This is a genomic window from Finegoldia sp. P1-F-LS (assembly GCF_052932205.1).
Genome location: NZ_JBRFJH010000004.1, coordinates 1 through 115,343 on the forward strand (window position 1 = coordinate 1; position 115,343 = coordinate 115,343).

Consider the following 115,343-nt stretch of genomic DNA (forward strand, 5'->3'; position numbering starts at 1 on the left):
ACTCTCAATTTAATGTTTGTTTGAAGCTAGCTTTTCAGCTGACTTTTGCTTTTTTTATTCTCACCGAATTATTGTTTGGTTTGTACTTCTCTCAAAGTATTTACTTTATTTAATTTATTAAGGTTCTATAGTTTGTTGTCTTAGTGACAACTTACTTCGCACTTTCGTAACGACTTTGTTAGTATATCATACTAACTTTTTCTTGTCAACACTTTTTTTGATATGTTTTTTAATCAAAATGTGTTTTTCTGAAATGTTACTTTAGTGAACTATTATAGTTTACTATCATCATTTCATTTTGTCAAGTGTTTTGTAAAATTTTTTTAATTTTATTTTACGTGTATTACTTGTTTTTGAGTAATTTAAAAAGCACTTAACTCAAAGTGCTTTTATATGATATCAAGGTTTTTATTTTTTGTCAAGTGTTTTTTATTTTTTTATTTTAAATCTTGAATTAGTGCGCAAATGCTCTTTTGTATTATGCTTTATTGATTTTGATGATAGTGATGCTACAAGTATTCCAAGGGCAATACTTGCCGCATATAACATTGCGTTTCTTGCATGTGAGAATGCTAAAGTAGAGTTTTGTTGGATAGTGTAATACATTGTGTAATACATGTCAGCCCCCGGGACCAAAGATATTATCCCTGGTATTACAAAAACTGTTACTGGCATTTGTACTTTTCTAGAAGCTATTTCTCCTATTATTCCTACAGCAATTGATGCGAATAAGGCTGCAATAAATTTGTTGTTTAAAATTATCGTTAAATATTTGTAAACAAACCACGCTACAAATCCAGATATCATTACTATTTTATATGATTTTTTGGGAGAATCGTAAAATAGGGAGAATCCTAATGTGGCAAATGATGATATTATAGATTCTATTACTATATATAACATTAAATCGCCTCCATCATTACTGCAAAGTACAATACACTACCAACTCCAAGCGCTATACTTAATGCTGTGATTATTGCATTAATCATAGAACTTATTCCAGATAACAAATCCCCACTTAGAACATCACGAACCGAGTTTGTAATAGAAACTCCTGGAACAAACGGCATTATACAACCTACAATTATACTATTCATGTCCAACGCCACATTCAATACTCCAAAAATCTTTAATGTTAGCATTGTAAGCAATGTCATAAATGCTACTGTAATGTATGTATTTACGAATTGCGGATTTTCTTTTTGTTGGAAAAATCTGAATACTAGCATTTCAAGTATCGATATAAAGAAAGCCACTATTGGTTCGATTATTCCTCCTACAAGTAAGTGAGCAAATAATCCTGATGCAACTGCCGCTCCCAAAATGTAGAGTTTTTTGTCTACTGATCTTTTATCTATTTTATTTATTATTTCTATTGACTCATCCAAAGTGTATACATCATTAACAAAATTTCTGGAAAAATTATTAATTTGATGTATTTTCCATAAATTTGTCGCTTTTGGAATTGTTCTTCTCATAGTTACAAGATCTCCAAAATCAAAACTTAAACATATTATTATACAAGTATAAGAAACAAATACATTTATTTTGTTTACTTTTTGAATACTTTTGCTCATTCTAAACGCTGTATCTTCTACGCGATATGTTTCAGCTCCACTTTCAAGCAAAATCCTTGCAGTATCAGCTACTACATCCATTAAATCTTGGCAATCTTCTTTTGTTTTTACGAATTGCAAAATATCTCCCCCAGTATTAAAATTATATCATATAGGAGGCATTTATGGATATTATCAAAAACAGAAGATCGAGAAGAAATTTTACATCTAAAAAAGTATCAATTGACGATATTAAAAAAATTGTAGAGGCCGGAACGTATGCTCCTACTGGAATGAACAAACAAGACAATATAATTGTAGCTATTTCTGATGATAGTACGATGGATAATTTATTAAACGCCATAAGAAAGCACTTGAGTAATGATTGTTACAATGGATTTTATAATTGCAAAAATATGATTTTGTTGTTGAGTCCAAGCGATAATCGAAATAGAAAATTCGACTGCGGATGTATAATGCAAAATATGATGTTAAAAGCTTGTGAGTTAAATGTTGCAAATGTCTGGATTAACCAGTTTTACGATTCATACAATAGTGAACCTATAAGAGAATTTTTAAAATCATTAGATATCGATAACAAATACGAAATCACTTGTGCACTTGCTTTGGGTTATAGTGATGAACAACCAAAAAATAAGCCTAACAAATTTATAACTAAATTTATTTAAAAAAATAGATCGATTGAATCTGACATATAATCAGTTTCAATCGATCTTTTATTTTAGAAGTTATCGTAGTAAATTCTATCGTCAGTTACTCCAACTTCGTTCAATGCTTTTGTCAAAGATTCTATCATTCTTGGCGAACCGCACAAGTAAGCTGAGCTGTTCTTTCCAGTTTCTTTGCAATATTTCTTGATTGCATCGTCAGCATGTCCAGTTTCCCCTTCCCAATTCATTTCAGGAGTTGTTCTTGACAATACTGGTATAAATTTGAAGTCGTACAAATCTTCTTCAAATTGTTTCAATTCATCCAACAAGAATAAATCATCTGGAGTTTTAGCTCCAAAGTAGAATCTCGCTTTTCTTTTAACATCATGATCTCTCATGTGGTTAAGGATAGATCTTATTGGCGCGAAACCAGTTCCCGCTGCACCTAGGATAATTTCAGTATCTTCATCGTGATAGTAGAAATCACCATAAGGGCCATTGATAGTAACTTTATCGCCTTCTTTAAGAACTTTGTGGCAATAAGTTGTACAAATACCCTTTGTATATCCAATTAACAATTCAATATGTTTTTCATCTCTGATACTAGAAGCAATAGAATACGCTCTGAATACTTCTTCATCTGATCCTTCATATCCATCGCCTTTTGGATATTCTTCTGCTTTTAATTGCACATATTGACCTGGTTTAAACTTGATAGTCTCTCCTTCTGGAAGTTCAAATCTAAACTTGGTAATTCTATCTGTTAATGGTAATTTTTCAACAAGAGTTGTTTCGTATTCTTTTACATTGAATAATTCTTCTGGAATTTGAATCGAAATATCTTTTTTTACTTTTACTTGGCAAGATAATCTAACGTTGTCGTTAAGTTCATCTGCTGTTAACATTGGTTTTTCTGTAGCGAGTACAGGGCCTGCTCCGTCCAATACCTTCACTTTACAATAACCACATGATCCCTTTCCACCACAAGCTGATGGAATGAAAACTTTTTGATTTCTAAGTGTGGATAGTAAACTATCTCCACCATCTACTGTAAATTCTTTATCGTTATTTATAGTCAATTTTACTTCACCATAATCTGCAATGTATTTATCCGCAAATGAAAGTAGCAATGCAAATAGTGCACACAAAACCGACACTACAACTGTTGTAATAATTATTTGTCCCATGATTCCTCCTTATGATATTTGAACTATACCGGAGAATCCGATGAATGCCATCGCCATGATTCCAGTTATAATTAAAGTTAAAGGAGATCCTTGGAGACCTGCTGGTACAGATGTATCTTTGATTTTGGATCTAATTCCTGCCATTGATACGATTGCAAGCATCCAACCAAGTCCACTTCCTATTGCAAAGCCTACTGTTTGCAAGAAGTTGTAGTTTCTGATTACCATGAACAAACTTACCCCTAAAATCGCACAGTTTACTGTGATAAGTGGCAAGAATATTCCCAATGCATAGTATAAGTTCGGAATATATTTTTCCAAAATCATTTCCAATAATTGAACGAACGCCGCTATTGAAATAATAAAAATTATATATCTCAAATATTCTATATTAAATCTAACAACTAATTTGTATAAGAAAAAGTTGATTATAGTTGTGATTGTCAATACAAATGTTACAGCTATTCCCAATCCTGTTGCAGTTTCAATTTCTTTACTTACAGCAATGAATGAACACATTCCCAAAAAGTTTGAGAAAATCATGTTTGAAGTAAAGATTGATGCAAAAAATATAACTAAAGGACTAATTGTCATTACTTAGCATCTCCTTCCTTTTTAAGATGAGCATTAGCAATCCACATTACTATAGGTAAAATGAAGAATGCTGCTGGTGGCATAACCATCATTGTCCATGGCACAAAACTTGCAGGCATTATTCTAAATCCGAATACGCTACCGAATCCCAATAATTCTCTGATTAAAGCTATTAGCACAAGAACAACAGTATAACCTAATCCAGATGCAACACCATCTACAAAACTACTTACAGGATCATTGCTGATAGCAAAAGCTTCTGCACGTCCCATTATTATACAGTTTGTAATAATCAATCCGACATAAGGTCCTAATGTTTTACTCATTTCCGGCATATAAGCTCTCAAGAAAATATCAACTATTATTACGAAAAAGGCAATAATAAATACTTGGACCATCATACGAATGTGTTTTGGAGTTACTTTTCTAAGCAAACTAATCATAAAAGATGAACATCCCGTAACAAATGCTAATGCAAGTCCCATAACTAATGAGTTCATGCACAAATTTGTAACCGCTAATGTGGAACAAATTCCTATAACTTGAATAAGAACAGGGTTGTCATCTAGCAATCCATTTTTCAATAATTTAGTATATTTGTTTGAATTAGCCATTATTTACCTCCATTCTTAATAAACTCATTTACATCTTCATTTATCATGTTCACAACAAATGTAGATGTTTGAGTGGCACCACTTATAGCGTCAATGTTACCACCGTTTGCTGGTTTATTGATTACGATTTTGCCATCAACTGGTTTTGAAATATCTAAATCTCTGAATTGGTTTTTATATTCATCTTCTGTAATACGTCCACCCAAACCAGGAGTTTCATCTTGTTTGATAAATTCTATTCCAACAAGTTTTTTCATATCTTTAGTTATTCCTACATATCCACTAATTGAGCCCCAAAGACCAGGGCCATTAACAGGAACTGCGTAAGCTTTTTCTTCACCATCTTGTTTTAAAATATAAAGTTTGTTGCCTTTATAGTCTTCTTCTGTGACATTATCTTTAAAAGTTTTGTCGATATTTGATGGCGAAGTATCTTTAGGTAAGATATTAAATACATTCAAAATCTTGTGTTTTAATTCAATATCTTGATTGAATTTTACTGTAGGAGTTGTGACTTGATTCAACAAAGCCAACGCTAATGTCAAAACTAGTGTCAAACCCAACATAAAAATTACTGGATATACGACTGATTTTTTCTTAGCCATTAACCTTGACCTCCTTATTAGATTTTGCTTTTTTATTAGCTTGAACTTTATTTACACAATAATCAATAATTGGCGCAAAAGTATTGCCAATAAGAACAGCAAACATTACACCGCCTGCAAATAGTGCAAATCCTCTGATAATTACAGTAACAATTCCGATTATAAAACCGTAAATCCATTTACCAACAGTAGTCTTTGCTGCAGAAACAGGATCTGTTGCCATGAATACAGTACCAAACAAAAATCCTCCCATTAACATTCCGTAAATAGGATTTGGTACAGAAGTTACTCCCATAGCATTAAATACTAAACTTAATGCGCAAAAACCTAGTACACTTCCCGCCATAATTTGCCAACTTGCAACTTTTTTATAAATCAAATAAATTGCCCCAATTATAATTAAAACTTTACAAGTTTCACCAATAACACCTGGAATTTGTCCCAAAAGCATTGTCGGAATTGTTTCAAATGTTGAGTGTACCTTAAATGCTGTCATCGGAGTTGATTGTGTCATTGAATCCAATGATTTGGTTAAATAAGTTCCAAATCCTCCTGGAAAACCACCAACAGCTTTGTTCCAATAAATAGTCATTTGTTGAGGAAAATTAACATAAATAAATACACGAGCCACTAAGGCTGGATTGAAAACATTTTTTGCAAATCCTCCAAAAACCATCTTACCGAAAAATATACCAAACGCTATACCAACAATTGAAATCCAAAAAGGAATTGATGGTGGTAATGTCATTGTATACAAACAAGATGTGACAATAGCTGCTTCAGATATTTTCTTTCTTTTGAATATCTTAGCATTTGCTAAATATTCTACAAGGCATGCAACAATTATGTTTAGCAAAAACAAAGCTAATACTCTTAGACCATAAAAATATATCGCTACCAAAGCAATCGGCAAAAGAGCAAACATAACAGGATGCATCATTTTTTGTTTCATAAAATATTTATTATAAAACTCTTTCAAACCTTTCACCCCTTATAAAAATTTTTTATATATAAAACCCATAAAATACGGATTTGTTTTCATAAATAAAAGCTTTTCACTATGTGGAAATAAAAATATTTCTTTAATTAATCATATCATAAAGCACACTAAAATCAATGATAAAATTTGTTATTTTTAATTATTTCAATATCATTTAATAAAGATATTAATCATATATAATATACCCATTTAAATAGAAAAATATTTATTCTTATCAAATTTTCCCACGAAAAAATCGACCTAAATTAATAGATCGATTCGAAAATTATTATTAATTTAATTTTATTAGAGTTTTGTTTTTCTGATAGTTTTTGCGATTAGTCTTAACTAATAAAAAGTAAAGTCCTGCAAAAGGTACAGCCAAGTAGAATGTAACAAATCTATTGATTGCCATTATACTAAAGGCCAAAGATTTTGGCATAAAAGAAGAATACACAAGCATCATGCTTCCTTCAATAACTCCTACTCCCCCTGGAATATGCACACTCTCAAATGAAATTGTAACCACAGCTTGGATTAAAACCAAAGTCATAAAATTAAACGAATTTAGCCCAAATGATTTATACAAAATCGCAGGGATCGCAAACGAGAACAAAAGCATCGGGATTGATATGCACAATAATTTTGCAAAAACTTTTTTGTTGTTAATCAAAAACTTTCCGAAATTTTTGTGTTCTTCAATAGTTTTTGCTATATCTTCTTCAGATTTACTGAAACGTCTGAGTATTTTAAACTTTGAAAATATAGTGTTGAAAAATTTTATAACTCCCGCTGCCAAATCACTATTGAACATCAAAAAACCTATTCCAATTACTAAAATCAATTGGCAGGCAATTCCATATATAACTAAGTACTTAAACTCAGATATCGATGCAATTCTTCCAACTAATCCAAATATCATAGCAACGAAGAAAATAATTACCATAGATAAATGATATATCCAATTAAATGAAAGTAGCGAATTGATTGTAGTCAATGAATCAATATTATCAGTTCTCATTGTGTGATATTGTAATGGTTGTCCAAGACTTCCACCTGGAGAAATCATACTGAAAAAATAATCTGTAAATGTATATCCAAAGCATCTTTTAAAAGATACATCATAACCTTGTATTTTAAGAAGAAATTTGTACGAGATAGCTTCCAGTAAAAAAAACATAAACATCGTCAATATGCATGCTGCCAAGAAGACTGGCGCGATTTTTTTTATTACATCGAAAGCATCGTCTGCTCCTATTTTACTTTTTATGAAAAAAATTACCCCTATACTAAATAAGAATACTAAAATTGCTCTTATAATTGTGTTTTTATTTTTCATGTTACACCCCATCTTATAAAAGTATACCATTAGTATAGTACAGCTTGCAATTATTATTTTTAATTGTTGATTTTTTGTATACTTTTGAACATAAAAAAGCCTACCGATTGTAATCAGTAGGCTTGTTAATTATTTTCTTATAACATCAATTCTAACATTTTCTCCATTCAAATCAATATCTTCACCATCAACATTTTCATCAATTACAATGTCAACAGTTAGTGTTTCATCTTTTATGAAGTCTTCATATTTTTCAATTGCTTGTTTGATTTTGTCAGTAGGATTGATTTTGATGATTATGTTATCCAAAACATCAAAGTCTTTGGCTTTTCTCATTTGTTGAACCTTACTTACAAGTTCACGTGCATATCCTTCCATTAACAAATCATCAGTGATTTCTGTATCCAAGATTACGAAATAATCTCCTTGCATTGTCACATCGAAGCCTTCTTTTGAGTTGATTCTTACATCGACGTAATCTTTCTTAATATCAATGTCTTCATCGTCCAATTTAATATTCAAATCTGACTTGTCAAGTTTTGAAATGAAATCCTTAGCGTTGATATCTTTCAAATAATTTCCAAAAGATTTGATGTGTTTTCCAAGAATACTTCCTGCAACCTTGAAGTTAGGTTTTAATTCGTAATTCATGAATTCAGACAAATCTTTTTTGTATTCGATGTCTTTTAAGTTGATTTCTTCTTTTATTAAATCCTTGAATTCTTCGATTTTTTCTCTGAATCTTTCATCTAGGACTATTTTCTTCAACGGTTGACGAACTTTAATATTAACCTCTTCACGAGAAGCTCTCGCAAGTGTTACAAAAGTTCTTACGATTTCCATTTTTTCTTCTAACTTATTGTCGATTAAATCTTCATTTACCTTATCGAAATAAGCTAAGTGAACAGATTTTTCACCAGTTAAATCGTGATACATTTCTTCTGCAATAAATGGAGTAAATGGAGCGATTAATTTAGTAAGTCCAACTAATATTTCGTAAGTTGTGTTGTAGACAGCCTTTTTGTCATCATCCATTTCTGTTTTCCAGAATCTTCTTCTATTACGTCTGATGTACCAGTTTGATAAATCTTCTATAACAAAATTAGAAATTTCTCTGGCAACTTTAGTGTATTCAAATTTATCCATGTTTTCAAAGTAGAATTTTTGTAAATTTGTAAACTTAGACAAAATCCATTTATCAATTACAGCTCTATCATTGTATTCTACAAAATATTCTGTAGGATCTGTTTCATCAGTTGTTGCATACATTTGGAAGAAGTTATAAGTGTTTCTGAATGATCTGAAGAATTTACTTTCAACTTCTTGTAAACCACTTACATCGAATTTTGTTGGAATCCATGGTGGAGATACATAAAGTGAGTAGAATCTAACAACGTCTGCCCCATATTTATCGAATAATTCGATTGGATCAATTGTGTTTCCTCTGGATTTACTCATTTTCTTTCCATCTTTATCCAAGATTAAATCATTTACCAAAACATTTTTGTATGGTGCTTTTCCTGTAATCATTGTAGAAATAGCTAACAATGAATAGAACCATCCACGTGTTTGGTCGATTCCTTCGTTGATGAAATCTGCTGGGAATACTTTATCAAAATCATCTGTGTGTTCAAATGGCCAGTGTTGTTGAGCAAATGGCATAGCACCAGAGTCAAACCAAACATCGATTACGTCTTTTTCTCTTGTCATTATTTCTCCACATTCTGGACATCTAATGTGAACATCGTCAACGTATGGTCTATGAAGTTCGATATTTTCATCGATATCTTCAATAGCCAATTCCTTTAATTCTTTTCTTGAGCCAACAGAAAGTGTGTGATTACATTTGTCACATTTCCATATATTTAATGGAGTTCCCCAGTATCTATTTCTAGAAATTGCCCAGTCTTTAATATTTTCAAGCCAATTTCCAAATCTACCTTCACCAACGTGTTCTGGATACCAGTTTACACCGTTATTATTTTCAACTAATTTGTCCTTTAATTTACTAACTTCAATGTACCATGATGGTTTTGAATAATAAATAAGTGGTGTATGACATCTCCAGCAATGAGGATAATTGTGCTCGATTTTTTGTTTTCTGAATAATTTGTTTTCTTCTTTTAATCTTTGTAATACTTCTGGATCTGTATCCATAACGTGTTGACCAGCCCAAGGACCTCCAACGAATTTTCCTTCCTCATCAACAGGATTGATTAATGGCAAATCGTATTTTCTTCCTGTTTGATAGTCGTCTTCCCCAAAAGCTGGCGCAGTGTGTACAATTCCTGTACCATCTTCAACTGTTACATAATCTGCACATGTCACATAAAATGCTTTTTTATTCACATCATAAATAGGTAAAAGTTGTTCGTATTCCATATACTCCATGTCTTTACCTTTTAATTCTTTGATTAAAGTGTAGTCTTCACCTTCGTGACCCAACAAATCATGCGCTTTATTTTTTGCGAGATATATTTTTTCTCCGTCTTTTTCTGCCAAAATATAATCTATATCAGGATGAACTGTCAAACAAACATTTGATGGCAATGTCCATGGAGTTGTAGTCCATGCCAAGAAATATTCATCTGCATCTTTTCTTTTGAATTTAACATATGCTGTTGTTGTTTTGATATTTTCATATCCTTGTGCAACTTCGTGTGATGCAAGACCAGTACCACATCTTGGACAATATGGAAGAATTTTCGCTCCTTCGTAAATCAATCCATCCTTGTACATTTTGTCAAGCAATGCCCACACTGATTCAATGTAATTATTGTCCAAAGTTATATATGGATCATCCATGTCGACATTGTATGCCATTCTGTCAGACATTTCCTGCCATTTTTCTCTGTAAGAAAATACAGATTTCTTACATTCTTCGTTGAACTTTTCTATACCGTAATTTTCAATTTCTTTTTTGTCATGAAGACCGAGTTTCTTTTCAACTTCTATTTCAACCGGAAGACCATGAGTGTCCCAACCAGCTTTTTTATAAACTTTGTATCCTTGCATAGTTTTATATCTGCAAGTCATGTCTTTTAAAGTTCTACTAATAACGTGATGAATTCCTGGTTTTCCATTGGCTGTTGGAGGGCCATCATAGAAAACATATCTATTGTCTTCATCTCTACTGTTGTAAGTTTCATTCAAAAGATCTATCTCTTTCCAATACTTACTAGTAGCCTGTTCACGTTCTTTAACAGGTTTCTTAGAAAGTTCCTTAAACTTTTTCATAAAAATATCTCCTTATAAAATAATTAAAAAATCCCTTGGAAAATTAATTCCAAGGGACGAATAAACCGCGGTACCACCCTAATTGTGTAAACCTCTCATTTCTTGTAACGTCAAGTAACACGCACAGACCTATTAGATCTGTGAGCTTCTTTCAGATGATTCAAATATTCTTTTAATTTATCCCTCTCACCAAACAGGATTCTCTGTAAAATTAATCAAAATATTTCGTTCTGATCACAGCTTTTAATAGAATTATAATAATATATTTTTAATAATTTGTCAAATATTTATAAAAATTATACAAAATTTCTCACGCCACTACCAATAAATTGTTTTAAAAATGCTATAATAATATAAAGGAGTGATTAAAATGATTATAACAACAATTGTATTATTCTTATATGTAATAAATGCAATAGGATTGTGGAAAATGTTTGAAAAAGCTGGAATATTTGGATTGTGGAGTTTTGTACCATTATTAAATGTCTGGCTATTGTTCAAAATAGTTTATGGAACAGGAATCGCATCTCTTGCACTACTAATTCCAATAATAAATTTCTTTGTAATTTTGCATCTAAACTACTCACAAGTAAGAGTATACGGACAAGAGGATTTGCTTTTCAAAATAATTTCAGTATTCTTTCCTCATCTCACAAGAGTATATATTGGATGGAGTGATCTTGAATACATAGGGCCTGTTAGATCTTTAGGTTAGGAATTAAAAATGAAAAACTTTAAAAACTTTAAAAATTTTAAAATCGTTGTATTAGCATTTATATTAGCACTTTCAATATCAACGACAACATTTGCAAAAAAACACATCGAAAAAGTTTCAATCGAAGGTAAAAACAGATACGAAACGGCAATTCAAATATCAAAGATTTCGCATCCTAAAACCTCAAACACAGTAATAATTGTAAATTCAGAAAAAATCTCAGATTCATTGTCAGTTGGAGTCTTAGCTCACCAAATTAAAAGTCCTATTCTTTTAACTGATTTTGATGAAATAAACGAATCGACACTAAAAGAAATTCAAAGACTCAAAGCGAAAAACATCTTACTTATAGGTGGAAATCAAAGTATTTCCAAATCACAAGAATCATATCTTATAAAACACGGTTATAATGTAAGAAGAATTTCAGGCAAAGATAGAATTGATACATCATTTGAAATAGCAAAAGAACTTTCTAACCTTAACCAAACAAAAAAGTTCGACAATGCATTTGTTGTTCACTCTACCAAATCAATCGTAGATTCAGCAAGTGTCAGTGCTGCTGCATGTCATATGAATAGTCCAATTTTATTCGTAGGAAATGACACAACATCATTTAACGAAAAATATGCAAAAAATACATTCAAAAACACTTATTTGATAGGTGGAGCTACAGCAAAATTTTCAAATAGTTTCCCAAATTCGAAAATAATTTACGGGAAAAACAGAAATGATACAAGTATGAAAATAGCATATACTTTCTTCAAAAATTCGAAGTCTGTATTCTTAGCAAAAAACGGAGAACAAAGATTTTCTGAATTGATAGATTGCGTAACAGTAGCACCATTTGCTGCAAATGAAAAATCTCCTATTATATTTGCATCAACAAAAAATAATCTAACAAAATCAGAGAAAAGTTTTTATGATAAATTAAACCCAAATAAAATAACATTAATCGGCGGTGGACTTCATCTTAAATTTGACGAAATAATCGGAAAAACTCCGCCAAAAAAAGACTACGTATTATTAAATGTTCCACAAATCAACCAAAACAAAGCAGGCTTACCAATGGGATGCGAAGCGGCATCACTACTTCAATGTTTGCACTACAAAAACATAAAAACAAACACGAATATCAACCAATTTATAAAAGAAATGCCACTTGCAAAAGAAAACAATCCAAATCACGGATTTGCAGGCTCTCCTTTTAATATTGATGAAAAAATTTACCAGTCAATATTTCCAGAACCCCTAACAAAATGGGCAAATAGATATTCAAAAGCACAAAATATTTCTGGAAAATCTTCAGAATATATAAGAGAAGAAATCGCAAAAGGAAACCCAGTAATATTTTTCGGCACTTATAAATTCAGAAATCCAACATTCAAAGATTATTTCTGGGGAAAAAATGCCCTCTACAACGCACATGTAATGGTAGTTGATGGTTACGATAAAAACAGAATGCACATCGTAGATCCAGCAGAAGATAAACCAAATGGATATTGGATATCTCGTTCACTTTTCGATAAAAGATACAATATCAAAAAGTTTGCAGTAGTTGTGAGATAATTTTATAATAGATACAACAAAAGCCACCATATGGTGGCTTTTTACTATTAATCTACTATTTTTCTAATCTCAATAAATTTTATTCGTAGTAAGTTTTGAATTGTTGTACTAATTGAGCTGCGATTACACTTGATGGTCTAATTTTAGCTAATTCTTGTTTTGCACGATCAATTGCTTTACCAACTTCTGCTCTCTTATCGCCATGTCTTCTTGCTCTTATAGCTTTGTTCATAGCTTCTTTTAAAGCTTCTATTTCAGTTTTACTTGCTCTGTAATCTTCGCTGTTTAATGCTTCGAATACTGCTTGGTCTAATCTGTCGCCTAATTGATAGATTTCTGCAACTGTTTCTTGTGGTCTAAGTCTCATTAATGTAATTTCGTGAATTTCTGCGTTTAATTTGTCAATTACTGCTCCTGACATATTTTTTAATTCATGATATTTTAATGATCTAGCTTTTGCTAATTTGTGATCCAAATCTGATCTTACATAAATGTTTGCTGTATCATTTAATCCAGCATCTGGATAGCTTAATAATTTTTGTGATAATGATTCGAATTGTGCCATGTAAACTTTCATGTCTTCTACTGTGTGGAATGGAGAAGCTGCGATTACGAATCCTCCAAAGATGTATTCAGCTATTTCTGCATGAGCTGCATCTACTTTGTATCTTAATTGAGTTGTAGCAAATCTGATAGCTCTTCCCATTCTACCTAATAACAACAATCTTTGTGGAATAGATGATAAATCATAAATATCAGCTACTCCCATTCCTACTGCTGTTTGGTCAATTTTGTCGCTAATTTCAAGAGAAGTTTCGTTGAATTTATCAACCATTTGTTTTTCGTCTTCTCTTTTAACTTGGATTGCGTTTACTTCGTTTTGAATTGATTTGATTTGTCTTTTATAAACTTCTGCTTCATCAATTCCTAATTTTTCAGTTTCTTCTGCACCTTGAACGATTTCAAGTTTATCTTCTTGTGCATAAGATACTGCTGGTGCTACTGTTCCCAATAACATACTAGATAGTAATACTACTGATAATGCTTTTTTTAACATATTTTTCATCTCCTAATAATTAAGTTCAAATGTTTTTACTTGGTCTTTTAATTCGATTTTTACGTTGAAATCTTTAACCCATGTTCCAAATTCAAATCCGTTATATTTTACTGATGTAACCCCATTGTTGAAGTAAACATCTCTTACAATTGATTTTTTAGTGTTTGAAACAGTTACTTTTGCTGGTCCATTGTATTTTTTGCCGTTTTTAGTTGCTTTGAATTCAATTGAAAATATTCCAGCTCTTCTTTCTGAAGGGTTGATTTCTGTTATTTGATATTCGTCTTTGTCAATTTTTTTAATTACGTTTAGTTTAAATTTATTAGTTACTCCATTTTTAGTAGTTGCTGTTATTGTTGTTGAACCTTCTGCAACTGCTTTTATAGTACCTTTTTCATTAACTCTTGCGATAGTTTCGTCATCTGATTTATATGAAACTTCTTTTTCTAATGCATTTTCAGGGAATACAAATGTCTTTGATGCTAAATCATATGTATCTCCAACTTTCAATGTAGTAGATTTTACTGAGAAACCAATGTTTTTAACTTCATATGAATCTTTTTGAATATATGGGTTATTGTTAACTACTCCTCCACCATTTGAGCTAGTGTTAAGGTATTCAGAGTTTTCTCCTGTTGCTTGCAAGAATGGAATTCCTGATATGCTTTGACCAGGTTCAACGATGTGAAGTTCAAAGTTTGATTTTGCGTATCCATCTTTTGATACAACTGTAATCATTACTGTACCAGTTCTAATTGGAATGATTGTGTTACCAACAACTCTTGCCAAAAATGCATTTGATGAATAAATAAATACTTCTTTGTCTTTAACTTCGTTTGGTAAAACAACAGGTGTAATCTTTGTTGTCTTGTTTAATGAAATAGCTCCAACGTTACCTTCAAAGAATTCAATTTTTTCAGCCTTTACTTTTGGTCCAGTAATTTTTTCCATTGCTGCGTGAAGCTTCTTAACTTGATCATCCAATTCGCCACATTTTACTGTGATTCTAAATTGCAAGCCAACTGTTTTTGAAATTTCTTCACTTAAGTCTCTTACGATAAATGAATTACCAAATCTTGTTCTTGAAGCACGAACTTTTTTTGCTTCTCTTATTTCTCTCCAAACTGCTGCTTTTTTGTAAATAGTAGCTATGTCATTTGGTCCCAAATCTGGATAAGATAACAATTCTTGTTCCAATTGATCAAATCGTTGGATGTATTCCATAATTTGTTGTTCACTAGCAAAAGGATTAACAGCATATAATATACCAGTTATTATATATTCTGTAATTTTAGTGTGAGCTGCTATAACTTTATTAGAAAGTTCTGTTGTTGCAAATCTGATTGCTCTACCAATTCTAATCATCAATTGTACTCTTACTGGAATTGTAGTCAAATCGTAGATTGAGTTTTCTAATGCTCCTACAGCTTGCGCACTTCCTACTGCTTGGCGTTGTTTCATTTCAGCTACTTTGATTTCTTTATCTAAGAAATCATGTGCTTCATAAAACTTATCCAAAACTTCCTTGTACTTTTCATCAGCTGGTTCTATGTCTTCAACTGATTTTACAGCTTGTGTCAAACCTTCTTTCAATTCTGAGATTTCAAGTTTAGGTTCTTCTTGTTTTACTTCCAAAGAATCTGCGAAAACTTCACTCAAAGGTGCAACAGCTATAAAAGTCATAGCGAACACTAAAATCATTGCTAATGATTTCTTTAAATGTTTCATATTTCCCTCCTATGAACTAAATATTTTGTTTAACAACCGGCACTACCCGTTATTGATTAAAACCCAAATTTAATTGTTTCTTTGTGATTTCTAATAGTTATAGTCGCTTCAAAATCTTTTCTCCAAACTCCAAATTGACCTCCGTGGAATTTAGATTTTGCATGACCTGAATTGAAATATATTGTTCTATTTAATGTTCTTTTACCGCTTCTTACTGTTAGTTTAGCTGGGCCAGAGTAATTTCTGTCACCTTCTTTTGCATCGATAAACACCGTGAATATTCCAGCACGTCTCTTAGATGGTGCAAACTTTTCTATTTTAATTTCGCCTTTTTCTTTTGGTATTACAATTATTGTAATACTTGTTTGTAATCCTTCTTTTGTCTTAATATCTACTTTTGTTCTACCGATTTTTTTAGCTGTTATCACTGATTTTGAGTCAATGTCAATTATGTCAGTGTCTGTTATTTTGAAATCAAATTTTCTTATAGCTGTTTGTGGGTAGCTTAAAATTTTAGGATTCAAATCAAATTTGTCGCCTTGTTTGATAGTAACTGATGGAACAGATACTCCCAAGCTTCTTATAACTTTAGGGTCTAGTTTTTGATTATCTATTGGTGGTTTAGGAGGTACTACTGGGATTTCTGTATTGTCCGGATCTGTTTTTGGATCATAATCATTATCCCCTGTTACCTCAATCATTTTTCTATCAGGAACTCTAATTCCTTCTGGAGCTACCAATAAATTAAATCTTTGAGTTATTTTCCCATCCACAGTCTTGATTAAAATATTTGCATTTCCAACGCTTACTGGATAAACTGTTCCGTCGTTTTTAACAACTGCAACATTTTTATCTAATGATTCGAAAACAACTGGATCGTTGTTGAATTTTTCTGGTTGAACTGTAGCATGAAGTTTACCTTTTTTCTTTACACTGATAAATCCTTGGCTTCCTTCTTTTACAGTGATTGATGTTGGCTCTTCTATTACTTCATTTGGATCAACTTCTGGTACCGTATCTCTTGGAAGAACTTCTCCAGTAGTTCCAATAGCTTTGATACATGCGTTGGCATTTCTAACTTCTTTTGTCAAATCAGTCCACTTATCACCTTGTGATGAAACGTATGATTGTCCTTCTTGTGCTGTTGCTTTTGAAGCATAATTAGCAATTGGCATTTCAATTGGCATTGGGTATTTGTATTTTGAAGCTGAAGAATTCATGTAGGCTACAATTGCAAATCTTTCACCTTTTTTCACTTTTATTTGGTTGGTGTCTAATGTGTAATATCCTGGATATTCGATAACACCACTACCAATTTCTTCTCTATTTGCTGTCAAATCATCAGTAGATTTCAAATCTCTTACAATATACAATTTGTACTCTGTATTCATCGCAACAGTGAACAAACCAGCTTGATAAATTGTTTGATCTTCATCAGATGTAAACACATTTGCAATATAACCTTGCATATTGTATCCAACACTTCTTGTTGCTCCGAAATCATCGTATTGTGAAATTACTGCATTAGGATCTTTTCTTTGAGGAATGAATACCGCATTGGATTTACCACAGAAACCATCGTAATACGATACGTAATAGTATCCACCATCCATAAAGCTTGTTCCCCAACTATTTTTTACAATCCATGCTCCATCTCCAGGAGCTTTCGTTTGAAATGAGTTTTTGGAGAAATTATCATCCCAACCTACAATTGTTCCTGCATGATCTGCTTTTCCACTTCCTGGATTGTAGTAACTTCTAGCTTCTTTCTTTTCGTAATACTTTTGGGAGCTTAAAGTTGTGTAAACTCCACCGTATTCCATTATCGCTTGTTTGATAACATTTGTTTCGTTTGCATTGTGAACATCCGGAAGATAAATTACTTTATCAATATCGAATGCTCTTTTCACATTTGTAGGTGAAACATTAATGTATGCATCATATGGATCATCTTTTTCTAAAATCGGACCAGTTCCTCTAGCAAGATATGATGTTGCAATGTCTCTGTTACCTCCATCATTTGGACCCCAATCGAAACCATGCATGTTTCTCATATGTTTTTCACTAAAATCATATTCTGTTCCAAATAATTTTAAATAAGATTCCATGGAACCATATGTAGCAAATGTCCAACAAGAACCATTTTGTCCTTGATTTTTGACTGAGGAAACTCTGTTAGTTTTTCTCAAATCATATTTTGATGGAATCGCAGCTCTCACTCCAGCTTTTACTGAATCGTAAGAAGTCTTCAATGGTGATATCAACAATTCATCATCCTTGGAATTTTCTTTAAAACTATTTTCAATAGGACTTAATTCTAATTTAGAATTATTGTCTTCATCTGCAAACGTTGGAGCAGTTACTAACATTGATGAAACCATGACTGTTCCTAGTAGCAAACTCAGAATTTTTTTAAATTTCATAGCACCCTCCTTTTGAAATATGCTACTAAAATAATAGTCTTAATAAATATGATTTAAATCTGAAAATTATTTTAATAGCCCCCATTTATTAATTTAGAATTTAGAATTTGTTGTTTTTATTATATCACATATTTTCGAAATGTCTATGTTTTTCACGAATTTTAATTTTATTTATTTAAAATTTTACATTTTTTTATAATGATTTTATCATACTACAGCACAAAATGATTGAAAATCACAAATTTCGTCGTTTATATGAATTTTTTCAAGATATATATTTATTCTTCCAAAAGTAGTATAATAAAGTTGTTAATTCTTAATAGTATTACTAATACTATTTTAGTCATGAATTAATATTTAAAATTATTACAAGGAGTTGAATATGAAAAGAAAAAATTTATTGCTTTTTATTGCGGTTTTTACGTTACAATCTTTGTTTTCTACGAGTTTTGCAGAATCTCAAAACAAATTTAAATTAAACAATGATTTAACTGTAAAAGAAATCGATTTTTCTGATGCACCTCGCAATCCCGCATTTAATAGGCAAATGAATAGTCCAAAGACTACGAAAAATTACGGTTCAAATGAAGATCCTTTCTTGGTTAATACAAACTACGATTTGTTTAACCAAAAAGAAGATATTCCAAGACAGAAAGCTTATGGAATTCCTGCAAACTATGATTTACGACAACACAACAGAGTTACTCCTGTAAAAGCACAAGGCCCGAACGGATCTTGTTGGGCATTTGCTACATATGGTTCTGCAGAATCGAATATGCTTACGAATGGTCAGTTCACAGATTTTTCTGAGAAGCATTTGAGAAACACTCATGGTTTTGACTGGGGTCCTGATCAAGGTGGTACAAGAGCAGTGGCCGCAGCTTACTTAGCAAGATGGTCTGGCCCTGTTTGGGAGAAAGACGATCCTTATTCTGCCTATGATTTCAGATCACCTTATAATTTACTTCCACAAAAGGAATTGAAGGAAGCTTTGTACATTCCAGATGTAAATAACAATCAAGATCGTGACAGATTAAAAAGAGCTATTATGAGATATGGTGCATCTTACACAACTATAAATGGAGACACAAATTATACCAATTTTTATTCTATGAGCCACTATAATCCTGGTTACGGTTGGCAAAACCACGCCGTAACTATAGTTGGATGGGATGATGATTATTCACGATATAATTTCGGCATAACTCCCCCTGGTGATGGAGCGTGGCTTGTAAAAAATAGTTGGGGTGATCGTTGGGGAAATCAAGGCGGATATTATCATGTATCATATTACGATGCACACGTTGCAAAAGGAAATTGCATTTTTGTATTGAAAAATAAAGATAGAAATAAATCTATCTGGTATTATGATGATTTGGGAATGACTGATAGTATTGGTTACAATCAAACTGGTTGGTTTTCAAATATTTTTGGTCCTGTAAGTAGAACAAGCCAAATCGACGAGGTAGGCTTCTTCGTTCCATCAAACGGTGCGCAATACGAAATTTATGTAAATACAAATATCGGTGGAAATAGTGGTTTCAACGATAAAGTTTTGGTTGCGCGTGGAACTGTTGAAAATGCAGGATACACAACTGTGAAATTCAATCCACAAAAAATAAATGCGGGAGCTTATTTTGCACCAATTGTAAAACTAACAACTCCAGGTTACAACTACCCTATTCCGATAGAATCCATGATTTACGGATATTCATCAAGAGCAAGGGCTGGATATAATCAATCATTTATTTCTAACGACGGATATAATTGGTCGGATTTGGCAAGGAATAGATCAAATGCAAATGTATGTTTGAAAGCTTTCACAAAACCTTATTCAGGTGTCAATCCAGCTCCAGATCCTGAACCTGTCGATCCAACACCACAACCAGATGTTCCTGAACCTGAACAAGAAATTAGAGTAAATAAAATTGCGGTATCTGAAGACAATATTACTTTAAAAGCTGGAGAAGATTCACAAATCAATACAAAAGTTTATCCAGAAAATGCGACAAACAAAGAATTGATGTGGTCCTCTTCTAATACAAATGTGTGTGCTGTAGATAATTCTGGATTAATAAGAGCTATAAATCCTGGACAATGTTATGTAACAGTTAAGTCAGCGGACAATCCAAGAATTGTGCAATACATCAGAGTTAATGTATTAGAAAACGAAAAACCAAATATCGATGATAGTGTTGGCAAGGATGTTAAAGTTCAAAATATAATCATGTATCCTTCCTATAAAAAAGCAAAGGTCGGCGACAAATTCAGAATTGATACTAGAGTATTACCTGGAAATGCGAAGAATCCTAAAATAGCTTTGGAAAGTTCTGACGAAAACGTAGTATCTGTAAATAATTCTATGGCGGTATGTAATAATCCTGGTAAAGTTAAAATAATTGCAAAATCAACAGATGGTTCAAACGTTTCAAACTTTGCTGTAATTTATGTAGAAGGCGACAGTCCAGAAAGCAAAAATGCAGTAAACATAAAATCAAATGCCTACAGAAATTCAATATCTATAGGTAATACTAACAATATTTCCGCTATAGTAACAGATTCAAACAAAAGAAATATTAGAAATGCAAAGGTCAAATTCACAATTAACAAACCTTCTAAGAAAATGATAGAAAAAGAATTGACTACTAACTACCGTGGACAATCTATACTATATTTAAAAGCTAACGAATTGGATGAAGTTGGAAATTACAACGTAAATATCTCTGCAACAGATTCTAAAGGAAATACAAACGAAGATAATTTAAGTTTTGAAGTAAAAGATAACAGAGCAACTTTCGAAACAAAGGTTGATTTGAAAAATGCAGAAATAAAATTGAATCAAAACGCTATAATCAGTGTAACATGCAAGAATAATTCATTGAGGATATCAGATGCTAATGTAGTGTTAAGCATCACTGATGAAAATGACAATAAACAAGAAAAAAGATTTAGGACTGATAGATACGGTAATTGTTACTATACATTCAGACCAGTTTCAAAAGGAAGATACTACATTGAAGCAACAGTTTCTAAAAACGGCTACAAAAATTCTTCGGGAAATACAACACTTATTGTCAACGACTCAGAAAACAAACCCGAAACAAAACAAACTGTAAAATTGAAATTTGAAACAGATAAAAAATCATATAATATTTCAGATACAGCTAACATTAAAATATTTGCTACAGATAAGAATGACAAGAAAATTTCTAATTTGAAATTGTCGGTAAGAATAAGAAATCAAAAAGGATTTGATAGAACAATAGAAAAAATAACAGATTCGAATGGTGTCGCAAAAATGTTGATTAAACAACCAACAACAACATCCCAAACTGACTACACAATCGAAGCTTGGCCAGTATCAAATCCAAACACATCATTTGATTTGAAGATTTCATTTGGTAGTTCGAATAAACTTGAAATTAATTCAATTTACAGTTCGTATAATTTGTACAGCAAATATAACAACAATTATGTAATTCACAATTACATTAGGAATATCAGATAAAACTAACGCCCTTTATCGTTGTGATAAAGGGCGTTTATTTTAGTTATTCAAATAATTTTTCAAGAATTCTTTAACTCTTTCGTGTTTTGGATTTGTAAACATTGTATGTGGATCTGTATCTTCGATAATATATCCTTCGTTCATAAAACATACTCTTGTAGACACATCTCTTGCAAATTGCATTTCATGAGTTACAACTACCATTGTCATTCCTGTTTCTGCGAGTTTGGTCATTACTTGTAATACGTCGTTTACCATTTCTGGATCTAGTGCGGATGTTGGTTCGTCAAACAACAAAACTTCTGGATTCATGCATAACGCTCTCGCAATGGCAACTCTTTGTTTTTGTCCACCTGATAGCATGCTTGGTTTCTTATGAGCATGTTCTATCATTCCTACAAGTTCCAAATATTTTTCAGCTTCTTTAACAGCCGATTCCTTGTCTCTATTCAAAACTTTGATCTGAGCGACAGTGCAATTATCCATTACACTCATATTTTCAAACAAATAAAATTGTTGAAATACCATACCTACTTTGGATCTGAATTTATTTTGATTAAACTTCGAAGAAAGTATGGATTCTCCATGATACAATATGTCTCCACCTGTTGGTTTTTCTAAAAGGTTGATGCATCTTAGCATAGTAGACTTTCCAGATCCTGATGATCCAATTATAGATAATACTTCTCCTTTTGATATCGTAAAGTTGATATCTTTTAAAACTTCTACTCCGTTGTAGTTTTTCTTCAAATGTTGTAATTCTATTATTTTATTTTCCACTGAACATTCCTCCAGTCGTAGCTTCCATTATATACTCTTTGTTGTTGGATTTCTTTTCAATGTACAAAAGAATTCTTGTCAATGAGAATGTCAATACAAAATATATAACGCATGTAACTGCGTAAGTTTCAAAAATATTATATGTTGAACCTGCGATTGATTTAGATACAAAGAATAATTCAGTAACGCTAATTACGTTCAATACTGATGTATCTTTGATGTTGATTACAAATTCATTTCCTATTGATGGCAATATATTTTTAATAGCTTGTGGCAATATTACATTAATCATTGATTGTGAATGTGTCATTCCCAAAGCTTTACAAGCTTCCATTTGTCCGACATCTACAGAATTAATTCCACCACGTACAACTTCTGATAAATAAGCTCCTGTGTTTACACTTACTATAAATAGTGCCGCACTAATTGGCGCCATATCAATTCCAAGATACAATTTTGCTCCAAAATAAATCAACATTGATTGTACCATCATTGGTGTTCCTCTAAATATTTCAACGTAGCAAGCAAGGATGAAATTGACAAATTTGTGAAGATAATAAGTGAATTTATTTTTGTCCTTATCTAATCTCATGTTTCTAATTACTGCAACTAATATTCCAATTAAAAATCCGATAATTGTTGAAACACTGGCAATGAACAAGGTCATCAATGCACCTTTTAAGAAAAGTGATCCATATTCGTTGAATATGCTTTTTACTTTTGATAAGAATCCTTGTGGTTGGTCTTTTTCCACATTTAATCTTACCATTTCTTGCATCAACTTATCTCTTTCTTCTTGACTGATTTTCTTCAAAGCTTCGTTGATTTTTCCTGTCAAATCAGAATTTTTCTTCACACCAATAGCAATTGATGTGTCTTCAGCTGAAGTTTCAAATCCTTTACCTTTTTCAAATTCAATATATGAAAGCTCTGCATTAGATGCTTCTGCACTCAATGCTTGTGGTTTTTCAGAAACATATCCGTCTATTTTTTCTGCCAATACTGCTGAAAGCATTGATGGGAAACTTTCCATTGCAGGTAATTTATCGCAATCTTTTATTTGATCGATTACTGAATAGTGGAATGTATTTAATTGTCCTGTTATTTTAAATCCCTTTAAATCATTTAATGATTTCGCGTTAATGTATTTGCTGTCTTTTTTAGTTACAATTACCAAATCAGAGCTGTAATAAGTATCTGAGAAATCAATTTGCTCTTTTCTTTCTTTTGTTGGACTCATTCCCGCAATTATTGCATCAACTTTACCGCTCATAACTGCCGGTGCTAGTCCGTCCCATTCCATTTTTATTACAACTAATTTTTTGCCCAAACTATCGGCAATTTTCTTAGCTATTTGCAAATCGTATCCGTTTGCATATTCCCCTTTGCTGTTTTCGATGGGATAAGCACCATTAGCATCAGTCGATTGTGACCAGTTAAATGGTGCGTAGTTTGCCTCCATTCCAATTACAAATGTATCTTTTTCTGCAAATGATTCATTGTTTACGAAAACAAACATCATCATTAGTATCATAACTACGCTGATGAGTTTTCTTGTCAAATTTTTCATTTACTCCCCCTTTTAATATTCAATATTCATTAAATACAATCCACAAGGTTCTATAGTGATTCCTGCAGACTGCCTGTCTTTATTTTCCAAAGCATTTTTTAGCCAATCAATGCTTTTCCTTCCTCTTGCTACATCAACCATGCTTCCAACCAAAATCCTGACCATATTTCTAAGAAAACTTTCTGCCTTGAAAGTGAACACAATATCGTCGTCTATTTTTTCGATAGTAATTTCATCAATAGTTCTAACTGGATTGATATTTTCTTCCAAATCATTAACAAATGAAGTAAAATCATGTTTTCCAATGAGCATATCTCTGCATTTTAGTAACAAATCAAAATCTAAGTAGTATTTTCTGTGACCTTTATAATCATTAAACCAAGGCTCCATATAGTATTTGTTACATAAAATGTATTTATATGTTTTTGATTTGGCACTAAATCTCGCATGAAAATCCAAATCCACTTCTTCTGATTTTACTATGACAATTGAATCACTCGTGAAGTGGTTGACTCCCATTAGAAATTGATTCGCAGAAATATCTGTGTCAACAATGAAGTTACATACCTGACCTTTTGCGTGAACTCCCTTGTCAGTTCTTCCAGCACCATTGATTTTAACTGGTTGATGAACCATTTTTGTCACTGCTTTTTCTATTTCTAGTTGTACGGATGGCAAATCATTCAGTTTTTGCCATCCGTAAAATTTTGAACCATCATATTGAACTGTCAGTTTTATGTTTTTCATACTATTCTACTCACGATAATTAAAACGAATAATAAAATTATAACTCCATAAGCAAAGAAATCTCGTTTTTGATACGACAATTCGTTAAGCCTTGTTCTACCTTCTCCTCCACGATAGCATCTTGCTTCCATTGCAACTGCAAGTTCTCCAGCAATTTTCAATGCATTGATGAATAGTGGAACTAAAAGTGGCACAAGATTTTTCGCTCTTTTAATTATATTTCCAGATTCAAAGTCTGCTCCTCTTGCCATTTGAGCTTTCATTATTTTGTCTGTTTCTTCAAATAATGTCGGAATAAATCTTAGAGCTATTGTCATCATCATTGCAAATTGGTGAGCAGGAAATCCAATCTTTGTAAAAGGATGTAGCATTTTTTCCATAGCATCCGTTAATTCGATCGGAGATGTTGTCAAAGTCAATAAGCTTGTTCCTAAAACCAAAAATATCAATCTGAATGCCATGAAAAATCCCAAATTCAATCCAGATTTTGTAACTGTGAATATTCCCCATTTCCACACAACTTCACCTGGTGTCATCAATACATTTAGTATAAATGTCAATAAAATGATAGGTATGAGTGGTTTCACTCCTTTAAACACAAAATTTGGTTTTATTTTTGAAATTTTAATAATAGCAATTAGAAACACCAATACTGGTGCATACACCCAAAGTTTACTTATAAGAAATATAGCAATAATATAGAAAAATACAAATGTAACTTTGACTCTTGGATCAAGCTTGTGAATTATACTATCAGATGCAAAATATTGACCAATTGTTATATCTTTTATCATAATTTTGCCTCCATAGCTTTTTTGATGCTTTCATAAGCTTGTTCTACATTTAAACAATCTGTTTTAACGTCGAATCCTTTTTCTTTCAGTCTTCTGACAACTTGTGTGGATTGTGGAATGCTAAGTCCAATTTGTTTTAGTTCTTTTTCCTTACTAAACACAACTTCTGGAGTATCATCCATGAAGATTTGACTTTTGTCGATAACAATTACTCTGTTGCAAAGTTTTGCGATATCTTCCATGCTATGACTTACTAAAATAACTGTCATATCTTCTCTTTCAAAAAGTTGTTTTATTTGATTTAAAATCATATCTCGACCCAATGGATCAAGCCCTGCAGTAGGTTCGTCCAAAACCAAAAACTTAGGTTTCATCGCCAAAACGCCAGCGATTGCAACTCTTCTTTTTTGACCACCAGATAATTCAAAAGGTGATTTTTCTTTCATGTGTTCTACATCTAATCCAACAGCATCACATGCCCATTCTACACGTTCTTTGATTTCTTCATCTGTTAGTCCCAAATTTTTTGGTCCAAATTCAATGTCCTTGTAACAAGTTTCTTCAAACAATTGATATTCTGGATATTGAAATACTAATCCAACATTTTTTCTGATATCTGTTTTGACTTTTGTTTTGGTTGATATGTCATCAACAATTACTTCACCACTTGTAGGTTCTAATAATCCATTCAAGTGTTGTGCAAGAGTTGATTTACCACTACCAGTGTGTCCTATTATTCCAATAAATTCTCCAAGATTAATCTCTAAATTGATATCTTTGAGAGCGACTTTTTCAAATGGATTTGATTTGTTATAAATATGTTCTAAATTTTTGCATTCTATCTTCATACCTATCACCTAACATTCTCCCAAAGCTTCTACAAGTTCGTCAACAGTTAGGACATCACGTCTCACATTTATATTTGATTTATTTAAAAGATAACTAATTTCTGTAGGCTCTGGAACATCAAGACCAACTTCTTTCATTTGCTCCACATTTGAGAAAACTTCTCTAGGAGTTCCTTCAAGCACTACATCTCCCTCATTAATGACAATGATTCTATCTGCATTTACGCACTCTTCCATGTAATGTGTAATATGGATTATTGTTTTGCCCATTTCTCTTAGTTTCAAAACAGTATCCAAGATGTCTTTTCTTCCTTGAGGATCAAGCATTGCTGTTGGTTCGTCCATTAACAAACATTTTGGATTCATTGCCAATATACCAGCAATTGCAATTCTTTGTTTTTGACCACCAGACAACAGTGCTGGAGAATGTCTCTTGTACTCAGTCATTCCTACAAGTTCAAGGCAATCATCTACTCTTTTTCGAAGTTCGTCTCTTGGTACTCCCAAATTTTCTGGTCCAAATGCAACATCTTCTTCAACTATTGTAGCTACCAATTGGTTATCCGGATTTTGAAATACCATTCCGCACATCTCACGAATATTCCACAAATTATCATCATCTTTTGTATTCATATTTCCAACCAAAATATCTCCTTCTGTTGGGATGAATTGAGCGTTGATGAGTTTTGCTAGCGTGGATTTTCCAGATCCGTTGTGACCCAATACGCAGATGAATTCACCTTCTTTAATATTTATGTTTAAGTTCTTTAATACTTTTTTTGATGAACCTTCATATTGAAAACTTAAGTTTTTTATTTCTATGATGTTTGTATCTTTTTTCATCAAAACTCCTTAATTTTAGAAAAAAAGGGATGCAAATTCACATCCCTTAATTCTTAAATATTATTTATCTTCATCTTGTAATGATTCGTAATTTTCAGACATTGCTGTAGATTCTTCAGCTTCTTCAGAATCATTTGACTCTTGTGCTTTTTCAGCTTCAATCATATCATCTTCAGCTTTACCGTCATAATCTACTTCAATTCTGTCATATTTTGCTATTCCTGTACCAGCAGGTATTAATTTACCAATTATTACATTTTCTTTTAAGCCTATTAAGTGATCCACTTTTCCTTTAATAGATGTTTCTGTTAATACTCTTGTAGTTTCTTGGAATGATGCTGCAGACAAGAAACTTTCAGTTGCAAGTGATGCTTTTGTGATACCCATCAAGGAATGAGTTCCTGTTGCAGGAGTTTTTCCTTCTTTGATAAGTTGTTCATTAGTCATCTTGAAATCTCTTGCATCTACTACGCTGCCTGATAAGAATCCTGAATCGCCACTTTCTTCAACTTTGATTTTGCTCATCATTTGTCTGATTATAATTTCGATGTGCTTATCATCAATGTCTACACCTTGTAGTCTGTAAACTTTTTGAACTTCTCTAATTATATAATCACGAACGCCTTCTGCTCCGTTAACTCTTAGAATATCTTGTGGATTGATTGAACCTTCTGTTAATGGTTCACCTTTTTCTACATGATCTCCCTCGTTAACTCTGATGTGAGCGCCGTATGGAATTTGATAAACTTGTTCTTCTCCATCTTCACTAGTTACGATAACATCATTTCTCTTCTTGTTTTCTTGGATTTTTACAGTACCTTCTATTTCAGTAATGTAAGCAAGTCCTTTTGGTTTACGAGCTTCAAATAACTCTTCAACTCTAGGAAGACCTGATGTGATTCCTACTCCGGCGATACCACCTGAGTGGAAAGTTCTCATTGTCAATTGCGTACCCGGTTCACCGATTGATTGTGCAGCGATAATACCAACTGCTTCACCAATGTTTACTGGCTTACCAGTAGCTAAGTTTCTTCCGTAACATTTAGCGCAAACACCGTGTTTCATCTTACATCCAAGAACACTTCTTACTTTAACTTCTTTGATACCTTTTGATTCAATTCTTTCAGCGATTGCTTCATTGATCATATCATTTTTATGAACAATGATTTCTCCAGTATCCAAATCAAGAATATCTTCAAATGCATATCTACCGATAATTCTAGATTTTAAATCTTCAACTTGTCTGTTTCCGTCTTTGATTTCTTTTGCAACTATATACTCATCAGTACCACAATCATCTTCAGTTATGATAACATCTTGTGATACATCTACAAGTCTTCTTGTCAAATATCCAGAGTCTGCAGTTCTAAGAGCTGTATCTGATAGACCTTTTCTTGAACCGTGAGTTGAAATAAAGAACTCTTGTACGGAAAGACCTTCACGGAAGTTTGATGTGATAGGAATTTCGATTGTGTTACCAGCAGTATCGGACATAAGACCACGCATACCACCTAATTGTCTGATTTGGTTTTCACTACCACGGGCTCCAGAAACGGCCATGATATTCAAGTTGTTGTCGGCAGGAAGATTTGTCATCAACGCTCTAGTTACATCTTTAATACATTGTTCCCAAATTTCGATAACTTTCTTGTATCTTTCTTCGTTAGTAATATCACCTTGAAGATAAATATCTTGAACCATATCAATTCTTTGTTCTGCTTGTTCAATAATTCCCTTCTTAGAATCAGGAATTGTAATATCTCCCATTGATATTGTCAATGCACCGATTGTGGAATACTTGTATCCCATAGACTTAATGTAGTCTAACAGTTCAGCAGTTCTGATATTTCCATATCTTCTGAAAGTTAAATCAATAATTTTAGATAGCATTTTCTTATCAACTTGTAAATCAACTTCAAGTGAGTATGGATCTTCATCTCTATTTACCATTCCCAAATCTTGAGGGATTCCTTCGTTGAAAATAAATCTACCGACAGTACTTTCTACAATTTTACTTGTTCCATCGTTATTTACACTGTTACGTCTAACTTTTACTATTGTTTGCAATGTTACATAATGCATTGCATAAGCCAACATCATTTCATCAATATCTTTGAAGATTAAGCCTTCGCCTTTTTGACCTTCTTTTCTAGTAGTCATATAGAATGAACCTAATACCATGTCTTGTGAAGGAGTTGTAATTGGCTTACCATCTTTTGGTGCAAGTATGTTATTTGTACTTAACATCAAAAGTCTAGCTTCTGCTTGTGCTTCTGGTGAAAGTGGCAAATGGACTGCCATTTGGTCACCGTCAAAGTCCGCATTGTATGCAGTACATACCAATGGGTGAAGTTTGATAGCTTTTCCTTCAACTAATATTGGTTCGAAAGCTTGTATACCAAGTCTGTGCAATGTCGGCGCACGGTTTAATAACACTGGATGATCGACTATAATATCTTCCAAAACATCCCACACTTTGTCGTTTTCTCTTTCTACTAATTTCTTAGCGTTTTTAACGTTGTGTGAAATTTCTCTCTTAACTAATTCTCTAATTACAAATGGTTTGAATAATTCAAGAGCCATTTTCTTAGGAAGACCGCATTGATAGAATTTCAAATTTGGTCCGATAACTATTACTGAACGACCAGAGTAGTCAACTCTCTTACCTAACAAGTTTTGTCTGAAACGACCAGATTTACCTTTAAGCATGTCTGATAAACTCTTCAATGGTCTATTACCAGGTCCTGTTACAGGTTTACCACGTCTACCATTGTCAATAAGAGCATCTACTGCTTCTTGAAGCATTCTTTTTTCGTTTCTTACAATGATTTCAGGAGATCCAATATCCAATAATCTTTTTAGACGATTGTTTCTGTTGATAACTCTTCTGTATAAATCATTCAAATCACTTGTAGCAAATCTTCCACCTTCAAGCTGTACCATTGGTCTGATATCTGGTGGAATTACTGGAATTACATCCATAATCATCCATGATGGATCATTTTTTGATTCGATAAATGCTTCAACAACTTCAAGCCTTCTTAAAATTCTAACTTTCTTTTGTCCAGTTGACCCTTCAAAAGTTTCAGTTAAGTTTTTGTATTCTTCTTGTAAGTCTATTTTTTGAAGAAGTTCTTTTATTGCTTCAGCTCCCATTTTGGCTCTGAAATCAACATCTTCTTCGTACTTGTCACAATATTCTTCGTATTCTTGTTCAGTTAATAATTGTTTTTCATATAAATCAGTTTTACCTGGATCTATAACTACAAATGATGCAAAATAAAGTACTTTTTCAAGTGCTCTAGGACTCATATCCAATAACAATCCCATACGTGATGGAATTCCTTTGAAATACCAAATATGACTTACAGGAGTTGCAAGTTCAATGTGGCCCATTCTTTCACGTCTAACTTTTGATTTTGTAACTTCTACACCACATTTTTCGCATACAATGCCCTTGTATCTTATTCTTTTGTATTTACCACAATTACATTCGTAATCTTTTGTAGGTCCAAATATTTTTTCACAGAATAAACCTTCTTTTTCAGGTTTTAATGTTCTATAATTTATAGTTTCTGGTTTTTTAACTTCTCCCCAAGACCATTGTCTAATTTTGTCTGGTGAAGCCAAACCAATTTTCATAGCTTCAAAAGTATTTTTTTGTACCAAGGAGCCCTCTCCTTTCTTATAGTCTATCATCGCTGCCGAATTCGCTAGAATCATCGTCTTCTTCTATTAATTCGACTTCTTCATTGTTTTCATCAAGTAATTTAACATCCAATGATAATGATTGAAGTTCTTTAATTAAAACTTTGAATGATTCAGGAATTCCTGGTTCAGGAATATTTTCACCTTTAATAATCGCTTCATAAGTTTTAACACGACCTACAACATCATCTGATTTAACAGTTAAAATTTCTTGAAGAGTATGAGCTGCACCGTATGCCTCTAATGCCCAAACTTCCATTTCTCCAAATCTTTGTCCACCGAATTGAGCTTTACCACCCAATGGTTGTTGAGTTACAAGAGAGTATGGTCCAGTTGATCTAGCATGGATTTTTTCCGCAACCATGTGGTGTAGTTTTAACATATACATGTATCCTACAGTTACTGGGTTGTCGAAGTATTCTCCTGTTCTACCATCTCTTAACCAAATCTTTCCTGTTTTTGGATATCCTGCTTCTTCCAAAGCATCTTCTATTTCAAGGTCGCTTGCACCATCAAATACTGGTGTAGCAACTTTCCAACCTAATTTACTAGCAGCAAGTCCCAAGTGAACTTCAAGTACTTGTCCGATGTTCATACGACTTGGTACCCCTAATGGGTTAAGAACTACTTGTACTGGTGTACCATCTGGTAAATATGGCATGTCTTCTTCTGGCATAATTCTAGAAACGACACCCTTGTTACCGTGACGACCACACATTTTGTCCCCTACCATGATTTTTCTCTTAGTAGCTACGAATACTCTAACTACCTTGTTAACACCTGGTGATAATTCGTCGCCGTTTGCTCTTGAATAAGTCTTAACATCAACTACAACACCAGATTCACCATGAGGAACTCTCAATGAAGTATCTCTTACTTCTCTAGCTTTTTCGCCAAAGATTGCTCTCAATAATCTTTCTTCAGCAGATAATTCTGTTTCTCCTTTTGGAGTAACTTTTCCTACTAAAATATCTCCTGATTTTACTTCAGCACCAATTCTTATAATTCCTTCATCGTCAAGATTCTTTCTCATATCTTCCCCGATATTTGGAATATCTTTAGTGATTTCTTCGGCTCCTAATTTTGTTTCACGAGCTTCTGATTCGTGTTCTTCTATATGAACAGATGTCAATACATCATCTACAACTAATTTTTCGTTTAATAACATCGCATCTTCGTAGTTGTAACCTTCCCAAGTCATGAATGCTATTAGGATGTTCTTACCTAAAGCCATTTCTCCCATATGAGTACTTGGACCGTCTGCGATTATATCATCAACATCAACCTTGTCACCTTTATTAACGATAGGTCTTTGGTTGAAAGTTGTACCTTGGTTTGCTTTTTTAAATTTACGAATAGTGTATTCGTCAACTTTTCTATCTTCATCACGAGTGATTTCAATAATATCTGAAGATACTTTAGTAACTGTACCTTTGTGTTTTGCTTTTACAACTACACCAGAGTCTTTTGCAGCCTTGTGTTCAATTCCTGTACCGATAATTGGTGCTTGAGTTGCCAACAATGGAACTGCTTGTCTTTGCATGTTTGAACCCATCAATGCACGAGTGGCATCGTCGTTTTCCAAGAAAGGAATCATAGCTGTACCTACAGATACGATTTGTTGTGGACTAACGTCCATGTAGTCGATAAGTTCTCTTGGATAAATATCATTTTCGCCGTTGATACCACGACCAGAAACTCTTTCATTTATAAATCTAGAATTTTCATCCAATGGTTCGTTTGCTTGTGCAATTATATATTTATCTTCTTCATCAGCTGTCAAATAAACAATATCTTCTGTAACTTCTCCAGTTTCTTTGTCCACACGTCTGTATGGAGTTTCTAAAAATCCATATTCATTAGTTGTAGAATAAGTTGTCATGGAAGTTATAAGACCGATATTTGGTCCTTCTGGTGTTTCTATCGGACAGATTCTACCGTAGTGAGAGTCGTGAACGTCACGCACTTCAACTCCTGCTCTATCTCTTGACAAACCACCTGGTCCCAAAGCTGACAATCTTCTCTTGTGAGTAAGTTCTGCCAATGGGTTTGTTTGTTCCATGAATTGTGACAACTGACTTGAACCAAAGAATTCTTTGATTGCAGCAGTAACTGGACGAACGTTAATTAATGATTGTGGAGTTGCCAAGTCAGGGTCTTGTGTACTCATTCTTTCTCTTACAACTCTTTCCATTCTTGATAAACCAATTCTAAATTGATTTTGCAATAATTCACCAATAGTTCTTACACGTCTGTTACCTAAGTGGTCGATATCATCAGTTGAACCAATTCCAAAGAATAAATTGAATTCGTAGTTAATTGATGCCAAAATGTCTGAATGTATTATGTGAATTGGAGATAATTGATGAACATTTTCTTCAATCGCTCTTCTGATTGATTTTTCGTCATCATTTTCTTCCAAAATCTTTTCCATAATTGGATAATAAACTTTTTCTGACAAATTCAAATCAGATAAATCCATATCCAAACCAAAACTATCCAAATCGACAAAGTGGTTACCAATGACACGGACGCTTTGACCTTCATGTCCTACAACATCAACAACATTGATACCAGCGTTTTCGATTTCGATTGCCATTTCTTCAGTAATCAAATCTCCTGCAGTAGCCAAAATTTCTCCTGTTGATGTATCCACAACATCTTCTTTTGCTTTTTGATTAGTAATTCTATCTCTTAAAGATAATTTTTTATTGAATTTGTAACGTCCTACCTTTGCTAAGTCGTATCTTCTACTGTCGAAGAACATATTGTTAATCAAAGGTTCTGCACTTTCCAAAGATGCAGGATCACCCGGCTTTAATTTCTTGTAAATTTCAATTAAAGCACTTTCTCTGTCTTTTGAAATTTCTTTTTCGAGAGTTTTTCTTAAAATTTCAGAATCTCCCATAGCTTCAATTATTTCATCATCAGTGTCAAATAATAAAGCTCTAAGTAATGTAGTAACAGGTAATTTTCTAGTTCTGTCGATTCTAATATTGACTACACCACTTGCATCAGTGTCCATTTCAAGCCAAGCACCTCTATTTGGAATAACTGTAGATGCAAAGTTGCTGTTACCTGATTTGTCAATTTCTTCGGCGAAGTAAACACCAGGACTTCTTACAAGTTGGCTTACAATTACCCTTTCAGCGCCATTGATGATAAATGTACCGCTGTCTGTCATCAAAGGGAAATCACCCATAAAAACTTCTTGTTCTTTTACTTCTTCTGTGTCGGTGTTAATTAATCTTACTTTCACTTTTAACGGGCAAGAATAGTTAGTATCTCTGTCTTTTGCCTCTTGGATTGTGTATTTTGGATTTTCTTCAAAATAATAATCCACAAATTCCAAAACAAGACTTCCCGCATAATCTTTAATAGGACTAATGTCTTCAAAAACTTCCTTGATACCTTTTTTTACAAACCAATCGAAACTGTCAGTTTGAATGCCAATAAGATTTGGAAGTCCCAAAACATTTTTGTTCCTAGAAAAGCTAACTCTGTCCGTTACTCCATACTTTTCAGTATGCATATACTTCACCCCTTATACTATCTTAAACTCCTAAATAATCTACTTTATAGCATAATTATCCATTTTTATACTGTATCTTAGAATTATATAACAACAGTTTTGTTTTGTCAATTATTTTTTTATTAAATTTCGGCTATTTTTCATGTTTAAAATAAAAAAACTCACAAAACAAAAAAATCATTTTGTGAGTTAAATTTATTTCGTAATTTTTATTATTGTTTTCAATACTCCATTAGATATTAATTTGAAATAAATACTGCGATCTTCTACCAATTTATAAATTTCAACAGTTTCATCTAATTTAAGCTCTTTTTTATATACAACTTCTACTTTTTTAATCGTGTCATCATCCAGATAATTTTCAATCCATTCTATATATCTCGCATTATTTGCATGAAAGTTATAATCAATGTCTGTTTTTCTTACAGTGTATTTTCCACACTTTTCGTAATTACCATCTATTAATTCCACATCTTTTTCTAGAACTTCATATCCATCTTCTCTGCCATAAATCTTTCCCAGTTCATCCGTTATTCTCATTGGAAGCTTTTTTTCTGGATTTACTAGTAGCCATTTTGTTTTTGCTCTTACAATTAGTTCGCCGTTTCTAAAAACATCGTAGTTACGAAAAGCGTAGAATTTTCTAGTATAAGTATGGTATGTTTGTATTGTCAAATCGTCAAATTTATCAGGCATATCAGATATATCAACATCCCATTGATAAATAATCCAACTTCCATTCAAATCTTTAAGTTTTTCTTTAAGAATTTCTTCTTGTTTCATAGAACATTCCAACATATAATCAAATAATTTGTTCAATCTGATTTTTGAATTTGTTCCACAAAAAACATTCATAACTTTTGTATTCAAACTAACTTTCATATTATTCCTCTTTTAAAAAGTAACTTTCTCCCATGATAGATTTTTTCTTTAATATATAACCATCATCGCTTAGTTTATTTAATTTGTTTTCCAATTCACTAACATTAAGCTTGATACTGTGTTTTTCTTCGATTATCTTACAAATTCTGAACAAGTCAAGGGTTATTGGAAATACATTGTCTTCTTTTAGCATTTTAAATAATTCCATATCCGATTCGTTTTTCTTTTGAACATTTATTTGTAGCATTCGATACATCTCGTCAAACGGATTTTTGAATTTCGGTTGTGTAGTGTATGCAAGTCTAATTCTTGCAAACAATGTTTTTCCGATTTGAGCTTGAGAGATAAATACATCACCATTCGATAGATATGGAAGTCTTCTTATTTCTTCTGAGGACAAATCAGTTTCTTTCCTGATAACTTCAAGGTCTTTTTCAGTTGATATTCTGAAAATAAATTTTGTGGATAACTGTGCAATTGTAGTCTGCTCGATTGCTGCCATTCTTTGGGAAGCTAGTATGAGAAAAACTCCGTATTTTCTACCTTCTTGGGCGATCTCCTTAATTATTCTTCTTGTTACAGATATTTGATCGCTACCACAGAAGTTGTGGGCTTCATCAAAAACCATACAAATAATCGGGAAATATTCGCTAGTCATTGCATCTACATATCTTCTTCTTTTTCTATAACAAGTATTCACTGCGTACGATGCGTACAAGTTTAGCATCTTTTGAGTGCCTTGAATTATAACTGTTTTGCCGTCTACCAATGTTTCGAAAAGCTTTTGTGAAGTGTTCAAGAATATATCTGTGTTTAAAAGTCTGTTGAATCTTCTGATAACAGCTTGTAGTGAATCGACATTTACAAGTTGTGAAAATCTTTCATAGTATCCTGTCGTGTCATCCTCCTTATCAGATAACGCTTTGGATATTGTTGTCAAATAATCTAAAAACGCATTGGCACTCGATTGTGTGATTGAGTCTTTGTCAAGGATAGCTTCATAAGCAGATTTCATGGATTCTGTGAGTTCTCCTTGTGTTTCTATCAAACTTATAAGCTCATATCTGTTCAAATCAGGAAAATTAATTCCCAAATCTTCCCCAACTTTTAAAACTTCAAATTTGTCAGAAAAATCAACCCCGTAATTTTCAAGCGTCCTATCTTTAAAAACCATTTGATTGTGTGGATCAAACACAATTGTTGGGACAGATTTCTTCATCAGTTCTTCGATAACTACTCGTAACCCGTATGATTTACCAGAACCTGATCCACCAAAAATACCAATATGCGGATATTCGATCATGTTGTAGTAGTTAAATAAATAAACCAATTCTTCTTGATTGTGGATTTGTTGATTGGAATCCATTATTTTAAGCAAATTTTTATATTCATTTGGACAAGTTTCATAAATTTCCTCTGTGTTTTTAATAATTCCAATTTCAAGCGATTTATCAATAGTTCCTGAATAAAATAAGTGTTTAATTTCATCGAATTTTGGTTTTCTGACAGTAGATCCTGCCTCTATCGCAAAGGCTGGATCGTCCATAACTCTTAATTTGTAAATATATTTGATTCCCTCAGAAATATTGTAGCCAACTGCTTGAAGTTTGAGAATTTGTTCTTTGGTTATGTAAGAATCGGCTGTATTTGATTCCATAAACTCGTTAACACTATGTGTTTCTGTAACTTGGCATAAAATATCTCCTTGTTTCGAGTCTTCTACAATCATGTACTCGTTGATTCTTAGTCTATCGTATTTACTAGCCACGTAACATTCGATTTGATCGGTCATTCCGACTACTCTAAAATCTAAATCATTCATTATATAACTCTTTTGCTCCTTTGTGATCTAAATATCGATTGGTACATTTCAGTATCCAAGTATTTCTTTGCCAAAATTTCAGCTTGCTTATTGTCTATCCTAGTTTTCTTGTCAACCAAATCTAACAAAAACGGCACACCTCTTGTATTTTCATCGGATAATGTAAGAACGAAAGAAATTATTTTATCAAAATCATCTTTATTTTGCGATGGAATGTCGATTGCTATTACGCAAGGATCCTTAGATGTTCTTATAAATGCTTGTTCTATATTGTACTCTTCTTTTCTCGATTTATATTTTTCTACGACAAACCCTTCATTCATATCTAATACATTGAACAACGCTTCCCTGTCGAAAAGCATACCTACATTTTTTCCATTTTCGTGAAATGTGTTCATAATAATTTTTGTGCTGATTTCTTCGACAACTCCAACTAAAATAACACCTTTCTCATCACAAAGTTCGACCAAAGCTTCATATAAACCTTCCGCTTCAAGTGCATATCTCATTAAAGTTCCATCCATCATAAGTATTTTCACATCATGATTTGACACCGCTTCAATCGCTACAGCAAGTTCTGTAGCGCACAATTTTTCTTTTGATATTTGAAATTGGTCACGTTCTGAAAATTCATCCACCAATGGGCACAAAATATCCGCCTTAACCAAAGGTTCTTTGTCAGAACCTACAAGCGCCATCGATTGAAAAAACTCCACATAGTTTGGATAATTTGCACCGACTCGATTAACAGAGCCATCTACAACGCAAATACATCCATCTTGTTTAATTTCTTTTAGCTTATCAACACTAAATCTATCGTAAACTTTGATTTTGCCAATCTCATTTGTTATTAAATTTCTGATATCTTCTCTGCTTAATTTAGAGACATTTTTTCTATTTTTAAGTCTCTGATTTAAACGAGATACTTCATCCATCAAATCTTTTGAAATCATAATTCTAAGCTCACTTTGTACACATCGTTCTTCTTCAATCCGTACATATCGCTAACAATCTTCACCGCTTGTTTCTTGGATATTCCATCGTTTATAAGTTCTGTAAGTTTTTCTTTTACATCTATTTCTTCATTTTCTTCTATAAGTTTGTCGATTACTATTACAAATTCACCTTTTACAGTTTCATTTTTCAACATTTCCATAACCTCAGGGCAAGTCCCTTTGATAACGGATTCGTGAATTTTCGTAAGTTCTCTTAAAACACAAATTTTTCTATCCCCCAAAAACTCACTTAGTTCTTCAACTGTAGCCTCAACTCTATGAACCGATTCGTAAACTATTGTAGTCATCGTTGCGTTTTTTATTTGGTCGTAGAACTTGTTTTTATCAGAATTTTTTCTAGGCACAAATCCCAAAAAAGCGAATTGCAAACTATCGAATCCACTTCTTACCAAGGCAGTTATCGCAGCACTTGCACCTGGTAGCACCTCGATATCAACATCGCGATCAATCGCCTTTTCCAATAAAATTTGTCCTGGATCACTAATAGAAGGCATTCCTGCATCGCTTACTACCGCACAATTTATATGTTCCAACAAAATTTTGTCGATAATTTCTTCTGATCTACTTTGTTCATTGTGTTTGTGATAACTTACAAGAGGCGTTTTGATATCGTAATAATTCAGTAATTTTGATGTGTTTCTTGTATCTTCACAATAAATCACATCCACATTTTTTAAAACATCCAACGACCTCAAAGTCATATCTTTCAAGTTTCCTATCGGAGTTGGCACAACGTAAATTTTAGACTTTTGTAATTCCATATATATTCATCACTTCTTCCGTGTAGTCTTCATCATTATAAATAATCAGATTTTTCTCGAAAGTCAAGAAAGGTTTCTGATTTTTCACAAATTGTATCATCACGAGATTTGGTTTATCATCAATTCTCGATTGTACAAACCTAATTCTTTTCGCTTCCATATTATATTTTCTTGCAATACTTAATAAATCAACCAATCTCTCGCATCTATTTATCATAAACAAAGACCTGTTTGATTTTAGCTTTAACTTCGCAAATTCAAATAAATCTTCCAATTTCATTTCATTATCGTATCTCGATGTGTGGAAATTAGTATTTTTATTGGAAATACCGTGGCCATTTTTTTGATAAGGAGGGTTAACTATTATATTGTCTATTGAATCATTTTTAATGTCGACATTTTTGAAATCGTCATTAATGACAAATGCGTTTTTCAATTTATTAATAGAAATAGTTTCTTCCAACATATTTGCCACATCTTTTTGGATTTCAATTCCAATGCATTTTGACAAATCATACAACGCCATACATCTCAGCATGAGTATTCCTGTGCCGCAACCAATATCAATAAGGTTGGTGTTCTTTTTCATTTTCGCAAAATCTGTAAGGAGGATGGAATCAATCGTAAAAGAAAATTTCTCATCATCGGCAATTATTTTTAAATCTGTTTTTGGTATAAAATGTTCTCTTTTCATATTAAAAAAATAGACCACTCAAAAATGAGTAGTCTAATTCTCCCCTAAAATTAGCAGTCTTGATGTGGAGCATCTACTGGACATACGTCAGCACAAGAACCACAATCGATACATGCATCTTGATCAATTGTATAAATGTCCCCTTCAGAAATACAATCTACTGGACATTCAGGTTTACATTGTCCGCAAGCGATACAATCGTCAGAAATTTTATAAGCCATATTGCTTTACCCCCTTGTAATTTTAGAGCGTTTTATGTATTTATGCTCTACTATCATTATTACACAATATTTAAATAAATGCAAGTGCTTAATGACATTTATGATTACAACCACCGCATTTATTAAAATCAATTAATTCATCGACATTCACTTGAACTAATTCCTCAGTTTGATCCTCTGACATGACTTTTACCTTTACAGATTCCAAAAGAGTGTTAGTTTCGGTAACAACGCCCTCTCCCATTTCAGTCGTAACTTTTTGACCAACATGTGGCATTTTCTTCAATTTGCATTCATAACCTTCTTGCTCATAATTCAAACAACACATAAGTCTTCCACAAAGTCCACTGATTTTTGAAGGATTAAGCGATAGCGATTGATCTTTTGCCATTTTGATACTAACCGGATTGAAATTTCTCATATATCTATTGCAGCAACATCTTTGACCGCAAGGGCCGATTCCTCCTGCAATCTTAGCTTGGTCTCTCACTCCAATTTGTCTCAATTCAATTCTTATTCTAAAAATTCTCGCTAATTCTTTTACTAATTCTCTAAAATCAACTCTCTCATCTGAAGTAAAATAAAAAATAATCTTATTATTATCAAATGTATATTCACAGTCAACTAATTTCATATCCAAGCCAAATTCTTTTACTTTTTCTTTGCAGACTTCGATAGATTCCTTAGCTTTCTTCTTGTTTTCCATATAAATATAATCATCTGCACTATCTGCCAATCGTATAATTGGTTTCAAATCAGACGACAATTCTTTTTCATCTATTTCAAAATTTTCTTTTACCACAACCCCATACTCAACACCACGAGCAGTCTCCACAATTACATGATCGCCCAATTTGTATTGAAGATTATTGGAATCGAAGTAATACACTTTACCAGCTTGTCTAAAACTAACACCAGTTACATCAAGCATAGTTTTCCTCCATTATATACAATAAAAGCTCCTCCATAGAAAGCTCAAAATTCGCATTAACTTTAAAATATCCCCTTACAGACTCAATCTTATCCAAAGTTTCTACGATAATTCTCTCGTTTGCCTTTGGATATTTCTTGTACAGTTTCACGAAATCTTTATTTAAAGAAGACTCATCATTAGTCTTTACAAATTTTAAAAATGACGAATAAAACTCCATCAAAAAATCAAACAATACATCAGTTTCTTTTTGAAAATCAGACAAATACTCCTTCGAATATAACATCGTGAGAAGATTTTGTCCCATAGATTTATCCAAAATATCTAAGATTTGGGAGTAATCAAATTCTTGATTTTCTTTCTCTTTTAGATAATTAATTACTTGACATCTTGAAATAATAGTTTTCAGAAGTTTATTCTTATTATCTGTAAGTAATATAAAATATACAAAAGACCTCGGCTCCTCCAAGTTTTTCAAAAGAGCATTAGAAGCCTCTGTTCTCATTAAATCAGCTTGTTTTATCAACACAACCTTGTTATTAGATTCAAAAGGCTTTGTGGATACAAATTTTGCAATATCTCTGATTTTATCAATTGTTATAGAATTTTTCTCAGGTTCTATAATCAACAAATCAGATAATTTATTCCTGTCAAACTTCAACTTCAAATTAGAGTTTGTGACAAGCAAATTGTATATCAAAGCCTCAGCATCATAATTTATTTCGTTTAAATTCTCCCCATACAGTAAATATTGGTTAGAAATTTTATTATTCTTTACTTGATTTATCAAAGTTTTGTTTTTCGGTAACATTAAAACTTTTTAAAATCCTCTAAATCCATAACGAAAACATTAGCCTTTGATTCATTATCAGACTCAACATCATTTTCGTCACATACTTTTTTAATTATATCTAAAACAAATTGCTCATTTTCTACATCAGTACCAATTAACATCGTAGTGTTCCCTTTTTTCAAAAATCCACCTGTTGATGATAATTTTGTAGAAGATATTTTGTTTTCTAACAACTCTTTTGAAAGAATATGACATAAGTCATCTTCCATAATTACAACTATAAGTTTCATAAAATCACCTAAAATCTTAAATACTTATCTACTTCTAATAAAAACACAGTAGCTCCACCTACCATAACCTCTACAGGATATGATATGTAGTTCGTTCCTGGCATACTTACAGAAAGCATAGATGTTGTAGTTTCTCTTGATTTGCAATCATTTTCAATAATTTCCAAACATTTATCTACATTTTCATCTTCAGTACCAATCAATAAAGTACTATTTCCTGTCTTCAAAAATCCACCAGTCGAAGCCAACTTTGTAATTCTAAAACCAGCTTCAGTAAGGTCTGCATTTAAATTATAAACATCTTGATCTTGAACAATTGCAACAACTAGTTTCATAAAACATTTCTCCTTTTTAAAACTTCTATACATTGACTAAATACATCTTCTACAGATTGAGTTGCATCAATAATTTCTATATTCTTTTCAGAATTTAAAATCTCTTTATATCCATTATATACCCTTTCATGGAAATTATTACCCTCTTTTTCGAGTCTATCTGCTGTATCCAAAGACGATTTTCTTTTCAAAGTAGTAATTGGATCAACATCGAAAAACAAAACGAAATCAGGAAAAACTCCATTTATGGCAAAATCGTTGATATTTCTAACATTTTCAATTCCCAAGCCTCTTCCTACTCCTTGATAAGCAAGAGAGGAAATAAGAAATCTATCGCACAAAACAATTTTGTTTTCGTTTAATGCAGGAAGAATTGTTTCTTCAACATGTTGCGCTCTAGAAGCTGCATATAACAAAGCTTCTGTTCTATAACCCATTTTGATATTTTCAGTATCAAGTATCAAATTTCTGATCTTTTCTGCAATAGGACTTCCGCCAGGTTCTCTAGTTTTGATAACATTATAATTATTTTCAATTAAATAGTCGTAAACTTTTTGAATTATAGTTGATTTCCCACTGCCATCCGGACCTTCAAAAGTAATAAACATTTTTTATCCTATAAAAAAAGCGAGTTAACTCGCTTTATTTTTTCTATCTATTATTCTGCGTCTTCTTCTTCAGTTTCACTAACTGTTGGAACATCTGCAGATACTTCTTCAACATCTTCTTCAATTACTTCTTCTTTTGGTTCAGATAATGAGCATACTGCTTCTGTTTCATCGTTAAGAACTTTAATATCAGGGTTTTTGAATACATCCAAATCTTTTACTTCGAAAGTGTCACCATATTGCATATCGATAACTGATACAGCTGCTTCGTTTGGTAAGTTCTTTGGTAAACATTCGATTTCAACTTCGTCTAATAATTGCATTAAAACTGAAGGTTGAAGTCTGATTTCGTCTCTTCCTTCTAATACAACTGGAATTGTGAAGTTTGCAACTTCGCCCATTTTGATTTCTTTAAAATCAACATGTACATAATGATTTTTGAATGGGTGTTTTTGAACATCTTTAATAATTACTGTGTGTTCTTCACCGTCAACCTTAACATCGATTAAGCTTGAAGTACCAGCCATTAGGTGAACTTTTCTTAATTCTTTTTCATCAACTGTCACGTTGATTGGTTCAAAATCTTTTCCGTAAATAACTCCTGGAATTAATTCTTTTACTCTTAATTTTCTAACTGCATTTGAGCCAACTTTATCTCTTTTTTGCATATCCAATTTATAGTTAGTCATTTATTTTCCTCCTAAGTAATCTAAAATCTCTATTAATTATACCAAATAAGTGATTTGTTCGCAACAAATTTAATATTTTTGTTAGTATTAAAGGATAATATAATATAAAAACAGAATAGCCAATCCAGGGATTCCAAAAATTCCTGCTATTAACATATCGATTAAATTGTATGGAATATGAAGATTAAAAAAACTCAAAAATATATTTAAAATAAAAATTCCAACAAAGCCAGAAAGTGCATGCATACCTAATTTAAATGATATTTTAAAAAACAATGCCAAAATTGCAACGCTAACTAATACAATAATAATTGTAGCTAAACTCATTAATATCAACTCCTATTGTTTATATGAATAATTTTTTGGGTATAAACTTTTGTGAATGAAAAATATAAGGAGGTCTATAACATGGACAAAAGACAAGAAACAACATTTGCAAACAACCCTGTAACATTATTAGGAACTAAAGTAAAAGTAGGAGATAAAGCTCAAGATTTCACTTGCTTAAACGCAGAATTAAAGCCAGTAAAATTATCTGATTATGACGGAAAGAAAAAATTAATTTCTGTAGTACCATCAATCGATACTGGCGTTTGCGAATTCCAAACAAAAGAATTCAACAAAAAAGCTAGTGAATTTGACAACACAATTATATTTACAATTAGTTGTGATTTACCATTTGCACAATCAAGATTCTGTGCAGCTGAAGGAATCGACAATCTAATAGTCCTAAGCGATCACAAAGATTTGGATTTCGGTTTGAAATACGGTTTCGTTATGGAAGAATTCCGTCTTCTTAACAGAGGCATCGTAATTTTAGATGAAAACAACGAAGTTAAATACGTTGAATATGTAAAGGAAAATACAAATCATCCTGATTACGACAAAGCTATAGAAGCCTTAAAATCACTTTAATAAATTATATCACACAAAAAATTGATAATACTTTCGAAAAGTATACAAAATATTAAAGATTAATAAACAAAAATCTCGTAACCGATATAACCGATTACGAGATTTTTTTATTTAAATTAGATTTTGTATTTATTCATATTTTTACCGGCAATCATAACCGTTGATAAATTGTGAAGGAGTGCCGATGAAGTATTGGTCAATATTCCCATAACTCCTAATATTATCAAAGTTGAATTGAATCCTACAATTTGTCTATAATCAGAATCAATTCTCTTTTTCATTGCTTTTGATAATTTCACAACATCAACAAGCCCTTCTAAGCTGTCTGATCCAATCGAAATATCCGAGATTTCCTTCGCAATATCTGCTCCTTGATGCATTGAAATTCCTACATCAGCGCTAGATAATGCAACAGAATCGTTAATACCATCGCCAATCATTACAACCTTATTGCCCTTTTCTTTTTCTTGCAAAATATAGTTTTGCTTATCTTCAGGTAAAACTTGTGATTGATAATAATCCAAATCCAATTGTGAAGCAACACTGTGAGCAGAATTTTCTGCATCGCCAGTCAACATCGTGATGTTTGTAAATGACAAATCCCTCAATGATTTTACAACATCAAAAGCTTCATCTCTTAGCGGATCTTCAATACAAATTACAGCAATTAATCTTCCGGCAAACGCCAAGTACAATAGAGAATAATCTTCTTTTAATTTATCTATAATTTGTTTTATTTCATCATTAATTTTTATTCCCTCATCATCAAGAATGAAATGTTCAGATCCAATCAAGGCATCCTTGTCAACAATCTTAGTTCTGATTCCATGAGCAACAATGTACTCTGGTTTAGAGTGCATTTCTTCGTGCTTCAAATTTTTAAGCTTTGCATGTTCAACCACAGCTTTAGCAATTGAATGCGGGAAATGTTCTTCAAGACAAGCCGCTATTCTTAAACACTCATCTTCCGAAATTTTATCGAGAGCTATTACTTTTGCTACTCTTGGCTCAGATTTTGTCAACGTACCAGTTTTGTCAAACACAATCGTATTTGCTTCAGACAAGTTTTCCAAATATTTTCCGCCCTTTACAAGGATTTTTTCTTCAGATGCTTGACTAATCGCCTTCATTACGGCAATTGGAATAGTTAATTTTAATGCACATGAGAAGTCTACCATTAAGAACGACTTAGCTTTTTGAAGATTTCTTGTGAACAAATAAGTCAATGCTGCGCCTATAAATGAATACTTCACAAGACTATCAGCCGTGTTCTCAGCTTTCTTTTGAGCGAGTGACTTGTTCTTTTCACTTTCTGAAATCAAACTGATAATATGAGATAATCTTGAATCATCGTGTTTTTTCGCCGTTTTGATTAGAATAGAACCTTCTTCAATTGCAGTTCCAGCAAATACAACACTACCCGACGTTTTCTTGACAGGATTTGATTCTCCAGTGAATGAAGATTCGTTAACCATAGCAACACCCTTGATTACTTTCCCATCAACAGGAATGCTATTACCCATTTCAACTTCGACAATATCTCCAATTTCAACATCTTTAATATTTTTTATGATTTTTTCGTCATTTTCAATGACAAATACATTATCGATATTCAAAGCCAAAGAATGTGCCAAGTTTTCTTGGGATTTTTTCATTGTATAATCTTCTATTTCTTCACCTAATCCCAACAAGAACATAATATTTGCAGCATCTGCAAATTGTCTTGTTGCAAGAGATACTGAAATAGCTGTTGCATCTAACAATTCAACATTTAGTTTTCTGTTGAGCAAAGATTTAATTCCATTTTTTATAAACGGATAAGCTCTAAAGAACAATGCAACTGTTCCGATTGGAGCAGGAAGCATATATTTGAAAAAGATTCTTCGATACATTGCATTTCTCAGAATATTAAACAAATCATTTTCTGATTGTGCTTGAAAATCCACATTATCTATTGATGTATTCTCAATTGTATCCATATCTAAATCAAGAATAAACTTCGCCAATTTCGAAACACAGTTTTCATCATAATTAACAGTAATAGAATTAGTAAGAAGTGAAATCTTACATGATCTCACTCCACTAACTTCTTCTATACAATATTTAAGTTTATTAAGATTTTCTTTTTTTAAATTATCTTCATAAACAAAACGGCATCTGCCCTTTATTCTGTGGGCTATTGACGCTCTCATTATTTATTTTCTTCCTCTTTTTTATCTTCAACTTTTTCTTCAGTTTTTTCTTCTTGTTCTTCAGCTACTTTGTCGATGTCTTTTTCATCGTTTTTCTTGGCTTCTTCTTTTTCTTCTCTTTCTTTTACATCTTTTGCTTCTGCAATAACATCCTCTGCAGAAACTCTAATATTTTCAACAGTTTTATCGATAGATTCTTTAACTTTTAATCCTCCAACAACTGTACTAACAGCAGCTTTTTTAGCTAGCTTTGAATTTAAAACTTTTCCACCAATAGCTCCTGCTATTATTCCTGCACCTACGCTAATTATTTTTTTGTTTATCATATTATACCTCCATAATTTTATACCTTAGAATATTTGTAAATTTTTACATAAAATTTACAATTTCTTTATATTCTATCTCACCCTAATTATACAATCTTTTTTAAAAAAATATAAGTCTTTTTTTGTTTTTTTATTATTTATTTTGCTTTTTATAAAAAAGAACCAATCTTTTTTGTGATTAGTTCTCGCTTTCAAATATTTAATTTGTTATTTTAACATATCCAAGATATAATCTTTTTCAACCATACCTACAGTAGATTTTATGATTTCTCCATCTTCAAATACTAAGATTGTAGGAATACTCATTACTTTGTATTTTCTTGAAATTTCTTGTGCTCCATCTACATTTAATTTACAAATTTTGATGTTTTCATCTTTGTTTTCCGCATCGATTTCTTCAATTATTGGAGCTAGTCCTTGGCATGGTCCACACCAGTCTGCATAGAAATCTACTAAAATTTTGCCTTTTGATTGGATTACTTCTTCATCAAAGTTTTCATTGTTTAAATAAATCATATTTCACCTCTAATTATTGCTATCATTATTGTCACTATTTCTGTCGTTTTGATCGTTGTTTTGTCGATCATCTTCAGAATCTTTATTGTTTCTCTTTTTATTAGAATTTTCGTTATCTGAATTATCTCGATTCTTATTCGAGTTTTCATTATCTGAATTTCTGTCAGAATTTTCCTCGGAATTAGAAGATTCTTTATCTTCGTTATTTTGATTATCGCTATTGTCCTTATTGTTGTCTAGATTAGATACATTTTCATCTGCAACTTTAAGATATTCTTCCAAAGTTAATTTTTGATCATGAAGAATTTTTGCTAAATCAATTCCGACATATCTGAACTGCCATGGTGCAAAGCTTACTCCCGTTATATCTTTCTTTCCTTCAGGATATCTCAAAATGAAACCATATTTATAAGCATTGTCCATCAACCATTTGTATTCTTTAGATTTTGCAAAATCTAATTTGTATTTTAATGTGTAGTCTTCTCCTATCAAATCATAAGCAAGGCCTGTTTGATGTTCAGAAGTACCAGCTTTTACAAATTTTACATCTTCTACATCTTCTAACTTAGATTGTTGCTCAAATGATCTATAATCGCTAACACTTCTTAAAATTATGTTGTCTTTGTTAGCATCACTAACCATTAAAGTAAATGATTTACGAGCATCTTCATCGATTCCTGGATCGTAATCAGATGGTAAAGTGTAATCACTATTAACAATCAATACTCCTTTGATTACTTTGAATTGATTTTTATTTTCTATATCAGACAAATCAGATTTTAAAATGTATCCTTTTTTGCCATTATATACAACGTAGGAGAAATCACCTTGGTCTGAATAGTATTTTACATAAGAATTGTTAGGAATTTGTTCAAGCACAGTAGATACTTTTTCTGCCTTTTCATACAAATTAGTCATTTTGTTTGTCTTTGAGAACTTAACTAAAGACTGAACAACAGGTTGTGGTTTAACTGGAGTTTGATTAGTAATTGATGTTTGAGGTTTTTGTTTGGCGCTATTTTTGTTTGCCACCTTCTTAATCGCAAAAACAATTAAAAATATCAAAACTATAGCTACGACTGCAGATATAATTCTTCTTCTTCTCAATTTTTTCTTTCTTGCTAATCGTTTTTGTTTAGCAATTCTTTTTCTTTCCATTTCAACCATTTCAGGAGTTAAAACTATTGTCTTTCCCATATCTTGTTCATGATTGTAACTATTTCTTTGTCGTCTCATTTCTCTACGATTTTTTTCAGCGTTTTTCTTTCTGCGCCTCATTTCGCTTTCAGAAACCCTTTCGCTTGAAAAATCGTATTTTTTATTAATATCACTGTAACTTGATTTTCTTCTATTGTCAGCCATATTCCACCTCTTTTATTGATGTTCTACATCCGGAGTATAATTTGGTACGATTTTTTGTAATTGCTCAACAATTACTAACTTAGAATTTTGTTCAGTAGTTTTCTTCAAGTCAACTAAGTCGTTAGATAATTTTTCAATATCGTGAACTACCGGTTCTTCTACAAATATCATATCATATTTTGTCTTACTTATATTATTAGCTTCAATCAAAGTTTCTTCGTAAAGTTTTTCCCCAGGTCTAAGTCCTGTAAATTCTATCTTGATGTCTTTGTCCAGTTCCAAACCTGACAATTTTATCAATTTCTTTGCCAAATCTACGATTTTTACAGGATCACCCATATCTAATACAAATATTTCTCCACCTTCTGCCATTGCCCCAGCTTGCATAACAAGTTGGCAAGCTTCAGGAATTGTCATGAAATATCTTATGATATCTTTATGAGTAACAGTAACCGGTCCACCTTCTTGAATTTGTTTTTTGAATAATGGAATAACCGAACCATTTGATCCAAGTACATTTCCAAATCTAACCGCTACATATTCTGTTTTAGAAACTTGATTTTTAGATTGTACTAATAGCTCACAAATTCTCTTAGTGCAACCCATTACAGATGTCGGATTCACAGCCTTATCTGTAGATATTAAGACGAATTTCTTGACGTTATGAATATCACAACAATCAATTATATTTTTTGTTCCAAATACATTGTTCAATACTGCTGCTTGTGGTGAATGTTCCATTAAAGGAACGTGCTTGTGAGCTGCGGCATGAAATACTACATCTGGTTTGTGAATTCCAAATAAAGCATTCATTCTATCGAAGTTTCGTATTGATTCGATAATAACATCAATTGGTGCATTAGGATCATTTCTCAAAATTTCATTTTGTATATCATAAGTAGTGTTTTCGTAAATATCAAGCATCACCAATTTTTTGGGTTTGTATTTCAATATCTGTCTACAAAGCTCACTACCTATTGAACCACCTGCTCCAGTAACCATAACAACTTTATTATTCAAAAATTCATTAAGAATTTCCTTGTCCAATACTACTTGGTCACGTCCAAGTAAATCTTCGATTTGAACATCTCTCAAATCTTTCAAGTCTACCTTGGAATCTATAAATTCATAATAACCAGGCATTATTTTAACCTTAGCATTTAATTTTTCACACTCATTAAGAATTTGTTTCTTGCGATCTGAATCTATAGTTGGTATTGCAAGTATAATTTCTTCAACGTTATATTCATGTGCTTTTTTTACAATATCACTTGTATTTCCGACAACTGGAACTGATGAAATACTTTTGTTTATTTTAGTATTGTCATCGTCGATTATACACACTGGTTTTGATTTCATTTCTGGATGTTTTAACATTTCACGAACAACCAAAACACCTGCAGCACCAGCTCCGATTACCATTGAGTTAACTTGACCTTCAATTTTTGTTTCGACAGCTGATTTTTTATCAGTTTGTGTTCTAGCAAACATACGAACTACTAATATCAAAATCACTTCAAAAACAAGTGCAATCAGAAAGCTTGATCGTGGTAGTGTTGATTTTACAACAATCAAAAACAATGATGAGCCAACACTTGCAATAGCAGTGTACACTCCAGCTTTTAAGTAATCTTCAAATGTTGCATATCTCCACATTACTTTATACATTTTGAAAATAAAAAGTATCAAAATTTGTAATATTGTAACTATAGCTGCATATTTAAGATAATAACTCATGTACCTCGGTGGTACTTGTCCGTCAAATCTTAAAAGCAAACCTACAATATACGATATATTAATAATTATAGCATCCAAAATTGCCAATACTATATTTCTGTATTTATTCATTTTAACTCCTCTGACAAATATTACTTATCGTATTTATTATACCATAAACACAAAATAAAAATATTTAGAATTTGACTTTTAAAGTTTAAATTTCAACTCTCCAATTGAAATCATCTTTAATCTTACCAAATTGCAAATTAGTCAAAGTTTCATAAACATGAAGGCTAATTTTGCCTATTTTGCCATCGTTAACAACCATTTCATATTCATCATACAAAAGCTTTCCAACAGGGCTAATAACTGCTGCAGTACCTGTTCCAAATATTTCTAAAAGTTCTCCATTTTTGTAATATTTAACGATATCGTCAATTGAAATTCTTTCTTCAGAAACTTCCATTCCTTCATTTCTAAGAAGTTCGATAACGGATTTTCTAGTTATTCCTTCCAAAATACTTCCATTAATCATTGGAGTTATTACTTTATCTTTTAGCACAAAGAAAATATTCATGGCACCAACTTCTTCGATGTATTTTCTCTCAACTCCGTCTAACCATAAAACTTGTGAGTATCCTCTTTCGTGAGCAATGTCTTGACTTTTCATACTAGCAGCATAATTTCCACCAGTTTTTGCCATCCCCATTCCGCCTCTTACAGCTCTCACATAATCTTTTTCTACATAAATGCTCACAGGGCTCAAACCATTTTTATAATAAGATCCACTTGGAGATGCTATAACGATAAATTTGTATTCATTACTAACATGAACACCCAATTGTGCATCAGTTGCAATAATAAAAGGTCTGATATACAATGAACAGCCCTCATCTTCAGGTATCCAATCTCTTTCCAAGTCTACGAATTTGTACAAATATTCCAATACTTTTTCTTCATCAATTTGTGGAATACACAATCTGTCATTACTTTTATTTAATCTTTTTAAATTTTCTTGTGGCCTAAACAAATACACCTTTCCATTGTTTTTATATGCTTTCAGCCCTTCAAAAACAGTTTGTCCGTAATGAAAAACCATAGCAGATGGATCAAGACAAATATCTTGGTAAGGAACAATTCTTTCATCATGCCATCCATTTTCTTTATCGTAATCTATTATAAGCATATGATCTGTAAATATTTTACCGAACCCCAATTGTTCACTATTAGAGTATTTTTGTTTTGGCGATTTTGTTTTTTCAATTTTTAAACTCATTTTTAATCTCCTTATATGTAAAAAAAGCTACCATCAAGGTAGCTTAATTTTATCTTATTCAGCACTGTATGGTAATAGTGCAACTTGTCTAGCTTTTTTGATAGCATCAGTTATTTGTCTTTGATGTTTAGCGTTTAATCCAGTTACTCTTCTTGGTAAAATCTTACCTCTTTCACTGATATAATTTTTAAGCATGTTTACATCTTTGTAATCAATAACTTTTGTTTTATCCTTTTGGAATGGATCTATCTTTTTTCTAGGTCTAAATCTTCTTTGCATATCTTTAAAACCTCCTACTATTAGAATGGAAGTTCGTCAATATCAGTCGGAACTGCATTGTCTCCCATTCCGAAATCGTCATTACTCTTATGAATATCGTTTGAATTTTGGAAATTATTGTTTTGGAAAGAATTATTGTTGAATGATTGGTTATTGTTGTTGTAACCTTGGTAACTACCTGAATTTGGTTGTGAATTACTTGATTCAACAAAATCAAATTGATCGACAATTACATCAGTTGTATAAATTCTTTGTCCTTGTTGGTTTTCATAAGATCCAGTTTGAATGTGACCTGTAATTGCAATTCTATTTCCCTTGTGGAAATATTGTCCAATAACTTCTGCAGTTCTTCCAAAAGCAACGCAATTGATAAAATCCGCAGTTGGTTGATTGTTGTTTTCAGCTTCCATTCTTTTTTCTTTAGATAATCTTCTATCTACAGCAACACTAAATCTAGCGTTTGCTAATTGAGTATTCGCTGAATATCTCACTTCAGGGTCTCTTGTCAATCTACCCATCAAACTAACATTATTCAAAACATTTCCTCCTCTTAACGATTATTGTTCGTCAACTCTAACAACCATGTATCTAATGATTTGGTCGAATAATCTACATCTTCTTTCGATTTCCTTAACAAATTGTGGATCTAAATCGAAGTTTACAATATAATAGTATCCTTCTTTGATGTAGTTAATTTCATAAGCTAATTTTCTTTTTCCCCAATCGTGAACTTCTTCAAGTTTACCATTTTCGTCAATTACTTGTTGAATTCTTGAGAATACAGTGTTTCTGTCTTCTTCTGATAATTCTGGCTTAAAGATTAGCACTAATTCATATTTGTTCATATGACACCTCCTTGTGGTCTATTTGGCCCCTATCCGGAGCAAGGATTTACCTATATATATTACCATAATCTTCTAATAATTACAACAAATTACAAAAATTTTCTTGTAAAATTTTTTCTGTTAATTTTTCGTATTTTAATTGCCACACTTTTTATATCTGTGATAATATATTATAAAGTTTAAAAATAAGGAGGAACCTTATGGATAAGAAATTTATACCAGAAGTAAAATCTAATTTAAGAAATAGAATGGTACATATTCCAGAAGCAATGTACAAGGCAACTGGAATAACAGTTTTAGGAAAAAGAATCAAAACTCTTGTCTTCACAACAGACATTGCAATAATTAATAATACAAACGGTCATGCGATAATGGCAGTGTATCCTTTCACACCAACATTGGCAATTACAAATGCTATTATAATGTCTTCAAGTCTTCCAGTTTTTGCCGGAGTCGGCGGTGGAATCACATCTGGGATTAGAAGTATAAATATGGCATTACAAGCAGAAATGTTGGGAGCATACGGAGTAATAGTAAACGCACCAATGAAAAATGAGACTATTGTTCAGATGAAAAAAGTTCTAGATATTCCAATCGTCGCTACAATCGTATCTGCATATGATGATATCGAAGGAAAGATAAAATCTGGTGTGGATATATTAAATGTATCAGGCGGAAAGAAAACTGCATTTTTAGTTGAAGAAATTAGAAAAAAAGTTGGATATGAATTCCCAATAATTGCAACAGGCGGCGATAATGAACAAAACGTAATTGATACAATTAATGCTGGTGCTAATGCTTTAAGCTATACTCCTCCTACATCTGGTGAAATTTTCCATAAAGTAATGGCAAATTACAGACAAGATATGAGAGATAAGCAAGATGAGTAAAAGTATAGATACAAAAGAACTAATAAAAATTGCTTTATTTAGTGCATTAATAATAATTGGATCATATATAATAATTCCATTATTCCCAGTTCCCATATCTTTACAAAGTTTATTTGCAATAGCATCGGGATATTATTTAAGCAAAAAATACGCAAACATGTCTGTCTTGTTGTATATAGTTTTGGGTCTTATTGGACTTCCTGTTTTTGCTGGAGGAAAAGGTGGAATGCAAGCAGTATTTTCACCAAGCTTTGGATATGTAATAGGATTTTTGGCACAAACTTTTTACGTTAGATTTAAAAATCGTAACCTATCAAAGTTAAATCTTTTTATAATGTTCATGATTTCATCACTTATTATTTATTGTTTTGGTGTGATATACATGGGATTATTTTTTAAATTATCTAACAAACAATTTGATTTGTGGAAATTATTGTTCACTGGTATGATTGTTTTCTTACCTGGTGATATGTTAAAAGCATTGATTTTTAGTTTCGTAACAAAAAGAATAGAAAAATACATTTAAAAAAGCCATACAAGTTTGATTATAAAATCAAATTTGTATGACTTTTTTTATTCTGTAATTTCTTTTAATTTTCCAAAAATTTTGTAATCAACATTTTTTAATTCACTGATATTTCTTGCTCCAAGCATTACCATAAGCATTTTTAGTTTATAAATCAAACTATCCAAAAATTCCTTGGCAAATTCATAACCACCATGCATTAAATAAGATAATACTTCTCCACTCATTGCTGTCATATCCGCGCCAAGAACAAGAGCTTTTACAATATCAATTGCTGTCTTTATTCCGCCACTTGCGATTAAAAACAAATCATCAGGCTTATCTTTCATTTCTAACAAGATTTTTGCAGTAGGAATTCCCCAACAATAAAACTCAGAAAATTCCATATCAAACCTTCTGTTGTCCTCTATTTCGGAAAAATTAGTTCCACCAAATCCTGCAATATCAATATATCTAACACCTAAATCGTATAATTCATAGATTGTCTTCTTGCTCATACCATAACCCACTTCTTTAACGATTATTGGCACATTTACATTTTCTACGATATTTTTGATGTTGTCTTTAATTCCAGAAAATTCTCGGTCTCCCTCTTCCATAATCAATTCTTGAATTGGATTTAAATGAAGTCCAAACATATCAGAATCTATCATTTCTATAGCTTTTTTAACTGATTCCAAGCTTTCTCTTGCAGAAAGATTTCCTATTACGATGTTTTCGTTTTTAATCAAATTTTCTCGTACAAGTTCGAAACTTTCAATCGCTTCATCTTCCACAAGAGCAATTTTTTGACTACCTACCGCCATTGGAATGTTGAATGTCTTACACAATCTAGCCAAATCTTCATTGATATCGCAGCAGGAATCTCCGCCACCAGTCATGGCATTTATCATGAAGGGATAGTCGATTTTTTTGCCGTTAAATTCCACAGACAAATCGACATCATTCAAATCAATCTCAGGTAATGATGTGTGTTCCAAATATACACAATCAAATAAGTTGTTACCTCTGTATTCTGATTTTAAATAATTTTCAATGTGTTCTTGCTTTCTTTCCACAAAAATACCTCCAAAAAACAAAACCGCTAATTATTTTGTGATTCTTCCTCATTTTCATTATTTTCGTTGTTTTCACGATTAGTGGTTTGATCATCCAGTTTGTATTCAGCAAATAACCTGTCTACAATTTCTGGTAATTGTTCTTCATCAGCCATATACCAACTAATTCCGTCATTCTTATATTCTCCTGGTAGTATATAGCTATGTATTTTGCTAGATGAAAAGTTCGGAAGTTTTGTGAGATAAGATGTCATATCTCCCAATGGAATATTTGTCTTTACATCTCTTTTGAAAATTTCAATCATTTTTGGCATTTTAGTAATATTTGCTGGACTCAATAATTGATCCAACAATGTTTTTATAAAATAATGTTGATTTTCAATTCTCGCTTCATCAGATCCACCCAATGGATGACGTGCTCTTACATATTGCAACGCTTCATCTCCGTTAAGTTTTGATTTTCCTTTCGGGATACGGATATGTCTAGATTCGACAACTATTTCAGCTGGTGAATCAACTTCAACGCCTCCCATAGCATCTACTATGTGTTCAACGCTATCAAAATCAACTTCTACATAATAATCCAAGTCAATTCCCAATAAATTTCTCAACGCTTTCAAAGATCCTTTTGCTCCTTCGTAAGCGTGTGCTGCATTTACTTTGTGGATATTGCCGTTCAATCTAATTTGAGTATCTCTCGGAACAGATAATATGTCCACGTTACCAGAATTAAAATTAACTTTGCAAACCATTATAGTATCAGATCTTTGATGATCTGTAGTGCTTACTTCTTTGTCTATTCCCAAAAGAACAAATAAAAATTCATCCGGTATATTTTGTTCAATTACGTTGTTTTTCCCTAATTCATCGCCTTTAATATCAGAGCCAGTTGTTTTTAAGCTTCCAAGAAATTTACCAGCACCGAAATACACTCCCAAAAATAGTGCTAGCGAAATAAAAAAGACAATAACAGCTCTTTTCTTCATTCTATCCTCCAAATATATCTTAATGAACAAAGCACTCGGATTAACCGGTGCTTTGTCATACACTTATTTAATTATATCAAAAACAATGAAAATTTACACTAATTTTGATTTTTTGTAAGTTTTAATTATTAATTTTCTCTTTTGCTTGTGAAAGCATAAGTTTGATTCTGTTAATTTGATTTACTTCACTTGCGCCAGGATCGTAGTCAATTGGAATGATGTTTGCTTGCGGATACAATTGTCTAATTCTTTTGATAACGCCTTTTCCTGTGATATGGTTAGGAAGGCAACCAAATGGTTGGATACATACAATGTTGTTGGCGTTGATGTGAATTAATTCAATCATTTCTGCAGTTAACAACCAGCCTTCACCGTATTGATTTCCAAGCGATACAACTTCTTGTGCGTAATCTTCTAGTTCTTGTATTTTTAGTGGATGAGTAAATTTAGATTTAATTAATTGATTTCTAATGTATTTTCTGTAATGTTCAATCAAATTTACGCCCATGTTGCACATAAATCCTGTGAATTTTGATTTTGATAAGAAATTTCCTTTGTGGTATTCGTTTCTCAAACAGTAAAGTACAAAATCTGTCAAATCAGGCATTACAACTTCACAACCTTCTTTTTCTAATAAATCTTGTAAATTATTATTGGCTTGAGGAAGATATTTTACGAGAATTTCTCCAACAATACCAACTTTTGGTTTTTGGATATCCAATAATTCTATTTTTGAGAAATCCTCAATGATTTCATCGACTGTTTGTCTGAATAATTTTGAACTTGATTTCAAAACTCTCTTTTGACATTCTTCAATCCATTTTTGTTTTAGAGCATCAGTTTGTTTATCTTTTTCGTAAGCTCTAGTAAAGTTTGATAATCTCATTATCAAATCTCCATACAAAACAGCAACTATCATTTTTTGTAATACTAATGGAGAAAGATTAAATCCTTCGTTCTTTTCAATATTTTGCCAAGAAATAGCAATTACAGGAATATTTTCGTATCCCGCTTCTTTTAGTGCTTTTCTTATGAAACCAACGTAGTTACTTGCTCTGCACGCTCCACCAGTTTGACTCATTAACAAAGCTAGTTTGTTAGTATCATATCTTCCAGAATTTATAGCTTCCATCATTTGACCAACAACAGTAATTGAAGGATAACAAGCGTCGTTGTTTACATACTTCAATCCCTCGTCTATAACTTTTGAATTAACATCTTTCAAAAATTCTACCTTGTAACCACTAGCTTTGAAAAGTGCTTCCATTATTTCGAAGTGATCAGGCGCCATTTGCGGTGCGAGAATTGTGTATTCATCTTTCATCTTCTTAGTGAATTCAACTTTTTCTACATGATATGATTTTTTCACATTTGGGATGAAATTTTTCTTTTCAAGTGCTTGTATCAACGATCTTATTCTGATTTTTACAGCTCCCAAGTTGCTTATTTCGTCGATTTTTAATACAGTGTAGATTTTTCCTTTTGCAGACAAAATTTCATTAACTTGGTCTGTAGTTACAGCATCAATTCCACAACCAAATGAATTTAGCTGCACCATTTCCAAATCTTCACTGTTTCCGACAATTTCTGCTGCTCTGTAAAGCCTTGAGTGATATACCCATTGATCCAATACTCTCAAATCACTATCTACATCGTCATCGTAATCAATTATAGAATCTTCTGATAGAACTCCAAGACCTAATGAAGTGATAAGTTCAGGAATTCCGTGGTTAATTTCCGAATCAACATGATATGGCCTACCAGCTAATACAATTGCTTTTTTACCCATTTCGCGAATCTTGGACAAAGCTTTCTTGCCTTCAACTTTTACATCTTTTCTGTATTTTTCAAGTTCATCCCATGCTCTATCAACACTGTTAGAAATGTCCTTATCGGAAAGACTAAGCTCTTTTAATTCATCGATAAGTCTCGTTTTTAATTTGTTTTTATCTTGGAATGAGATGAATGGGTTGAAGTATTTTGTATTTTTCAATCCATCGACATTATTTTTAATAACTTCTGGATAACCAGTAACAACTGGACAGTTGATGTGATTATTCGCCTTATCGTATTCTTGTTTTTCGAAAAATACTGAAGGATAAAATATCATATCGACATTTTTTTCTAATAAATCTTCAATATGGCCGTGAACTAATTTTGCAGGATAGCAACATGTTTCACTTGTAATAGAGGAAATTCCTTTTTCGTAGATTTCTCTTGATGATTTAGATGACAATACAACTCTGTATCCTAAATTTGTGAAGAATGTATGCCAGAAAGGATAATTTTCGTACATATTCAACACTCTAGGGATTCCTACAGTTGCTCTTGCTTTATCTTTTGGAATGCTCTTATAACCAAACAATCTCTTGTTTTTGTAATCGTACATATTTGGAAGCTTGTCTTTTTTATCAAGACTAATTCCAGCTCCTCTTTCGCATCTATTTCCAGTTACAAATTTCTTGCCGTTTGCAAATTTGTTTATAGTCAATTTACAATGGTTCGAACAGTATTTACATTCAGCTTGTTCTTGAGTGTATTCAAATTTTTCAAGTTCATCTTCTGATAAAATCGTGGAATATCCTGTTGATTTTTCTTTAGCAATCAAAGCCATCCCCATAGCTCCCATAAGACCTGAAATGTTCGGTCTTGTTGGAACTTTGCCTGTGATTTTTTCGAACGCTCTTAAAATCGCATCCCCGTAGAATGTACCACCTTGAACTACGATATGTTCACCTAATTTTGATGGATCTCTAAGTTTGATAACTTTTTGGATTGCGTTTTTGATTACTGAATAACATAAACCTGCTGCAATATCACTGACACTAGCGCCTTCTTTTTGCGCTTGTTTTACTTTCGAATTCATAAAAACTGTACATCTTGAACCTAAATCTACAGGATTTTCCGATTCAAGGGCTTTTTGTTGAAATTCTTGTACCGATAAATTCAAACTGTGAGCAAATGTTTCAATAAACGATCCACAACCTGAAGAACATGCTTCATTTAATTGAATGGAGTCAATTATTCCGTCATTTACATGCATTGCTTTCATGTCTTGACCGCCAATATCCAAAACGAAATCAACATCTGGATCAAAATATCTTGCAGCAGTCAAATGTGCGATTGTTTCTACTTCTCCAAAATCGACTGATAATGCTTGTTTTATAAAATCTTCACCATAACCTGTGATACCACTGCTTGCGATTTTTTGATTTTCGTTTAATTTGGAATAAATTACAGATAACTGTTCCTTTACTAAATCGAGTGGATTACCTTGGTTATTTGCATAAAAATCATAAACGATGTTGCAGTCTTCATCAATTACTACAATTTTACTAGTAGTTGAACCCGCATCTATCCCCAAGTATAAGTTTCCTTCTACCTCATCAATGTTTTTGAATTTTACGTTAGATTTCTTGTGATTTTCGTAAAATTCTTCTTTTTCTTTCTCATTTTTAAATAACGGCTCGAGTATCAATTCATCGCTAATTTCTTGCTTTTTGTCATAAGATTTGTTTAACAATTCTTCGTATTTTATAGATTCTTCATTCATTGATGCAATGGCTGCTCCCAATGCTACAAACACTTGCGCATTTTCAGGGCTGTAGAATGTGTTCACCCCATCATCTAATGTTGTGATGAATCTGTTTCTTAATTCCGATAAGAAATAAAGTGGTCCACCCAAAAATACGATGTTTCCTTCAATAGGTCTTCCACATGCAAGATTTGATATTGTCTGATTTACAACAGATTGGAATACACTCACAGCCATGTCTTCTTTTGTTGCTCCTTGATTAATCAAAGCTTGAATGTCAGTTTTTGCATATACTCCGCATCTACTTGCAATCGAAAATATTTTCTTGTAATCCTTAGCTAATTCGTTAAGACCAGATGCATCTGTTTTTAACAAAGCCGCCATTTGGTCTATGAATGCTCCAGTTCCACCAGCGCAGATGGAGTTCATTCTTTGCTCTACGTTTCCTTTTAAATAAGTTATTTTACTATCTTCTCCCCCTAGCTCAATGCATACATCGGCATTGGGAATATATTTTTTTATAGCTGTAGTTCCTGCTACAACTTCTTGTATAAATTCAATATTTAAATTATCTTCAACATACATTCCGCCACTTCCAGTGACCATGATTGTACAATCGCTGTTTTTGAACTCTGGATGTGAATCGTATGCTTGTCTAAGAACATTTTTGGTAGTTTCTTCGATGTCAGAACGGTGTCTAGTGTATTCTTGAAATAAAATTTCGTAGTTTTCGTTGATAATGACAAGTTTGACAGTCGTTGAACCTACATCTAATCCCATGTGGATTTTCATTGTGCTATTCCCTCCATATTCCTATACTAAGTTAGTATATTTCAAAAGCACAAAAACTTCAATAAATTTTTTTATGTATTATATGTTTTAATTTTACTATTTATCTCAGAAATTACTTTCAATTTATCACAAGACCATTTAGGCAGATAAAGTTTTGGCTTGTAAGCATCTCCAGTCATTCTATGCACAACAGTATCTTCATTTAAAATTTTGAAACTATCAACGACCCAATCAGTGTACTCATCCATCGTTAAAATTTTAAATTTATTTTTTCGATAATAATCGTACAACCTTGAATCTGTTTGTATATATAATGAATGAATTTTGATTCCCCAAATATCGTGTATTTGTGTTTGATACACACTTTCCAAGAAATCATCTTCAGTTTCATAAGGAAGTCCAGCGATTACATGTGATATAACTTTTATTCCATTATCCATTAGTTTTTTTGCCATGTCAAAATAAACTTCATTGCTATAAGCACGATTGATTAATTCTACCGTAGACTTTTTTGTAGATTGAAGTCCCATTTCAACCCAAACATCAACCTCTTTATTGATATCACTCAAAAGTTGTATCTTCTCATCATCTAAGCAATCTCCTCTTGTTGCAATATCAAGCACAAGTACATTTTCATTTTCAATAGCATCTGAATAGATTTTTCTAAGTTCATTTAAAGGCTTGTAAGTATTGGTAAATGATTGAAAATACGCAATAAATTTGTCAGCTTTTTTCTTTTCAGATAATCTTTTTATTTGCAATTCAACTTGGTCTTTGATCGAATACTCATTAAAAGTAAATTCACCAGAACCACTTTCAGAGCAAAAAATACAACCGTTAGAATTTTTTCTATTAGGACAACTGAACCCACCATCTAATGGCAACTTGTAAACTTTCGTGCCGTATGTTTTTTTCAAATAATCACTTAATCTATTTATTTCTATTTTTTTCACGAATCCTCCTGAAAAAACTTTGCATTAGTTCCACACACTCTTTTTCCATAATACTTTTTACTTCTATTTTATGATTGAGACCTTCATAATCATTTAATGATAGCAAAGATCCGCAAGCTCCTCTTTTTTTATCAAAAGCACCGAACACAACTTTTGGTATTCTAGAATACACCAAAGCTCCAGTGCACATCACACAAGGCTCCAATGTCACATACATAGTGCAATTATCTAATCTAAAATTTCCAATAACTTGTGTTGCTTGATTGATAGCTTTTAATTCTGCATGCATTGTAGCGTTGTTATCTGTTTCCACACTATTATAGGCTTGGGCAATTATTTCGCCATTTTTTACAATAACACATCCAACTGGAACTTCATCCAAATCAAATGCAATCCTCGCTTGTTCGATAGCTTTTATCATGAATTTTTCATCATTATTTTCCATAATTTATAAAACACCTTTCCTATCCGATTATATCAAATAGTTTGCATTATTTAAATTTGAATACGTAAATCGTTTGTGATATTCTTTATATATAATGTAGTATTTAAGGAGGACTTATGTCAGAATCAAAATTTGAAGAGTTTCCATACGGAGAACTTGGAATCATAGCTATGAAAAACATTGAAGGTTTGGCAAAAGAGGTTGACGAACTTTTAATGAAAAAAAACGGTGCAACACAAAGTTATTTATTAAAAATAACAGAATCCAGATTTAGTAACGGCGAAGGAAAAGTTACAATCGATGAATCAGTTAGAGGTCGTGATATTTTAATCATATCAGACGTTGGAAATTATGGATTGAAGTACAATATGTTTGGTGAACAAACTATAATTGGTCCAGATGAACACTTCCAAGATATCAAAAGAGTAATCTCCGCAATCAATGGAAAAGCTTCTCGTATCAATGTAATGATGCCTCTTTTATATTCATCTCGTCAACACAGACGTAAATCAAGAGAATCACTTGATTGTGCAATGGCACTTCAAGAATTAGAATCCATGGGAGTAGATGGAATTTACACATTCGATGTGCATGATCCAAACGTCCAAAACGCAATCCCATTGATGACATTTGAAAACATCTATCCTACAGCAGAAATAGTTAATTATTTCCTAGAAAAAGAAGAAATAACTACTGATGAATTAGACAAAAAAGACATGATTATAATTTCACCAGATACAGGCGCAATGGATAGAGCAATTTACTATTCAAATATTTTAAAACAAGATATAGGTTTATTCTACAAAAGACGTGATTACACTAAAGTAGTAGACGGCAAGAACCCTATAATCGAACACAAATACATCGGACGTGAAGTTGATGGAAAAGATATTTTAATCGTAGATGATATGATTGCTTCTGGGGGATCTGTTATTGATATTGCAAAACAATTGAAAAAACAAAACGCTAAGAGAATATTCTGCGCAGTAAGCTTCGCATTGTTTACTGAAGGCCCTGACAAATTTGACCAAATGTACAATGAAGGATTTATCAACGGAGTTTATTCTACAAACTTAACTTACGTACCAGAATCAATTAAAAATAAAGAATGGTTCCACGCTGTAGATATGAGTGAATTGATGAGTGAATTCATTCACCACATAAATAGAGAAGAATCCATCTCAATATTGTTAGATAAAACAAGAGGTATTAACATTTTATAAGGAGAAAATAATGAAATCATCTCACGGAGCAAATCTTTTTGAAATACAAAAAGAATACGGATTTAATATAGATGAAATCAAGGATTTCAGTTCTAATGTCAATCCTTTAGGCCCAAGCCCTAAAGCGATGACTAAGCTTGAAAAAAATCTTAATAAAGTCGGAGTTTATCCCGACCCAAATTACGATCAATTGCTATCATCTATTGAAGAATACACCAATGTATCAAGAGACAAAATCTTGCTTACATCCGGAAGCACTAATTTGATTTCATCATTTATATCCCTTATCAATCCAAAAAACGCAATAATATTCAACCCTAGTTATTCAGAATATGAAAGGGAACTTAATAAAATCAACTCCAATATAATTTCTTATGATTTGGATAAATCAAATGATTTCGCAATAGATTGTGAGAAATTAACGAGAATGATAAAAGAAAATGACGTAAGTCTTGTAATATTAACTAATCCCAACAATCCAACAGGATACGCTATTGAAAACGAAAAACTTAAAAATCTAATTAAATCAAGTAATTGCTATTTCATGATAGATGAAACTTATGTTGAGTTTTCAGATGTAGACAAGTATTCAGCAGTTAAGTTAACTCAATCATGTGATAACCTACTTGTTATACGCTCCACATCAAAATTTTTCGCAGCTGCCGGAATAAGATTGGGATACGGTATAACTGGAAACAAAAAACTTTACGATGATATAAATAAGCACACCAATTTGTGGAATATAAATATCTTCGCTGATATTCTTGGTGGCGAGATGTTCACAGACACTAATTACCACAAAAAAGTGTTCGAATTTATTAATCGTGAAAAAGAAAAAATGATATCTACTCTGAAAAAGATAGATTGCTTGAAAGTGTATCCTTCAAAATCAAATTTCGTGTTATGCGAAATATTGGATAAAAAAATGACCGCACATGATTTAAGAGAAAAACTAATTCCTTATGCTCTTATCATAAGAGACTGTGCCTCATTTAATAACTTGAATGAATACTTTTTTAGATTTTGCATTTTGGATGAACAATCAAACGACAAATTGCTAAAATTGATTGAAAATATTTTAAAATAATCGCAATTTAAAAGATCTCAGATAATAAAATCTGAGATCTTTTTTTGTTTGGTTATATTACTTTTTTATCTTTTTTGTGTTCATCTGATATTAAAGTTGCCATGTTAACAAATCTTTGAATTGTATCCTCATGATCTGGATGCAAATCAACTTTTTCAACATGAATTGCACACACTTTATATTCACCAGTTCCTGTTATTGGATCGTAGTGATTTGATGTTACTTCATTAATTGGAGATTCTCTGTAGTGGAATGTCATGAAAATCATATTAGGTAGTACTTTATCAGTTACTACAACACGAGTTACAACACTTCCTCTTCTCGATGTTACTCTAATAGTATCCAAATCTTTTACGCCTAATCTTTCTGCATCCACTGGATTTATTTCTGCAAGTTCATAAGGACTTACTCCATCCAAATCTTTTGAGTATCTTGTAGTGATGTTGTAATGATATAACATTCTTCCTGTACTTAAAATCATTGGATAATCATCATCAGGCAATTCTTCTGATGGTCGGTATTCTATTTCCATCATTTGGCCTTGGCCTCTTGCAAATATTCCTTTGTGCAAGTATTTTGTACCAGGGTGAGATGTTGTAGGACATGGCCATTGCAATCCGACTTTGTCAATTCTTTCGTAAGTCATACCTCTGTAACTTGGCATAGTTACTCTCATTTCTTCAAACACATCTTCACTTGTTTCATAACCGAAGAATACATTTGGATTTATGATTTTACTTACATCACACAAAATTGACCAGTCATTTCTAGCTTGTCCCGGAGGAGCAACAGCTTTTCTAACCCTTTGAACTCTTCTTTCAGTATTTGTAAAAGTTCCGTCCTTTTCTGCATAGCAAGTTGCTGGGAATACAACATCCGCAAGCTTTGCAGTATCAGACATAAATATATCTTGAACAACTAATAAATCTAAATTATTCAAAGCTCTCTTAACGTGATTTGCGTCTGGGTCTGATAAAACAGGATCTTCACCCATTATATACATCGCCTTTAAATTTCCCTTAACTGCTTGATTAAACATTTCAGGAATTTGATATCCAAGATTTGGACTCAAAGGAGTCTTCCATACGCTTTCGAAAAATTCACGAGCTTTTGGATCAGTAACTTTTGCATAAGCAGGATATGTGTTAGGTAAAGCACCCAAATCACATGCGCCTTGTACGTTGTTTTGACCTCTGATAGGGTTAATTCCACCAGACTCAATACCAACATGGCCTGTTAACATACCTAAATTTGCCAAGCTCATTACGTTTTCTGTTCCATGAGTGTGTTCAGTAATACCTAATGTATAGAATATACCAGCTTTTTTAGTCTTTGCGTATAACAAAGCGGCTTGTCTTATTAATTCTTTGTCCACACCCGTAACTTTTTCAGCATCATCCAAATCGTATTTCATTACAGTTTTCTTCAAGCCTTCAAAGTTTTCAACACGAGATTCAATATAATCTTTGGCTTCTAATCCTTCTTCTATGATGACTTTCATCATAGCATTTAATAAGAATACATCAGTACCAGGATTTAACCTTAACCAAATATCTGCTTCTTCTGCCAAATCAGTTCTTCTTGGATCTACAACGATAAGTTTAGTTCCCTTTTTAACTGCTTGTTTCATCTTATTACCAATAATAGGATGAGCAACTGTAGCATTTGAACCAATGACAAATAATAATTCTGCACCCAGAATTTCTTCGATAGAGTTTGTCATGGCTCCACTTCCTAATGTAGCTGCAAGACCTGCAACTGTTGGAGCGTGTCAGGTTCTAGCGCAGTGATCGACGTTATTCGTTCCTATCGCTGCTCTCATCATTTTTTGGAATACAAAGTTATCTTCGTTTGTACATCTTGCAGAACTTAGACCAGCTATTGAATCCGGACCAAATTCCATCTTTATATCTCTTAATTTGTTTCCAACATAACCTATTGCTTCATCCCAGCTACATTCAACTAATTCACCATTTTTTCTGATTAATGGAGAAGTCAATCTTTCGTCTGAATGAATCATATCTGTATGGAAACGACCTTTTATACAAAGCGAGTTTTGATTTACGTAACCATCACATGGTTCAACACCCTCAACTTTTCCATTTTTTACAACTAAGTTGAATTGACATCCTGTTCCACAGAATGGACAAGTTGTCTTAACTTTTTCAACTTCCCAAGGTCTAGTATTTTTTAATTGTTTGTTAACTAATGCCCCTGTTGGACATACGCTTATACATTGTCCACACATACGGCAGTTTTCTTTAGATAAAGGAAGATCGAAAGCTGTAGAAATATAAGAATCAAATCCTCTATTTTTAAAATCTATTGTATGTGTACATTGAACTTCTTCACATACTCTGACGCATTTTCCACACAAAATGCATTTATTTTGATCTCTAAAAATCAATGGATTGCTATCATCAACTTCGTGATTTTGAACTTCTATGTCATAATTACCATATTTGCCTAATACTTCAGGGTTTTTAACACCATATCTGTAGCACAAATCTTGTAATCTACAATTACCAACTTTTGAACAAGTTAAGCAATCTTTAGGGTGATTCATCATCAAAAGTTTAAGTATATTTTGTCTAGTTTTTACTAAACGATCAGTTTCTGTCTTAACTACCATCCCGTCTTTGACCATAGTAGAACATGATGTTTGAAGTTTTCTTGATCCTTCTATCTCAACTAAACACATTCTACAACCGCCAAATTCGCTCAGGTATTTATCGTGGCATAATGTTGGAATATCAATTCCAACTTTATGCGCTGCTTCTAATACAGTGGTATTTTCTTCAACTTGAATATCAATACCATCAATATTTATATTTAACATATTACACCTACCAAACTTCGTTAAATCCTACATTTAAAAATATTTCTTCTAGTTCAGTTTTATGCATTTTCTCCATTTTAGATAAACCAGCAAAAATATCTTTTTCAGCTTTATCTAGGCAAGAGTTTGCTATATCAGCATATAATTGCATAGCTTCTTCTTCTCTTTTGATAGCTAATTTGATAGCATCTGTAAAATTCATTTCTGTAGTCATTCTTGGTCTATCAATGTCTTGTGATAAATTATAGTCTTCGCTATCATCAATTTTAATTGTTTCTGCCTTTGTTTCTAAGAATTTTTGTAAGTAATCTTTATGTTTTAATTCTTCTTTACTAAGTCTTTCAAAAAGACTTTTTGTTTGTGGATCTTCTGCTTTTTCAGCTGCATCTTTGTAAAATGTATATGAATCGTCTTCTCTGTTTACAGCATCGTCTATAATTGATATTAATTGTTCTCTATTCATTATCTCACCTATTTATTATCTATTTTTTCTATTTTTTTCAAAATCTTATCCAAACCTAATACATTATTCCAGCTTGCTTCAACAAATTCACCGCCAATTTTTTTGTAAGGTTGTTTTGGATTATCTACGTTTAACAGTTCTGTAGTTAGTCTACCCTTTAAACAAAGTGGTCTGCCATTTTCTGGGCTTAATGCTCTTAGTGCAATATTCTTGCCGTTTTTTCTCAAAACTTCAAATTCACAACCGTATTCGCATACTTTACATTGAACTTTCTTTGTTTCTAATTCCCATTTTCTTCCTAAATTCATAGCCCTCTTATCCATCAATGCTCCTACTGGACAAGCTACTACGCATCTATTACAAGAAATACAATAAGAAGATTCAAATGTATCATTAATATCTAAATTAATTCTTGTTTCATATCCTCTATTTGAGAAGTTAAGGATTTTTCTATCATCCATGACATTGCAAGTTCTTACGCATTTACCACATAATATACACTTGCTATCATCTCTAATGATATATGGTGAAGAATCATCTACTAACTTTTCTCTTCTTGCTCCGTCATGTTCTCTGAATTTTACGCCATATTCATAAGAATATTTTTGCAATTGACATTCACCAGATTTTTGACAAGTTAAGCAATCATTCGGATGAGAATCTAACAACATTTGAAGAATTCTTTGTCTATGCTTAATTAACCTATCAGTTTTTGTATGAACAACCATGTTGTCTTTTGCCAAAGTAGAGCAAGCTGTCATTAATTTTTTGCTACCTTCTATCTCTACCAAGCAAAGTCTACATGCACTCACTACATCCAAATTTTTATCGTAACATAAATTCGGAATATCAATCCCATTTTCTCTCGCTAATTCAATAATGAATTTGGGTTTATCAGTTTGAATTACCTTTCCATCAATAGTTACAGTAATCATACTATCTATCTCCTAACTACTGCGTGAACAGGACATACAGTTTCACAATTACCGCATTTTATACATTGAGACTTGTCGATAACGTGTTGTTTTTTAACCGCTCCTTCTATACAGCTTACAGGACAATTCTTAGCGCATTTTGTACATCCTATACATTTGTCTGTAATTTCGTATGATAGAAGTGCTTTACATGCATGAGCTGGACATTTCTTATCGTAAATGTGAGCTTCATATTCATTTCTAAAGTATTTCAATGTAGAAATTACCGGATTTGGAGCTGTTTGTCCAAGACCACAAAGTGAAGCAGATGTAATAGTGTCACACAAATCTTCTAGCGCTTCAATATCTCCATCTTCACCTTTTCCTGAAGTTATTTTTTCTAAGATTTCAAGCATTCTCTTAGTACCTTCACGACATGGAACGCACTTACCACAAGATTCATCTACAGTAAATTCAAGGAAGAATCTAGCAATGTCAACCATACAGTCATCTTCATCCATTACAATCATTCCGCCAGATCCCATAATTGAACCAATTTTTGCCAATGATTCAAAATCAACCGGAGTATCCAAGAATTCTTCTGGAATACATCCACCAGATGGACCACCTGTTTGAACAGCTTTGAATTTCTTGCCGTCTTTAATACCACCGCCGATATCAAATATGATTTCTCTTAGAGTAGATCCCATTGGAACTTCTACCAAACCAGTGTTAACAACTTTACCACCTAATGCGAATACTTTAGTTCCTGGTGAACCTTCTGTACCAAAACTTGTAAACCAATCTGCACCTTTGTACATGATTGCTGGAACGTTGGCGAATGTTTCAACGTTGTTAATGATTGTTGGTTTATCCCACAATCCTCTTTCAGCTGTTCTGAATATTTTAGTACGAGGCATACCACGTCTACCTTCGATAGATTCCATCAATGCAGTACCTTCACCGCAAACGAAAGCTCCAGAACCCAATCTTAATTCAATATCAAATGAGAAATCTGATCCGAAAATATTATCTCCTAAAAGATTCATTTCTTTTGCTTGTTGAATTGCTATTCTCAATCTTTTAACCGCAATTGGATATTCCGCTCTTACGTAGATAAAACCTTGATTTGCACCAATAGCTCTACCGCATATAGCCATACCTTCTAATACTGAATGAGGATCTCCTTCAAGAATTGCTCTATCCATGAAAGCACCAGGGTCTCCTTCGTCGGCATTACAAATAACGTATTTTTGACTATTTTCTACTTTATACGCTGATTCCCATTTTCTACCAGTAGGGAATCCTGCTCCTCCACGGCCTCTTAAGCCAGATTTTTTCATTTCATCAATTATGTCTTTTTGGTCTAAATCGAAAATTGCTTTATGTAAAGCTTGATATCCATCTGCGCCAATATATTCATTTAAAGATTCTAATTGGATTTTTTCTACATTTCTTAAAGCTATTTTATATTGCTTATCGTAGAAATCAACTGAGTTGTATTTTAAAATCTTGTCGTCTTGTTTTGCATTTTCGTAAACCACATCTTCGTCAACTTCATCATTTACAATTGATTTATCGACGATATTTTTGACATCTGATAATTTAACCCTTGTGTAGAAAATTCCTTCAGGATATACAACAACGTTAGGACCAGTTTCACAAAGTCCGATACATCCTACTGGAACTACAACCACGTTTTCGATCTTTTCTTCTTCGATATACTTATTGAACTCATCAATTAAAGATTTAGCACCTGTAGCTTCACAACCAGCTCCACCACATACAACTATTTGCTTTTCTTTTGGATTAGTATGTTCAACATATATTTTATCCTTTACGAGCTCACGCATTTTAATATTTTTTGCAAACTCATCTCTTATTTCGTTAAGTTTTTCAATATTCATAACAAATCCCCTAATAACTAATTATATTTACTAACTATAGATTCTAATTCATTGACAGCTACCTTACCGTAGACATCTCCATTGATAACAATAACTGGAGCTAATGCACACAACCCAACACATCTACAAGGCGTGATAGAAAATTTTTGATCTTCAGTAGTGCTACCTGCAGGAATCTTCAAAATCTCTTGTAATTTTTCAGAAACTCTTTGAGCACCTTTTACATAACATGCAGTTCCTTCACAAACTTGAATATCGTATTTTCCTTTTGGAATCAATGAAAATTGTGCATAAAAAGTTATAACGCCATAAATTTCTGACAAAGGAATATCCAATATTTTTGAAATTGTAGTAATAATTTCCTTTGGCAAATATCCAAATTCATCTTGTGCATGTTGCAACACCGGCATCAAAGGACCTTTAATATCCTTTTTGCTTCTTACAAATTCTCGAAATTCTTCGACTTGTTCAGCATGTTCTTTTAAGTCAAAAGTAAAACTCATTTAAATCCCCCTATAAAAAATTGTTTTCCTGTTGTTATGAAAATTATATTCCTTTATATATTTTTAATTATACCACTTATTTTAACTAAAGTAAATTAGCATTTTATTAAATATGCAAATTAATATTCATTATCATTTTAGTATTCATTATTTTTTCTCGTTTTTATAGTATACTTATTCGTTGAAGTGCATTATATATATATTTATCTTTAATATATTGTTAAAGTAATTGTTATTATTCAGCGTTATGTATTTTATCTTTATAAATTATTTTGACTTTCAAATAATTTGTGAAAATAATTTCCTTGTTTTTTTCGGAATATAACGAAATATGATATAATATAAAATAGTAAATTAATTGGAGGTTATATGGATTTTATTATAGGTACATCTGGCCATATTGATCATGGAAAAACTACATTAATAAAAGCTTTAACCGGAAATAGCACTGATAGACTACCGGAAGAAAAAAAGAGAGGAATTTCTATCGATTTAGGTTTTAGCTATTTTGATCTTCCAAGTGGTCAACGAGCTGGAATAATTGACGTGCCAGGTCACGAAAAGTTTGTAAAAAATATGATGACTGGTACTTTTGGTATGGATATGATTCTTTTATGTATCGACTGTAAAGAAGGCGTTATGCCTCAAACAGTTGAGCATTTGGATATACTTAGGTTTTTGAATAAAACTGAAGGAATTGTAGTTTTAACCAAAAGGGACTTGGCAACTGATGAAGAAACAGAAAAAACAATCGAGCAAGTTATAGAATTAGTAGAAGGAACTTTCCTCGAAAATTGTCCTATTTGCGAAGTAGATTCTATTTCAAAAAGAGGAATAGATAATTTAATTCAAATGATAGATTCTGAATCTAAAAAATTAAAGCAAAAGCATGCCGAAAGAGATTACAGAATGAATATCGACAGAAAATTTAACGTAAAAGGAATTGGAACGGTTGTTACAGGAACTTTACTGGATGGAGATATCCACAAGGGAGAATCTTTTATTTATCCAATCGAAAAAGATATCAACATTAAAAATATTCAAGTTCACAATAAGAATGTAAATGTCGCTCACCCATCACAAAGGGTTGCTTTGAATATAAATCTAAATTTGGATGAAATAGACAGAGGTTTCGTAATCGCCAAGAAAAACTCACTAAAAGCTTTCAATATGATAGATGTTAGACTTACACTATTAGAAAGTGCTTCTCCTTTAAATCACTGGGACAGAGTTAGGTTATTCCACGGTACAAAAGAAATATTCGGAAGAGTTGTTCCTCTTGATAAGCAAGTGATTCAACCGGGAACTCAAGCTCTTGTTCAGATCAGACTTGAAGAAAAAATTTATGCAAAAACATCCGATCCATTTATTTTGAGACAATTTTCACCACAAGTTACAATCGGTGGTGGTATTATAATAGATGGTTCTGTAAGAAAGCATAAATTATTCGACGAAGAAATTATCGAAAATCTTAAAATAAAAGAAGAAGGAAAAATCAAAGATATTATTTTAAATTATCTACAAGATGAGATTTTCCCTACTAAAATCGATGATTTGGTATTCTATTCTTCTGAATCAAAAGACAAAGTTGTAAAGGAATTGGACGGATTAAAACAAGAAGATAAAGTTGTAATTAGAAACAACAAAGTCTTGGAAAAAGAAGCTTACCTAAAATTATTAGGAAAATTAAAAATGTTTGTAATTTCATTCCACAAAACAAATCCTTTATTGCCTGGAATTAATAAAGAAGAACTTCTCAAAAAATTACAACTAGATGATGACAGACCTTTCTTTAATTACATGATTAAAGATTTAATCGACCAAGAAGTTTTAATGGAAGAAAGTGGTATAGTTTCCTCTACAGGTCACAAAGTTAAATTAAGTGATGAAGACGAAAAAATCAGAAAGAAAATGCTTCAAGATATTTGCCAAAATCAATTCGACAAATTATTAAAGATAGACAATGTTGTCCACAACCAAAAAGACAAGACGATTTTGGGAATTTTATTACAAAAAGATGTAGTAATTTTAAGAGATAACTTTTTGATTTCCAAGAAATGCTATGACAAATTTATTAAAACTGTCGATGATCACTTCAATAATAACAAAACATTGAATGTAAAAGAATTAAAAGACATGCTCAATATCTCCAGAAAAAGTGCAATTACTCTTTTAGAAACACTAGATATTAAAGGGTATACTAAGAGGATCGAAAACGACAGAATTAAAGTAAAAGATTTTAAATAATAGAATAGGGCTTTGTATTACGAAGCCTTATCTATTAAGAAATTTGTTCCAGTTTTGTGAATTAGATGTAAAATAATTTGTAAATTGCATGTATTTTTGGTATAATATTAAAGTATTTGGGAATTGATGGGTGCTGGTGTGCCCTGCGGTCTTCAAAACCGTCTCAGGTAGTTAAGAGCTGCCCGGGTAGGTTCGATTCCTACCATTTCCCGCCATACATACTCTAGATAGCTAAATTTAGCTATCTATTTTTTTTGGAGTACTAAAAAAGTACTAAAAAATCAGTGAACGTTGAAATATTTCAACATTCACTGATTTTTATTTTATAAATATTTTTTCAAAGCTTCTGCTTTGTCACATTTTTCCCATGACAAATCCAAATCATTACGTCCGAAATGTCCGTAGCTTGCCACTTCTCTGTAGATTGGTCTTTGTAAATCCAATTTGTCGATGATTGCTTTTGGTCTTGCATCAAAGTTTTCATTTATTGCTTGAATAATTTTTTCTTCTTCTATTTTATTTGTTCCAAATGTGTTGATGAACATACTGATTGGTTTTGCAACTCCGATTGCATAAGAGAAACCTACTTCACATTTGTCACATAATCCAGCTGCTACGACATTTTTTGCAATATATCTTGCAAAATATGCTGCTGATCTGTCAGTTTTTGTAGGGTCTTTTCCACTGAATGCTCCGCCACCATGATTACAGAATCCACCATAAGTATCTACGATGATTTTTCTTCCTGTAAGTCCAGCATCTCCCATTGGTCCACCGATTACGAATTTTCCTGTTGGGTTGATGAAGAATTTTGTATTTTCGTCGATCATTGACTCATCAACGATTTTCAAGATAACTTCTCTCTTAATATCTTCTTTTAATTGTTCGTAATCAACATCTGGGTCGTGTTGTGTTGAAACTACGATAGCTTCAATTCTTTTTGGAGCGTCGTTTTCATATTCAACAGTTACTTGAGTTTTCCCATCTGGTCTCAAATAATTCAAGATTTTTTCTTTTCTCACAGTTGCAAGTCTTCTCGCTAATTTGTGTGATAATTCCAATGGTAATGGCAATCCTGATTCTGTTTCATTAGTTGCATAACCAAATACCATTCCTTGGTCACCTGCACCATATCTGTCATATTCGTCAGATTTGTTGCCCTTGTATTCTTCAGATTCATCAACACCTTGTGCGATGTCTTTTGATTGTTCTTCTAATGAAGTTATGATTGCGCATGTTCTTGCATCAATACCATAATCTGCATTATCATATCCAATTTCAGCCAATGTTTTTCTAACGATTGATCTGATGTCTACATAACTTGTAGTAGTAATCTCTCCCATTACCATAACAAGTCCAGTTGTAGAACAAGTTTCGCAAGCAACTCTTGCATCTTTGTCTTCTTTAATAATAGCATCTAATATTGCATCAGAAATTTGGTCACAAACTTTGTCTGGATGACCTTCAGTAACTGATTCAGATGTTAAAAATATGTTTTTCATAATACCTCCATAAAAAAATCCTCACCTGAAAAGGTAAGGATGTGTAAACTTATCTTTCAGGATTTCCTGTGGGATTTAGCACCTAATTTAATAGGTTGCTGAGTTTCATAGGGCCCATTCCCTCCACTACTCTTAATAAGATAATTATCAAATTGTCGTATAATACATTACCACTAATTTTTTAATCTGTCAAGTATTTTAATCAATATTTTCCATAGCGCTCTTACGATACATTTTTATAGCTCTTATCAACAATAAAACTATGACAATAAGCATCAATCCGAATGATATTCCTATTTCCAATAGTTTCACATCATTCAATAAAAATCTAACGGGCATCAAGGTTGCTGATGAAAATGGAACAAAAGATAATATTTTAATCAAAATATCGCTGTCTTTTCCTAACGAATTGATTATCACGATAAATAAACCAACTAATACCAAGAATATTGGAACTATTAGAAAATTAACTTCTTCCGCTCTCTTGACAGCAAGTCCTAGAATTTGGAACAAAATCAAATACAAGACAAACCCAAACACTACAAACAAAAGTATCGTCAACAAGAATTTGAGACTCAAAGTATTGGTGAAAAATGTCCATATTCCTTCTGGATAGTAGTTTTTGTTGAAAAATATTCCAATTATTCCCGCAAAAATAAATATGAAATATTGGATTAATCCCAAAACTGCTGAACTCAAAAGTTTACCAAACACAAATACACTTGGTTTTGCAGATGATAAAAGCACCTCAATAGTCTTATCCTTTTTTTCTCTAGAAATATTGTTACTCATAACACTACCGTAGAACAATATCATTAAATCGAAAAGTATAACAAAAACTATTGAAAATACAAATGAATGTGACCTGTCTTTGTTCAAAACTTTTTCTGTAAAATCTATCTTTGCTTTAGAATTTTTTTCAATTATTCCAGGATCTACTCCATTGTTAATCAAACTTTTGTCGTAATTATACTTCTCCAAAGCTCTCGTGAATCTTTCGGAATGATCGTCCATAAATTCTTTATTTTTGATATAAGAATTGAACTTTGTTGGAGTTTCTACTACAAATCCGATATTGTATTCACCATTTTCTACGGCTTTTTTTACATCTGATTCAGATGTAAGCACATCTTTGCTTTCAAGTCCCATTATAGTCTTCAAATATTCAACATCAATTTCACTGTTAGACGAATAGATGCAAGTGTTTTTGAATGTAAGTGCATTGATATCTACAGTTGCGTTTTTGTTTGCACCTCGATTGGTATTATTGAAAATAGATGGCATAAACCTTGGCAAGAAAGACAAAGCAAATACCAATACTGTAATCACCAATGTAGCAATCAAATACGAATTGTGTCTTATTATGGAATTAAATTCAAAATTAAATACTCTGCTGAATTTTTTCATTATTCTCTAACACCAACCTTTGACACGAAAACATCTTGAAGACTTGGTTCATATTGACTAAAACAATTGATGTCGATTTGATTAAGCATCATAAATTCCAATATGTCTTCTTTCGTTACATTCTCAGTAAGTCTAACCAAAAGTTTGAACTCTCTAACAACAGCATCTGGATAAATCAAATTTTCTGATTCTAATAATTCTTTTAATTCCCAAATTCCCATGTTGTTTGCATTGAGTAGCATTTTCTTCTCAGCCATGGAAGTTTTGATTTCATTCAAATCCCCATTCAAAATAATTCTACCCTCTTCAATAACACAAACATCTCTGCAGAATTCTTCTACATAACTCATCAAATGGCTGGAAAATATAACTATTTTTTGGTTTTGTATAAATTCTCCAACAGCTAATTTTAGTTCATGGGCATTGATTGGATCAAGTCCAGAAAACGGCTCATCAAGAACCAAAATATCCGGGTCATTTAACAGAGCTGAAATAATTTGGACTTTTTGTCTCAATCCTTTTGATAAAGTGGATAATTTTCTGTTCTTGTATTTTGCCAAATCAAACCTATCCAACCAATATCTTACATTTTGAAGAGCACTTCTTCTGTCTGTTCCTTTAAGCCTTGCAAAATAATACAATTGGGTGAACACTTTTTCGTTGGAATACAATCCTCTTTCTTCTGGAAGATATCCGATATTTACTTCATTGTAGTTAATGGGAGAGCCGTTAATCAAAACTTGCCCACTATCAGCACTCAAAACATCTGTAATGATTCTCATAGTTGTAGTTTTGCCGGCTCCATTTCTACCCAAAAACCCAAAAGCACGTCCGCTTTCAACTTTAAATGAAATATCGGTTAAAACTTTGTTATCTCCAAAAGATTTGTTCACATGTTTTAACTCAAGATTCATACTATTTACCGATTATTTCTATGTTGAAACCATCAGGATCTTTCATGAAATAAAATTTTGCAACACCTTCGAGTCCACCTAATTCATCAACTTCATAACCCAAAGATTTGTGATATTCGTGTGATTTTTTCAAATCTTCAACTTCAAAAGCCATGTGGCCGTAGAAATCTCCATGAGTATAATCTGTTTTTCCGTAGTTATAAGTCAATTCGATTTCGTAATTGTGATCACATGTCATATACACAAGTGTGAATTCATCTTCAGGAAAATCTTTTTTGCTAGTAATTTCCATTCCCAATACTTTTTCATAAAATTCTATTGATTTTTCCAAATTAGTTACTCTGATACATGTGTGTAATGATTTATATTTCATGAATTTCTCCTTTATTTATTGACAATTTTTTCAAATTCTAATACTTTTTCTTTAAAAACTTCAAAAGCAGTTCTCAAAACTTCCTTATCTTTGATGTTTGCTCCAGCGTTTTTAAGTTGTACTAGAGGATAGTTTTTGTTACCATCTTTCAAGAAATTCTTGTAGTTTTCCAAATCTTGTTCATTACCCGTCAAAATCTTTTGTGACAAGATTGATGATGAGCTAAGACCTGTTGCATACTTATACACATAGAAATTAGTGTAGAAATGAGGAATTCTTGACCATTCGTACTTAATCAAATCATCTGATACAACGCTATCTCCAAAGTATTTTTTGTTTAAGTTAAGATAAATTTCGTTGAAATCTTCTCCAGTTAATGCTTTTTCTTCTTCAACTAATTTGTGAGTTTCTCTTTCAAATTCTGCAAACATAGTTTGTCTGAAAATTGTTGATTTGAATGAGTTGATGTGATGATCTAACAAGTATAGTTTTTCATCGTCATTCTTAGCGTTTTTAATCATATAATCCAACAACAACATTTCGTTACAAGTACTTGCAACTTCTGCAACAAATATAGTGTAGCCTGCATATTTGAACTCATTATTAGCTCTTGAATAATATGAATGAATTGAATGACCTAATTCGTGAATCAAAGTGAACACAGAATCCACATCATTTGTGTAGTTTAGTAAAATGTATGGATAAGAATCGTATGATCCCCAACTGTAAGCGCCTGGTTTCTTGCCATCTTTTGGATAAACATCAATCCAATTTTCTTCAAAAGCTTTCTTCATGATAGATTGATATTCTTCTCCCATTGGTTTTACAGCTTCTATAACCATTTTCTTTGCTTCTTCGAATGGGATTTCACGATCAAAACCTTTTGTAGATGGAACATAAACATCGTACATATGGTTTTCGTCTAATCCCAACAATTTTTTTCTAGCATCGTAGTATTTGTACATATATGGCAAGTATTCGTGCACAATGTCGATCAAATTATCGTACACAACTTCTTCAACATCGTCGTTGAATAATTCCATTTGTCTTGCACTGTCGTATTTTTTGATTTTAGATAGTATAACCAAGTTTTTGATATTCGCATACAAAGTAGATCCGAAAGTATTGTTGTACTTCGCTAATTCATCGTAATATTTTTCAAAAACTTCTTTTCTTTGTTCACGTGGAAGCTTAGATAATAATGGAACAAAATTAGCATTTGTAAGCTTTTCATCAATAGATTCTACATATGGAAACTCCATGTCAGTGTTTTGCAAACTGTAGAAATCATTGTGAGGGCTTGACATCGCTTCACTCATAAGTGAAATAATGTTTTCTTCTTCTGCAGATAAAGTGTGTTCCTTAAATCTCAAAATCTTCTTGAAGAATATTTCATAACTTGGATTTTCTTTGATAAGTTTGTCTTGTTCATCTTCTTTTAATGATAAAACAAATGGTTCAACAAAAGAAAATCTTGATTGTAGCTTGTTATACAATGATGACAATTCCAATTCTAATTTGACACTATCTGAAACCTTGCTGTTTTCATCCTTTTTCATTGAAGCGTAAGTGTACAAATTATCCATTACTCTGTCAGTTTCGAAAAGTAAATCCAATATTTCTATGAAGTTATCCTTTTCATTTTTCTTCAATTCATCAATTTTATTAATATTTTCGTTAACTAATTTAATATCTTTTTCGATTGCGTTCTTGTCCTTATACATCTTGGACAAATCCCAATTACACATATAATCACCTCTCTTTATATAATACCCCAAAAACACATCAATCACAAACAAAAAAAGGAATTCGTTTTAGAATTCCCTAAAATTATTTTTCAGTTTTTTTCAAAATATTTTCTTTATTAAAAGCTAAAAAGAATAACCCGATTAAAGATAGTGGCCAACCCAAAATCCAAAATCCCCAAGATAAAAGAGGTTTGTCTTCAGAAATCTCAAGCAAGTATGACCTGATAGCTCCAAAAGTCAACAAAGATAACACTACATAAACATACAAAATCACATAAACAACTTTATTCAAGTTGAAATTTGTTAAATACATGATCAACAACCAGCTGATAAATAATTCCAATGCAATATACAATATTCTTAAAATATTTTCAGAAATTTTCTTTGGCTTTCTAATATCTTGCCACCAAATACATTGTGCTATGAATTTTAACATACTCTTATCTCCTCTTTATACATTGATTTATTATATCTATACTATAACAAAAAAAACGGTCAGGCAAACTATCTGCCCAACCGAAAATTATTTCTTTTTCTTTTTGACCATCTTCAATCTGAAGAATTCTTCTCTTTCTTTTTCAGCTAAGATATCTTCAGTATCTTTGATGGATTTTTCGTATTTTGGAATTTGTATTTTATCCAACGCATTGGCACGTTTTTGAGTTTTTTTGATTTCCTTACCCAATTTGTACACTGCATTCTCCATTTCTGCTAATTCATAAATAGTCTCTCTGATTTTGTTGAACGCAAGAACAGCCCTATCGAATGAGGCATTAGTTCTGAAGAAACCATATTGTGCTTCGGCTTTTGATTTTGGATATACAATGTTCGGAACTTCAACTCCCATTACTGATTTGTAAATTATATCGAATTCTTTTTCGTGACTAATCGAATGGGAAATTTCTTCAAGTCTATCAGTTCCAACAGTTATGGATGCTTCTGTTAAAAGCTCGTAGGCTTCGTCGAACTCTTTTTCGATGGAATCTTGAAGCGTTTGTGCTTTTTTCATAAGACCCATCATTTCTTTAATGAGTACAGTTCTTTTTTTGTCCAAAAGATTGTAACCTTTTTTGGAAAAATCCAACGTCTTTTTAGCTTTTATTAAATTCCCCTTAGTAGGAGTCATCTTATAAACTGCCATATAATCACCTGTTCATATGTTGTTTTATCATTTCTGGTGATAATCTGTCCAATTCGTTTTCTGGTAATATCTTCAATAAATCCCACGCAAGATCCAATGTTTCTTCGATTTCTCTGTTTTCATAATAATCTTGTCTTACAAATCTATTTTCAAATTCGTCTCCAAATTTCAAATATTTTTGATCAGCCTCACTCAAATCATCTGCGCCGATAATTTGTGCCAAATCTCTGACTTCTTGAACGTGAGAATAACTTGAGAATAATTGGCTACTTACATCCGGATGATCTTCTCTTGTGTATCCTTCACCGATACCATCTTTCATAAGTCTCGATAATGATGGAAGAACATTTATTGGTGGATATATGTCTTTTTGCATCAAACTTCTTTCCAAAACAATTTGTCCTTCAGTAATATATCCTGTTAAATCCGGAATAGGATGAGTGATATCGTCATTAGGCATTGTCAAAATTGGAATCAACGTTACAGAACCTTCTGCATCTTTTATCATACCAGCTCTTTCATACAATGATGCCAAATCAGAATACAAATATCCTGGATAGCCCTTTCTAGAAGGAACTTCTTCTCTTTTTGATGAAACTTCACGAAGAGCTTCTGCATAACTTGTCAAATCAGTTATGATAACCAAAACGTGATAATTTTTTTCGAAAGCCAAGTATTCTGCTGCAGTCAATGCTGCTCTTGGAGTTATAATTCTTTCCATTATTGAATCGTCAGCGTAATTTACAAACATACACACATTATTCAATACACCAGATTGTCTAAAAGTATCTTCGAAAAATCTAGCTTCGTCGTGTTTTACGCCAATTGCTCCGAATACAATTGCGAAGTTATCTTCGTTTGCACCTTTGATTTTAGCTTGACGAACGATTTGTGCAGCCAATCTATTGTGACTCATTCCAGATCCAGAAAATACTGGAAGTTTTTGTCCTCTGATTAAAGTCATCAAACAATCTATTGAACTAATTCCTGTTTGGATGAAATCTCTAGGATAAACTCTGGAAACTGGGTTGATTGCACGACCATTTACGTTGTAGCGTTTTGCAGCGTAAATATCTCCACCGTCATCAATTGGTTGACCGATTCCGTTGAATTTTCTTCCCAAAATATCTTCTGACAAAGCTATTTCAAATGGTCTTTGTGTAAATCTAACTTTAGTATTTTGTGTACTCATTCCTGTACTGTCACCAAATACTTGAATAGTAACAGTATCGTCGTTAATATTTACAACTTTACCGACCATTGATTTATCTGATGCAGATGATTTTACTTCGACAACTTCACCAAAAGATGCTTCATTTACATTTTCAACTTCTATAATTGAACTTTCAACTTTTTTTAGTTTAATGTATTCTTTTATCATAAAATCACCTACTTTTCGTATTTGCTAATCAAATCGCTGTAAAACTCTTTGATTTCGTCATTCAAATCTTTTATTCCACTTAAATCTTCATTAGAAATTGTGTTCTTCATGGCGATAACTTTTGAATACAAATCTGCATTTTTTACTTGAGAAATAGGAATTTGTTCTTTAATTGCCTTGTGTCCTTCTTCGTATAATAATTTGATAGTTTTAAGCATCTCAACTTGCTTTTTAAGAGGAACATAAGTATCCACCTTACTAAAAGCATTTTGTTGCAAAAATCCTAGCTTCATTACATTTGAAATATCCAAAATCAATCTTTGATCGTCTGGAAGAACATCTTCACCGACAAGCATTACTATTTCTTTTAATTTGTCTTCTTCGTATAATAATTTAAGCATTTGATTTCTCAAATCTACAACATCTTCACCAAGTTTAGATTCGTAATAATCCCTTAATTTTTCTACATAAGAAGAATAACTACTCATCCAGTTAATAGCTGGATAGTGTCTTGAATATGCCAAGTCCTTATCCAAACCCAAGAATACATTTACGAATCTCTTAGTATTTTCAGTAACTGGTTCACTAAAATCTCCACCAGCTGGAGAAACCGCTCCGATAATTGTAACTGATCCTTCGTTGTCGTTCAAAGTTTTCACGATTCCCGCTCTTTCGTAGAATTGTGCAATTCTAGATGGAAGATATGCAGGATAGCCTTCTTCTGCAGGCATTTCTTCAAGTCTTCCTGAAATTTCACGAAGAGCTTCTGCCCAACGAGAAGTGGAGTCTGCCATGATTGCTACATCATATCCCATATCTCTGAAATATTCTGCCATTGTAATTCCAGTGTAGATACTTGCTTCTCTGGCTGCTACTGGCATGTTGGAAGTATTGGCTATCAACACAGTTCTTTCCATAAGTGGCTTGCCGTTGTTTGGATCGATAAGTTTTGGAAAATCTTCCAATACTTCTGTCATTTCATTACCACGTTCACCGCAACCAATGTAGATAATAATATCTGCATCAGCGTATTTTGCCAATTGGTGTTGTGTCATTGTTTTTCCTGTACCAAATCCACCAGGAATTGCTACAGTACCACCTTTTGCAAGTGGGAAGAACACATCCAAAATTCTTTGACCAGTTTCCAATAGACGATCGACATCTAGTCTTTCCTTGGAAGGTCTTGGAATTCTGATTGGCCAGTCTTGGTACAATTTTATATCTGTTAAGTTTCCAAAATCATCCTCCACTTGCATAATAGTAGTCTCAATATTGTACTTGCCATTTTCAAGCACATTTTTTACAGTACCATTAACTCCAACTGGAATCATAATTTTGTGAACGATAGCTTCTGTTTCTGGAACTTCTGCTATTATTTGTCCTTGAGTAACTGTATCACCATTTTTAACTTTTATAGTGACATCCCATAATTTTTCTTCATCGATGGAAATAAGTCCGATTCCTTCTGGTATGAAAGTTGAAAATTTATCTCTGATTTCTTTTAATGGTCTTTCAATTCCATCAAACATATTTTTCAATAAACCAGGTCCTAATTTTAATGAAAGTGGTTTATTAGTATGATAAATTTCATCGTCCTTTTTCAAACCTTCAGTTTCTTCGTAAACTTGGATAACTGCGATATCATCTTCAAGGCTAATAACTTCTCCGATTAATTTCTTTTCACCGATCAACACCATTTCCTTGGCTGTAAAATCGGTCATATTTCTTCCTTTGATTACAGGACCATTAATAGAAAAAATCTTACCATTATTCATTGATATCACCGCCTGTCATTAGATTATGAATATCTTCACCCATTGCATGTTTGCAATCTTCCATTTTTGACAAATAAGTGTAATCAAAATTCACTGTTTCTTCTACATCTTGAATCATAAATCCACCCAAGTAATTGTTTGGAATAGATTTGATTTCTTCGACTTTTTCTGAACTGAAATTCTTAGTTACATAATCATAATCGTTTTGTAAAACCAACAACACTACCTTATAATCCAAATCAGTCAAGTTTTCTTCAATGTTCTTGATTAATCTTTCCTTGTAAGCGTCAGTCTTCACAAAATCCAATATTTTTTTAGTAACATTATCAAACAATTTTTGTAATATATTTTCTTTTAAAACCAAAAGCTCTCTTCTGCTTTCTTGTTCAGCAGTTCTCAATTTTTCGATAGATTTTTGTTCAGCTTTTCTGGTTCTTTTTTTCAAATTCAAATTATATTCATCAATTAATTTTTGTTCGTATTCTTTTAGCTCATTTTGATTAGAGTTTTTTACTTCAAGAAGTTTCTTTTCATAATCTTTTTTCTTATTCGCATAGATTATTTTGTTAAAAATATCTAATTTCTTTTCTAATAAAATCATTTCTACCTCTAATCTACCTTAATTCCTATAGACCCCTTGATGTATTTCATCAAGAAATCTTTGTCTTCAAGTCCTTTTCTTCCGGGTATTGTTACAACCAATGGTTTCTTACCCTTGTCTTTGTGTTTTGTCACTTCATCTTTGATAGTATTGAACACCTCTTCAGTGATAATGACAACACCCAAAGTATCATCAATAGTTGCAGCCTTGAAAGCTCTTCTCATCTCTGCTTCGTTTTTTGCTACGAAACCTGTTATTCCAGCAAGGCGCATACCAAGATTTGTAACATTATCCGCACTTATAATTACGGATTTCATAATTATAATTGTTGCAAAATAAGAATTGAAATAACCAATCCGTAAATTGCAATACCTTCTGCTAATCCTACATAAATTAATGATTTACCTAATAATGATGGATCTTCACTAACAGCTCCCAATGCTGATGAACCTACAACACCTACTGCATAACCAGTACCAATTGTTGCAAGACCTGTTGATAAAGCTGCTGCCAAAAGTCCAAGACCATTAGTTGCACCAGCAGCAGATTGTGCAAATGCAGAGTTAGGCATTAAAAATACAAATGCCATCACAAGACATGGAATTATAGCAAAAAGATTAGTTCTTAATGCTTTCTTTAATTTTGTTTTAGATGAATCAGTGTTGTTGTATAACAAATAAACACCTGAACCTATAGTCAATAAAACTATTAATGCTGTTGAAATTAAAATAAAATACATATATTTATCTCCTTTAAATTCTCTTTATAGTTGGTTGGAACAAAATTCCATCACCCTTAAAATATTTACTAAATAATTCATAATATTCAAGTCTCAATGATTGAATGAATACAATCAAACCTTCAAGACCCAAAATCACGATATTTCCTACGATTATCATCGCTACATTTCCGGCGTTAGTTCCTATCATCTTACCGATAGATGTAAATGCCAAGAACAAACCAACGTGGTTGATAGCAAAAGCACCCACTCTTATGAATGATACAGTTGAAGAAAACATTGAAATCAAAGTTTCAATAATTGAAAATGAACTTTCAACATAATAACCTGTAACATCCAAACCATTGTGAAGAGGTCTTCTCTTGTACAAAAGTTGTGTCAATGGAACTTTGAAAATCATTACAAAAATCACAATCAACATACACGCCGCAATTACTCCAACAGGGACAATGTGCAATTCTAATGCAACAGTTGCAGCTAATAATAAGAATAACAAGAATAGGATAAATCCTGCCAACCCTTCTTGTCCGAAAAGTCCTTCTTGCACATCTTTGAAAATGTAATTGTTACATAATCCAAAAATGTAAGCTATCAATAAAAGTACGATACCAAGGCCTATAGCTATAATCAAAACCTTGTTGATATTTTCAAATGGTTTCAAAAACAATGCTGGGATAATTCCTTCTAGTCCGAAGAAAGAACCGTAAAGAATTCCAAACACCATGGAACTTGCACCAATTCTTTCAAGAAGTCCGCCCATCATCTTGTCTTTGAATTTTGCTAACAAAACACCTGCGACAAACATCACAGCGCCTTGTCCCAAATCCCCAAACATAGCACCGAACAACAACATATATGTCAATCCGAAAAATACAGTTGGGTCGATTTCCTTGTAGTTTGGAGTACCATACATATTAACTAAAAGCTCAAACGGTTTAAAAAATTTGTTGTTTTTGAGTTTGGTGGGAGGAGTCAATCCACTGTCATCAGCATCCAAGAAATTAATGAACATATCATCGTATGCAGATAATTTTTCTTGAACAACACTCTTAGCTGATTCAGGAACCCATCCTGCCAAGTAAAAGTAGCTTTCACTTCTTGCCAGTAAACTCTTCACATCTTCTAATTGAATCAACAAATTAGCAGAAATCACCATATCGATAATTTTGCTCTTATTGTCTCTGTAAATCTCATTTAAGCTTTGATTTAATTCTGAGATTTGAGCTCCCAAGTTTTCATTTTCCAATTCAATTTTGGAAATTATTTCTTTTGGAACTTCTTTTCTGTCTTTACTAATATTGATATCAGTCCAATTCAATGATCTCAAAATCCTGTCAGTTTCAATTGACACATCCTTTGGATAAATCGCTACATAAACTTCCTTTTTGTTCTTACTTGCCAAATGAAGTACACTTGCCATGATATTATCGTAGTTTTTCTTCAACTTTAATCTATTTTCCTTAGACAAATAGCCAAAGCGATAATCGAAATACTTCATATCACACAAGCTTTCAATAGAAACATCCAAATTATCAATCAAATACAAATCTTCTAATTCTTTATTATTTTCATCAATTTGGTTTTCACAATCATAAATCTTGTCCACCTTAGATTTAATAGAACTGTAGAAGTCTTTGATTTCATCTTCTGTGTACTCTCTTTTTAATCTCTCATCTCTCAAATCAATTTTGAAAATATCCTTCAAATTGTCAGCAATAGAATTCAATTCCTTAACATCCCTGTTTTCGAAACCAGTAACATTATTAAACTCCATAGTTTTTTCGATATTTTCACTATTGATATTAACGATAAAAGTATTGTTTTCGATTTGGCTCAAACTATCAGTAAGTTCGACACTTCCAATGTCCAACAAATCTTTTATAGTGGATTCAAGATACTTCAGATTTCCAATTACATTCATCATGTACATTTTTTCTGCTCTCAATTTACCACTTCCTTAAACTCTTCTAATCAGATAAGACTTGGACTTTTCAAAATCCAAATTAAATCTCTTAGATTCCACACTTTTTTCAATATCAAACTTTTCAAACTCAAGTAATTCGCCAATCGCAATAAGTTTAGAAATATTGTACTTATTGGTATGTAGCAAATCCAACGCCTTGAAATAAAGATATCTGTAAATTCTTCTATCCATATACAAATCAATATCATTGTCGGTATTAACCAAGAAAGAATACTTACTTTCGGAAATAAAATTTATCAAATCATCAAAATCCATATACGAAATCTTCTTCAAATCGTCCAATTGGAACAATTTACCGCCCAAAATCGTAAAGTTGAAAATAATCTCGCTATTGATTTCATAATATTTGTTAGCTCTATAAATCCATTCCAAATTCAATAAGTCGATTTTTTCACCATAATAATCTTGGACAATCTTAGAATCTTGTTTCGATAAACTTTGACTCATCTTGATAATGTTTGAATAATAATTTCTATCCAAGTTCATCTCAATAAAAAACAAAATTCTGTGACGATTTTCTTCCTTGTACCTATCGACAATAGATTTGTATGGCTCATCTAACATATCCACAAAATCTTGAATCGTAGTTGACGAAGAAATTCGAGAAAATTTTGTATCCTTGAGAACTATAAGATTATCATTCAACCTATCGGTGTATTCCCTTCTAACGATAACACGCGCCAAAGTTTTAATATCTTCAACGACATAATACTCCAACAAAGAATTATAAAAATCCTTGTACCTGCCGTTCATATAATACTTCAACTTTTCTTCAGTTCTAATCATCTTATCATTAAGACTATTTTCAAACTGACTCACGCCCTCGTTTGCGTATTCACCCTCAATCTTTCCCAATTTCAAAAGATAATCATATTGATCCTTATTAGTATCAGCTTCTAATAATTTCTTAAAATCTTCATCAGACAACAGCTCTGAGCTAATCTTAGAAATCTTAGTATTAAGCGCACTATATAATCTTGCAGATCCCATAATTACTCCGTAATAATATTGAAGAATTTATCCACCAATCTATCCTCGTTCTTATCGAAGATTTCCTTCAAGTGATTTTTCTTTTCTTCAATACTCTTCTTTTGATTTTCGATATTACTGTTTTGACTATTAATAATATCGTCATGGACAGAATTAAGTTTAGTTACAGATTCTGATTGATATTTGTCTTCAAGCTCTCTTATAGCTTCTTTTTGTTTTTTTTGTTCAATCACAAGATCATTTTGAAAATTTTTATCCAAATCTTGTGCCTTCTTATCAATCTCAATTATTTTATTGATAATATCTTTCATAAACTCACTTCCTCACATCTACCTATTATAACCCATATAATTTTTTAAATCTAAATTGTTTTTAGATATATTGTTGATTTTTTTATAAAAATTGCTATATGTATAAATGAAAACATTTTTATTATAATTTTTTTATTATTCTAACTTTGATATTTTTAATTTACATTTTTTAAAACTAAAAATAATTTTTAAAAAATTTAGACAAAGTTTTGGTTTTTATGATTAAAGTTTTTTAGTTTTTACAATAAAAAATGCTGCACTTTTTATTGTGCAGCACCCAAATACTTTATTTCATTGAATTTACAATTTGTTTCATATTGTCAACAGTTGTTCTACCTGTCAATGTATATCTAATTCCATCAGCTACAAAAATAGCTGTCTTTTTAGATACGAAATTTTGTGGTTGATTACCGTCATTTTTTTCTTCAATTAAATTAACTTTATATCCTTGTTCCGAAACAAATTGCTCTACGAAACCATACATTCCCAAATAATCAGTAGTCCATACATTGTTAAGCTGAGTTTCACTTAAAATTATATCCGCTTGTAATGATATTGGAGATTTGTATAAGTTTCCTTCATCAAAACTATAAAATCCTTCTTCATTATATGAATAGTTTGATGTGTCTCCAAGAATATAATTATCACACTTTATTATCGCATAATCTTTATTATCAGTTTCAATATCTGAAATCATATACTTATCGTCTTTTGACAATTCACTATTTAAAAGGGAAACTCCCAATTGTTCTTGTATTTGTTTGTAATTCATTTTAGAAATAGATTGTGGTTTAATACTTTTTTCTATATTTTTTATTTGTTTTGTTATCTTCATAGAATCTAATTCAGGCAATTCTAATTCATTAACCTTAGATTGTTCATTAACTAATTTAACAGCATAAATTGTTGAACTAAACACAATTGCAAAAACAATCATACATAAAGCTATAGTTAATTTTTTTGTTGATTTTTTTCTACCATTATTGTTTTTCATTTTAATTTCCTTTCATTTTCTCATTTACATTGTTAATTAATATAACAATGTTGAACATTTTGTTTTTTCTTAAACTTCATTATTGATTATATTATTTATGATGTATTGACTTTAATTTATACCATTTCTCGTAATGTGTCAAGACTTTTTCAAGACTTTGCAATAAAAAACTGGGAGATAGTCTCCCAGCGATAAATTATTTTTTGTTTTTGATTCTGTTGTATCTTTCTATATTTTGTTCATTGGACAAAAAGTCGTATGCGTTGTTAACTTCTTGGAACTTCGCAGTTGCATCTGCTGCCTTGTTTATATCAGGGTGATATTTCTTGGCAAGTTTTCTGTAATTCAATTTGATTTCGTACTTGTCTGCGTTGTATCCAACTCCCAACGTGTCGCAATGTTGTTCGTAAGTTCTCACGAAATCGTCCACTGGATTTTGGTATTGGTTTTGATATCCATATCCTTGTTGACCATAACCTTGGTTGTATCCACCGTATTGACCTTGTTGTTGGTAATATCCAAAATCATCGAAGCCAAATCCGTTTTGATTGAACCATTCGTTAAATCTTCTAGTCCATTCTTCTTGTTCACGTCTTTGTCGTTCTTCACGCGCTTTTCTTTCTTCTTCTTGTTTGTTGAAGATGTATTTTTTCTTGTAATCAGAATAAGAAGTGTATTTTGTTTGTGAGTTATTGAGATAATAATTCCCGTATCCAAGTAAGAATTCAACCATAGAATATTTTACATATTTTAGATAATTGACGAATCCTTTACCTAAAATAGGAAATATCGTTATGAACAAAACCGTAAATGTAACCCATTTGTATTTGAAAAATATATAAGGAAAGAACAATATAAATATACAACCGAAGGATAATATGGATCCTAGTACATACCTAAATCCCACAGTTAAATTCACCAATGTTTCTATAAATGCTATTAAAAATCCGAAAAATCCATCCAAAAATTTCGCAAATCCTTTTACGAAACCTCCCCATGCTTTCTTCATTTATTCACCTACTTCCAATTTCTTTTAATTTATTATATCATACTAATGTCACAAATTAGATAATTTATGAAAGAGGTAATATGATTAATTTACTTGAATCACAAAATATAAATAAAAATTTAATAAAAGATGTAGAAAACTTTTTGAAGGACAATGGTGTAGATGACAAATTCAAATCCAGAATTCCTAAACCACGATTCAACTACTATGGAAAAGAAGTTTTGGAGATGGCTATAACAAGCATTTTGGAAGCGAATAATTTGCTATTGGTTGGTCCTAAAGCTACCGGCAAGAATATATTGTGCGATAATTTGGCATATATTTTCCAAAGACCACAATGGAACATTTCGTTTCATGTAAACACGGATTCTGAAAGTTTGATCGGTATGGATACTTTGAAAAACGATGAGGTTATTTTCAGAGCAGGTCCAGTTTTGGAATCTTCATTGAATGGAGGTTTCTGCGTGTTCGATGAGATTAATATGGCGAAGAACGATTCTGTTGCTATTATGCACTCCGTCTTGGATTATCGTCGAATTATAGATATACCTGGTTTTGAAAAAGTAGACATTCACGATAAAACAAGATTCTTGGCTACAATGAATTACGGATACGCTGGTACGCGTGAAATCAATGAAGCGTTGTTGTCCAGATTTTTCGTGATAGATATGCCAAAAACAGACGATAAAACTTTGAACAAGATACTTTCAGAAGAGTTTTCATTGACAGACACTGCCCAAAAAATGTTCGTGAGATTTTTCATGGATTTACAAGAAAAAAGTTTGAATTCTGAAATTTCTGGAAGATGTATCGACTTGCGTGGTTTGTTATCTTCAATCCACGCTATGAAAAGAGGTTTGAGCGTTAAATCAAGCCTAAAACTTGGAATTGTCAATAAAACATTTGATGAATTTGAAAAAACAATCGTGCAAGATATTATCGACACTATATTCAAGGACGATTTGAAACCGGAAGAGATATTTGAATAATGGAAGATTCAAGGTCCAAAAATCTATTTTGGTTGTTGAGTGAAGATTACAACATTAACCCCAATTTGGATTTTATTACAAAAGAAAATATCAATTCAGAGATTTTTCAGACTGCGCTTTTTGGATTTGCTCATAGATTCTACGATATTAATTCTGTTATGAAAATAATAGATAACGTGTCAAATAAAGCGGATATTTTCACGATTTTGATGATAATTTTAGACAACAATCTAAAACGTAAAATGTTAAGCGAAAGAAATGGGCTTGAGGATTTTGACAGGTTACAAAAATTATACTATTTTGACAAGTATTATAGGTCCAATCCGCAAAATATTTCTGAAGAATTGGAAAAATTTCATTACACTGATAAGCCCTGGACAACTACCAAATCTATTAGAGAAATCTTGATGTTGACTAGAACAAAATGCAATGATAGCTTGTCTCTTATAAATCTTTTGATTGAGATTGTAAATAAATATTTCTACTCATACAAGACAATCTCTGATAATGATAATTTTGAAAAGATAAAAAAGGAAATCAAACCAGTTATCGAGAAAACTAATCAGAAAATTATAACAAAACAAGAAAATGTATCTCAACTCGAAAAATATTCCATTGGATCACAAGAATTTACTGAAGATTTGTACAAATTATTAGAAGATGAGGATGTCGACAACGACTCTTCAACTCAAAAAACTTCCCGTACCAAGGATGTTCACACCAATATCGAAAGATTGTACGGAAAAAGTATCATCGATCAATCTATCTTGAATTCTTTGAAAAACAAACTGTCTACCGATATTCATTCTGATATAAATTTCCACATAGTGAATGCCAATTCCACTAGAATTGAAAACTACAGAACAAATCTTTTGGTAGAATCTTACAATGAGAATGTTAAACATTTTGAGAAAAATATACTCATCTACAATCGTCAAGTCAATGTTTTAAGTGAAATGCTGAAACTTGCTCTTCTCAAAAATGAAGATGATGATGTCAGAAGGTCGACGTTTGGAACTATCGATATCAAAAGAGCATGGCGTCACACCAAACTAAACGACAATAAGATTTTTAACAAAATCTACAAAAACGAAAACAGTCCAATGTCTGTTGATTTGTTATTGGATATGTCTGCAAGTCAAAGTGAGAAGAAGGAAATTATAGCAGCACAAGCTTATGTTATAGCGAAAGCATTAAGTGATTTGTCCATAAAAGTTCGTGTACTTGGTTTTCAAAATATGTACGATTATTTGATAATTACAAAATTCAAGGACTACGACGAGCAAAACTGCAAAAATATTTTTCATTATCATCCAGAAGGCTCAAATAGAGACGGATTGGCACTCAAATTTATGAGAAATATTATGACGGAACAAATGGAGTCCAAACTTTTGATAATGCTAACAGATGGCAAGCCAAACAATATCGTAAATCTTAATTTTGTCGGCAAAACCAGATTTAAAGCGCAAGATTACGTCGGAGAATTGGCAGTAAAAGACACTGCAAAAGAAGTGTTCTTGACTAGAATGCAAAAAATAAAATTACTAGGTGTGTTCACTGGATCACAAGACGATTTGACTTTTGAGAAGGAAATCTTCACCAATGATTTCTGCTACATTAAATCTCCTGAAATGTTTAGCAAAACCGTCGGCTCATTTACCAAAAATATAATATCTAATATGTAATTAATTGCAAAACGAAACCGTTAGAACCACAAGATTCTAACGGTTTATTTATAATTTATTTTCATCAACTAATATGATTTTATCCATTGTGGTCTTATTCAAATCAATCAATCTTTGATTTGACGAGCCGCGAAACTTCAATCTTAAATCTTTTAATTCTTCAACGAATCTTCCATCAACGAGTACATCGCACATGTCCAATAACTTTTTGCAGTTTTGTTTTTGAGAAAGTGTTTCGTAAGTGTATCCCGAAAAAATCCAGATACTTTTGTTCGTGTTTTCTCTGATTTTTCCCACAATTTCTATCAAATCATCGCATGATTCGAATGGTTCTCCGCCTAAAATTGTAAGTCCATCAATTTCTTCTTGGTTCAAATAATCTATTACTTGATTCGTTTGCGTATCGGTCCATTTGTCTCCAAAATTTGGATCTTGATATTCCTTGTTAAAACAATTCTTGCAGTTGAGGCTGCATCCTGTTACAAAAAACGTGCACCTAATTCCAGGGCCGTTTGCCACATCGTATTGTCTGATTTGTGCGTAATTCATTAAATGTGTAATACCCTATCTTTGATTTCTTTTGTTCTTCCTTCGTTCCAGAAGTTTTCTCCAAGATATCCACAAGTTCTTCTAACAACATTCATCGTAGCATGGTCTTTGTTTCCACATTGTGGGCATTGCCAATCACCATCTTCGTTGATTGTAATTTCTCCATCGAAGCCACAGTTTTGGCAATAGTCGCTTTTAGTGTTGAATTCTGCGTATTGAATATTATCGTAAATGTATTTTACAAGAGTTTCCAAAGCTTTCAAATTCTTGCTCATATTTGGAATTTCTACATAAGAAATACATCCGCCTGATGATTTGTCTTGGAATTTCGATTCAAATGAGAATTTTTCAAAAGCAGATATGTCTTCTCTTACATCAACGTGGAATGAATTTGTGTAGTAGCCTTTATCTGTGATATTTTCAATTACTCCGAATCTTTCTCTGTCGATGCTATTAAATCTATGAGTTAAACTTTCTGCTGGAGTTCCATACAATGCAAATCCTAGATTAGTTTCCTTCTTCCATTGTTTTATTTTTTCATTCATGATATCCATTATTTTCATTGCAAATTCTTTGCCTTTTGGAGTAGTGTGGCTTTCGCCAATAGTCAACAATGTTGCTTCATAAATTCCGATGTAACCCAAAGTTACAGTCGCATATCCACCTATCAACAAATCTTTGATTGGTGTGTGTGGTTGAAGTCTTGCGATAGCTCCGTGTTGCCAATGGATTGGAGAAGAATCACTAGTTACATCTTTTAGTAAATCGTAACGCAACACTCCAGCTCGTTTGCACATTTCTAATCTTTTGTCTAATATTTCGAAGAATTTATCTTCATCTCCATCAGCCAAGATTCCGATTTGTGGTAAATTAATCGTAACAACTCCGATATTAAATCTACCTTCAAATTGGTAATTGCCATGTTCATCTTGCCATGGAGACAAGAACGCTCTACATCCCATTGGACTGAACACATTTCCTTCGTAGTTTTCTCTCATTTTCTTAGCTGAGATGTAATCCGGATACATTCTCTTAGCTGTACAACGAATTGCAAGTGAAGTCAAATGATAAAATTCGCTGTCCTTGTGAATGTTATTTTCATCCAAAACGTAGATTAATTTAGGGAATGCTGGTGTAACATACACTCCTGCTTCGTTCTTGATTCCTTGAATTCTTTGCTTCAAAATTTCTTCGATTATCTTCGCAGTTTCTTCCTTGTATTCATCGTGATCTTCAATAAACATAAACAAAGTCACAAATGGAGCTTGTCCATTGGAAGTCATCAATGTATTGATTTGATATTGGATTGTTTGAATTCCAGATTCCAAATCTTTTTGAGTCATCTTATCTGCCATTTTTTCAGCCATGTCGATGTCTCCAAGAGTTTCAATACACAAATTCAAATTCTTTTCGTAAGATTTTCTCAAATATTTTGACAAACATCTGATGTCGATACTTTGACCACCGTATTGATTACTTGCTATTTGTGCGATTATTTGAGTCATTACATTGCAAGCAACTTGGAATGATTTTGGTGATTCGATTAATTTACCATTTACAACAGTTCCCTTGTCAAGCATATCTTTCATATTTACAAGGCAACAGTTAAACATAGGTTGGATTATGTAATCCATATCGTGAAGATGAATTGCCCCTTCATCGTGTGCTTGAAGCAAATCTTGTGGAATAAGCTTTCTTCTTGCAATATCCTTGCTAACTTCACCAGCGATTAAATCTCTTTGAGTGGAAGCTATCACAGCGTTTTTGTTGGAGTTTTCTTCTAACAAATCCTTGTTACTTTCTTCCAATAAACCGATTATACTTTCATCAGTAGTGTTAGTTTCTCTCTTATATTTCTGTACGGCCTTGTAGTTTTCGTATGCTCTTGCCGTAGCGGGATTGTTGTACTGAATTAACTTGTAATACACTTGGTCTTCAATATCAGTAATACTCAAAACTTTTCCAATTGTTTTGGCATATCCTTCAATTTCTTTGGCGATTTTTTCAGCCAAATTCTCCTCGTAAATACCTGTACTACTATTCATAGCTTTTTCTATCGCAACGACAATTTTTTTAGCATCAAATTCAACTTGCCTTCCGTCTCTTTTTTCTACAGTTAACATTTTTAACTCCTCTTCTCTTTCCTTTTTATATTAATAAAATAAAATTTTTTGTTCTTTTTTACTACTGCTTCATTATATCAAATACTACAGATAGTATCAATATGTGGGTTTTTGATTTTTATTCATACTATATATAGTTAGTAGGAATTAAAACATTAAAAAAGCACCTTCTCAAAAAGGTGCTCTGTATAATAATTTAATTGTGGCAAATTTAAGCTAATATTTATTATTTTAAAATTATTTTAAAATTCCAAATTCATATCCCTTATCTTTAAAATTTTTAATAATTGCTGGAAGTGAATCAACAGTTAGTTGTTTTCCTGGTGCATCGTGACACAAAACTACAACTAAATCTTGTTCAGCTTGATAAGTTAATGAAGTATTTGCAAATTCAACCATGCCTTCCACAGTCGTAGGTCTTCTGCTTTTTGGTTCTGCATCTCCAACCAAACTGTTCCAGTCTATCCAGTGAATTCCCAAAGATTCCAATGCTTCATCGCCTGGTTTTAATTGTTTCCAACTCATGTGTCCACCTGGATATCTCCACACGCTTGTTTTAAAATCTGGACCAAGAACATCTTGCAATGCTTTTTGTGCCATTTCTGCTTCCTTTTTAATCCTATCAGCGTTTGCAACTCTTCCTGGATATAATTTTGAATAATCGTGTTCAAAAGAGTGAAGGGCAATTGCGTGGCCTTCATTTATTTGGCGTTCCAAAATATCTTTGGTATCTTGTGAAACATGCTTACCAACCACAAAAAATGTAGCAGGAACATTTTCTTTCTTTAATATATCCAAAACTTGTAGAGTTATGCTGTGGTTTGGGCCATCATCAAAAGTCAAGAAACAAATTTTTTTGTTATCTGTATTTTTAACATAGCCTTCAGATTTTGTAGGTCTTATAAATTGACTGATTTTCTTCGCATCATAAGCATAAGAATCTGCTTTTAAAATATGATTTGAACCCTTAATTAATTTATTAGGATCTGGTTTTTGTTCTTCTTTTTTATCAGCAGTTTTCTTGCTTGATTTCTTAGAAGAACTCTCAGCTACTTTTGGATTAAGACTTTGTTCGCTGTTGGCTACTTTTACTGCAATAAAACTTCCTACAGCCAACACAAAAACCAAAAGAACTATTGAGTTAATTATTTTTTTTCTTCTCTTGCGTTTTCTTCTCGCTTCTCTTTCTTCTCTCATAATATCTCCTATTTTTTATTTAAAATCTCTAAAGCTTTTTGAAGTTGATTGTCTTCTTTCATATACTCAACTCCAATTCCCTTTGCCTTTTCGTTCAACTTGATAACAACGTCTGGTGTAATTCCTTGTTTGTGAATTTTGTTACCCTTTGGTGAAAAATACTCGCTAATTGTAAGCTTCAATCCCTCGCCTTTTTCCATCGGAATAATCGTTTGAACAATACCCTTTCCGAAAGTTTTCTCTCCGACAATTGTAGCTTTCTTGTAATCCTTCAAAGCTCCCGTCAAAATCTCAGATGCAGATGCACTTGAACCATTCACAAGAACTACCATTGGTAAATTTTGTTCTGAAGCATCACTTTTTTGAATATCCTCTTTTTTATTCTTATCTACAGTCTTCACTATAACTCCTTTTGGAAGAAGATAGTCTGCTATTTTAACTGTAGAATCCAACAAACCACCAGGGTTGTTACGCAAATCCAAAACAATTGATTTCACATTTTGTTTTTTCAAATTTTCGTATTGTTCAATAAATTCCTTATCAGTTTTTCTGTCAAATTGAGTTATGTTGATATATCCAATATCTCCAATTTTTTGAGAATTAACAGTAGTCAAACTAATCATACGACGCGTAATATTTACATCAAAAATCTTACTTGTTTTGTTCTCCATTCTGGCAATAGTAAGCTTCACATCTGTATTAGGCTTACCCTTCATCACCTTTACAGCATCATTCATTTGAGATGCGTTGTAATCCTTGCCGTTAATTTTAAGTATAATATCATCTTTTTTGATGCCTTTTTCAAAAGCTGGACTGCCTTTAATAGCACTAACAACAGTTATTGCGCCGGTTTCAGAAGGAGTAACCACAATTCCAACACCTGCATATTCTCCTTCGGTTTGTTGATTCAAACTATCCATCTCTTCCTTAGTCAAAAACTCAGAATAAGGATCTCCCAAAGCTTTTACATAACCTTCAACAGCTCCTTCTTGTTGCTTGTTCTTGTCTATATCAAAAAGATAATATTGGTCAATTAAGTTTTCAATCTTATTGATCTTCGCTAGTGGAATACCATTTTCATTCGCAATTGCAGATCTTTTTCCTGTAGCATTTCCTACAGAAAAACTAAGATACACCAATAAGCAAATCCCCAATCCAATAAAAACTTTTTTTAATGTCTTCATAAATCACCTCTAACTAATATATAGTATAACAGATTAACGATTTTTTGTATTAAAATTGAGTTACAATTTGTCTAAGATTATTGGGCTTTTAATAAAAAATATCCCCTTTTAATAAATAAAAGAAGATATTAATTACATTATTTAATTGTTAATAGCATAATTCATAACCCTATCATTGCCAATAGCGTAATCCTGGATTTGATTTTCGATAAACATATCGGGATACCACGTATCTTCTCTACAATTTAAATCTATTATTTTACATGGATTAACAACATATTTATCCGCATAAATAAAACCTTCTGATAATTGAATTAATAATTTACTTTTTCCCAAATAGATTTGTCCTCCTAAAGTACTTGTAAAAAAAGGAACTGCTCCAGTATATTCTCCTATAAATTGTACATTATTTAAAAATTGTTTTGTTAGACCTAGTAAAAATGTACATGAAGAGTATGTTCCATTACCTATTAAAATTTTAAAATTAATTTCTGGAAATTCATCTTGGATTTTAACTAACTGTGTCAAAAATTCAAACACATGATTTGCATATCCCCCAGAATTATCCCTAATATCAATTACAATATTATTTATTCTTTTAGTAGTTAGCAGATTTTCTATTTTTTCATTCATTTCCAAAATCTTAAATTCTTCATTATCAAAACACTTATTATATTTTATTACCAAATTACTATCGACATTATAAAAGTAAAAATTCTTACTCTTACTAGATTTTTCTTTAAAAAAGTTAATAAATTCATATCTAGGATTTTGTTCCCTTTTATATTCTATTGATAAATCATCAAGTACACCATTTTCACTTTTTAAAATTTTAACTTCATCTAGTTTTTGTAGTTTCACCTTTTCAGTTTGGATTTTGCTATTATCGATATATGCTAATTCGAATTCGAATCCATCTATAATCTTTTCTTTTATGTATACATCGGAATAATAGGCATAATAATATTTAGAGTTAAATTGTTTTATATACTCATTTTCACCTGGACAATACTGCAAGATTCTACTGTAAACATCGTTAATATCGTAGTCGTTAATTTTAATTATCTCCTTATATAAAAGATGTTCATAATTTTTAGAGGCATCTATGATATAAAATTTATCTCCAATTTTTTCAATCATAATAGGCAAATAACTAGTACCAAAATCTTTTACAGAACTACTATGACCATTCTTAGATTTTGCAATTATTCTTGCTATGTCTAAGTTTAAATCCATTAATGTTTTATCTGATGTATCATTAAATAAAATGTCTCTCTCTTTTTCTAGTTCAGTTTTATCTAGTTGACTTACTGGTGTTCTATCATTAAAATAAAAAACAAAATTTCTAAGGTCAGTTTCATAATCTGACTGCGATAGTTTATCTTGTAATCTAAGATTTCCAATTTCAATACTTTCAGATTCATTAATTTCTTGTGAATTTCTATTTATTATTTTTAATTCGATATCCTCTGTATTACTATCAGCAAATACAGTATCAGGATACAACGTATTCATGCAAAAAAGTATAATCGTTAAAATAACAAGAGATGCTAAAATTGTTTTTTTCATTTTATTTCCTCTTAAATATTGTCAATCGTTTTCTATAACTCCATCTTACAAATAAAACACTTAATTGTCAAACATTTAGTTATTTATTTCTCCAAATATTTTATGTTGATTTATTGCATTAAAAAAACTAAGTTATTGCTAACTTAGTTTCATAATTATCTTAAATAGTTTAATGGATCAGTGTGTTGACCATTGAATCTAACTTCGAAATGAAGATGAGATCCAGTTGAATATCCTGTCGATCCCATAAACGCGATTAATTGTCCACGTTTTACTCTTTGACCTACGCTACAATTGTATCCACTCAAGTGTCCATAATATGTCAATGCTCCATTATCGTGTTGAACTTTTACGAGGTTTCCGTAGCCACCGCTCCATCCAACGTGAACTACAACTCCATCTTCTGCAGATACGATATGCGTTCCAAGTGGCGCTGCAATATCAAGTCCTGTGTGGAATCCCGATCCTCTTCCGAATGGATCGCTTCTCCATCCATAAAAAGATGTCATTCTGTGAGATGATGGTACTGGCCATTGTAAGTATGCCCCGTTGTTATTGACAACTGGTGCTGAAATATTTGAGTTGAACGCTTTATTTCTTTGCAACATTTCACGTCTTCTTTTTTCAGCTTGAGCTCTTTGTGCTGCAAGTAATTTTGCTTGTAGTATTGCCTTTTTTTCTTGGTCGATTTTGCCGTCGATTTTTTCAAGTTCTTTAATTAATGAAGATATTTCTGATTCTGTCATGCTGACATTTTTTGAAATATCGTCGATTAACTTTTGTTGTTCAGCCAATGTATCATTTAATGCTACGACTTTTAATTCCAAATTCTTTTTTACAATTTCCATTGTTTGCATTTTGGATTTTAGTTCGTCTTTTTTGTAATCTAATGAAATTTTTTCGTGTTTCAAATCGTTCAATAGATTTTTATCATATCTAGCAATATAATTCATCAAACTTACATTGTTCAATAAATCGTTCAAATTTCCAGATCCGAAAATCACATCAACTTTTGCGCCATCTTTTGATATATACATTCCTTTTAATCTTTTTTGAAATTCTTTTGTTTTTTTATTGATGCTAGATTGGTATTTTTCAATTTCTTTTTTAGTATCATCTATTGATTTATTGATTTTTTCCAATTCTTGTTGTTGAATAGCAAGTTCTGATTGAGTTTGAGTTAGTTTTAAGTTGATGTTTTTCAACTTTTCCATCTCAGCGTCTTTGTTATCTTTTAATTTATTTAGGTTGGATTTAGATTCGTTTAAATCCGAAGTTTTTGCTTTTTTTTCGTTATTTAATTCGGTTAATTTGTCTGCATACACTGCATTAGTCATAAGCATCATGCACAAGGCTAACGCGACAATTTTCTTCTTCATAATTCCTTCCTTATATTTTGAGATATTTTTTGCTACTTAATACGGAACCGAATGCTCCAATTCCGATGCCTAGACTGATAAAAATCTTCAACAAATCCCATCTAATCATCACTGGTGGAACTAAATATGTTGATATCAATCCATATACAGTCTTATTATACCTCAAATATCCATATCTGTATAGGTAATAACAAGCCAAAAACGCAACCACTGCGCCAATTATTCCGAAAAATATTCCCTCTACAACAAGTGGTGCAGATATTACTAAATTCGATGCACCGATATTTTTCTTAATTGCAATTTCTTTTCTTCTAGCATATACTGTCAATCTAATTGTATTTGAAATATTTATTATTGAAATCAGAACCAATATCGCAACTACGATTGAGCCTGCGTATTTTACAATTCTAGATGCATTTGAGATTTTTGCTATCAAATCCTTGTAAAAGCTTACCTTTTCAACACCGTCTATTTTTTGAAATTCTCTGACGTATTTTTCAGCGTCGTTTACATCCTTCAATGTAACTTCAAATGATGCAGGAAAAGCTGATTCCATTCCTTCAATCAAAGTTTTATCATCCAAAGATTTGGAGAAATTCTCCATAGCTTGTTTATTAGACACATACTTCAAATCCTTAACGCCATCTTTTTGTTTGATAAACTGCTCAATCTTTTTCGTCTTGTCCTCTTGAATTCCATTTTCCAAATACACATTGACAAGATTAACTTTTCCTTCGATGTCTTTTACAGCTTGATTCATTGTCAACATAGATATAATTACAGATCCCAAAATCAAAAGTGCCAGAGAAATCGTCGTCAAAGATGCAAGTCCCATCGATCTGTTTTTCCAAATCCCTACAAATCCTTCTTTCAAAGTGGATATAATAACTCTAATTCTTCTCATACATTCCACCTTCTTCATCTCTAACAATAATACCCTTGTCCAATTGAATTACTCTTTTTTGTAATTTGTTAACAATATCTTTCTCGTGAGTTATCATCATAACAGTCGTACCACGTTCATTAATTCTAACCAACGCATTGGCAATGTCCATGCTAGTCACTGGATCCAAATTCCCCGTAGGTTCGTCTGCAATAAGTAGTTTTGGTTTATTAACCATCGAACGTGCAATGCAGACTCTTTGCATTTCCCCACCGGATAGTTCGTGTGGATATGCATTCTTTTTATCCTTCAAATTTACCAAATCAAGGACAGTATCAATCGTCGATTTTATATCTGAAGAACTCTTTCCCAAAATTTGCATAACGTATTTTATGTTTTGGTACACAGTCTTATTCTCCAATAGTTTAAAATCTTGAAACACCATTCCTATACTTTGTCTTAATTTAGGAACCTTCCTAGCTTTTAATCTGGTTATGTCTTCACCGTATAGGTAAATCTTACCTCTATCTGGATTTATTTCTTTAAGTATAAGTTTCGTAATAGTTGATTTGCCCGCACCGCTTGGCCCAATCAAAAAAACAAATTCACCTTGTTCAATTCTAAAATTGCAATCGTTTAGTGCGCACACTTTATTTTTATATGTCTTATCTACATGAACGAATTCTAACATTTTTCACCTCGCAACCCTTATTATATCACAGTATTTTTAAATTTTTAAACAACTGGATATTTAAATCTTTTTAGGGTATATATATTTTTAGGTGATGAAAATGAATAAAAAAGAAATTAGAAAACAAATGTTACAACAAAGAGACTCCATCTCCGACAAACAAAAAGTCGACGATGAACTCTTAAAAGAATTGGAAAACTTAGAAGAATTCAAAAATTCCAAAAATTTTTTTGTGTATGTGAGCTTTGGCTCTGAGTTTAATACTCACAAACTCATCAAAGATTTGTTGGAACAAGGAAAAAAAGTATACGTTCCTTACGTAAAATCAAAAGGACAGATGATTGCCGTAGAAATCAAAAGCATGGATGATTTGGCTCCTGGAGCTTACGGAATCTTAGAACCTAAAAATCCAGTTGAATCAGACGTTAAATTTGATTTCATGCTAGTACCTGGATTATGCTTCGACAAAAACAAATACAGAATTGGCTACGGTGGAGGATTCTACGACAGATTCATCGACAAAATCGGCGAAGATTCCTACAAAGTTTCCATAGTCTACGATTTTCAATTAGTTGATGATTTGCACCCTGAAGAGTTTGACAGACCAGTTGACAAATTAATAATTCAAAAATAATTATCCACAAGCAAAAAGACCACAAAATTGAATTTCAATTCATGTGGTCTTTATTCGTATAAGTATCGTGGACAAGAACATCCAATCAACCAAACTTATAATTAAATTTCTTAAAAATATCCTTCAACTTTGATGTGTAAATTATATTTTAAACAATTCCATGTATCTTTCTTGAGAAGATTTTGATTTCTTGTCTATACTATAAATATTTACATCCAATTGCGATAAAATCTTCAAAATTGATTTAATATTTTCATCTTTTAGTATAATCAATTTATTTTCGTATTCATATCCATTGTTCATCAAAGTTTTTTTGACAAGTTCATCATTAGAAGTTGAGAGATTCAAATATTTTACAGATTCTAGTTTTTCTTCCAAGATTTTCTTATCCTTCAAGAACAAAATATCACGACTTATATCATCCAAATCATTCACCCCATGGCTCGATATAATAATTCCTACATTTTGTTTGGCAATCTCTTTCAATAAATTCTTCGTTTTTATAACACTTGTTGGATCCAAACCATTTAGAGGTTCATCTAATAAAACATAATCATTTCCCGGCAAGAAAGACATTGCAAGCATTAACTTTTTTTTCATTCCTAATGAATACTCTCCAACCCTTTTATGTGCAAATCCCTCTATCTCATATTTTTTGCATATATTATTCACATCTTCTGTAGATTTTTTATATGCATTCTTGATTAATTCCAAGTAATCTATACCTTTCATATTAAAATCTAAGATAGTTTCATCTCTGAAAAAAGTTAACTTATTGAAGATTTTTTCATCATCATACTGTTCATTATCTATTACTATTTTACCACCATCTATTTTTATGGAATTGGATATGCTATTCATTAGTGTCGTTTTTCTCGATCCATTTGGTCCAACCAAGGCTTTAATCTGTCCTTTTTCCAATCCAAAATTGACTTTATCTAAAATAGTTTTATCTCCATATTTCTTTTCTAAATCAATAACTTGTAACATTTATTTCCTCTTTTCTTCAAATTTCTTCTTGCTAATAAAATACAACACTACAGTCCATAAAATAATAGATATTACTCCAAACGTAAAATTTAAATATCCATTTTGTTGATGAAATGACATAAATCCATTCGCCACAGCAGAACTATCCATATAAGAGAATGGCAAAAAAGCAGGAACGAATCTCACAATGTACGGTAATCCAATTGATAGAATCACAATCAACGCAACTATCAAATTCGAAATTTTATTGTCTATGAATAGTTTAGTCATGTTTATGAAGATAGAAAAACAAGCACTCACAAGTATCGATAATATTGTGCTTTTGATAATAAATTCCCTGTATCTCATAACTTCTGCACTAAACATTATATTTGATATTCTCATTGTTGGAAGTTGTGAATTACCAATTCCACCAATTATTGTTCCAATTGCAAATACAATTGCCAAAACAATCAAGAATCCTATTATTGTGCTGAAAATACTTGATAATACATTTCGCCTAAAAATAGAATTTTTGTTAATCGGTGTTAGTTTTTGTATTTCTATAATCTTCTTATTTCTAGATAACAAACTTCCAAACATACAAGCAGACAATAATGTAACAATAATATTGAATTTCGTGTAAAACAAATCATATAACAGATTTATTCCTGTAATACCCTCACTACTACCATTAAACAAATAGGAAAATATCCTATCTTTTATCTTCAAATACTTAACTCCATCTTCAGGATTATAGTCAACATTATATATTCCATCATACATTCTATTTGAAGGTGTAACCTTCATCTTATTAAGTAAATCAATTTTATCGTACATATATCGTTTCGTGTACATACTTAAAGAATCGCACTTATCCATATATCCACTACTTTGATCAAACCTCAAATCTCCTGATGTGAATTTGTCTTGATAAAATTTGTAGAATTTATCTGGATCTCGTTCTCTATTGATGTACACTCTGTATTCTTTAATTCCACCTTCAAATTCTTTTTCAAAATTTTCAAGATTTTGATTAATTTCCGCCTCTGTCATATATGGATCATTTAAAATCTTCGCCTTATAAGACTGACCAAAAGCTAAGTAATTCTTGTAAACTTGTTCTCCTTCTTCACGTAATTTATTGTATTTTTCGGTTTTAAAAGCCGTAAATAACGAAAACAAACCAACTGTTATTAAAATAAACACAACCATTTGCTTGGAAATTATATTAGTTAACACCAAACCCTTTACACTAGTCGTGTCAACTTTTCTGTAGGATACTTTTTCTTTTTTCGCTCTATCCTTGACACTGAAACAGCAAACTAAAAGAATTATATCTACCAACAACAAGCACACCATTTGCATCCACGAAAAATATTTAGTTATGAATAGCGGATTGAATCTGTGATTGAACAATAACAAATCACCAACAAAACCACCAATAACAATAATAGAACAGATCATTTCCATTGTTTTCGATGTGAAAATTTTCTTGACAAATGATAATATTCCAAATACAAAAGTAGAAGATAAAACCAAAGTTACAATCGCTCGCAACAAGATTTCGTAAGGTTTCAAATACTCTAACTTCACAAATCCTAAGTTCTGTTTTTCAGTTAAGAATTTGTATCTTTCAAGTACAGATATGTGATAATAATCAAATTTACCGAATCCATCCAGAAATACTGTGCTAATTAACAATAAGAATAATAAAACTGACACAATATACATAATGTAAATTAATAAACTCATAAAAAATCTATTCTTTGTAATTAAGATGTTTTTAAATGGTAACTTCTTCAACACATCATCATTTTCCAAGGATATGATTAGAAATATAGCTAAAAATATCGCTGGAACTGCACCAAATAAAATAGATGACTGTTTCGAAATAATAGCAGCAAAATTTAACTGTTTATACTCATTTATAACTCCATTTGTTTTTGTCGAATTATCAGAATTTCTATGTTTAATAAAACTAATGTAGTCCTTATCTAGTTTTATCTTTTTGTATTCAGTATGAGAATCCAATTCATCTAAAAGTTCTAAAACGTTTTGCTCATGAGTATAGATTGATTTGGCATCGTATTTTCTGCTGTATTCTCCAAACGATGACTTGTTCGTATTTGTCGACATAAAATTATCTATCTCGTACAAATTATCCGATAACTTTCCATAATATTTTAATTCTGTGTCATATATTTTTTCGTTTTCTTCGACGCTTAACTTTGGATTTATCTTATTGCCACTTCTTTTGTTTTTCAAAAAATAAGCAATCAAACTATCAGTGCTGGATTCCATTTCTTTTATTCTATCTAGCTCATGATATGTTGACTTTTGCATTTGTAAAAATAAAGTTGCGAAGCACATTATTAACGACAATAAAATCACGAAAAAATATGTTTTGTTTCTGATTAATTTTTTATGTAAATATTTTAGCATAGTTTCCTCCTGTTATTGGTATTTTACTAAAAGTAATTATAAGCGTTTCACGGTGATTGCTTTCTTACTTTTTTTACGTTTTAGTTTTTTACCTCATTAACTCTTATCTATATTTTAACATATATTTTAATAAATATTACAATCATATGTAATATTAAAACATCATTAAATTTGAATTAACAGGAAATAAAGTAATAAAAAATAATTATCAACAAGAAAAAAGACCACAAAATTGAATTTCAATTCATGTGGTCTTTGAAACTTCTCATATTCCTAGAAATATCTAATTAAATATTCCCTTTATTCTATCAAACAAAGAATTGTTTCCTTCATTTCTCAGCACATAATTCATAACCTTGTCATTGCCAACTGCGTAATCTTCGATTTGGTTTTCGATAAACATATCAGGATACCACGTTGATCCATCGCCTTTGTTTAAATTCGAAGAGTGTATAACATCTTTGTAAGTATAATCATATCTTCTCATTTCTCCTGATGTGTGTATGAATAGTTTGCTTTTCCCGAGATATACAATATTTCCTCCAGACATATTATGATTTGAAGCTCCCGCAGTATTTGTTCCAATCATCTGTACATTTTCTAAGTTCCTTTTTACACTATCCAACATTCTTATCCCAGCTGAAAAAGTATCTTCACCAGTTAACACTTTAATATTGATTTTTGGATTTAATAATTGATATTGCATTATCGCAAACTCTAATTCTTTTGCGTTTGTAAACATGCCACCACCATTATATCTGATGTCTAATATGATGTTGTCAATATCTTTTGCTTGTATTTCATTTTGCATTTTAGTTATCATATCTTTTAATACGTTATCTTTATTGATATCGTAAGAATCATTATATTTAATTACTAAATTTCTGTTTGATTTATAGAAGTAAAATGGTTTATTTTCTGTGAATTGTTCTTTTCCCCAATTTGTATATGCATCCCATTTTAATTCACTAGTATCATACATTATTTGATTGTAGCTTTCATCATCGTAATAATTTTTGTATATTCCAATACTCTCAGTTTTAATGGTGTCTACAATTTTATCAACGATTTTTCCATTTTGCAAAATTTGTAAATGTACTTTATCTCCTTTTATTATATTTTCTTTTTTAAGTAAATCTGTGTATAACATGTAACCATAATGTAAAATATTTTTCTTTCCAATTTCATTCTCTGCAGAAATGTATTTGCACACTATTTTCAATATTTCAGATGATTTTACACCTTCAATGCTTACGATTTTAGAATACAATAAGTCCTTGCATTTTTCCGTTGTATTTATGATGTAGAATTCGTCGCCAATTATTTTTATTATGAACGGGAATTGCTCTGTCCCCAAATGCCACATAGCAGTTGTGTGTCTATCGTTCATGTTAGATATTATTTTACTAAGCTGTAAATTCAAATCTCCAACTGTATTTCCTGTTGGATTTTGTAGTAATTTATCAATATCCGAATCTAGTTGTTCTTTTGTGTATCCTCCAAGATAGCCTTGTTCATGAATATAAAAGCTTTTAAAATTATTAACATCTTTTATGTAATCTTCTTTTGATAAAATTCTATTTAATTCAATCTCTCCAAGTTTTTTGTGTTTTTCCTTGCTTGTATCTAAGTTTCCCTTGTTGTACATGCTATTTACAGATAATGTTAATACTTCTATATTATCAAGTTCATTTTCAGAATATGAAATATTAGAAAAAGCTATTGCTATAACTATGATTATAGCAGCGCTCATTTTTTTGATCTTATTTATCATTTTTGATTTGTATCCCTTTTCTGTAATGATTTTCATAAAATACTCCTTACAATGTTTCCTGGTATTATCTTTTCAAATTTTTTATTTTGTTGATCAAGAAATTGTCTCCTTCATCTCTCAATGCATAATTCATTGCAGGGTCATTTCCTATCATATAATCTGCAAACGACTGTTCTGCGTGGAAGTCTGGTGTCATTGTATTCCTATCAAAATCAAAGTTCATATAATTAAACAAATACGAATCGACATCTTCATAGTGTTGTCTAAAAACCATCATACAGTAAGATATTTGAAAATAAGTATCTTTAGTATAAAACATATTGACATTTCCACCATATGTTAAGACTGGAAATCCACTATCTGTTCCAATTACTTCAACGTTATGAAAATTCTTTACAAATAGCAAAGCGCAGTCTCCTGCAGAAGAGTAAGTTCCATCACTTATTAGAACTTTTATTTTGGTTTTAGGATTTGCCCCCTGATATGCCATCATTTTACTAAAAATATTGAAGATATATGAGGAATCTCCTCCGGAGTTATATCTTAAATCTATGATTATATTTGAAAATTTGTTACTATCTAATTTGTCACAGACATCCTTGGTGAATTTTTCAATCTTATAATTATCATTTTCAGTACAGGAATTATATCTAAGAATTAATTTGTCACCTTTTGTTTCAATATAGTGCAATCTGTTTACATCTACAGGATTTGATAATGGTTTTATTGAAACATTATTTTCATTACTAGTTCTTTTTCTTTCATATTGTAATATATCAGTTTTTCTTCCATTTATCTTTAATTTACTTACTATTAAATCATCTGACTTAACAAATGGTATAACTACTTTTATAATTTTATCTCCTGTTTTTAATTCATAAATATTCTGTTTTTCTGCAATTAGATTTTCTTTTTTCAAAATGCCGTAAGAATTTAATAAATAATTTTGCTGACGACGTCTAAAACTTTTGTTTTCTCCAATAGCATAAGTTTCTAATCTATCAACAATATCTTTTATTTTAATATTATTTATGCTTATAACTTCTGATCCTAGTAAGTTATTAAATTGTTCATTTGCTTCCACTATGTAATATTTCTCGTTAAATTCAGCTATAAAAACTTCAGATTTTTTCATATCAATTGGAAGAATAGTAACATGCCCTTGTTTATATTTTGAGATTACCTTCATTAAATCAAGATTTAGATCCAGAACAGTTTTATTTTGTGAATCATTTAATAGTTTATTATAAGAATTTCTAATTTCTTCAATGTTTTGTGCTTCATAATAAACATGATTATCAATCATAAAATCTCTTATACATCTTACCTGATTCTTATACTTTTCTGAACTAATAGGTTTAATGCCTTCAATTTTTTTAGAATCATATTTTTCAATGTTACTAGTGTTGATGTAATCAATTAAGTCCTGTTGGCTAATTGTTATAATTTCGTCCTGCTTAACAAAACTAGTAGTGGTTATAAAAAAAATCATAACCACTGCTAACTTTATCATTTTACTTAACGTCTGTCTTTGCAACATATCCATTACCTTTATTATAATTCTGGAACACATACTGAAGTTCCATAATAGTTGCATTTGTTATTCCAACAAGAAACTTCGTTTATGCTACAAACTCCACTTCCACTTGTTCCTGCTTCGTGATTTCTACCGTCTATTAAAATTTTCATATTTTTCTCTCCTTGAATTTTATGCCATTTCGGCAGATTTATTTTTAGACAATATTATTCTCCAACTACCTGCTTTAATTAATCAATAATAGACTTCATTTTATTAAATAACGAATTGTCTCCTTCATCTCTCAATGCATAATTCATCGCTGGGTCATTTCCTATCATATAATCTGAAAATGATTGTTCTGCATGGAAGTCTGGTGTAAGCATATCATTCTTGTAATCATAATTTTTGTAATTGTGCTTAAATACATCTTCCTTCTCGTAATTTTGAACATCTATGAATCTTGCAGCATACTGGCAATAAGTTCTAAGATTTTTTATATAAAACAGACTATCAACTCCAGTAGTAGTTTTAATTGTAAATCCTGAATCTCCACCTATTATTTCAACATTATCTAGTGTTCTCATTGTTTCTATTGTCGCAAATCCTGATGCCGAATATGTGAAGTTACCTACTAATATTTTTATTTTCGTCTCTGGATTTAATATTTGATAAAATTCCAATTCTTTTAATATTTGATGATATAATTCACTTCTTCCTCCTCCATTAAATCTTAAATCAATAATGATTTTTGAAGGCTTAATTTTATGTAATTTTTCATTTATTTCTTTTGAAAAACTGTGCATGTTGAATTCTGCATTATCCGAACATAAATTATAATAAATTATTAAATTTTTATTTTTTACTGTAGCATAAAAATTTTTTTCAGTTTGATTTATTATCTTTAGTGGTCTAATAGTTGTATGATCAATGTTTTTCATCTTTTCATTCATTTTTTTTACATCTATAAAGTACATGCCCGAATAATCTGAATCAACTTTACCATATTGCCAATCTTCAATTTTTAATGGATTAATATTTTTGTATAATATTTTACCATTTTTCTTCATTTTTAATTGTACTTCTTGTCCTTTTACTATGCTTTCTCTCTTTAACATATCAAGATTCACTAAGTAAACAGTTGCACTTATATCTCTAAAATTTTGGTTTTCTCCATACTCATACTTAAATAATTTACTTTTAACTTCTTCTATTGAAATATCATTTATTGCTAAAAGTTCGCTTCCTAGTATATCTGTATAATTTTTAGGACAATCAGTAATAAACACTCCATCAGAATACTTAAATAGTTTTATTGGCAAAATTTCTGTAAAATAATTATCTTTAATCCCAACATGACCTTGTTTTAAGCTAGATGTCAGTATCTTCAAATCTAATATAGTATTTACTATTGTATGTTCTTTTCTATTTTTAATAAATTTGTCGCATTCTGTCGAAAATTCCTCTCTGGACGTATTATTAAAAATAACATGATTTTCTTTCAAAAAGTTTTCTACATCTTTTATAGTTTTTTCATATTCTTCTTGTGATATTTTGCTTTTTAAATCAATAGTAATTTTGTCTTCTAAATCTATATTTCCTTCTATAATATTTTCATGTATATAATCAGGCACTTCTTGTACATTATTCGAATAGGTAAATCCTGAGCAAAAAATCAAAAAAATTAAACTAAGTATTGTTTTAGTAATAAAGCTAATTAATTTTTTCTTTTTATAACTTATACAAATGTGTTCTCTTTCCCTATTATTTTTCACGCTAATTTTCACTCCTTTTGATATTAAAACATAAAATTTACAATTTATTTGATATTTGACTTCTAATTTGTCGATATTAGTTTAAATGATATTTTTTTATGTATAGAATTAAGTTGCGTAACGTTTTCATAATATTTAAATAAAAGTCTTGCTATTAATTAATATTACCTTTAATAGATTTTATTGTCAAGAATTTACTTATTTAATTTCCTAATAAATGTGTGCTATTTAATCTATATCCTTGTGTATTAATGATATATTATCAATGTTCTTTATCTAATATAGATATTCCTTGATTTTGCTAAGTTATTTCTTTTATTTAAAATTTCAATATGTGATATAGTAATATATTCTTTTTTGAAATTATAATATGAACTAAAAAAACAGGGACATTATTTTTTAATGTCCCTGTAAGATTGGCCTAATATTTTATTTAAAATCCAATTTATCTACGAATTTTAGTATTTCTAATAGCTTAGTCCTTTTTTTGAATGTTTTCTCTATGTTTTTCTTCAAATATAGATACAAATCATCATTTCCAATTTCAAATGATTTGATTTCCATGACAATATTCATGTATTTTTTGTCTTTGTATGTGCTTTTTAATCTCTTTCGATAAATTTCCCAAACTTTTTCAAATGTTTTGTCTTTGTCTTGTTTGATGAGTTCTTCTACGAAAAGTATAAAATAATACGAATCGTGTATTGATGACAAGTTTTTGAATACATTCGTATAATCTTCTTCGTTCAAATATTTCTTGGTTTCAGATATTATTTCTTTTTCCATTTCAATTGAGTAATTATCATTGTCCAAGCTTTGTGAAAGCATTATTACGTAATCGTTGATTAATTTGAATGTGGATTCTTTGTCGTCGACTTTTGAGTATTTGTATAGAAACTCTCTCCATTTTGCTATGAATTTCGTCATGTAATTCATAAGTATATACGTTCTGACATCTATTGTGAACACGTAATTGGGTGTGAATATGAAGAACTTTTTGAAATAATCAAAATATTTTAACAATGCATCTGATATCATACTTATGGATAAGGTAGTGACTATTTCTTGGTTTTCTTCTGTTAATTGGATTTTTCCTTTTAATAATGATGGACTATTTCCATATTGTATGAGTTTTTTGATTGCGTATACGAATAGATAAGAATATGATTTATCATCTTCGATTTTGTCGAACAAATCTTGTAACATATCAAAATCTTTGTCTTTAATTAGATATAGTATCGTCTTTTTGTGAAGTTGTACTTCGCTCATATCGCTGTAGTAATTCACAACTGAAGAAAATGAATTTTCTTGTTCACGTTCTACTAGGTCGATTAGTTCGATGTCGCTGTTTCTGTCGTTAATGTATATGTCGTTAATTTTAAGAAGTTCTTGTTCGCTATTTTCGTTTTTGAATGCGAACTTCTTTTTGTTCCAATCGTAGATGCTTAATCCATCTGTTCCTGTTTTTTTGTATATTAAAAAGTTGTTTAATCTAAAAATATCGTAATTTTCCATAGCTTAAATTATATACAAAAAAAGCTACCAAATCAAATTTGATAACTTTTTTATAAAATATGTAGTTTAGATTATATACCCACAGATATTTTTAAAGCTTCATCCAACTTTATCAGAACTCTATCATCAAAGCTACCTACTTTTTCACGAAGCCTTTTTTTATCAATAGTTCTTATTTGTTCAGCTAAAATAACTGAATTTTTCGGTAAACCGTACTTGGATCGTTCTATTGCCACATGTGTTGGTAATTTCGCTTTATTTATTTGTGAAGTAATAGCTGCTATGACTACGGTTGGACTGTATTTGTTTCCCACATCATTTTGAACAACAACGACAGGTCTTACACCACCCTGCTCAGATCCAACAACAGGGCTTAAGTCTGCGTAAAATATGTCTCCTCTTTTTACTTTCATAAACTCACCCTATAAACTCTTCGCTATTTTAAGAACTGTTTTTATTATATCCAAAACACTTCAAGAAATCAATATCATAAACTTGCCCAACTTAAAAGCTGGGCTAAGATTAGTTGATTTTTTGTAAATAATCACACACTTCTACGACTTTTCCATTTCTAGTATAAATTCTAGGAATTCTCATTGTAACTCTACACAAAAGCTCATAGACATTTGTGTTTGCCATTTCTGCCAACTCATACAATGATATTTCTCCCATGTCATCTTTTCCGAACAACAAAACTTTGTCGCCGACTTTTACATCTCTAATGTATGTTACATCTATCATAATTTGGTCCATGCAGACTTTTCCCAAAATTTTTGCTTTTTTGCCGTTGATAATCACATAGGCTTTGTTGGATAATTCCAAAGGATAACCATCAGCATAACCTATTGTCGCTGTTGCAACTACTGTTTCAGAGTTTGTCGTGAAGGTTCTTCCATATCCAATGTCCGTTCCTTTTGGAACTGTTTTAATCATTGACACTGTTGTGTAAAGCGAAGATATTTCTTCCAGATTTAACCTAGAATTTTCTCTTACATAATCTGATGCGTGATAGCCGTAAAGTCCGATTCCGCATCTTATCATATCTAAGAAATATCCGTGAATTATCGCTCCTGCATCATTTGCTATGTGTTTTATTGGAACAGTTATTCCTCTGTTTTCCACATCAATCATAAAACCAATGTATGTATTGTATTGTTCTTTGGTATAGGAATAATCTTCACTATCAGCATCTGAAAAATGACTGTAAATTCCTTGCAACACTACATTATCCATTTTATAAATTTTGAATATTTCTTCCAAGCATTTATCGTGATCAAGTCTAACTTGGAACCCTAATCTTGTCATTCCTGTGTCGATTTTGATGTGAACTTTGCATATTTTGTTCAAACTTTTTGCAACGTTATTGATTTCAACTGCAGTATCGTAATCGTAAACTGTTAATTCGATGTTGTTTTTGATTGCGACTTCAATGTTTTCATTGGAAATGTAGCCTAAAATCATGATTGGTTTGAATATTCCATTTTTGCGAAGTTCCAAGGCTTCATTTATATTGGACACTGCAAAGTAATCTATTCCCAAATATTCCAATTCTTTTGTAATAAATGCTGCGCCTTGCCCATAAGCATTGGCCTTTACAACGGCACACATTTTGACTAAATTGCTTATGTTTTTGATTTCTTTGTAATTGTGTTTTAATTTATCTAAATCAACCTTCAAATAACTTTGATATTTAAACATTATTTCTCCTTACAAGCATTAATCGCTTCCGGTAAATTTCTAATAATATCCGATGCAATAATGCTGTCCTCTCCTATTTTTTGTTTTGCAAAATCTCCAGCCAGTCCGTGAATGTAAACTCCCAATTTACAAGCCTCGAACACATCTCTGTTGTGCATAAAACTTGCAATAATTCCAGACAAACAATCCCCACTTCCAGCTGTTGCCATTCCAGCGTTTCCTGTATTGTTTACATAAATTTCATCATTTTTTGCGACGATTGTGTGATGACCTTTGAGAACTACTATACATTTGTGTTTTTTTGAAAAATCTGATGCAACTTTTTCTCTGTTTTGATTGATATATTCTACATCCAATCCCGAAAGTCTACTAAATTCCAGTGGATGTGGAGTTATGGCAACAGAATAATCATCAAATTCTAGTTCACTGAAATCTTTTATTGAATTCAATCCATCTGC

At 31.7% G+C, this 115,343-nt stretch carries 99 protein-coding genes, 1 tRNA gene, 1 pseudogene and 1 riboswitch (1 of these 102 running past the window's edge); of the genes and pseudogenes, 14 read left to right on the top strand and 87 right to left on the bottom strand.

The window, feature by feature from the left end:
* Positions 1-429 precede the first annotated feature (429 nt).
* Both ACU68Y_RS04455 and ACU68Y_RS04460 read right to left on the bottom strand, forming a co-directional pair.
* Positions 430-903 (bottom strand): threonine/serine exporter family protein, encoded by a 474-nt coding sequence (locus tag ACU68Y_RS04455; protein ID WP_002837111.1) that lies wholly within the window; start codon positions 901-903, stop codon positions 430-432.
* Complete coding sequence (locus ACU68Y_RS04460; protein WP_002841148.1) at positions 903-1,697, bottom strand: threonine/serine ThrE exporter family protein; 795 nt, start codon at positions 1,695-1,697, stop codon at positions 903-905. The genes ACU68Y_RS04455 and ACU68Y_RS04460 overlap by 1 nt, the downstream gene beginning before the upstream one ends.
* 44 nt (positions 1,698-1,741) lie before the next feature.
* On the opposite strand from ACU68Y_RS04460, the gene ACU68Y_RS04465 reads away from it, so the two are divergent.
* Positions 1,742-2,245, top strand: coding sequence for a nitroreductase family protein (locus tag ACU68Y_RS04465; RefSeq protein ID WP_316530869.1), 504 nt, complete (start codon positions 1,742-1,744; stop codon positions 2,243-2,245).
* 53 nt (positions 2,246-2,298) lie between these two features.
* Here the strand turns inward: ACU68Y_RS04465 and ACU68Y_RS04470 are convergent, their stop codons facing one another.
* The 7 genes from ACU68Y_RS04470 to ileS form a co-directional block, all read right to left on the bottom strand.
* The gene (locus ACU68Y_RS04470) at positions 2,299-3,414 is read right to left on the bottom strand and encodes an NADH:ubiquinone reductase (Na(+)-transporting) subunit F (RefSeq protein WP_002841175.1); all 1,116 of its coding nucleotides are present in this window, start codon (positions 3,412-3,414) and stop codon (positions 2,299-2,301) included.
* Positions 3,415-3,423: 9 nt separating this feature from the next.
* A complete protein-coding gene (locus ACU68Y_RS04475) occupies positions 3,424-4,008 on the bottom strand; it encodes an NADH:ubiquinone reductase (Na(+)-transporting) subunit E (RefSeq protein ID WP_002841172.1) in 585 nt (194 codons plus the stop codon).
* Positions 4,008-4,622 (bottom strand): NADH:ubiquinone reductase (Na(+)-transporting) subunit D, encoded by a 615-nt coding sequence (locus ACU68Y_RS04480; protein ID WP_002837277.1) that lies wholly within the window; start codon positions 4,620-4,622, stop codon positions 4,008-4,010. Before ACU68Y_RS04480 ends, ACU68Y_RS04475 begins: the two co-directional genes overlap by 1 nt.
* Positions 4,622-5,227: an FMN-binding protein gene (locus ACU68Y_RS04485; RefSeq protein ID WP_304140943.1), complete on the bottom strand. Its 606-nt coding sequence runs from the start codon at positions 5,225-5,227 to the stop codon at positions 4,622-4,624. The genes ACU68Y_RS04480 and ACU68Y_RS04485 overlap by 1 nt, the downstream gene beginning before the upstream one ends.
* A complete protein-coding gene (locus ACU68Y_RS04490) occupies positions 5,220-6,179 on the bottom strand; it encodes an RnfABCDGE type electron transport complex subunit D (protein ID WP_446755638.1) in 960 nt (319 codons plus the stop codon). The genes ACU68Y_RS04485 and ACU68Y_RS04490 overlap by 8 nt, the downstream gene beginning before the upstream one ends.
* Positions 6,180-6,498: 319 nt before the next feature.
* On the bottom strand, positions 6,499-7,545 hold the full coding sequence (locus ACU68Y_RS04495; protein ID WP_002837287.1) for a lysylphosphatidylglycerol synthase transmembrane domain-containing protein: 1,047 nt from the start codon (positions 7,543-7,545) through the stop codon (positions 6,499-6,501).
* A 129-nt stretch (positions 7,546-7,674) separates the two neighbouring features.
* The gene (gene ileS / locus ACU68Y_RS04500; protein ID WP_316533753.1) at positions 7,675-10,782 is read right to left on the bottom strand and encodes an isoleucine--tRNA ligase; all 3,108 of its coding nucleotides are present in this window, start codon (positions 10,780-10,782) and stop codon (positions 7,675-7,677) included.
* Between the two features lie 370 nt (positions 10,783-11,152).
* Here ileS and ACU68Y_RS04505 point away from each other — a divergent pair, with 370 nt between their 5' ends.
* Both ACU68Y_RS04505 and ACU68Y_RS04510 read left to right on the top strand, forming a co-directional pair.
* The gene (locus ACU68Y_RS04505) at positions 11,153-11,497 is read left to right on the top strand and encodes a DUF5684 domain-containing protein (protein ID WP_002837249.1); all 345 of its coding nucleotides are present in this window, start codon (positions 11,153-11,155) and stop codon (positions 11,495-11,497) included.
* A 9-nt stretch (positions 11,498-11,506) separates the two neighbouring features.
* Positions 11,507-13,063, top strand: coding sequence for a cell wall-binding repeat-containing protein (locus ACU68Y_RS04510; RefSeq protein WP_002839909.1), 1,557 nt, complete (start codon positions 11,507-11,509; stop codon positions 13,061-13,063).
* A 79-nt stretch (positions 13,064-13,142) separates the two neighbouring features.
* Here the strand turns inward: ACU68Y_RS04510 and ACU68Y_RS04515 are convergent, their stop codons facing one another.
* From ACU68Y_RS04515 to ACU68Y_RS04525, 3 genes are read right to left on the bottom strand one after another with little or no spacing between them, the layout of a single operon-like run.
* Positions 13,143-14,120 carry a CAMP factor family pore-forming toxin gene (locus ACU68Y_RS04515; RefSeq protein WP_002839929.1) on the bottom strand — a complete coding sequence of 326 codons (978 nt, stop codon included), beginning with the start codon at positions 14,118-14,120 and terminating at the stop codon, positions 13,143-13,145.
* A 12-nt stretch (positions 14,121-14,132) separates the two neighbouring features.
* Positions 14,133-15,848: a CAMP factor family pore-forming toxin gene (locus tag ACU68Y_RS04520; RefSeq protein WP_002839908.1), complete on the bottom strand. Its 1,716-nt coding sequence runs from the start codon at positions 15,846-15,848 to the stop codon at positions 14,133-14,135.
* Between the two features lie 56 nt (positions 15,849-15,904).
* Complete coding sequence (locus ACU68Y_RS04525) at positions 15,905-18,271, bottom strand: lectin like domain-containing protein (protein ID WP_002839933.1); 2,367 nt, start codon at positions 18,269-18,271, stop codon at positions 15,905-15,907.
* A 382-nt stretch (positions 18,272-18,653) separates the two neighbouring features.
* Here ACU68Y_RS04525 and ACU68Y_RS04530 point away from each other — a divergent pair, with 382 nt between their 5' ends.
* On the top strand, positions 18,654-21,779 hold the full coding sequence (locus ACU68Y_RS04530) for a lectin like domain-containing protein (RefSeq protein ID WP_002839915.1): 3,126 nt from the start codon (positions 18,654-18,656) through the stop codon (positions 21,777-21,779).
* Positions 21,780-21,818: 39 nt separating this feature from the next.
* Here the strand turns inward: ACU68Y_RS04530 and ACU68Y_RS04535 are convergent, their stop codons facing one another.
* The 21 genes from ACU68Y_RS04535 to ACU68Y_RS04635 all read right to left on the bottom strand — a co-directional run bounded on the left by ACU68Y_RS04535 (position 21,819) and on the right by ACU68Y_RS04635 (position 43,970).
* Positions 21,819-22,559 (bottom strand): amino acid ABC transporter ATP-binding protein, encoded by a 741-nt coding sequence (locus ACU68Y_RS04535; protein ID WP_002839948.1) that lies wholly within the window; start codon positions 22,557-22,559, stop codon positions 21,819-21,821.
* The gene (locus ACU68Y_RS04540) at positions 22,549-24,129 is read right to left on the bottom strand and encodes an ABC transporter permease subunit (protein ID WP_446755637.1); all 1,581 of its coding nucleotides are present in this window, start codon (positions 24,127-24,129) and stop codon (positions 22,549-22,551) included. The genes ACU68Y_RS04535 and ACU68Y_RS04540 overlap by 11 nt, the downstream gene beginning before the upstream one ends.
* Before the next feature lie 12 nt (positions 24,130-24,141).
* The gene (gene truA, locus ACU68Y_RS04545; protein WP_446755636.1) at positions 24,142-24,876 is read right to left on the bottom strand and encodes a tRNA pseudouridine(38-40) synthase TruA; all 735 of its coding nucleotides are present in this window, start codon (positions 24,874-24,876) and stop codon (positions 24,142-24,144) included.
* Positions 24,873-25,670, bottom strand: a complete 798-nt coding sequence (locus tag ACU68Y_RS04550) for an energy-coupling factor transporter transmembrane component T family protein (RefSeq protein ID WP_002837191.1) — start codon at positions 25,668-25,670, stop codon at positions 24,873-24,875. The genes truA and ACU68Y_RS04550 overlap by 4 nt, the downstream gene beginning before the upstream one ends.
* The gene (locus ACU68Y_RS04555) at positions 25,667-26,518 is read right to left on the bottom strand and encodes an energy-coupling factor transporter ATPase (RefSeq protein WP_446755635.1); all 852 of its coding nucleotides are present in this window, start codon (positions 26,516-26,518) and stop codon (positions 25,667-25,669) included. Before ACU68Y_RS04555 ends, ACU68Y_RS04550 begins: the two co-directional genes overlap by 4 nt.
* A gap of 9 nt (positions 26,519-26,527) precedes the next feature.
* Positions 26,528-27,361 carry an energy-coupling factor transporter ATPase gene (locus tag ACU68Y_RS04560; protein WP_002841167.1) on the bottom strand — a complete coding sequence of 278 codons (834 nt, stop codon included), beginning with the start codon at positions 27,359-27,361 and terminating at the stop codon, positions 26,528-26,530.
* 60 nt (positions 27,362-27,421) lie between these two features.
* A complete protein-coding gene (rpoC, locus tag ACU68Y_RS04565) occupies positions 27,422-31,030 on the bottom strand; it encodes a DNA-directed RNA polymerase subunit beta' (RefSeq protein ID WP_446755641.1) in 3,609 nt (1,202 codons plus the stop codon).
* Positions 31,031-31,046: 16 nt separating this feature from the next.
* On the bottom strand, positions 31,047-34,601 hold the full coding sequence (gene rpoB, locus ACU68Y_RS04570; protein ID WP_446755634.1) for a DNA-directed RNA polymerase subunit beta: 3,555 nt from the start codon (positions 34,599-34,601) through the stop codon (positions 31,047-31,049).
* A 195-nt stretch (positions 34,602-34,796) separates the two neighbouring features.
* A complete protein-coding gene (locus ACU68Y_RS04575) occupies positions 34,797-35,483 on the bottom strand; it encodes an acyl-[acyl-carrier-protein] thioesterase (protein ID WP_446755633.1) in 687 nt (228 codons plus the stop codon).
* Between the two features lies 1 nt (position 35,484).
* On the bottom strand, positions 35,485-37,305 hold the full coding sequence (locus ACU68Y_RS04580; protein ID WP_446755632.1) for an ATP-binding protein: 1,821 nt from the start codon (positions 37,303-37,305) through the stop codon (positions 35,485-35,487).
* A complete protein-coding gene (locus tag ACU68Y_RS04585) occupies positions 37,305-38,258 on the bottom strand; it encodes a DNA double-strand break repair nuclease NurA (RefSeq protein WP_446755631.1) in 954 nt (317 codons plus the stop codon). Before ACU68Y_RS04585 ends, ACU68Y_RS04580 begins: the two co-directional genes overlap by 1 nt.
* Complete coding sequence (gene rsmI / locus ACU68Y_RS04590) at positions 38,255-39,082, bottom strand: 16S rRNA (cytidine(1402)-2'-O)-methyltransferase (RefSeq protein ID WP_446755630.1); 828 nt, start codon at positions 39,080-39,082, stop codon at positions 38,255-38,257. Before rsmI ends, ACU68Y_RS04585 begins: the two co-directional genes overlap by 4 nt.
* Positions 39,063-39,776 carry a tRNA1(Val) (adenine(37)-N6)-methyltransferase gene (locus ACU68Y_RS04595; RefSeq protein ID WP_446755629.1) on the bottom strand — a complete coding sequence of 238 codons (714 nt, stop codon included), beginning with the start codon at positions 39,774-39,776 and terminating at the stop codon, positions 39,063-39,065. Before ACU68Y_RS04595 ends, rsmI begins: the two co-directional genes overlap by 20 nt.
* A gap of 50 nt (positions 39,777-39,826) precedes the next feature.
* A complete protein-coding gene (locus tag ACU68Y_RS04600; RefSeq protein ID WP_002835022.1) occupies positions 39,827-39,997 on the bottom strand; it encodes a DUF362 domain-containing protein in 171 nt (56 codons plus the stop codon).
* Between the two features lie 88 nt (positions 39,998-40,085).
* On the bottom strand, positions 40,086-40,928 hold the full coding sequence (locus ACU68Y_RS04605) for a PSP1 domain-containing protein (protein ID WP_002837143.1): 843 nt from the start codon (positions 40,926-40,928) through the stop codon (positions 40,086-40,088).
* Complete coding sequence (locus ACU68Y_RS04610; protein WP_446755628.1) at positions 40,921-41,739, bottom strand: DNA polymerase III subunit delta; 819 nt, start codon at positions 41,737-41,739, stop codon at positions 40,921-40,923. The genes ACU68Y_RS04605 and ACU68Y_RS04610 overlap by 8 nt, the downstream gene beginning before the upstream one ends.
* On the bottom strand, positions 41,739-42,011 hold the full coding sequence (locus ACU68Y_RS04615; protein WP_002837152.1) for a cyclic-di-AMP receptor: 273 nt from the start codon (positions 42,009-42,011) through the stop codon (positions 41,739-41,741). Before ACU68Y_RS04615 ends, ACU68Y_RS04610 begins: the two co-directional genes overlap by 1 nt.
* A gap of 8 nt (positions 42,012-42,019) precedes the next feature.
* Entirely contained in the window at positions 42,020-42,346 is a 327-nt protein-coding gene (locus tag ACU68Y_RS04620; protein ID WP_002837271.1) for a cyclic-di-AMP receptor, read from the bottom strand.
* Positions 42,343-42,954: a dTMP kinase gene (gene tmk, locus ACU68Y_RS04625; protein WP_446755627.1), complete on the bottom strand. Its 612-nt coding sequence runs from the start codon at positions 42,952-42,954 to the stop codon at positions 42,343-42,345. Before tmk ends, ACU68Y_RS04620 begins: the two co-directional genes overlap by 4 nt.
* Positions 42,955-43,004: 50 nt before the next feature.
* On the bottom strand, positions 43,005-43,643 hold the full coding sequence (locus tag ACU68Y_RS04630) for a 50S ribosomal protein L25 (RefSeq protein WP_002837265.1): 639 nt from the start codon (positions 43,641-43,643) through the stop codon (positions 43,005-43,007).
* An 87-nt stretch (positions 43,644-43,730) separates the two neighbouring features.
* Positions 43,731-43,970 (bottom strand): pro-sigmaK processing inhibitor BofA family protein, encoded by a 240-nt coding sequence (locus ACU68Y_RS04635; protein ID WP_002839920.1) that lies wholly within the window; start codon positions 43,968-43,970, stop codon positions 43,731-43,733.
* 81 nt (positions 43,971-44,051) lie between these two features.
* Here ACU68Y_RS04635 and tpx point away from each other — a divergent pair, with 81 nt between their 5' ends.
* Positions 44,052-44,558 (top strand): thiol peroxidase, encoded by a 507-nt coding sequence (tpx, locus tag ACU68Y_RS04640; protein WP_002839922.1) that lies wholly within the window; start codon positions 44,052-44,054, stop codon positions 44,556-44,558.
* A gap of 116 nt (positions 44,559-44,674) precedes the next feature.
* On the opposite strand, the gene ACU68Y_RS04645 is transcribed toward tpx, so the two are convergent.
* From ACU68Y_RS04645 to rpsF, 9 genes are all read right to left on the bottom strand, one after another.
* Positions 44,675-46,750: a heavy metal translocating P-type ATPase gene (locus tag ACU68Y_RS04645; RefSeq protein ID WP_446755626.1), complete on the bottom strand. Its 2,076-nt coding sequence runs from the start codon at positions 46,748-46,750 to the stop codon at positions 44,675-44,677.
* Positions 46,750-47,076, bottom strand: a complete 327-nt coding sequence (locus ACU68Y_RS04650; protein WP_446755625.1) for a DUF6110 family protein — start codon at positions 47,074-47,076, stop codon at positions 46,750-46,752. Before ACU68Y_RS04650 ends, ACU68Y_RS04645 begins: the two co-directional genes overlap by 1 nt.
* 207 nt (positions 47,077-47,283) lie before the next feature.
* Positions 47,284-47,592: a thioredoxin gene (gene trxA, locus ACU68Y_RS04655; RefSeq protein WP_094225808.1), complete on the bottom strand. Its 309-nt coding sequence runs from the start codon at positions 47,590-47,592 to the stop codon at positions 47,284-47,286.
* A 9-nt stretch (positions 47,593-47,601) separates the two neighbouring features.
* Positions 47,602-48,954 (bottom strand): D-alanyl-D-alanine carboxypeptidase family protein, encoded by a 1,353-nt coding sequence (locus ACU68Y_RS04660; protein ID WP_446755624.1) that lies wholly within the window; start codon positions 48,952-48,954, stop codon positions 47,602-47,604.
* A gap of 12 nt (positions 48,955-48,966) precedes the next feature.
* The gene (locus tag ACU68Y_RS04665) at positions 48,967-50,802 is read right to left on the bottom strand and encodes a polysaccharide biosynthesis protein (RefSeq protein ID WP_094225810.1); all 1,836 of its coding nucleotides are present in this window, start codon (positions 50,800-50,802) and stop codon (positions 48,967-48,969) included.
* Positions 50,803-50,887: 85 nt separating this feature from the next.
* Positions 50,888-51,949 (bottom strand): branched-chain amino acid aminotransferase, encoded by a 1,062-nt coding sequence (locus ACU68Y_RS04670; RefSeq protein ID WP_094225811.1) that lies wholly within the window; start codon positions 51,947-51,949, stop codon positions 50,888-50,890.
* Between the two features lie 54 nt (positions 51,950-52,003).
* Positions 52,004-52,228 (bottom strand): 30S ribosomal protein S18, encoded by a 225-nt coding sequence (gene rpsR / locus ACU68Y_RS04675; protein WP_002835041.1) that lies wholly within the window; start codon positions 52,226-52,228, stop codon positions 52,004-52,006.
* A gap of 20 nt (positions 52,229-52,248) precedes the next feature.
* Positions 52,249-52,764: a single-stranded DNA-binding protein gene (locus ACU68Y_RS04680; protein WP_002839903.1), complete on the bottom strand. Its 516-nt coding sequence runs from the start codon at positions 52,762-52,764 to the stop codon at positions 52,249-52,251.
* Between the two features lie 21 nt (positions 52,765-52,785).
* Positions 52,786-53,073, bottom strand: a complete 288-nt coding sequence (gene rpsF / locus ACU68Y_RS04685; protein WP_002835043.1) for a 30S ribosomal protein S6 — start codon at positions 53,071-53,073, stop codon at positions 52,786-52,788.
* 200 nt (positions 53,074-53,273) lie between these two features.
* Here rpsF and ACU68Y_RS04690 point away from each other — a divergent pair, with 200 nt between their 5' ends.
* Positions 53,274-53,963 (top strand): hypothetical protein, encoded by a 690-nt coding sequence (locus ACU68Y_RS04690; protein WP_002837218.1) that lies wholly within the window; start codon positions 53,274-53,276, stop codon positions 53,961-53,963.
* On the top strand, positions 53,956-54,489 hold the full coding sequence (locus ACU68Y_RS04695; RefSeq protein ID WP_002839906.1) for a biotin transporter BioY: 534 nt from the start codon (positions 53,956-53,958) through the stop codon (positions 54,487-54,489). Before ACU68Y_RS04690 ends, ACU68Y_RS04695 begins: the two co-directional genes overlap by 8 nt.
* A 47-nt stretch (positions 54,490-54,536) precedes the next feature.
* On the opposite strand, the gene fni is transcribed toward ACU68Y_RS04695, so the two are convergent.
* The 5 genes from fni to tadA form a co-directional block, all read right to left on the bottom strand.
* A complete protein-coding gene (fni, locus tag ACU68Y_RS04700; RefSeq protein WP_002837103.1) occupies positions 54,537-55,547 on the bottom strand; it encodes a type 2 isopentenyl-diphosphate Delta-isomerase in 1,011 nt (336 codons plus the stop codon).
* Between the two features lie 26 nt (positions 55,548-55,573).
* The gene (locus tag ACU68Y_RS04705; protein ID WP_002837282.1) at positions 55,574-56,533 is read right to left on the bottom strand and encodes an LCP family protein; all 960 of its coding nucleotides are present in this window, start codon (positions 56,531-56,533) and stop codon (positions 55,574-55,576) included.
* A gap of 121 nt (positions 56,534-56,654) precedes the next feature.
* Entirely contained in the window at positions 56,655-60,860 is a 4,206-nt protein-coding gene (locus ACU68Y_RS04710; protein WP_446755623.1) for an acyl-CoA dehydratase activase-related protein, read from the bottom strand.
* Positions 60,861-60,931: 71 nt separating this feature from the next.
* The gene (locus ACU68Y_RS04715) at positions 60,932-61,813 is read right to left on the bottom strand and encodes a TIGR01212 family radical SAM protein (RefSeq protein WP_446755622.1); all 882 of its coding nucleotides are present in this window, start codon (positions 61,811-61,813) and stop codon (positions 60,932-60,934) included.
* Positions 61,791-62,258: a tRNA adenosine(34) deaminase TadA gene (gene tadA, locus ACU68Y_RS04720; protein WP_002841174.1), complete on the bottom strand. Its 468-nt coding sequence runs from the start codon at positions 62,256-62,258 to the stop codon at positions 61,791-61,793. The genes ACU68Y_RS04715 and tadA overlap by 23 nt, the downstream gene beginning before the upstream one ends.
* 116 nt (positions 62,259-62,374) lie before the next feature.
* Between tadA and ACU68Y_RS04725 the strand changes: the two genes are divergently transcribed.
* Both ACU68Y_RS04725 and ACU68Y_RS04730 read left to right on the top strand, forming a co-directional pair.
* On the top strand, positions 62,375-63,481 hold the full coding sequence (locus tag ACU68Y_RS04725; protein WP_002839913.1) for a ribose-phosphate pyrophosphokinase: 1,107 nt from the start codon (positions 62,375-62,377) through the stop codon (positions 63,479-63,481).
* Positions 63,482-63,491: 10 nt separating this feature from the next.
* Positions 63,492-64,568, top strand: coding sequence for a pyridoxal phosphate-dependent aminotransferase (locus tag ACU68Y_RS04730; protein WP_446755621.1), 1,077 nt, complete (start codon positions 63,492-63,494; stop codon positions 64,566-64,568).
* Positions 64,569-64,716: 148 nt separating this feature from the next.
* On the opposite strand, the pseudogene fdhF reads toward ACU68Y_RS04730, so the two are convergent.
* From fdhF to ACU68Y_RS04755, 5 genes and pseudogenes are all read right to left on the bottom strand, one after another.
* Positions 64,717-67,407: pseudogene (gene fdhF, locus ACU68Y_RS04735) on the bottom strand (formate dehydrogenase subunit alpha); the annotation flags it as partial.
* Positions 67,408-67,414: 7 nt separating this feature from the next.
* Positions 67,415-67,870 carry a ferritin-like domain-containing protein gene (locus tag ACU68Y_RS04740; protein WP_002837310.1) on the bottom strand — a complete coding sequence of 152 codons (456 nt, stop codon included), beginning with the start codon at positions 67,868-67,870 and terminating at the stop codon, positions 67,415-67,417.
* Positions 67,871-67,878: 8 nt separating this feature from the next.
* On the bottom strand, positions 67,879-68,805 hold the full coding sequence (locus ACU68Y_RS04745) for a 2Fe-2S iron-sulfur cluster-binding protein (RefSeq protein ID WP_002837246.1): 927 nt from the start codon (positions 68,803-68,805) through the stop codon (positions 67,879-67,881).
* A 5-nt stretch (positions 68,806-68,810) separates the two neighbouring features.
* Positions 68,811-70,691 (bottom strand): NADH-quinone oxidoreductase subunit NuoF, encoded by a 1,881-nt coding sequence (locus tag ACU68Y_RS04750; RefSeq protein WP_316535145.1) that lies wholly within the window; start codon positions 70,689-70,691, stop codon positions 68,811-68,813.
* A 17-nt stretch (positions 70,692-70,708) separates the two neighbouring features.
* Positions 70,709-71,194 carry an NADH-quinone oxidoreductase subunit NuoE family protein gene (locus tag ACU68Y_RS04755; RefSeq protein ID WP_002837203.1) on the bottom strand — a complete coding sequence of 162 codons (486 nt, stop codon included), beginning with the start codon at positions 71,192-71,194 and terminating at the stop codon, positions 70,709-70,711.
* Positions 71,195-71,563: 369 nt separating this feature from the next.
* Here ACU68Y_RS04755 and selB point away from each other — a divergent pair, with 369 nt between their 5' ends.
* Entirely contained in the window at positions 71,564-73,441 is a 1,878-nt protein-coding gene (gene selB, locus ACU68Y_RS04760) for a selenocysteine-specific translation elongation factor (RefSeq protein ID WP_446755620.1), read from the top strand.
* 118 nt (positions 73,442-73,559) lie between these two features.
* Positions 73,560-73,656, top strand: a tRNA-Sec gene (locus ACU68Y_RS04765).
* A gap of 108 nt (positions 73,657-73,764) precedes the next feature.
* Here the strand turns inward: ACU68Y_RS04765 and metK are convergent.
* From metK to ACU68Y_RS04850, 17 genes are all read right to left on the bottom strand, one after another.
* Complete coding sequence (metK, locus tag ACU68Y_RS04770; RefSeq protein ID WP_002837269.1) at positions 73,765-74,943, bottom strand: methionine adenosyltransferase; 1,179 nt, start codon at positions 74,941-74,943, stop codon at positions 73,765-73,767.
* Positions 74,944-74,989: 46 nt separating this feature from the next.
* Positions 74,990-75,085, bottom strand: a riboswitch (SAM riboswitch).
* Between the two features lie 56 nt (positions 75,086-75,141).
* Entirely contained in the window at positions 75,142-76,350 is a 1,209-nt protein-coding gene (locus ACU68Y_RS04775; protein ID WP_002839902.1) for an ABC transporter permease, read from the bottom strand.
* Entirely contained in the window at positions 76,350-77,264 is a 915-nt protein-coding gene (locus ACU68Y_RS04780; RefSeq protein ID WP_002839932.1) for an ABC transporter ATP-binding protein, read from the bottom strand. The genes ACU68Y_RS04775 and ACU68Y_RS04780 overlap by 1 nt, the downstream gene beginning before the upstream one ends.
* A gap of 1 nt (position 77,265) precedes the next feature.
* On the bottom strand, positions 77,266-77,637 hold the full coding sequence (locus ACU68Y_RS04785; protein WP_035113027.1) for a VOC family protein: 372 nt from the start codon (positions 77,635-77,637) through the stop codon (positions 77,266-77,268).
* 11 nt (positions 77,638-77,648) lie between these two features.
* A complete protein-coding gene (gene pepF / locus ACU68Y_RS04790; RefSeq protein WP_446755619.1) occupies positions 77,649-79,385 on the bottom strand; it encodes an oligoendopeptidase F in 1,737 nt (578 codons plus the stop codon).
* 82 nt (positions 79,386-79,467) lie between these two features.
* Positions 79,468-79,821: a hypothetical protein gene (locus ACU68Y_RS04795; RefSeq protein ID WP_446755618.1), complete on the bottom strand. Its 354-nt coding sequence runs from the start codon at positions 79,819-79,821 to the stop codon at positions 79,468-79,470.
* Between the two features lie 87 nt (positions 79,822-79,908).
* On the bottom strand, positions 79,909-80,526 hold the full coding sequence (locus tag ACU68Y_RS04800) for a V-type ATP synthase subunit D (RefSeq protein WP_002837256.1): 618 nt from the start codon (positions 80,524-80,526) through the stop codon (positions 79,909-79,911).
* A 4-nt stretch (positions 80,527-80,530) separates the two neighbouring features.
* Positions 80,531-81,907, bottom strand: a complete 1,377-nt coding sequence (locus ACU68Y_RS04805; protein WP_002835079.1) for a V-type ATP synthase subunit B — start codon at positions 81,905-81,907, stop codon at positions 80,531-80,533.
* Positions 81,908-81,915: 8 nt separating this feature from the next.
* Entirely contained in the window at positions 81,916-83,682 is a 1,767-nt protein-coding gene (locus tag ACU68Y_RS04810) for a V-type ATP synthase subunit A (RefSeq protein WP_002837283.1), read from the bottom strand.
* Positions 83,675-84,283: a V-type ATP synthase subunit E gene (locus ACU68Y_RS04815; protein ID WP_311432897.1), complete on the bottom strand. Its 609-nt coding sequence runs from the start codon at positions 84,281-84,283 to the stop codon at positions 83,675-83,677. The genes ACU68Y_RS04810 and ACU68Y_RS04815 overlap by 8 nt, the downstream gene beginning before the upstream one ends.
* Before the next feature lie 8 nt (positions 84,284-84,291).
* The gene (locus ACU68Y_RS04820; RefSeq protein WP_002837175.1) at positions 84,292-84,600 is read right to left on the bottom strand and encodes a V-type ATP synthase subunit F; all 309 of its coding nucleotides are present in this window, start codon (positions 84,598-84,600) and stop codon (positions 84,292-84,294) included.
* A gap of 2 nt (positions 84,601-84,602) precedes the next feature.
* Positions 84,603-85,022, bottom strand: a complete 420-nt coding sequence (locus tag ACU68Y_RS04825; protein WP_002837222.1) for an ATP synthase subunit C — start codon at positions 85,020-85,022, stop codon at positions 84,603-84,605.
* A 13-nt stretch (positions 85,023-85,035) separates the two neighbouring features.
* Entirely contained in the window at positions 85,036-86,967 is a 1,932-nt protein-coding gene (locus ACU68Y_RS04830) for a V-type ATP synthase subunit I (RefSeq protein WP_446755617.1), read from the bottom strand.
* Between the two features lie 12 nt (positions 86,968-86,979).
* A complete protein-coding gene (locus ACU68Y_RS04835) occupies positions 86,980-87,996 on the bottom strand; it encodes a V-type ATPase subunit (protein ID WP_446755616.1) in 1,017 nt (338 codons plus the stop codon).
* Positions 87,997-87,998: 2 nt separating this feature from the next.
* On the bottom strand, positions 87,999-88,307 hold the full coding sequence (locus tag ACU68Y_RS04840; protein WP_002837275.1) for a hypothetical protein: 309 nt from the start codon (positions 88,305-88,307) through the stop codon (positions 87,999-88,001).
* A 286-nt stretch (positions 88,308-88,593) separates the two neighbouring features.
* Positions 88,594-89,301 carry a hypothetical protein gene (locus ACU68Y_RS04845; protein ID WP_446755615.1) on the bottom strand — a complete coding sequence of 236 codons (708 nt, stop codon included), beginning with the start codon at positions 89,299-89,301 and terminating at the stop codon, positions 88,594-88,596.
* Positions 89,302-89,497: 196 nt separating this feature from the next.
* Positions 89,498-90,310, bottom strand: a complete 813-nt coding sequence (locus ACU68Y_RS04850; protein ID WP_316057756.1) for a J domain-containing protein — start codon at positions 90,308-90,310, stop codon at positions 89,498-89,500.
* A gap of 80 nt (positions 90,311-90,390) precedes the next feature.
* Here ACU68Y_RS04850 and ACU68Y_RS04855 point away from each other — a divergent pair, with 80 nt between their 5' ends.
* Entirely contained in the window at positions 90,391-91,299 is a 909-nt protein-coding gene (locus ACU68Y_RS04855; protein WP_002837236.1) for an AAA family ATPase, read from the top strand.
* On the top strand, positions 91,299-92,984 hold the full coding sequence (locus tag ACU68Y_RS04860) for a hypothetical protein (protein ID WP_446755614.1): 1,686 nt from the start codon (positions 91,299-91,301) through the stop codon (positions 92,982-92,984). Before ACU68Y_RS04855 ends, ACU68Y_RS04860 begins: the two co-directional genes overlap by 1 nt.
* Before the next feature lie 48 nt (positions 92,985-93,032).
* On the opposite strand, the gene nrdG is transcribed toward ACU68Y_RS04860, so the two are convergent.
* From nrdG to ftsE, 8 genes are all read right to left on the bottom strand, one after another.
* The gene (nrdG, locus tag ACU68Y_RS04865) at positions 93,033-93,533 is read right to left on the bottom strand and encodes an anaerobic ribonucleoside-triphosphate reductase activating protein (protein ID WP_446755613.1); all 501 of its coding nucleotides are present in this window, start codon (positions 93,531-93,533) and stop codon (positions 93,033-93,035) included.
* Complete coding sequence (gene nrdD / locus ACU68Y_RS04870; protein ID WP_035113005.1) at positions 93,533-95,656, bottom strand: anaerobic ribonucleoside-triphosphate reductase; 2,124 nt, start codon at positions 95,654-95,656, stop codon at positions 93,533-93,535. Before nrdD ends, nrdG begins: the two co-directional genes overlap by 1 nt.
* Positions 95,657-95,893: 237 nt before the next feature.
* Complete coding sequence (locus tag ACU68Y_RS04875) at positions 95,894-96,853, bottom strand: polysaccharide deacetylase family protein (protein WP_446755612.1); 960 nt, start codon at positions 96,851-96,853, stop codon at positions 95,894-95,896.
* A gap of 8 nt (positions 96,854-96,861) precedes the next feature.
* Positions 96,862-98,037 carry a S41 family peptidase gene (locus tag ACU68Y_RS04880; RefSeq protein WP_446755611.1) on the bottom strand — a complete coding sequence of 392 codons (1,176 nt, stop codon included), beginning with the start codon at positions 98,035-98,037 and terminating at the stop codon, positions 96,862-96,864.
* Between the two features lie 141 nt (positions 98,038-98,178).
* Positions 98,179-99,606 (bottom strand): hypothetical protein, encoded by a 1,428-nt coding sequence (locus tag ACU68Y_RS04885; RefSeq protein WP_446755610.1) that lies wholly within the window; start codon positions 99,604-99,606, stop codon positions 98,179-98,181.
* 155 nt (positions 99,607-99,761) lie between these two features.
* Positions 99,762-100,985: a murein hydrolase activator EnvC family protein gene (locus ACU68Y_RS04890; RefSeq protein WP_002842390.1), complete on the bottom strand. Its 1,224-nt coding sequence runs from the start codon at positions 100,983-100,985 to the stop codon at positions 99,762-99,764.
* 10 nt (positions 100,986-100,995) lie between these two features.
* Complete coding sequence (gene ftsX / locus ACU68Y_RS04895) at positions 100,996-101,889, bottom strand: permease-like cell division protein FtsX (protein ID WP_446755609.1); 894 nt, start codon at positions 101,887-101,889, stop codon at positions 100,996-100,998.
* Positions 101,876-102,559, bottom strand: a complete 684-nt coding sequence (gene ftsE / locus ACU68Y_RS04900; protein ID WP_446755608.1) for a cell division ATP-binding protein FtsE — start codon at positions 102,557-102,559, stop codon at positions 101,876-101,878. Before ftsE ends, ftsX begins: the two co-directional genes overlap by 14 nt.
* 100 nt (positions 102,560-102,659) lie before the next feature.
* Here ftsE and ACU68Y_RS04905 point away from each other — a divergent pair, with 100 nt between their 5' ends.
* The gene (locus ACU68Y_RS04905; RefSeq protein ID WP_316451301.1) at positions 102,660-103,193 is read left to right on the top strand and encodes a 5-formyltetrahydrofolate cyclo-ligase; all 534 of its coding nucleotides are present in this window, start codon (positions 102,660-102,662) and stop codon (positions 103,191-103,193) included.
* A 141-nt stretch (positions 103,194-103,334) separates the two neighbouring features.
* Here ACU68Y_RS04905 and ACU68Y_RS04910 read toward each other — a convergent pair whose 3' ends face one another.
* The 10 genes from ACU68Y_RS04910 to ACU68Y_RS04955 all read right to left on the bottom strand — a co-directional run.
* A complete protein-coding gene (locus ACU68Y_RS04910; protein ID WP_446755607.1) occupies positions 103,335-104,183 on the bottom strand; it encodes an ATP-binding cassette domain-containing protein in 849 nt (282 codons plus the stop codon).
* Entirely contained in the window at positions 104,184-106,607 is a 2,424-nt protein-coding gene (locus ACU68Y_RS04915; RefSeq protein ID WP_446755606.1) for a hypothetical protein, read from the bottom strand. It lies immediately after the preceding gene.
* 283 nt (positions 106,608-106,890) lie between these two features.
* Positions 106,891-108,417, bottom strand: coding sequence for a peptidase S41 (locus ACU68Y_RS04920; protein WP_446755605.1), 1,527 nt, complete (start codon positions 108,415-108,417; stop codon positions 106,891-106,893).
* A 28-nt stretch (positions 108,418-108,445) separates the two neighbouring features.
* Positions 108,446-109,894: a peptidase S41 gene (locus ACU68Y_RS04925; protein WP_316534818.1), complete on the bottom strand. Its 1,449-nt coding sequence runs from the start codon at positions 109,892-109,894 to the stop codon at positions 108,446-108,448.
* A gap of 41 nt (positions 109,895-109,935) precedes the next feature.
* The gene (locus tag ACU68Y_RS04930) at positions 109,936-110,070 is read right to left on the bottom strand and encodes a hypothetical protein (RefSeq protein ID WP_316534817.1); all 135 of its coding nucleotides are present in this window, start codon (positions 110,068-110,070) and stop codon (positions 109,936-109,938) included.
* 78 nt (positions 110,071-110,148) lie between these two features.
* Complete coding sequence (locus tag ACU68Y_RS04935; protein WP_446755603.1) at positions 110,149-111,672, bottom strand: S41 family peptidase; 1,524 nt, start codon at positions 111,670-111,672, stop codon at positions 110,149-110,151.
* Positions 111,673-112,101: 429 nt separating this feature from the next.
* Positions 112,102-113,187, bottom strand: a complete 1,086-nt coding sequence (locus ACU68Y_RS04940) for a phage tail protein (protein WP_316530551.1) — start codon at positions 113,185-113,187, stop codon at positions 112,102-112,104.
* A gap of 71 nt (positions 113,188-113,258) precedes the next feature.
* On the bottom strand, positions 113,259-113,600 hold the full coding sequence (locus ACU68Y_RS04945) for a type II toxin-antitoxin system PemK/MazF family toxin (RefSeq protein WP_002835111.1): 342 nt from the start codon (positions 113,598-113,600) through the stop codon (positions 113,259-113,261).
* 109 nt (positions 113,601-113,709) lie between these two features.
* The gene (gene alr / locus ACU68Y_RS04950; RefSeq protein WP_002839539.1) at positions 113,710-114,885 is read right to left on the bottom strand and encodes an alanine racemase; all 1,176 of its coding nucleotides are present in this window, start codon (positions 114,883-114,885) and stop codon (positions 113,710-113,712) included.
* On the bottom strand, positions 114,885-115,343 hold the 3' portion of the coding sequence (locus tag ACU68Y_RS04955; RefSeq protein ID WP_446755602.1) for an NAD(P)H-hydrate dehydratase. It continues 381 nt past the right edge of the window; only the last 459 of its 840 coding nucleotides appear in the window; the start codon falls outside the window, past its right edge — the gene reads right to left on this strand; it ends in the stop codon at positions 114,885-114,887. Before ACU68Y_RS04955 ends, alr begins: the two co-directional genes overlap by 1 nt.

Bases quoted from the DNA above. Each gene is read 5' to 3' on its own strand.
- ACU68Y_RS04890 (WP_002842390.1), bottom strand. From the start codon at position 100,985: ATGAAGAAGAAAATTGTCGCGTTAGCCTTGTGCATGATGCTTATGACT.
- ftsE (WP_446755608.1), bottom strand. From the start codon at position 102,559: ATGTTAGAATTCGTTCATGTAGATAAGACATATAAAAATAAAGTGTGC.
- ACU68Y_RS04635 (WP_002839920.1), bottom strand. From the start codon at position 43,970: ATGAGTTTAGCTACAATTATTATTGTATTAGTTAGCGTTGCAATTTTG.
- ACU68Y_RS04815 (WP_311432897.1), bottom strand. From the start codon at position 84,283: ATGATTTTATTAGAAAAGAAATTAGATATTTTTAACAAAATAATCTAT.
- ACU68Y_RS04885 (WP_446755610.1), bottom strand. From the start codon at position 99,606: ATGAAAAAAACAATTTTAGCATCTCTTGTTATTTTAACGATTATACTT.
- pepF (WP_446755619.1), bottom strand. From the start codon at position 79,385: ATGTGTAATTGGGATTTGTCCAAGATGTATAAGGACAAGAACGCAATC.
- ACU68Y_RS04850 (WP_316057756.1), bottom strand. From the start codon at position 90,310: ATGAAGAAAGCATGGGGAGGTTTCGTAAAAGGATTTGCGAAATTTTTG.
- nrdG (WP_446755613.1), bottom strand. From the start codon at position 93,533: ATGAATTACGCACAAATCAGACAATACGATGTGGCAAACGGCCCTGGA.
- ileS (WP_316533753.1), bottom strand. From the start codon at position 10,782: ATGAAAAAGTTTAAGGAACTTTCTAAGAAACCTGTTAAAGAACGTGAA.
- ACU68Y_RS04620 (WP_002837271.1), bottom strand. From the start codon at position 42,346: ATGAAACTAGTTGTTGCAATTGTTCAAGATCAAGATGTTTATAATTTA.
- ACU68Y_RS04470 (WP_002841175.1), bottom strand. From the start codon at position 3,414: ATGGGACAAATAATTATTACAACAGTTGTAGTGTCGGTTTTGTGTGCA.
- trxA (WP_094225808.1), bottom strand. From the start codon at position 47,592: ATGATTTATTTAAACAATGAAAACTTTGATGAAGAAGTAATCCAATCA.
- ACU68Y_RS04485 (WP_304140943.1), bottom strand. From the start codon at position 5,227: ATGGCTAAGAAAAAATCAGTCGTATATCCAGTAATTTTTATGTTGGGT.
- ACU68Y_RS04915 (WP_446755606.1), bottom strand. From the start codon at position 106,607: ATGCTAAAATATTTACATAAAAAATTAATCAGAAACAAAACATATTTT.
- rsmI (WP_446755630.1), bottom strand. From the start codon at position 39,082: ATGGAATTACAAAAGTCTAAAATTTACGTTGTGCCAACTCCGATAGGA.
- ACU68Y_RS04775 (WP_002839902.1), bottom strand. From the start codon at position 76,350: ATGAAAAAATTCAGCAGAGTATTTAATTTTGAATTTAATTCCATAATA.
- ACU68Y_RS04905 (WP_316451301.1), top strand. From the start codon at position 102,660: ATGAATAAAAAAGAAATTAGAAAACAAATGTTACAACAAAGAGACTCC.
- ACU68Y_RS04665 (WP_094225810.1), bottom strand. From the start codon at position 50,802: ATGAATAAATACAGAAATATAGTATTGGCAATTTTGGATGCTATAATT.
- ACU68Y_RS04740 (WP_002837310.1), bottom strand. From the start codon at position 67,870: ATGAATAGAGAACAATTAATATCAATTATAGACGATGCTGTAAACAGA.
- ACU68Y_RS04670 (WP_094225811.1), bottom strand. From the start codon at position 51,949: ATGAGTTTAAAAATTGAAAAAACAAAATCGCCAAAACAAAAATACTCT.
- ACU68Y_RS04840 (WP_002837275.1), bottom strand. From the start codon at position 88,307: ATGAAAGATATTATCAATAAAATAATTGAGATTGATAAGAAGGCACAA.
- ACU68Y_RS04580 (WP_446755632.1), bottom strand. From the start codon at position 37,305: ATGAATGATTTAGATTTTAGAGTAGTCGGAATGACCGATCAAATCGAA.
- ACU68Y_RS04820 (WP_002837175.1), bottom strand. From the start codon at position 84,600: ATGAAATCCGTAATTATAAGTGCGGATAATGTTACAAATCTTGGTATG.
- ACU68Y_RS04835 (WP_446755616.1), bottom strand. From the start codon at position 87,996: ATGGGATCTGCAAGATTATATAGTGCGCTTAATACTAAGATTTCTAAG.
- ACU68Y_RS04495 (WP_002837287.1), bottom strand. From the start codon at position 7,545: ATGAAAAATAAAAACACAATTATAAGAGCAATTTTAGTATTCTTATTT.
- ACU68Y_RS04605 (WP_002837143.1), bottom strand. From the start codon at position 40,928: ATGCTTGATGTAACTGGTGTTAGTTTTAGACAAGCTGGTAAAGTGTAT.
- ACU68Y_RS04780 (WP_002839932.1), bottom strand. From the start codon at position 77,264: ATGAATCTTGAGTTAAAACATGTGAACAAATCTTTTGGAGATAACAAA.
- ACU68Y_RS04855 (WP_002837236.1), top strand. From the start codon at position 90,391: ATGATTAATTTACTTGAATCACAAAATATAAATAAAAATTTAATAAAA.
- metK (WP_002837269.1), bottom strand. From the start codon at position 74,943: ATGAAAAACATATTTTTAACATCTGAATCAGTTACTGAAGGTCATCCA.
- ACU68Y_RS04695 (WP_002839906.1), top strand. From the start codon at position 53,956: ATGAGTAAAAGTATAGATACAAAAGAACTAATAAAAATTGCTTTATTT.
- ACU68Y_RS04710 (WP_446755623.1), bottom strand. From the start codon at position 60,860: ATGAAAATCCACATGGGATTAGATGTAGGTTCAACGACTGTCAAACTT.
- ftsX (WP_446755609.1), bottom strand. From the start codon at position 101,889: ATGAGAAGAATTAGAGTTATTATATCCACTTTGAAAGAAGGATTTGTA.
- ACU68Y_RS04880 (WP_446755611.1), bottom strand. From the start codon at position 98,037: ATGAAGACATTAAAAAAAGTTTTTATTGGATTGGGGATTTGCTTATTG.
- tmk (WP_446755627.1), bottom strand. From the start codon at position 42,954: ATGTTTATTACTTTTGAAGGTCCGGATGGCAGTGGGAAATCAACTATA.
- ACU68Y_RS04875 (WP_446755612.1), bottom strand. From the start codon at position 96,853: ATGAGAGAAGAAAGAGAAGCGAGAAGAAAACGCAAGAGAAGAAAAAAA.
- ACU68Y_RS04585 (WP_446755631.1), bottom strand. From the start codon at position 38,258: ATGATTTCAAAAGATTTGATGGATGAAGTATCTCGTTTAAATCAGAGA.
- ACU68Y_RS04600 (WP_002835022.1), bottom strand. From the start codon at position 39,997: ATGGCTTATAAAATTTCTGACGATTGTATCGCTTGCGGACAATGTAAA.
- ACU68Y_RS04520 (WP_002839908.1), bottom strand. From the start codon at position 15,848: ATGAAACATTTAAAGAAATCATTAGCAATGATTTTAGTGTTCGCTATG.
- ACU68Y_RS04510 (WP_002839909.1), top strand. From the start codon at position 11,507: ATGAAAAACTTTAAAAACTTTAAAAATTTTAAAATCGTTGTATTAGCA.
- selB (WP_446755620.1), top strand. From the start codon at position 71,564: ATGGATTTTATTATAGGTACATCTGGCCATATTGATCATGGAAAAACT.
- ACU68Y_RS04465 (WP_316530869.1), top strand. From the start codon at position 1,742: ATGGATATTATCAAAAACAGAAGATCGAGAAGAAATTTTACATCTAAA.
- ACU68Y_RS04475 (WP_002841172.1), bottom strand. From the start codon at position 4,008: ATGACAATTAGTCCTTTAGTTATATTTTTTGCATCAATCTTTACTTCA.
- ACU68Y_RS04860 (WP_446755614.1), top strand. From the start codon at position 91,299: ATGGAAGATTCAAGGTCCAAAAATCTATTTTGGTTGTTGAGTGAAGAT.
- ACU68Y_RS04615 (WP_002837152.1), bottom strand. From the start codon at position 42,011: ATGAAACTTATAGTTGTAATTATGGAAGATGACTTATGTCATATTCTT.
- ACU68Y_RS04480 (WP_002837277.1), bottom strand. From the start codon at position 4,622: ATGGCTAATTCAAACAAATATACTAAATTATTGAAAAATGGATTGCTA.
- ACU68Y_RS04920 (WP_446755605.1), bottom strand. From the start codon at position 108,417: ATGAAAATCATTACAGAAAAGGGATACAAATCAAAAATGATAAATAAG.
- ACU68Y_RS04930 (WP_316534817.1), bottom strand. From the start codon at position 110,070: ATGAAAATTTTAATAGACGGTAGAAATCACGAAGCAGGAACAAGTGGA.
- ACU68Y_RS04725 (WP_002839913.1), top strand. From the start codon at position 62,375: ATGTCAGAATCAAAATTTGAAGAGTTTCCATACGGAGAACTTGGAATC.
- ACU68Y_RS04705 (WP_002837282.1), bottom strand. From the start codon at position 56,533: ATGAAGAAAAGAGCTGTTATTGTCTTTTTTATTTCGCTAGCACTATTT.
- ACU68Y_RS04795 (WP_446755618.1), bottom strand. From the start codon at position 79,821: ATGTTAAAATTCATAGCACAATGTATTTGGTGGCAAGATATTAGAAAG.
- ACU68Y_RS04540 (WP_446755637.1), bottom strand. From the start codon at position 24,129: ATGAAAAATTTGACAAGAAAACTCATCAGCGTAGTTATGATACTAATG.
- ACU68Y_RS04785 (WP_035113027.1), bottom strand. From the start codon at position 77,637: ATGAAATATAAATCATTACACACATGTATCAGAGTAACTAATTTGGAA.
- tadA (WP_002841174.1), bottom strand. From the start codon at position 62,258: ATGGAAAATAATGATGAAAAATTCATGATAAAAGCTATCGAACAAGCG.
- ACU68Y_RS04455 (WP_002837111.1), bottom strand. From the start codon at position 903: ATGTTATATATAGTAATAGAATCTATAATATCATCATTTGCCACATTA.
- ACU68Y_RS04515 (WP_002839929.1), bottom strand. From the start codon at position 14,120: ATGTTAAAAAAAGCATTATCAGTAGTATTACTATCTAGTATGTTATTG.
- rpsF (WP_002835043.1), bottom strand. From the start codon at position 53,073: ATGAACAAATATGAATTAGTGCTAATCTTTAAGCCAGAATTATCAGAA.
- ACU68Y_RS04755 (WP_002837203.1), bottom strand. From the start codon at position 71,194: ATGAGTTTTACTTTTGACTTAAAAGAACATGCTGAACAAGTCGAAGAA.
- rpoB (WP_446755634.1), bottom strand. From the start codon at position 34,601: ATGCATACTGAAAAGTATGGAGTAACGGACAGAGTTAGCTTTTCTAGG.
- ACU68Y_RS04560 (WP_002841167.1), bottom strand. From the start codon at position 27,361: ATGAAAAAAGATACAAACATCATAGAAATAAAAAACTTAAGTTTTCAA.
- ACU68Y_RS04555 (WP_446755635.1), bottom strand. From the start codon at position 26,518: ATGAAGATAGAATGCAAAAATTTAGAACATATTTATAACAAATCAAAT.
- ACU68Y_RS04825 (WP_002837222.1), bottom strand. From the start codon at position 85,022: ATGTATTTTATTTTAATTTCAACAGCATTAATAGTTTTATTGACTATA.
- truA (WP_446755636.1), bottom strand. From the start codon at position 24,876: ATGAAAAACATAAAACTGACAGTTCAATATGATGGTTCAAAATTTTAC.
- tpx (WP_002839922.1), top strand. From the start codon at position 44,052: ATGGACAAAAGACAAGAAACAACATTTGCAAACAACCCTGTAACATTA.
- ACU68Y_RS04730 (WP_446755621.1), top strand. From the start codon at position 63,492: ATGAAATCATCTCACGGAGCAAATCTTTTTGAAATACAAAAAGAATAC.
- ACU68Y_RS04505 (WP_002837249.1), top strand. From the start codon at position 11,153: ATGATTATAACAACAATTGTATTATTCTTATATGTAATAAATGCAATA.
- ACU68Y_RS04910 (WP_446755607.1), bottom strand. From the start codon at position 104,183: ATGTTACAAGTTATTGATTTAGAAAAGAAATATGGAGATAAAACTATT.
- ACU68Y_RS04690 (WP_002837218.1), top strand. From the start codon at position 53,274: ATGGATAAGAAATTTATACCAGAAGTAAAATCTAATTTAAGAAATAGA.
- ACU68Y_RS04660 (WP_446755624.1), bottom strand. From the start codon at position 48,954: ATGGCTGACAATAGAAGAAAATCAAGTTACAGTGATATTAATAAAAAA.
- ACU68Y_RS04645 (WP_446755626.1), bottom strand. From the start codon at position 46,750: ATGAGAGCGTCAATAGCCCACAGAATAAAGGGCAGATGCCGTTTTGTT.
- ACU68Y_RS04630 (WP_002837265.1), bottom strand. From the start codon at position 43,643: ATGACTAACTATAAATTGGATATGCAAAAAAGAGATAAAGTTGGCTCA.
- ACU68Y_RS04945 (WP_002835111.1), bottom strand. From the start codon at position 113,600: ATGAAAGTAAAAAGAGGAGACATATTTTACGCAGACTTAAGCCCTGTT.
- ACU68Y_RS04650 (WP_446755625.1), bottom strand. From the start codon at position 47,076: ATGATAAACAAAAAAATAATTAGCGTAGGTGCAGGAATAATAGCAGGA.
- ACU68Y_RS04490 (WP_446755638.1), bottom strand. From the start codon at position 6,179: ATGAAACAAAAAATGATGCATCCTGTTATGTTTGCTCTTTTGCCGATT.
- ACU68Y_RS04595 (WP_446755629.1), bottom strand. From the start codon at position 39,776: ATGAAAAGAGAACATTTTATACCAAAAACAGATTTAAAAATAATTGCC.
- ACU68Y_RS04575 (WP_446755633.1), bottom strand. From the start codon at position 35,483: ATGAAAGTTAGTTTGAATACAAAAGTTATGAATGTTTTTTGTGGAACA.
- ACU68Y_RS04810 (WP_002837283.1), bottom strand. From the start codon at position 83,682: ATGAATAATGGTAAGATTTTTTCTATTAATGGTCCTGTAATCAAAGGA.
- ACU68Y_RS04530 (WP_002839915.1), top strand. From the start codon at position 18,654: ATGAAAAGAAAAAATTTATTGCTTTTTATTGCGGTTTTTACGTTACAA.
- ACU68Y_RS04925 (WP_316534818.1), bottom strand. From the start codon at position 109,894: ATGATAAAGTTAGCAGTGGTTATGATTTTTTTTATAACCACTACTAGT.
- ACU68Y_RS04845 (WP_446755615.1), bottom strand. From the start codon at position 89,301: ATGAAAAACAATAATGGTAGAAAAAAATCAACAAAAAAATTAACTATA.
- ACU68Y_RS04525 (WP_002839933.1), bottom strand. From the start codon at position 18,271: ATGAAATTTAAAAAAATTCTGAGTTTGCTACTAGGAACAGTCATGGTT.
- ACU68Y_RS04940 (WP_316530551.1), bottom strand. From the start codon at position 113,187: ATGGAAAATTACGATATTTTTAGATTAAACAACTTTTTAATATACAAA.
- ACU68Y_RS04750 (WP_316535145.1), bottom strand. From the start codon at position 70,691: ATGAATATTGAAAAACTTAACGAAATAAGAGATGAGTTTGCAAAAAAT.
- ACU68Y_RS04550 (WP_002837191.1), bottom strand. From the start codon at position 25,670: ATGATAAAAGATATAACAATTGGTCAATATTTTGCATCTGATAGTATA.
- ACU68Y_RS04800 (WP_002837256.1), bottom strand. From the start codon at position 80,526: ATGGCAGTTTATAAGATGACTCCTACTAAGGGGAATTTAATAAAAGCT.
- ACU68Y_RS04745 (WP_002837246.1), bottom strand. From the start codon at position 68,805: ATGATTACTGTAACTATTGATGGAAAGGTAATTCAAACTGATAAACCC.
- ACU68Y_RS04805 (WP_002835079.1), bottom strand. From the start codon at position 81,907: ATGATAAAAGAATACATTAAACTAAAAAAAGTTGAAAGTTCAATTATA.
- nrdD (WP_035113005.1), bottom strand. From the start codon at position 95,656: ATGTTAACTGTAGAAAAAAGAGACGGAAGGCAAGTTGAATTTGATGCT.
- rpsR (WP_002835041.1), bottom strand. From the start codon at position 52,228: ATGCAAAGAAGATTTAGACCTAGAAAAAAGATAGATCCATTCCAAAAG.
- alr (WP_002839539.1), bottom strand. From the start codon at position 114,885: ATGTTTAAATATCAAAGTTATTTGAAGGTTGATTTAGATAAATTAAAA.
- ACU68Y_RS04610 (WP_446755628.1), bottom strand. From the start codon at position 41,739: ATGTTACCGAAAAACAAAACTTTGATAAATCAAGTAAAGAATAATAAA.